91 protein-coding genes and 5 tRNA genes are annotated in these 92,385 nt (G+C 61.0%); 57 read left to right on the top strand and 39 right to left on the bottom strand.

The annotated features are described in order from the left end of the window. Nucleotides 1–222 precede the first annotated feature (222 nt). On the bottom strand, nt 223–504 hold the full coding sequence (locus tag ACP7AP_RS12600; RefSeq protein WP_426034556.1) for a helix-turn-helix domain-containing protein: 282 nt from the start codon (nt 502–504) through the stop codon (nt 223–225). A gap of 13 nt (nt 505–517) precedes the next feature. After that, nucleotides 518–841, bottom strand: a complete 324-nt coding sequence (locus ACP7AP_RS12595; protein WP_426034555.1) for a type II toxin-antitoxin system RelE/ParE family toxin — start codon at nt 839–841, stop codon at nt 518–520. A 140-nt stretch (nt 842–981) separates the two neighbouring features. Here ACP7AP_RS12595 and ACP7AP_RS12590 point away from each other — a divergent pair, with 140 nt between their 5' ends. The 15 genes from ACP7AP_RS12590 (at nt 982) to ACP7AP_RS12520 (ending at nt 14,561) form a co-directional block, all read left to right on the top strand. After that, on the top strand, nt 982–1,464 hold the full coding sequence (locus ACP7AP_RS12590; protein ID WP_426034554.1) for a hypothetical protein: 483 nt from the start codon (nt 982–984) through the stop codon (nt 1,462–1,464). Nucleotides 1,465–1,593: 129 nt separating this feature from the next. Then, nucleotides 1,594–2,370, top strand: a complete 777-nt coding sequence (locus ACP7AP_RS12585; protein ID WP_426034553.1) for a 23S rRNA (adenine(2030)-N(6))-methyltransferase RlmJ — start codon at nt 1,594–1,596, stop codon at nt 2,368–2,370. A gap of 31 nt (nt 2,371–2,401) precedes the next feature. Then, nucleotides 2,402–3,307 carry a PhzF family phenazine biosynthesis protein gene (locus ACP7AP_RS12580; RefSeq protein ID WP_426034552.1) on the top strand — a complete coding sequence of 302 codons (906 nt, stop codon included), beginning with the start codon at nt 2,402–2,404 and terminating at the stop codon, nt 3,305–3,307. A 68-nt stretch (nt 3,308–3,375) separates the two neighbouring features. After that, the gene (locus tag ACP7AP_RS12575; RefSeq protein WP_426034551.1) at nt 3,376–3,813 is read left to right on the top strand and encodes a TerB family tellurite resistance protein; all 438 of its coding nucleotides are present in this window, start codon (nt 3,376–3,378) and stop codon (nt 3,811–3,813) included. Next, entirely contained in the window at nt 3,810–4,583 is a 774-nt protein-coding gene (locus ACP7AP_RS12570; protein ID WP_426034550.1) for a phosphate/phosphite/phosphonate ABC transporter substrate-binding protein, read from the top strand. Before ACP7AP_RS12575 ends, ACP7AP_RS12570 begins: the two co-directional genes overlap by 4 nt. Before the next feature lie 101 nt (nt 4,584–4,684). After that, the gene (locus ACP7AP_RS12565; protein ID WP_426034549.1) at nt 4,685–5,464 is read left to right on the top strand and encodes an ABC transporter ATP-binding protein; all 780 of its coding nucleotides are present in this window, start codon (nt 4,685–4,687) and stop codon (nt 5,462–5,464) included. Nucleotides 5,465–5,493: 29 nt separating this feature from the next. Continuing rightward, nucleotides 5,494–6,216, top strand: coding sequence for a transporter substrate-binding domain-containing protein (locus tag ACP7AP_RS12560; protein ID WP_426034548.1), 723 nt, complete (start codon nt 5,494–5,496; stop codon nt 6,214–6,216). Between the two features lie 54 nt (nt 6,217–6,270). Beyond that, nucleotides 6,271–7,152, top strand: a complete 882-nt coding sequence (locus tag ACP7AP_RS12555) for an ABC transporter permease (protein ID WP_426034547.1) — start codon at nt 6,271–6,273, stop codon at nt 7,150–7,152. Next, nucleotides 7,149–7,976: an ABC transporter permease gene (locus tag ACP7AP_RS12550; protein ID WP_426034546.1), complete on the top strand. Its 828-nt coding sequence runs from the start codon at nt 7,149–7,151 to the stop codon at nt 7,974–7,976. Before ACP7AP_RS12555 ends, ACP7AP_RS12550 begins: the two co-directional genes overlap by 4 nt. 145 nt (nt 7,977–8,121) lie before the next feature. Beyond that, the gene (locus ACP7AP_RS12545) at nt 8,122–9,459 is read left to right on the top strand and encodes a glutamine synthetase family protein (RefSeq protein WP_426034545.1); all 1,338 of its coding nucleotides are present in this window, start codon (nt 8,122–8,124) and stop codon (nt 9,457–9,459) included. Between the two features lie 143 nt (nt 9,460–9,602). Continuing rightward, entirely contained in the window at nt 9,603–10,295 is a 693-nt protein-coding gene (locus ACP7AP_RS12540) for a type 1 glutamine amidotransferase (RefSeq protein ID WP_426034544.1), read from the top strand. A 35-nt stretch (nt 10,296–10,330) separates the two neighbouring features. Then, complete coding sequence (locus ACP7AP_RS12535; RefSeq protein ID WP_426034543.1) at nt 10,331–11,686, top strand: glutamine synthetase family protein; 1,356 nt, start codon at nt 10,331–10,333, stop codon at nt 11,684–11,686. Between the two features lies 1 nt (nt 11,687). Continuing rightward, nucleotides 11,688–12,989, top strand: a complete 1,302-nt coding sequence (locus tag ACP7AP_RS12530) for an NAD(P)/FAD-dependent oxidoreductase (protein ID WP_426034542.1) — start codon at nt 11,688–11,690, stop codon at nt 12,987–12,989. A gap of 180 nt (nt 12,990–13,169) precedes the next feature. Then, nucleotides 13,170–14,387: a DegT/DnrJ/EryC1/StrS family aminotransferase gene (locus tag ACP7AP_RS12525; protein WP_426034541.1), complete on the top strand. Its 1,218-nt coding sequence runs from the start codon at nt 13,170–13,172 to the stop codon at nt 14,385–14,387. A 99-nt stretch (nt 14,388–14,486) separates the two neighbouring features. Continuing rightward, nucleotides 14,487–14,561: transfer RNA gene (locus tag ACP7AP_RS12520), tRNA-Gly, on the top strand. 144 nt (nt 14,562–14,705) lie between these two features. Here the strand turns inward: ACP7AP_RS12520 and ACP7AP_RS12515 are convergent. The 6 genes from ACP7AP_RS12515 to ACP7AP_RS12490 all read right to left on the bottom strand — a co-directional run bounded on the left by ACP7AP_RS12515 (nt 14,706) and on the right by ACP7AP_RS12490 (nt 20,780). Next, nucleotides 14,706–15,704 carry an ABC transporter ATP-binding protein gene (locus tag ACP7AP_RS12515; protein ID WP_426034540.1) on the bottom strand — a complete coding sequence of 333 codons (999 nt, stop codon included), beginning with the start codon at nt 15,702–15,704 and terminating at the stop codon, nt 14,706–14,708. 1 nt (nt 15,705) lies between these two features. Further along, the gene (locus ACP7AP_RS12510; protein WP_426034539.1) at nt 15,706–16,737 is read right to left on the bottom strand and encodes a Gfo/Idh/MocA family protein; all 1,032 of its coding nucleotides are present in this window, start codon (nt 16,735–16,737) and stop codon (nt 15,706–15,708) included. Beyond that, nucleotides 16,734–17,573: a carbohydrate ABC transporter permease gene (locus ACP7AP_RS12505; RefSeq protein WP_426034538.1), complete on the bottom strand. Its 840-nt coding sequence runs from the start codon at nt 17,571–17,573 to the stop codon at nt 16,734–16,736. Before ACP7AP_RS12505 ends, ACP7AP_RS12510 begins: the two co-directional genes overlap by 4 nt. Nucleotides 17,574–17,583: 10 nt before the next feature. After that, nucleotides 17,584–18,501 carry a carbohydrate ABC transporter permease gene (locus ACP7AP_RS12500; RefSeq protein ID WP_426034537.1) on the bottom strand — a complete coding sequence of 306 codons (918 nt, stop codon included), beginning with the start codon at nt 18,499–18,501 and terminating at the stop codon, nt 17,584–17,586. Nucleotides 18,502–18,587: 86 nt separating this feature from the next. Beyond that, nucleotides 18,588–19,847, bottom strand: a complete 1,260-nt coding sequence (locus ACP7AP_RS12495) for an ABC transporter substrate-binding protein (RefSeq protein ID WP_426034536.1) — start codon at nt 19,845–19,847, stop codon at nt 18,588–18,590. 48 nt (nt 19,848–19,895) lie between these two features. Next, nucleotides 19,896–20,780: an N-acetylmuramic acid 6-phosphate etherase gene (locus ACP7AP_RS12490; RefSeq protein WP_426034535.1), complete on the bottom strand. Its 885-nt coding sequence runs from the start codon at nt 20,778–20,780 to the stop codon at nt 19,896–19,898. A gap of 157 nt (nt 20,781–20,937) precedes the next feature. On the opposite strand from ACP7AP_RS12490, the gene ACP7AP_RS12485 reads away from it, so the two are divergent. The 5 genes from ACP7AP_RS12485 to ACP7AP_RS12465 all read left to right on the top strand — a co-directional run bounded on the left by ACP7AP_RS12485 (nt 20,938) and on the right by ACP7AP_RS12465 (nt 24,953). Further along, entirely contained in the window at nt 20,938–21,819 is an 882-nt protein-coding gene (locus ACP7AP_RS12485) for a BadF/BadG/BcrA/BcrD ATPase family protein (protein WP_426034534.1), read from the top strand. Beyond that, a complete protein-coding gene (locus tag ACP7AP_RS12480; protein ID WP_426034533.1) occupies nt 21,816–22,592 on the top strand; it encodes a GntR family transcriptional regulator in 777 nt (258 codons plus the stop codon). Before ACP7AP_RS12485 ends, ACP7AP_RS12480 begins: the two co-directional genes overlap by 4 nt. Next, the gene (locus ACP7AP_RS12475; RefSeq protein ID WP_426034532.1) at nt 22,589–23,635 is read left to right on the top strand and encodes an SIS domain-containing protein; all 1,047 of its coding nucleotides are present in this window, start codon (nt 22,589–22,591) and stop codon (nt 23,633–23,635) included. Before ACP7AP_RS12480 ends, ACP7AP_RS12475 begins: the two co-directional genes overlap by 4 nt. Beyond that, nucleotides 23,632–24,759: an N-acetylglucosamine-6-phosphate deacetylase gene (gene nagA / locus ACP7AP_RS12470; RefSeq protein WP_426034531.1), complete on the top strand. Its 1,128-nt coding sequence runs from the start codon at nt 23,632–23,634 to the stop codon at nt 24,757–24,759. The genes ACP7AP_RS12475 and nagA overlap by 4 nt, the downstream gene beginning before the upstream one ends. Nucleotides 24,760–24,878: 119 nt before the next feature. Then, nucleotides 24,879–24,953 (top strand) — tRNA-Gly (locus ACP7AP_RS12465). Between the two features lie 59 nt (nt 24,954–25,012). On the opposite strand, the gene ACP7AP_RS12460 is transcribed toward ACP7AP_RS12465, so the two are convergent. Then, entirely contained in the window at nt 25,013–25,294 is a 282-nt protein-coding gene (locus ACP7AP_RS12460) for a DUF2218 domain-containing protein (RefSeq protein WP_426034530.1), read from the bottom strand. Nucleotides 25,295–25,423: 129 nt separating this feature from the next. Between ACP7AP_RS12460 and ACP7AP_RS12455 the strand changes: the two genes are divergently transcribed. Further along, nucleotides 25,424–25,497, top strand: a tRNA-Cys gene (locus ACP7AP_RS12455). A 28-nt stretch (nt 25,498–25,525) separates the two neighbouring features. On the opposite strand, the gene ACP7AP_RS12450 is transcribed toward ACP7AP_RS12455, so the two are convergent. Continuing rightward, on the bottom strand, nt 25,526–26,206 hold the full coding sequence (locus ACP7AP_RS12450; protein ID WP_426034529.1) for a trimeric intracellular cation channel family protein: 681 nt from the start codon (nt 26,204–26,206) through the stop codon (nt 25,526–25,528). A 236-nt stretch (nt 26,207–26,442) separates the two neighbouring features. Between ACP7AP_RS12450 and ACP7AP_RS12445 the strand changes: the two genes are divergently transcribed. Together ACP7AP_RS12445 and bfr are read left to right on the top strand one after the other, a co-directional pair. Beyond that, entirely contained in the window at nt 26,443–26,748 is a 306-nt protein-coding gene (locus ACP7AP_RS12445; RefSeq protein WP_426034528.1) for a (2Fe-2S)-binding protein, read from the top strand. After that, entirely contained in the window at nt 26,696–27,181 is a 486-nt protein-coding gene (gene bfr / locus ACP7AP_RS12440; protein WP_426034527.1) for a bacterioferritin, read from the top strand. The genes ACP7AP_RS12445 and bfr overlap by 53 nt, the downstream gene beginning before the upstream one ends. A 171-nt stretch (nt 27,182–27,352) precedes the next feature. On the opposite strand, the gene tdh is transcribed toward bfr, so the two are convergent. From tdh to pdxH, 8 genes are all read right to left on the bottom strand, one after another. Next, on the bottom strand, nt 27,353–28,399 hold the full coding sequence (tdh, locus tag ACP7AP_RS12435) for an L-threonine 3-dehydrogenase (protein WP_426034526.1): 1,047 nt from the start codon (nt 28,397–28,399) through the stop codon (nt 27,353–27,355). Beyond that, complete coding sequence (locus ACP7AP_RS12430; protein WP_426034525.1) at nt 28,396–29,586, bottom strand: glycine C-acetyltransferase; 1,191 nt, start codon at nt 29,584–29,586, stop codon at nt 28,396–28,398. The genes tdh and ACP7AP_RS12430 overlap by 4 nt, the downstream gene beginning before the upstream one ends. Before the next feature lie 140 nt (nt 29,587–29,726). Further along, entirely contained in the window at nt 29,727–30,287 is a 561-nt protein-coding gene (locus ACP7AP_RS12425) for a helix-turn-helix domain-containing protein (protein ID WP_426034524.1), read from the bottom strand. Between the two features lie 105 nt (nt 30,288–30,392). Then, a complete protein-coding gene (locus ACP7AP_RS12420; RefSeq protein ID WP_426034523.1) occupies nt 30,393–31,802 on the bottom strand; it encodes a protein adenylyltransferase SelO in 1,410 nt (469 codons plus the stop codon). Between the two features lie 203 nt (nt 31,803–32,005). Then, nucleotides 32,006–32,082 (bottom strand) — tRNA-Pro (locus ACP7AP_RS12415). Nucleotides 32,083–32,179: 97 nt separating this feature from the next. Beyond that, entirely contained in the window at nt 32,180–32,653 is a 474-nt protein-coding gene (locus ACP7AP_RS12410) for a DUF192 domain-containing protein (protein WP_426034522.1), read from the bottom strand. Further along, nucleotides 32,629–33,156, bottom strand: coding sequence for a cold-shock protein (locus tag ACP7AP_RS12405; RefSeq protein ID WP_426034521.1), 528 nt, complete (start codon nt 33,154–33,156; stop codon nt 32,629–32,631). The genes ACP7AP_RS12410 and ACP7AP_RS12405 overlap by 25 nt, the downstream gene beginning before the upstream one ends. Before the next feature lie 118 nt (nt 33,157–33,274). Then, the gene (gene pdxH, locus ACP7AP_RS12400) at nt 33,275–33,877 is read right to left on the bottom strand and encodes a pyridoxamine 5'-phosphate oxidase (protein WP_426034520.1); all 603 of its coding nucleotides are present in this window, start codon (nt 33,875–33,877) and stop codon (nt 33,275–33,277) included. Nucleotides 33,878–33,969: 92 nt separating this feature from the next. On the opposite strand from pdxH, the gene fabI reads away from it, so the two are divergent. The 8 genes from fabI to trpE all read left to right on the top strand — a co-directional run bounded on the left by fabI (nt 33,970) and on the right by trpE (nt 42,487). Then, entirely contained in the window at nt 33,970–34,806 is an 837-nt protein-coding gene (gene fabI, locus ACP7AP_RS12395) for an enoyl-ACP reductase FabI (RefSeq protein ID WP_426034519.1), read from the top strand. A 25-nt stretch (nt 34,807–34,831) separates the two neighbouring features. Beyond that, nucleotides 34,832–35,446 (top strand): LysE family translocator, encoded by a 615-nt coding sequence (locus tag ACP7AP_RS12390; protein WP_426034518.1) that lies wholly within the window; start codon nt 34,832–34,834, stop codon nt 35,444–35,446. Between the two features lie 72 nt (nt 35,447–35,518). After that, nucleotides 35,519–36,025 carry a xanthine phosphoribosyltransferase gene (gene gpt, locus ACP7AP_RS12385; RefSeq protein ID WP_426034517.1) on the top strand — a complete coding sequence of 169 codons (507 nt, stop codon included), beginning with the start codon at nt 35,519–35,521 and terminating at the stop codon, nt 36,023–36,025. Nucleotides 36,026–36,529: 504 nt separating this feature from the next. Further along, complete coding sequence (locus ACP7AP_RS12380) at nt 36,530–37,096, top strand: DUF2127 domain-containing protein (protein WP_426034516.1); 567 nt, start codon at nt 36,530–36,532, stop codon at nt 37,094–37,096. Between the two features lie 247 nt (nt 37,097–37,343). Further along, nucleotides 37,344–38,552: an aminotransferase gene (locus ACP7AP_RS12375; protein ID WP_426034515.1), complete on the top strand. Its 1,209-nt coding sequence runs from the start codon at nt 37,344–37,346 to the stop codon at nt 38,550–38,552. Nucleotides 38,553–38,554: 2 nt separating this feature from the next. Continuing rightward, nucleotides 38,555–38,929: a hypothetical protein gene (locus ACP7AP_RS12370; protein ID WP_426034514.1), complete on the top strand. Its 375-nt coding sequence runs from the start codon at nt 38,555–38,557 to the stop codon at nt 38,927–38,929. A 106-nt stretch (nt 38,930–39,035) separates the two neighbouring features. Beyond that, nucleotides 39,036–40,913: a SurA N-terminal domain-containing protein gene (locus ACP7AP_RS12365; protein WP_426034513.1), complete on the top strand. Its 1,878-nt coding sequence runs from the start codon at nt 39,036–39,038 to the stop codon at nt 40,911–40,913. Between the two features lie 65 nt (nt 40,914–40,978). Then, complete coding sequence (gene trpE, locus ACP7AP_RS12360) at nt 40,979–42,487, top strand: anthranilate synthase component I (protein WP_426034512.1); 1,509 nt, start codon at nt 40,979–40,981, stop codon at nt 42,485–42,487. A gap of 293 nt (nt 42,488–42,780) precedes the next feature. Here trpE and ACP7AP_RS12355 read toward each other — a convergent pair whose 3' ends face one another. Continuing rightward, on the bottom strand, nt 42,781–44,475 hold the full coding sequence (locus ACP7AP_RS12355; protein ID WP_426034511.1) for a divergent polysaccharide deacetylase family protein: 1,695 nt from the start codon (nt 44,473–44,475) through the stop codon (nt 42,781–42,783). A 168-nt stretch (nt 44,476–44,643) separates the two neighbouring features. Here ACP7AP_RS12355 and ACP7AP_RS12350 point away from each other — a divergent pair, with 168 nt between their 5' ends. The 6 genes from ACP7AP_RS12350 (at nt 44,644) to lexA (ending at nt 49,571) form a co-directional block, all read left to right on the top strand. Continuing rightward, nucleotides 44,644–45,231, top strand: a complete 588-nt coding sequence (locus ACP7AP_RS12350; protein WP_426034510.1) for an aminodeoxychorismate/anthranilate synthase component II — start codon at nt 44,644–44,646, stop codon at nt 45,229–45,231. Next, nucleotides 45,228–46,241 carry an anthranilate phosphoribosyltransferase gene (gene trpD / locus ACP7AP_RS12345; RefSeq protein ID WP_426034509.1) on the top strand — a complete coding sequence of 338 codons (1,014 nt, stop codon included), beginning with the start codon at nt 45,228–45,230 and terminating at the stop codon, nt 46,239–46,241. The genes ACP7AP_RS12350 and trpD overlap by 4 nt, the downstream gene beginning before the upstream one ends. Nucleotides 46,242–46,336: 95 nt before the next feature. Then, the gene (gene trpC, locus ACP7AP_RS12340) at nt 46,337–47,149 is read left to right on the top strand and encodes an indole-3-glycerol phosphate synthase TrpC (RefSeq protein WP_426034508.1); all 813 of its coding nucleotides are present in this window, start codon (nt 46,337–46,339) and stop codon (nt 47,147–47,149) included. Further along, the gene (gene moaC, locus ACP7AP_RS12335) at nt 47,146–47,634 is read left to right on the top strand and encodes a cyclic pyranopterin monophosphate synthase MoaC (protein ID WP_426034507.1); all 489 of its coding nucleotides are present in this window, start codon (nt 47,146–47,148) and stop codon (nt 47,632–47,634) included. The genes trpC and moaC overlap by 4 nt, the downstream gene beginning before the upstream one ends. Continuing rightward, complete coding sequence (locus ACP7AP_RS12330; protein WP_426034506.1) at nt 47,631–48,806, top strand: molybdopterin molybdotransferase MoeA; 1,176 nt, start codon at nt 47,631–47,633, stop codon at nt 48,804–48,806. The genes moaC and ACP7AP_RS12330 overlap by 4 nt, the downstream gene beginning before the upstream one ends. A 78-nt stretch (nt 48,807–48,884) precedes the next feature. Continuing rightward, nucleotides 48,885–49,571: a transcriptional repressor LexA gene (lexA, locus tag ACP7AP_RS12325; RefSeq protein ID WP_426034505.1), complete on the top strand. Its 687-nt coding sequence runs from the start codon at nt 48,885–48,887 to the stop codon at nt 49,569–49,571. Here the strand turns inward: lexA and ACP7AP_RS12320 are convergent. Further along, nucleotides 49,565–51,652, bottom strand: a complete 2,088-nt coding sequence (locus ACP7AP_RS12320; RefSeq protein ID WP_426034504.1) for a ComEC/Rec2 family competence protein — start codon at nt 51,650–51,652, stop codon at nt 49,565–49,567. The two genes, lexA and ACP7AP_RS12320, sit on opposite strands and share 7 nt — an antisense overlap. Nucleotides 51,653–51,758: 106 nt before the next feature. Between ACP7AP_RS12320 and gltX the strand changes: the two genes are divergently transcribed. The 3 genes from gltX (at nt 51,759) to ACP7AP_RS12305 (ending at nt 55,331) form a co-directional block, all read left to right on the top strand. Continuing rightward, nucleotides 51,759–53,159, top strand: a complete 1,401-nt coding sequence (gene gltX / locus ACP7AP_RS12315; protein ID WP_426034503.1) for a glutamate--tRNA ligase — start codon at nt 51,759–51,761, stop codon at nt 53,157–53,159. Nucleotides 53,160–53,234: 75 nt separating this feature from the next. Continuing rightward, nucleotides 53,235–54,530: a citrate synthase gene (gene gltA, locus ACP7AP_RS12310; protein WP_426034502.1), complete on the top strand. Its 1,296-nt coding sequence runs from the start codon at nt 53,235–53,237 to the stop codon at nt 54,528–54,530. A 78-nt stretch (nt 54,531–54,608) separates the two neighbouring features. Further along, nucleotides 54,609–55,331, top strand: coding sequence for a heparan-alpha-glucosaminide N-acetyltransferase (locus ACP7AP_RS12305; RefSeq protein WP_426034501.1), 723 nt, complete (start codon nt 54,609–54,611; stop codon nt 55,329–55,331). Here ACP7AP_RS12305 and aguB read toward each other — a convergent pair. From aguB to ACP7AP_RS12290, 3 genes are all read right to left on the bottom strand, one after another. Continuing rightward, on the bottom strand, nt 55,323–56,195 hold the full coding sequence (aguB, locus tag ACP7AP_RS12300) for an N-carbamoylputrescine amidase (RefSeq protein ID WP_426034500.1): 873 nt from the start codon (nt 56,193–56,195) through the stop codon (nt 55,323–55,325). The genes ACP7AP_RS12305 and aguB overlap by 9 nt on opposite strands. A gap of 147 nt (nt 56,196–56,342) precedes the next feature. After that, nucleotides 56,343–57,422, bottom strand: coding sequence for a DUF2235 domain-containing protein (locus tag ACP7AP_RS12295; RefSeq protein WP_426034557.1), 1,080 nt, complete (start codon nt 57,420–57,422; stop codon nt 56,343–56,345). Nucleotides 57,423–57,505: 83 nt separating this feature from the next. After that, nucleotides 57,506–58,651: a type III PLP-dependent enzyme gene (locus ACP7AP_RS12290; RefSeq protein WP_426034499.1), complete on the bottom strand. Its 1,146-nt coding sequence runs from the start codon at nt 58,649–58,651 to the stop codon at nt 57,506–57,508. Nucleotides 58,652–58,873: 222 nt separating this feature from the next. Here ACP7AP_RS12290 and ACP7AP_RS12285 point away from each other — a divergent pair, with 222 nt between their 5' ends. Beyond that, nucleotides 58,874–59,305 carry an Lrp/AsnC family transcriptional regulator gene (locus ACP7AP_RS12285; protein ID WP_054007924.1) on the top strand — a complete coding sequence of 144 codons (432 nt, stop codon included), beginning with the start codon at nt 58,874–58,876 and terminating at the stop codon, nt 59,303–59,305. Here the strand turns inward: ACP7AP_RS12285 and ACP7AP_RS12280 are convergent. Further along, nucleotides 59,302–60,195, bottom strand: a complete 894-nt coding sequence (locus tag ACP7AP_RS12280; protein WP_426034498.1) for a hypothetical protein — start codon at nt 60,193–60,195, stop codon at nt 59,302–59,304. The genes ACP7AP_RS12285 and ACP7AP_RS12280 overlap by 4 nt on opposite strands. 15 nt (nt 60,196–60,210) lie before the next feature. Between ACP7AP_RS12280 and ACP7AP_RS12275 the strand changes: the two genes are divergently transcribed. The 4 genes from ACP7AP_RS12275 (at nt 60,211) to ACP7AP_RS12260 (ending at nt 65,944) form a co-directional block, all read left to right on the top strand. After that, nucleotides 60,211–60,972, top strand: a complete 762-nt coding sequence (locus ACP7AP_RS12275) for a VOC family protein (RefSeq protein WP_426034497.1) — start codon at nt 60,211–60,213, stop codon at nt 60,970–60,972. A gap of 195 nt (nt 60,973–61,167) precedes the next feature. Next, nucleotides 61,168–64,191: a valine--tRNA ligase gene (locus ACP7AP_RS12270; RefSeq protein ID WP_426034496.1), complete on the top strand. Its 3,024-nt coding sequence runs from the start codon at nt 61,168–61,170 to the stop codon at nt 64,189–64,191. Between the two features lie 152 nt (nt 64,192–64,343). Beyond that, the gene (locus tag ACP7AP_RS12265; RefSeq protein WP_426034495.1) at nt 64,344–64,673 is read left to right on the top strand and encodes a DUF1992 domain-containing protein; all 330 of its coding nucleotides are present in this window, start codon (nt 64,344–64,346) and stop codon (nt 64,671–64,673) included. A gap of 167 nt (nt 64,674–64,840) precedes the next feature. Further along, the gene (locus ACP7AP_RS12260) at nt 64,841–65,944 is read left to right on the top strand and encodes a pyridoxal phosphate-dependent aminotransferase (protein WP_426034494.1); all 1,104 of its coding nucleotides are present in this window, start codon (nt 64,841–64,843) and stop codon (nt 65,942–65,944) included. Here ACP7AP_RS12260 and ACP7AP_RS12255 read toward each other — a convergent pair whose 3' ends face one another. The 3 genes from ACP7AP_RS12255 to gatB all read right to left on the bottom strand — a co-directional run bounded on the left by ACP7AP_RS12255 (nt 65,945) and on the right by gatB (nt 68,748). Further along, nucleotides 65,945–66,334, bottom strand: coding sequence for a DUF4177 domain-containing protein (locus ACP7AP_RS12255; RefSeq protein WP_426034493.1), 390 nt, complete (start codon nt 66,332–66,334; stop codon nt 65,945–65,947). 130 nt (nt 66,335–66,464) lie between these two features. Continuing rightward, a complete protein-coding gene (locus ACP7AP_RS12250) occupies nt 66,465–67,118 on the bottom strand; it encodes a hypothetical protein (protein ID WP_426034492.1) in 654 nt (217 codons plus the stop codon). Between the two features lie 118 nt (nt 67,119–67,236). Further along, nucleotides 67,237–68,748, bottom strand: a complete 1,512-nt coding sequence (gene gatB / locus ACP7AP_RS12245; protein WP_426034491.1) for an Asp-tRNA(Asn)/Glu-tRNA(Gln) amidotransferase subunit GatB — start codon at nt 68,746–68,748, stop codon at nt 67,237–67,239. Between the two features lie 178 nt (nt 68,749–68,926). Here gatB and ACP7AP_RS12240 point away from each other — a divergent pair, with 178 nt between their 5' ends. Continuing rightward, a complete protein-coding gene (locus tag ACP7AP_RS12240; RefSeq protein ID WP_426034490.1) occupies nt 68,927–69,547 on the top strand; it encodes a transglycosylase SLT domain-containing protein in 621 nt (206 codons plus the stop codon). Here the strand turns inward: ACP7AP_RS12240 and pepN are convergent. Then, nucleotides 69,504–72,065: an aminopeptidase N gene (pepN, locus tag ACP7AP_RS12235; protein ID WP_426034489.1), complete on the bottom strand. Its 2,562-nt coding sequence runs from the start codon at nt 72,063–72,065 to the stop codon at nt 69,504–69,506. The two genes, ACP7AP_RS12240 and pepN, sit on opposite strands and share 44 nt — an antisense overlap. A 299-nt stretch (nt 72,066–72,364) precedes the next feature. On the opposite strand from pepN, the gene ACP7AP_RS12230 reads away from it, so the two are divergent. After that, nucleotides 72,365–73,843 (top strand): FAD-binding domain-containing protein, encoded by a 1,479-nt coding sequence (locus ACP7AP_RS12230; protein WP_426034488.1) that lies wholly within the window; start codon nt 72,365–72,367, stop codon nt 73,841–73,843. Further along, nucleotides 73,843–74,004, top strand: coding sequence for a DUF2256 domain-containing protein (locus tag ACP7AP_RS12225; RefSeq protein ID WP_426034487.1), 162 nt, complete (start codon nt 73,843–73,845; stop codon nt 74,002–74,004). Before ACP7AP_RS12230 ends, ACP7AP_RS12225 begins: the two co-directional genes overlap by 1 nt. A gap of 18 nt (nt 74,005–74,022) precedes the next feature. Here ACP7AP_RS12225 and ACP7AP_RS12220 read toward each other — a convergent pair whose 3' ends face one another. From ACP7AP_RS12220 to ACP7AP_RS12210, 3 genes are read right to left on the bottom strand one after another with little or no spacing between them, the layout of a single operon-like run. Next, the gene (locus ACP7AP_RS12220) at nt 74,023–74,466 is read right to left on the bottom strand and encodes an SRPBCC domain-containing protein (protein WP_426034486.1); all 444 of its coding nucleotides are present in this window, start codon (nt 74,464–74,466) and stop codon (nt 74,023–74,025) included. Next, nucleotides 74,466–74,951, bottom strand: coding sequence for an SRPBCC family protein (locus tag ACP7AP_RS12215; RefSeq protein ID WP_426034485.1), 486 nt, complete (start codon nt 74,949–74,951; stop codon nt 74,466–74,468). Before ACP7AP_RS12215 ends, ACP7AP_RS12220 begins: the two co-directional genes overlap by 1 nt. A 2-nt stretch (nt 74,952–74,953) precedes the next feature. Further along, nucleotides 74,954–75,289, bottom strand: a complete 336-nt coding sequence (locus ACP7AP_RS12210) for an ArsR/SmtB family transcription factor (RefSeq protein WP_426034484.1) — start codon at nt 75,287–75,289, stop codon at nt 74,954–74,956. 180 nt (nt 75,290–75,469) lie between these two features. On the opposite strand from ACP7AP_RS12210, the gene ACP7AP_RS12205 reads away from it, so the two are divergent. Beyond that, nucleotides 75,470–77,617 carry a malate synthase G gene (locus ACP7AP_RS12205; protein WP_426034483.1) on the top strand — a complete coding sequence of 716 codons (2,148 nt, stop codon included), beginning with the start codon at nt 75,470–75,472 and terminating at the stop codon, nt 77,615–77,617. 86 nt (nt 77,618–77,703) lie between these two features. Here the strand turns inward: ACP7AP_RS12205 and ACP7AP_RS12200 are convergent, their stop codons facing one another. Next, complete coding sequence (locus ACP7AP_RS12200) at nt 77,704–77,955, bottom strand: BolA family protein (protein ID WP_426034482.1); 252 nt, start codon at nt 77,953–77,955, stop codon at nt 77,704–77,706. Nucleotides 77,956–78,027: 72 nt separating this feature from the next. Here ACP7AP_RS12200 and ACP7AP_RS12195 point away from each other — a divergent pair, with 72 nt between their 5' ends. Then, complete coding sequence (locus ACP7AP_RS12195; protein WP_426034481.1) at nt 78,028–78,660, top strand: DnaJ domain-containing protein; 633 nt, start codon at nt 78,028–78,030, stop codon at nt 78,658–78,660. A 20-nt stretch (nt 78,661–78,680) separates the two neighbouring features. Here ACP7AP_RS12195 and ACP7AP_RS12190 read toward each other — a convergent pair whose 3' ends face one another. The 3 genes from ACP7AP_RS12190 to msrB form a co-directional block, all read right to left on the bottom strand. Next, nucleotides 78,681–80,405, bottom strand: a complete 1,725-nt coding sequence (locus ACP7AP_RS12190; RefSeq protein WP_426034480.1) for a glycosyltransferase family 4 protein — start codon at nt 80,403–80,405, stop codon at nt 78,681–78,683. Next, on the bottom strand, nt 80,360–81,163 hold the full coding sequence (locus tag ACP7AP_RS12185; RefSeq protein WP_426034479.1) for a hypothetical protein: 804 nt from the start codon (nt 81,161–81,163) through the stop codon (nt 80,360–80,362). The genes ACP7AP_RS12190 and ACP7AP_RS12185 overlap by 46 nt, the downstream gene beginning before the upstream one ends. Nucleotides 81,164–81,335: 172 nt before the next feature. Then, on the bottom strand, nt 81,336–81,791 hold the full coding sequence (gene msrB / locus ACP7AP_RS12180) for a peptide-methionine (R)-S-oxide reductase MsrB (RefSeq protein WP_426034478.1): 456 nt from the start codon (nt 81,789–81,791) through the stop codon (nt 81,336–81,338). Between the two features lie 196 nt (nt 81,792–81,987). Between msrB and cobS the strand changes: the two genes are divergently transcribed. The 4 genes from cobS to ACP7AP_RS12160 all read left to right on the top strand — a co-directional run bounded on the left by cobS (nt 81,988) and on the right by ACP7AP_RS12160 (nt 87,194). Further along, nucleotides 81,988–82,962, top strand: a complete 975-nt coding sequence (gene cobS / locus ACP7AP_RS12175) for a cobaltochelatase subunit CobS (RefSeq protein WP_426034477.1) — start codon at nt 81,988–81,990, stop codon at nt 82,960–82,962. Between the two features lie 75 nt (nt 82,963–83,037). Next, the gene (cobT, locus tag ACP7AP_RS12170; RefSeq protein WP_426034476.1) at nt 83,038–84,909 is read left to right on the top strand and encodes a cobaltochelatase subunit CobT; all 1,872 of its coding nucleotides are present in this window, start codon (nt 83,038–83,040) and stop codon (nt 84,907–84,909) included. Nucleotides 84,910–84,996: 87 nt separating this feature from the next. Continuing rightward, a complete protein-coding gene (locus ACP7AP_RS12165) occupies nt 84,997–86,802 on the top strand; it encodes an aminopeptidase P family protein (RefSeq protein WP_426034475.1) in 1,806 nt (601 codons plus the stop codon). Nucleotides 86,803–86,861: 59 nt separating this feature from the next. Continuing rightward, nucleotides 86,862–87,194, top strand: a complete 333-nt coding sequence (locus tag ACP7AP_RS12160) for a DUF427 domain-containing protein (RefSeq protein ID WP_426034474.1) — start codon at nt 86,862–86,864, stop codon at nt 87,192–87,194. 203 nt (nt 87,195–87,397) lie between these two features. Here the strand turns inward: ACP7AP_RS12160 and ACP7AP_RS12155 are convergent, their stop codons facing one another. Beyond that, nucleotides 87,398–87,811, bottom strand: a complete 414-nt coding sequence (locus tag ACP7AP_RS12155) for a SufE family protein (RefSeq protein ID WP_426034473.1) — start codon at nt 87,809–87,811, stop codon at nt 87,398–87,400. A gap of 118 nt (nt 87,812–87,929) precedes the next feature. Between ACP7AP_RS12155 and ACP7AP_RS12150 the strand changes: the two genes are divergently transcribed. Further along, nucleotides 87,930–88,379, top strand: a complete 450-nt coding sequence (locus ACP7AP_RS12150; protein WP_426034472.1) for a hypothetical protein — start codon at nt 87,930–87,932, stop codon at nt 88,377–88,379. Nucleotides 88,380–88,477: 98 nt separating this feature from the next. On the opposite strand, the gene rnd is transcribed toward ACP7AP_RS12150, so the two are convergent. From rnd to purM, 3 genes are all read right to left on the bottom strand, one after another. Continuing rightward, nucleotides 88,478–89,635 (bottom strand): ribonuclease D, encoded by a 1,158-nt coding sequence (gene rnd / locus ACP7AP_RS12145; protein WP_426034471.1) that lies wholly within the window; start codon nt 89,633–89,635, stop codon nt 88,478–88,480. A gap of 313 nt (nt 89,636–89,948) precedes the next feature. Beyond that, a complete protein-coding gene (purN, locus tag ACP7AP_RS12140; protein ID WP_426034470.1) occupies nt 89,949–90,536 on the bottom strand; it encodes a phosphoribosylglycinamide formyltransferase in 588 nt (195 codons plus the stop codon). Next, nucleotides 90,533–91,579, bottom strand: a complete 1,047-nt coding sequence (gene purM, locus ACP7AP_RS12135; RefSeq protein WP_426034469.1) for a phosphoribosylformylglycinamidine cyclo-ligase — start codon at nt 91,577–91,579, stop codon at nt 90,533–90,535. Before purM ends, purN begins: the two co-directional genes overlap by 4 nt. Before the next feature lie 143 nt (nt 91,580–91,722). Between purM and ACP7AP_RS12130 the strand changes: the two genes are divergently transcribed. After that, nucleotides 91,723–91,798 (top strand) — tRNA-Ile (locus ACP7AP_RS12130). A 91-nt stretch (nt 91,799–91,889) separates the two neighbouring features. Further along, the coding region (locus ACP7AP_RS12125) for a hypothetical protein (RefSeq protein WP_426034468.1) at nt 91,890–92,385 on the top strand (496 nt) is incomplete at its 3' end.

The raw sequence follows: 92,385 nt of genomic DNA, 5'->3' as shown, positions 1-92,385 counted from the left end.
TCAGGGCGGCGATCCTGAACCGATTTACGGCACTTGGAACGCCGCAAACTCAACGTGTGGGATGACTCTGTCCAGCGGAAGGGAAAACTCGACCTCAGGCTGATTTGTGCAACAGAGCCGCTTTATGAATGAAATTGACAGGATTGTTTAATTTGATTGTGCGGGATTATAAACCCCGCACAAGCGCCGCGCCATATCAGACTAGGAACCCACCCTACCCCCTCATACCATCTCCACCCGCAGCCTTTTCCCCACCGCCTTCGCATACTTCCGCAAGGTCTCCACCGAGGGCGACACCCGCCCGCCCTCCAGCCGCGCAATCGCCGACTGGGTCGTCCCCATCCGCTCCGCCAAAGCCTCTTGCGTCAGACCTGCCTCGGCGCGGGCCGAGATCATCGCCTCGATTACCGAATACTCCGCATCCGCCTCGGCATAGGCGGCGGCGAAGGCGGGATCTTTCATGTTCTTCGCCAGCATTTCGGCCAACGGAATGGTTCTGCTCATCGCGCCATCTCCCTCATCGCGAAATCTCCTTCATCCGCGCCCGCGCCAAGCTCAAAGCCCGCAGCGGTGTCTTTTCTGATTTCTTCTCAAACACATGCAGCAGCACAACGCGCCGCCGCTCCACCGCCACATAAAGCCCGCGCGCAATGCCTTCAGCGGCTTTGGCGCGCAATTCCCACAGCTTGCCGCCCAGATGCTTCACATGCGGCTCGCGCATCTGCTCCAGCCCATAGCTTTCGATCATCGCCATCAGGCGATACATCCGCGCCCGCAAACCTACGGGCAGCGCGTCAATCTCCATCTGAGCCGCCGCCAGCGCCTCCACCGACCATTGCATTTTCGCTATATACCCTTTCCGCTATATTCAATCAAGCCCTCCCCCGAACTCTCCCGCATCCTCCTTAACCAACCACTAACGCCGAACTTGCCCCAATCCTCCCCCGCGCCGATCCTGCGCCCAACAACCCCGGTGCCCATATGCCCCGTCTCGCCCTTGCCATAGCTTTCCTCGCCACCCCGGCTCTGGCCGACCCATTCAGCGGCAAAAGCTATATCATCCAGCTGTCCTCGACCCAGTATAGCTCGGGCTACGGCGCGTATCTGTTGCCGCGCTTGGCAAAGGTGATGGCGCAATCAGGCCTGAAAGCGAAAAACTGCCCCGGTGCCGATCTGGTGGTGAATGTCGAACCCGCCCCGGATGTAGGCCGCTGGGTTGGCACAGGTACAAATCGGGTCTGGCTTTACACGATCTCCGCAACCGTCGGCATCTCGCCAGAAACCTATGAGATTCCCTATGAGGGAACCCCCGCCTTTGGCGTCACCGCCAGCCTGCAAACCCTCAATCCCGACCGCGGCGATGAGATGGCCTGCCTGATCACCCTCGCCGCTCGCACCGCGCTGAAAAACTACCGCCCCACCGGTATCTTCAAAACCGATGGCAGCGCTTGCCTGCGAAAATAGTCCAAAACCTTAATAAACCCTTAACTCCACCACCCCATCCCCTTGAAATCACACACATAAAAAAGGTCCCGAGTTGGGACCCTGCGCAAATCCCCTTCCCCCCCGCAAAATCCGGCCCTATAAACCCGCATGCTGTCCTATCAACACCTGTTCCACGCCGGAAACCTCGCCGATGTCCAGAAGCACGCGCTTCTGGCCGTCATGCTCGATTACCTCACCCAAAAAGACAAACCGCTGACATATATCGAGACCCACGCGGGCCGCGGTCTCTATGATCTGGGCAGCGATGAGGCGCTGAAAACCGGCGAGGCCGAAGCGGGCATCGCCATTGCCGAACAATGGTTCCCGCCCCTGCACCCCTATCGCAACCGTCTCAATGAGGTCCGTGCCAGCTACGGCCCCCTCGCATATCCCGGCTCTCCCCTGATCGCCGCGCTCAGCTTGCGCGACCAAGACACCATTCACCTCGCCGAGCTTCACCCACAAGAACATCAACACCTGCGTCACGCCCTGAACCCGTGGAGCGCGCATGTCTACCGACAAGACGGCTTCGATCTGGCGCTTGCCGTCACCCCGCCCACGCCGCGCCGGGGTCTGATGCTGATTGATCCCAGCTACGAGGTGAAGGCCGATTACGACGCCATCCCCAAGCAAATCGCCAATATCAACCGCAAATGGAACGTCGGGATCATTGCTTTGTGGTATCCACTGCTGACAGGTGGCCCGCATGGCCCGATGCTGAAAGCCCTCGAAGCCCAGTTCCCCGAGGCCCTACGCTCGGAAGTCCGCTTTCCCCCGGCGCGGGAGGGGCATCGGATGGAAGGCTCGGGCCTGTTTATCGTCAATCCGCCTTACGGTCTGGCTGAAGAAGCCGCGCGGATTGAGACGCATTTCAAGGCGCTGTAATTTCAAGACCCTCTAAGGCTGGAATGTTCAAATGCTGGAATTTCACACCCTCGACGTGTTCACCGAAACCCCGTTCGCGGGCAACCCGCTTGCTGTGGTGCTGGGTGCCGACAGCCTGACCACCGCCGAAATGCAGACCCTCGCGCGCGAGTTCAACCTGTCCGAGACGATCTTCGTGCAAGCGCCGCAAGACCCTGCCCACACCGCCCGCGTCCGCATCTTCTTTCCCACCGCCGAGATCCCCTTTGCAGGCCATCCGACCATCGGCTGCGCCATCCATCTCGCCTGCGCCAGACACACGGGCGATTTTGAAACGCTGATCACGCTAGAGGAGGAAGCGGGCCTTGCCCAAGTTACCGTCAGCCGTCAAGGCCGCCATATTGAGGCCGAATTCGTAGCCCCCGTGCTGCCCTTCCCGGTCAAAACCGACCTGCCGCTTGATCTGATTGCCGCCAGCCTCGGCCTTGCGCCCGCCCAAATCGGCTTTGCCAACCATCGCCCCGCCACCCATCAAGGTGGCCCGCGCTTTCTGTATGTCCCCGTCGATAGCCTGCAAACCCTGAGCAATGCCAAACCGCACGAGCCGCATTGGTCCGTGCTGATGGCCCTCGCAGAAGTCGACAGCGCCTATCTTTACACCCCCGGCCAAACTTCACCCAGCCAGACTTGCGATTTCCAAGCCCGCATGTTTTCGCCCACCGCAGGCATCCCCGAAGACCCCGCCACCGGATCGGCCAGCGCCATTCTGGCCGCGCAACTTTGGCGAACCGGCGTGATCTCCTCGGGCAGCACCCGCTTGACCCTGCGCCAAGGCGTCGAGATGGGCCGCCCCTCCAGCATCGGCCTGACCATCGACGCCACCGCGCGCGGCATTACCGCCGTTCGTATCAAAGGCAGCGCCGTGCCGATCAGTTCGGGAAAAATCCGCCGCCCGTAACCGCTTCGTGCGCTTCGGCGCGAGCAACGCCACTTGGCAAGGCCGTAGCACCCGCCTATCCTGACAGCATGTTCGCAGAAATCCTCCGCAGCCTTCTGGCTCCCGCCCCGACCCGCATGGCCGATCCCGACGCCCGGCTGGCGCTTGCCGCCCTGCTGGTCAGGGTCGCGAAAACCGATGGCCTCTATGCCGTTGAAGAAGTCGAACGGATTGAGAAAATCCTGATGACCCGCAACGGGCTTGATGCGTTTGAGGCCGCCGCCCTGCGCGCCCAAGCCGAGGATTTCGAATCCCAAGCCCCCGACACCGTGCGCTTTACCCGCGCCCTGAAAGCCGCCGTGCCGCTGGAAGACCGCGCCGGGTTGGTCGAGGCTTTATGGTCCGTCGCCCTCGCCGATGGCCAGCGTGACGCCAGCGAAGATCAGCAAATGCGTTTGCTCGCCAACCTGTTGGGCCTTTCGGACGTCGAATCTGCGCAAGCCCGCCAGAAAGCCGACCGCGCATGATCGCCTCGCTTGGCATGTATGATCGCCCGGAAACCGCTGCCGCCAATGATCGGTTGTGGGCCAATATCCGCGACGGTCTGCGCGCCGAGGGCATCCAAGCCCCCGAAAGCCTGACAAGAGGCGAACACGCCTATTGGGACGCATGGCAATCGCCAGACCTCACCTTCTCGCAGACCTGCGGCTTTCCGTTCCGCGCCAAACTGCACGACCATGTTACCCTGATCGGCACCCCGGATTATGGCCTGCCCGGTTGCCCCCCTGGCCATTACACTTCGGTCTTCGTGGCCCGCCACGATGATCCGCGCAGCACTTTGGCCGCGTATTCCCACACGTCTTTCGCCTATAACGAAGACCTTAGCCAATCCGGTTGGGCCGCCCCGCAAAACCACGCGAGCGCCCGCGGCTTGCACTTCCCGCCCAGCCTGCAAACCGGCGGCCACCGGCTGTCTGCGCTTGCCGTCGCCGAATCCCGCGCTGATCTGGCGGCAATCGACGCGCTGACTTGGGAACTCTTGCGACAATACGAGCCCTTCGCCGCCCATCTGAAAGAAATCGCCTGTACCGAACCGCCGACGCCTGTGCTGCCCTATATCACCGCCAAAACCAATGATGCGGCAGTTTTCTTCCGCGTCACCGCAGCCGCGATTGCCGGCCTCAGCGCGGCTGATCAGGCCACATTGCACCTGAAAGGCCTGATCGCGATCCCGGCCAGCGCTTATCTTGCGGTGCCCACGCCGGCCTCACCTGAACAGATTGCGCATCTTTCTTAGGCAAAACGCCCAAGCACCCGCCAAAATGCGCTGCAAAACCCGTTGCAATGCCACCATTTCTGCGGCCTATTTGATCACCTGCCCCGAGATAAGGTCGCCAAGTGAACGAATCTGCCGATACACCCGTCATCGCGATCCATGATCTACACAAAAGCTACGGCGCGCTTGAGGTGTTGAAAGGCGTCGATCTGACCGCCCCACGTGGCCATGTGGTGTCGTTGATCGGCTCGTCTGGCTCGGGCAAATCCACCCTGCTGCGCTGCTGCAACTTGCTGGAAGACAGCCAACAGGGCGAGATCCGCTTTGAAGGCGAGCCGGTGCGCTGGAAGGGCCAAGGCCTTGGCCGCCACCCCGCCGACCGCGCGCAGGTCACCCGGATGCGCACCAATCTTTCCATGGTATTCCAGCAGTTTAACCTGTGGTCGCATATGACCATCCTGCAAAACGTTATGGAAGCCCCGGTGACGGTGATGAAGCGCGACCCGAGAGAGGTTGAGGTGAAAGCCCGCGAATACCTCGCCAAAGTTGGCATCGCCGATAAGGCCGATGCTTGGCCCGCGATGCTGTCGGGCGGCCAACAACAACGCGCCGCCATCGCCCGCGCCTTGTGCATGGAACCCCGCGCCTTGCTGTTTGACGAGCCGACCTCCGCTCTTGACCCCGAACTGGAGCAAGAGGTGATCAAGGTGATCAAGGCACTGGCCGATGAAGGTCGCACCATGATCCTTGTCACCCACGATATGAAACTCGCCGCCGACGTGTCCGATCACGTCATCTTCCTGCACTTAGGCAAAATCGAAGAACAAGGCCCGCCGACGGACCTATTCGGCAGCCCAAAAACCGACCGCCTGCGCGGGTTCTTGTCCGCAGGCGCACATTAAAAAAACCAAAAACCAACCGGGAGATACCAATGAAAAAACTACTTTTCGCCACCGCGCTTATGGCGCTATCCGCAGGCTTCGCCTCGGCGGACGTGGTGCGCTTGGCGACCGAGGGCGCATACCCCCCGTTCAACTTCATCGACGACAAGGGCGAAGTGGCAGGGTTCGAGCGCGAATTCGGCGATGAGGTCTGCAAGCGGGCAGCACTGGAATGTACCTGGACCACCAACGAATGGGACAGCATCATCCCCAACCTGCAATCGGGCAACTACGACGTGATCATCGCGGGCATGTCGATCACCGACGAGCGTTCCAAAGTCATCACCTTCTCGGACAACTACTATCCACCAGCCGCTTCGGCCTATCTTGCCGCCTCGGCGGATGCCGATGTGAAAACCGGCGTGGTTTCGGCCCAAGTCGGCACCATCCAAGCCGCTTATGTGGCTGAATCCGGCGCCACCCTGCTGGAATTCCCCACCCCCGATGAAACCGTCGCCGCTGTACGCAACGGTGAGGCTGTCGCAGTGTTTGCCGACAAAGACTATCTGCGCCCCTTCGCAGCGGAATCGAACGGTGCTTTGGTTTTTGCGGGCGAAGACATCGCCATCGGTGGTGGCGTCGGTCTGGGCATGCGCCAGTCCGATACCGAGTTGAAAGCCAAGATGGACACGGCGATCAAAGCGATGAAAGCCGATGGCAGCCTGAACGTTTTGATTGAGAAGTATTTCGGCCCGGAAGGTCTGAAATTCTAATCCCAAAGGCCCCCCGGCACATATCGGGGGGCCACTTTATTTCGGGCAGATCAAATGTTCGCAGCTTGCGCCACCCCCAAAGCGATTGAGGGCCTGACTTGGGCCATGTGCTACCTGACATCGGGCAAGCACCTTGATTTTTATTGGTCTTTTGTCACCGTGCTGTTGCTGCTGGCAATCACCGCCCCGGTGGCCATGGCCTTGGGCTTTGGTGGGGCGATGGCTGCGCGCAGCCAGATTGCCCCTTTGCGCTGGATCGGCAAAGCCTATACCGCGATGGTGCGCGGTGTGCCGGATATCGTGTATTTCCTGTTCTTCGTCATCGCGCTGGACCAAGGCATCGAATACCTCAACCATTTGCGGGTCTGCGACGACCTCTCACAACCGGTGTTCCGCGGCCTTGAATTCCACGTCTGCCCGCAAGCCAAAGTCCCCCCCGCCACCGCATCGCCCTTCACCTTCCAAGCCTACAGCTTTGGCCTTGCGGTGATCACCTTCGCCATCGTGTTCGGCGCTTTTGTCGCCAACGTGATCTATGGCGCGATGCAAGCCGTGCCCCGCGCCCAGTTGGAAACCGCCGAGGCTTATGGGATGAGCCACGGCCAAGTTTTCCGCCGCGTGCTGGTGCCGCAAATGTGGACCTACGCTTTACCGGGCCTGACCAACCTGTGGATGATCCTGATCAAAGCCACGCCTTTGCTGTTCCTTCTGTCGGTCAAAGACATCGTTTATTACGCCCGCGAGTTGGGCGGCACCAAGACCCAAGCCTATGACTACCCGCACCCCGATTGGCGGCTATACTACTTCCTTGGCCTGCTGGTGTTCTATTTGCTGATGACCAAACTTTCGGAAATCGTGCTGACCCGCATCTCAAACCGGCTGTCCAAAGGCCAAGCCACCGCCGCAGGCGAAGCCATGCGAAAGGCCGCGATATGAGCTGCTGGGAGACCTTCACCGATTACGCGCTGCGCTCTGTCGGCATTGGCGCGAAACTGCTGCCGAAGACCGATTTCACCCTCTGCCAGCAATTCACCCTGATCGGTTCCGGCCTGATCTGGAACGTCTATTTCGGCGCTTTGGCGCTGCTGTTTGGCTTCTTCCTCGCCAATGCCCTCGCCTTGGCCCGCATCGCCCATAACCCATGGCTGCGCAAACCCGCCGAGTGGTTCGTGTTTGTCTTCCGCGGCTCGCCCTTGTTCATCCAATTCTTCCTCGCCTATGAAATGCTGGTGATGCTGCCCCGCACGGGCATTGAGCTGTTCGGCCTGACCCTCACCTCATCCTGGCTGACCAAAGCTTGGGCGGGCGCGCTGATCGTGTTGTTCCTCAACACCGCCGCCTATTCCGCCGAGATTTTCTACGGCGCTTTGCGCTCGATCCCGAAAGGCGATCTGGAAGCCGCCGAAGCCTATGGCATCACCGGTTTTGCCAAATTCCGCCGCGTGCAATGGCCAACCATGCTGCGCCTCGCCTGGCCCAGCTACACCAATGAGGCGATTTTCCTGTTTCAATCCACCACTTTGGTGTTTTTCTCGGGCTTCCCGGCACTCAGCCAACAAGGTGACGCGCTCTATTACGCCAACTATTTCGCCGACAAAACTTTCAACCCGTTCATCCCTTATCCGATTGTCGCGATGTATTTCGTTCTGCTCACCTTGGGGGTGATCTGGCTGTTTGGCCGCATCAATCGCCACCTGAACCGCCATCTGCCGCAAAACATCCGCAGCAGAATTCGCTTGCGTCCTCAGCTGATCCGATAGTAACCTACATTTGATCAAATTGCGGGACTGCTATCGTGGCAGCCGCCGGGATCACAAAAAAGGATAGGATCAAGGGCATGATCCGATCTGTCCGCTGGCCATTTTGGCAAGTGTGGGCGGCTCCATGCCTTCCTGATGTGCAATGATGAAAGACTGGCTGAGAAAGCATCCCGACGTGCGGACCATTCGTGTCGCTGCGGCGGATTTGAACGGGCAAGCCCGTGGTAAACGCGTGCCTGCGCGCTTTGCTGATAGCGTGGTGAAAAACGGCACAAGGTTCCCGTTTTCCGTTCTGAACCTCGACATCTGGGGCGAAGACATTGACGACAGCCCGCTGGTGTTCGAGCAGGGCGACCAAGACGGCATCCTGAAACCCACCGAGCGCGGCTTCATGCCGATGCCATGGCTGGAAGCCCCCACCGCTTTGCTGCCGATCTGGATGTTCCGCGAAAACGGCACGCCGTATGAGGGTGACCCGCGCCATGCTCTGCGCGCTGTGGTCGATCGTTTCAAAGCCCGTGGCCTAACGCCCGTGTGTGCCATTGAGCTGGAATTCTTCCTGATCGACGATTCTGGCAAAACCCTGCAAGCCCCCGCCTCACCGCGTTCCGGCAAGGTGCGCAAAGCCGCAGAAACCCTGTCAATCCGGGCACTTGACGCGTTCGACACCTTCTTCACCGACCTCTACGACGCCTGTGAAGCGATGGATATCCCCGCCGACACCACCACTTCGGAAACCGGGCTTGGTCAGTTTGAGGTCAACCTGATGCATTGCGACGACGCCCTGCGTGCCGCCGATGATGCATGGTTGTTCAAGATGCTGGTCAAGGGTCTGGCGCGGCGTCACGGCTTTGCGGCTTCGTTCATGGCGAAACCTTACCCGGAATATTCCGGCTCGGGTCTGCACACCCATTTTTCTGTGATTGATGACAAGGGTGACAACGTGTTTGATAGCGGCGGCCCGAAAGGCACCGCGATGATGAAAAACGCCGTCGCGGGCTGTCTGAATGCGATGCACGATTCCACACTGATCTTTGCGCCGCACCAGAATTCCTATGAGCGTTTGGTGCCGGGCAAACACGCCCCCACCGCGATTGCTTGGGGCTATGAAAACCGCACCGCTGCGATCCGTATCCCGGCAGGCAACCCCGCCGCGCGCCGCATTGAACACCGTGTCGCAGGCGGCGATGTGAACCCTTACCTCATGCTCGCCGCGATCTTGGGTGCGGCACTGGACGGGATTGAGAATCAGCTGGAACCCTCCAGCCCGGTGGTCGGCAATGCCTATGCGGTTGAAGGTCTGCCGCAGATCCCGACCAGTTGGGAGGCCGCGATTGACGCGATGGAGCAATCCGAAATCGTTGCCCGCTTTATCCACCCCGAGCTGATCAAGAACCTGATCTCGACCAAGCGGCAAGAGCATCACTACATTGGTGAGCTGACCGACGCCGAGCGGATTGAGCTGTACCTCGACACGGTCTGAGGCGGAATTCGCGCGAATTCCGTTCCCGATTTCAGTGCGGAAATCGCCTTGGTCCCGGCGTTTGATCAAAGCTTGCAGCATCCCCCCTTGACCGACCGGGGGGGGTGCTGCGCTACCCTCGACTCACCCAACTTGGACAGCACATGCTCATCGGAATCCTGCAAACTGGCCTTGCCCCTGACGCGCTTGTGAAAACGTCGGGCGACTACCCGGATATGTTCGCGCGCCTGCTGGCGGGAAACGGTTTCAGCTATCGCACCTTTCGCGTGGTTGAGGGTGAATTTCCGGCCTCCGTCAACGACTGCGACGGCTGGCTGATCACCGGATCGCGCCACGGCGCTTACGAAGATCACCCATGGATTCCGCCGTTAGAGGTTTTCATCCGCGATGCCTACGCCGCCCATATCCCGATGGTTGGCATCTGCTTTGGCCACCAGATCATCGCACAAGCGATGGGCGGCCGCGTTGAACGCTACGCTGGCGGCTGGGCGGTCGGTGCCACCGATTACGATTTCAACGGTCAGCACATGACCCTGAACGCGTGGCACCGCGATCAGGTCACCGAAAAGCCCGCCAATGCATCGGTTCTGGCAACAAACGATTTCTGCACCAATGCGGCACTGATCTATGATGATCGGATGCTGACCGTGCAAGCCCATCCTGAATTTCGCCCCGAATTCATTGATGGCCTGATGCAAACTCGGGGCAAAGGTTTGGTCCCTGACGATGTGATGGCGGCAGCCGCAGACCGGCTGTCAGACCCGATTCAGGATCAAACCATGGCGGCGCAGATCGCTGCTTTCTTCAAGGCCAAAAGACACAAAGTCCCCGCCTGACAGACGGGGTTAACCCGAACCAACAGTGTGAAAAAATGTCCAAATGGACCGACCAACTGCCAGAGGCAGCCCGCAACTACATCGGTGATCGCCGGGTGGATGAAGTCGAATGTGTGATCGGCGATATCGCAGGCGTGGCGCGCGGCAAAGCCATGCCGGCGGCGAAATTCGCCTATCAAACCAACTACTTCCTGCCCAATTCGATCTTCCTGCAAACCATCACCGGGGAATGGGCCGACAATCCGTTCGATGCTTTCACCGAGCCGGATATGATTCTGGAACCCGATTTCACCACCGCCACCGCCGCCCCCTGGACCGCCGATGTGACGCTGCAAGTGATCCACGACGCCAAGGATCAGGACGGCAACCTGATCCCCTTCGCCCCGCGCAACGTTTTGCGCCGGATCATGGACCTTTACGCCGCCCAAGGCTGGACGCCCGTCGTGGCACCCGAGATGGAATTTTTCCTGACCGCCCGCAACATCGACCCCAACCAGCCGGTGATCCCGCCGATGGGCCGCTCGGGACGAAGGGCTGCGGGCAAGCAAGCCTATAGCCTGTCGGCGATTGACGAATACGGCAAGGTGATCGACGACATCTATGATTTTGCCGAGGCGCAAGGCCTTGAAATTGATGGCATCCTGCAAGAAGGTGGTGCGGGCCAGATTGAGTTGAACCTTGCCCATGGCGACCCCATTCGCCTTGCAGACGATGTGTTTTTCTTCAAACGCCTGATCCGCGAAGCCGCCCTGCGCCACGATTGTTTCGCCACCTTCATGGCCAAACCCATCGCCGGAGAGCCGGGTTCGGCGATGCATATTCACACCTCGGTCGTCGATAGCAAAACCGGCAAGAACATCTTTTCCGACAAAAAGGGCGGTGAGACCGAGCATTTCCTGCATTTCATCGCTGGGATGCAGAACCACCTGACCGGGGCCATTGCGCTGATTGCACCCTACGTGAACAGCTATCGCCGCTATGTGCCGGATTTTGCAGCCCCAATTAACCTTGAATGGGGCCGCGACAATCGCACCACCGGGATCCGCATCCCGATCTCGGCCCCAGCGGGCCGTCGGGTGGAAAACCGCCTGCCGGGAATGGATTGCAACCCCTATCTTGGCATCGCCGCCACCTTGGCTTGCGGTTATCTCGGCCTGATGGAAAAGAAAAACCCGCGCCCGGAATTTGCAGGTTCCGCCTATATCGACAGCGACGATATTCCGGTCAACTTGGGCGATGCGCTTGACCTTTTGGAAGAAGACAAAGCCCTGTGCGAGATGATGGGACCGGAATTCGTAGCAGTCTACGATTCGGTAAAGCGCAATGAATACAAAGAATTCCTGCAAGTCATCAGCCCGTGGGAACGCGAACACCTGCTGTTGAACGTATAACATGAACCTGTTGCACGCGAATGATCAGACGGGGGCCTACCCCCCGTCTTACTACGCCGCCACCCGCACACCGCTGGCCGCTTTCCCAGCCTTGCAAGGCGAGATCCGCGCCGACGTTTGCATCGTCGGCGGCGGCTATACCGGCCTGTCCGCAGCGCTGCATCTGGCCGAAAAAGGCTATGATGTGGTGCTGCTCGAAGCGCATAAACTCGGCTTCGGGGCCTCGGGGCGCAATGGTGGGCAGGTCGGCTCCGGCCAGCGCCAGGATCAGGATTGGATCGAGAAAGCCGTGGGGGTTCAGACTGCCCATAAGCTTTGGGATTTAGCTGAAGAATCAAAGGCTTTGGTGAAGAATCTCATCCAAACTCATAACATGCCCGTCACCTTTCACCCCGGCATTGCGCACGCCTGTTGGACAGAGGCACAGGTGCGTGACAGCCATGCCTATGCTGAAAAACTTCAGCGCGACTACGGCTACACCCATCTCGAACCGCTTGATCGCGCAGGCATCCAAAACCTGATCGGCTCCAAGGTCTACAAAGGTGGCGAGATTGACCATGACGCGGGCCATTTGCACCCGCTGAACTACGCCCTTGGCCTTGCAAGCGCCGCCGCCAAATCTGGCGCGCGCCTGCATGAACTCTCGGAAGTCACCCATATCGACCACGGCGCGCAGCCAACCGTCCACACCGCCCAAGGCCGCGTCCATGCCAAACACCTGATCCTTGCGGGCAACGGTTATCTCGGCAATCTCGCGCCAAAAGTCGCGGCAAAAGTCATGCCGATCAACAACTTCATCGTGGCCACCGAACCCTTGGGGGATCGCGCCAAAGACATCTTGTCGCAAAACGTGGCCGTCGCCGACACCAAATTCGTCGTCAACTACTGGCGGCTGTCGGAGGACAACCGCCTGCTGTTTGGCGGCGGCGAATCCTACGGCTACCGCTTCCCCGATCTGATCAAAACCGTCTCGAAACCGATGCTTCAGGTCTACCCCCAACTGAAAGGCACCAAGATCGACTACGCCTGGGGCGGCACTTTGGCGATCACCATGAACCGGATGCCCTGCTTCACCCGGCCCTATGCGAACACCCTCTCCGCCTCGGGCTACTCTGGCCACGGCGTCGCGATGGCGACCCTTGCGGGCAAAATCCTCGCCGAAGCCACCGCGGCGCAATCGGAACGCTTTGATCTGATGGCCAGCCTGCCACAACCGCGCTTTCCCGGTGGTGCGACGCTACGTTGGCCGCTGCTGGTGCTGGCGATGACATGGTATGGCATGCGCGACCGTTTGGGCCTGTAAGGCAATTTCGCCCACAAACCCCCGCTTAGAAAGCACACCGGCGCTGTCAACCGCCACAACCAAAGCAGAAATCCGCTGCACTGTCGGCGGATTTCACCGCAGGCGCGCGATTGTCACTAGCCTGTCACCAATCCTGTGTTTAAAGCTTTTCTAAAGAAGACTTTAAGGAAAGCTGTGATCATGGCTGCTGACGGACAAACCCGCGCCCCGCAAACCTACGATGCCGAACCGATCCCCGAGGCCGCCCGCGCCGAGATTGAACGCCTGCTCAGCTCGGGCGATCTGTTCCGCTACACTGCCGCCGAAGGTGCCCCGGTGGCGCTGTTGGAGCAGGAATTTGCCGACCTGCTAGGCGCCAAATACGCCCTCGCCGTCGCCTCATGTTCCGCCGCCTTGTTCCTCGCCATCAAAGCGCTTGACCTGCCGCGTGGTGCCAATATCCTGATCCCCGCCTTCACCTTCGCCGCCGTGCCCTCTGCCGTTGTCCATGCCGATTGCACGCCGGTTCTGGTTGAGGTTGGCGACAACTACCGCGTTGATATGGTGGATTTCGCCGCCAAACTGCCGGGGGCAGCCGCAGTTCTGATCAGCCACATGCGTGGCCATACCAGCGATATGGATGCGATCATGGCACTCTGCGATGCGCGCAATATCCCGGTGATCGAAGACGCCGCCCACAGCCTGGGCACCACTTGGAACGGCAAAAACATCGGCACCATCGGCAAGGTCGGTTGCTTCAGCTTCCAATCCTACAAGCTGGTCAACGCGGGCGAAGGTGGCATCCTGACCACCGATGATCCCGAAATCGCCGCCCGCTGCGTGATCATGTCGGGCGCGTATGAGCAGAACTGGAAAAAGCATCCCGGCATGCAGAACAGCTACATGCTGTGGCAAAACAAACTGCCGCTCTACAACATGCGGATGCAAAACCTGTCTGCCGCCGTGATCCGCCCGCAACTGCCCGAAGTCGCTGCCCGCGTCGCCAAGGGCCGCGCCGGCCATGACCGAGTCGCCGAACAGCTGAACGCCAGCCCGTTCCTGACTGTGCCACCCGCTCTGCCGCCGGAACAGCGCGCGCCCGATTCGATCCAGTTCAACCTCGGCGGGGATTGGACCGACGCGCAGGCCTTCGCCTTCCAAGGCCATGCCAAACAGCGCGGCGTTTCGGTGCAAATCTTTGGCCTCACCGAAGGCAACGCCCGCGCGTTCTGGAACTGGGAATTCCTTGGCCCTGCCCCTGATCTGCCGCAGACCCGCGCCATGCTGATGCGCGCCTGCGACGTGCGGCTGCCGACCCGACTGACCGCAGCGGAACTGGATTACATCGCCGAGACGCTGATCCATGCGGCCACTACGGTGAAAGCCCCGCTGAAATCCGCAGCCATCGCCTCGGCCTGAATCCACCCGATAAATCATCGTGATAAATCAGTGGGGGGCCTGCATTTTCCCCCTTGCAGCCGCCCTGCCGCTCGCTTATTTCACCGCAATCCGACGGTTGCGGGCGTAGCTCAGGGGTAGAGCATAACCTTGCCAAGGTTAGGGTCGTGAGTTCGAATCTCATCGCCCGCTCCATCGGAAATCCAAGACCTGCATGAAAAAAGCGCCCCATGGGGCGCTTTTTGCTGTGTTGATCCCCCACCGCCCCGGCCTTGGGCCGAGGCCTCTCGGATTGGAGCGGGAGCCCCCGCTCAAGGCCGGGGCGGCGTGGAGGGGCCGCTACCGCATCCGCATCCCACCGGCATCAAACCGAAACGCGCGCGGCGCATCAGGGGTCAGATACACCGCCTCATCCACCGCGAAATCCTGCTCGCCAAACTGCCGCACCGTAAGCGGGCCATGCGGTTCCGCCCGTACATAAATCAGCGTCTCGCTGCCCAGCTTTTCGACATGGCTGATCCGCCCGGCAATCATGCCCGCATCGCGTGAGATTGCCAGATGTTCGGGGCGCACCCCAACCTTCTCGCCCTGCTCACCCATCGCCTGCGCCTTCAGGAAGTTCATCTTCGGGCTGCCGATAAACCCCGCGACAAAGGCGTTGTCGGGATCATTGTACAATTCCATCGGCCGCCCGACCTGCTCCACCCGCCCGGCGTTCAGCACCACGATCTTGTCGGCCAGCGTCATCGCCTCGACCTGATCATGCGTGACGTAAACCATCGTCGCCTTCAATTCCCGGTGCAAACGCGCAATCTCGATCCGGGTATTCACCCGCAACGCCGCATCCAGATTCGACAGCGGCTCGTCAAACAGAAACAGCTTTGGCGTGCGCACAATCGCCCGGCCAATCGCCACCCGCTGCCGCTGCCCGCCCGACAATTCCGCAGGGCGGCGATCCAGCAGCGCCTCCAGCGACAGCATGCCGCTCGCCCGCGCCACACTTTCCGCCACCTTAGCCGTCGATGATCCCGCCTGTTTCAACCCCAGCCCCATGTTATCCCGCACCGTCAAATGCGGGTAAAGCGCGTAAGATTGGAACACCATCGCGATTTCGCGCTTGCTCGGCGGGGTATTGTTCACCGAAACGCCGTCGATTTTAATCTCGCCACCGCTTGCATCCTCCAGCCCGGCGATGATCCGCAATAGGGTGGATTTTCCGCAACCCGAGGGGCCAACAAACACGCAGAATTCGCCATCTTCGACTGTCAGGTTCACACCTTTGATGACATCGACGGTGCCGAAGGATTTGGTGACAGCAGATAAAGTCAGATTGCCCATTTCAGGCTCCTAGCTTGACAGGTTGGCCGGATCGCACGCTTTCATCCGCAGCGAGGCAGATCGCCAAAGATTGCACCGCATCGTTCATATGCCGCGTCAGATCGAGGTTCTCATGGATCGCGCGCGCCACATAAGCCGCCTCACGGTCGCAGAGTTCCTGATGCCCCGGCTCATCCGCCATCGAAATATCGGTATCGCCCGTCGCCACCTTATGCACCCGCAGCAGCGAGGTCTTGGTGTGGGTGTCGATATCATCCGAGCGCGCCGAGTCCGGCATCCGAATCGAAACCGCGCCATTCGGGCTGACCACGTCTTTGACGAAAAACGCGGTGTCCGACATCATCGGCCCCCAGCCGGCCTCATACCAGCCAAGGCTACCATCAGCGAAAATCACCTGAAAATGCCCATAGTTATACATATCCTGTGCTATTTCATTGGACAGCCGCAGCCCCATGCCGCGCACCTCCACCGGGGCCGCATCGGTGATCTGGCACATCACATCGACATAATGCACGCCACAATCGACAATCGGCGGCGTGGTCTGCATCAGCGCCTTATGCACCTCCCACGTCGGGCCAGACGATTGTTGGTTCAGGTTCAGCCGGAACACATAAGGCCCGCCCAAAGCCCGCGCCTCGGCAATCAACCTGATCCAACTTGGGTGATGCCGCAGGATGTAGCCCACCACCACCTTGCGCCCGGTCTCTACCGCCATCGCCTGCACGCGGCGCGCATCGGCAACTGTGGTGGCGAGGGGTTTTTCGACAAATACATCCGCCCCCGCCGCCATCGCCGCACAGGCGTAATCGGCGTGACTGTCCGAATAGGTCGCCACGCACACCAGATCAGGCTTCAACGCCGCCAGCGCTGCCGCGTAATCCGTCAGCAGCGGATAGCCCTGCAATTCCGCAGGCAGATCAACCTTCGAGCGGTTCACCAGCCCTATGATTTCAAACGCCGGATCGTTGTGATAGGCCAAAGCATGACTGCGGCCCATATTGCCCAATCCAGCAACCAGAACTTTGATACTCATTTGACGGCTCCTGCGGTGATGCCGCGAATAAGTTGGCGCGAGAAGATCAGATACAGCACCAGCACTGGCAGGATCGCCAAACTCAGCGCCGCCAGCACGGCGTTCCAATCGGTGACAAACTGGCCGATGAACACTTGACTGCCGAGGGTGATGGTCTTGGTGCTCTCCGCCGGCGCCAAAATCAACGGGAACCACAGATCGTTCCAGATCGGGATCATGGTAAACACCGCCACCGTCGCCATCGCGGGCCGGATCAGCGGCAGCACCAGCCGGAAGAAGATGCGATACTCGGAAAGCCCATCAATCCGCCCGGCGTTTTTCAAATCATCCGACACCTGCCGCATGAATTCCGACAGGATGAACACCGCCAAAGGCAGCCCCTGCGCGGTATAGACCAGCACCAGCGCGGTTAGCGTGTTCACAAGCCCGCTCGCCACCATCAGCTGCAAAATCGCCACCGTGCCCAGCCGGATCGGGATCATGATGCCCAGAGCCAGATAGAGGCCAACCATGGTATTGCCCTTGAAGCGATACTCCGACAGCGCAAACGCCGCCATCGCGCCAAACAGCAGCACGAAGAACAGGCTCCCCACCGTCACCGTCATTGAATTCAGGAAATACTGAAAAAAATCGCCCTGTTTCAGCACGGTTTTGAAACCGACCCAATCCAAAGTTTCGGCATTGGGCAAAGCCAAAGGATGCGCAAAGATCGCCTTGCGGGATTTGAACGCGTTGATCACAATCACAAAAACCGGGAACAACGCGATCAGCGTATAGGTCAGCAGCACCGCATGGGCGGCCACGCTGCGCAGCGGTGAGTGGCGTGAGACGGACATGACCACCCCCTTAAAACTGATAGCGGCGCAGCCGCGTTTGGATCGCAAACAGATAGATGCAGACGCCAATCAGGATGATGAAGAACATCGCGGTGGCAATCGCAGCCCCCATATTCTGATCGCCCAGCTGCAGCTGAAAGCCAAAGAACGTCCGATACAGGAAAGTGCCCAGAATATCGGTGGCAAAATTCGGCCCCGCAAGCGCGCCTTGCGCTGAATAGATCAGATCGAAGGCGTTGAAATTGCCCACGAAGGTTAGGATAGAGATGATCCCGATGCTCGGCAGGATCAGCGGCAGCTTGATCTTCCAGAACTGCGACGCACCCGTAATGCCGTCCATCTCGGACGCCTCAATCACCTCCTCGGGGATGCTCAAAAGCGCCGCATAAATCAGCATCATCGGGATGCCGACAAACTGCCAGACCGAGATCAGCGCCAAAGTCGTCAGCGCATAAGCCTCTTTGCCCAGCCACGGCGCGAACAAAGATTTCAACCCCACCGCGTTCAGCAAATCCGGTGCGACCCCCCAGATCGGCGACAGCATCAGCTTCCACACAAAGCCCACCACCACGAAACTTAAAATCGTCGGGATGAAGATCGCCGTGCGGTAAAACGCAGCACCGCGCAGCCGAGGGTTCGACAGGATCGCCGCCAGCAAAATCCCAATCGGGTTCTGCACCAGCATATGCACGATGAAAAACCATGTATTGTTGCCCAACGCATTCCAGAAACTCGCCGACCAGCGCGGATCGCCGAACAGGGTGCGGAAGTTGCCCAAACCGTTGAATTGCGACACCCGATCCACCTTGGTGAACAGCGACAGATTCAGCGTCGCGAACAAGGGGATGATCATGATCGCGGTGTAAACCAGCACAGCGGGCGCCAGAAACACCAGAATATGCCAGCGGAAGGGTTTGCGGTCGGACATACGGTCAACCTTTGCGTTTGCAGGATGCGCGCCAAGCAGGGGTCCGGGGGGCGCTGTAGCCCCCCGGCGTTTTCAGTCAAACAGGCTTACTTGGCCTTTTGCGGCGCGTACCAGCTGGCAAGACCGTCTTGCAGACGGGCCGCAGCGGCTTCCGGCGTCTCGGTGCCCTTGATCACATTGGCCGAGGCATTCCAGGTCTCATTCTCAAGGTTCGGCGTGCCACGCGACAGGATCTGATAGGTCGAGCGGATCGACGACTGGCACTTGCCGCGCCACGAGACGAACTCTTGCGCCAGCGGGTCCTGCATCGTCACCGGAGTCGAATTCAGGCTGAAGAAGCCCGGCAGCGCATTGGCATACATCGTGGCGAACTCGGGCGAGCCGACCCATTCGAGAAACTTCTTCGTCTCCTCAGGATGCGCCGATTTCGCATTCATCCCCAGCGCAATATCGGTGTGATCCGAGATATAGCAGGTATCGCCCGCCGCTTGCACCGGAGGCGGGAAGGCCCCCATTTTGAACGTCGCTTGCTTGTTAAAGCCCGAAATTTCCCACGAACCGGCCGGATAAATCGCAGCGCGGCCAAGCGTGAACAGGTTCTGGCTGTCCGGGTAGGTCTGCGCTTCAAAGCCGTCGCCGAGATAATCCTTCCAGCGCGCCAGTTCGGTGAACGGAGCCACCCAATCCGCATCGGTCAGCTTCTGCGTGCCCGCGATCAGCGCCAGACGGCCTTCCTCGCCCTTCCAGTAGTTCGGCCCGATGTTGTTATAGCCCATGGTGGCCGCTTCCCACTGGTCGTTGGTGCCCATCGCCAGCGGAATATAGGTGCCATCGGCCTTGATCTTGTCCAGCGCCGCAAAGAACTCGTCATTGGTGGTCGGCACCGCGATGCCCAAAGCGTCAAACGCGTCTTTGTTGTAGATAAAGCCGTGGATCACCGAAGCCATCGGCACGCAGAACGTCGCCGCGCCATCATCGGTCTGCCAAGCCGATTTCGCCACGGGCGAGAAATTCGCCATAGCAGCCAGCCCGGTCAGATCGGCCAGATTGCCCTTTTTGTACAGCTCAAGCGAGGCATCGAACGGACGGCAGGTCACCAGATCGCCCGCCGATCCCGCATCGAGTTTCGAATTCAGCACCGCATTGTACTCCGCCGGAGCGGTCGGGGCGAATACCACCTTGATGCCCGGATTTTGCGCCTCAAACGCCGGGATGATGGTGTCTTGCCAGATCAGCACATCGTCATTGCGCCAGGATTCAATCGTCAGCGTCACGTCTTCGGCATAGGCCGCGCCCGCCATAAAAGTGCTGGCAAGCAAAGCGCCGATCAGTTTGGTCTTGGTCATGGGAATCTCCCGTTGTTGGTTAAAATTCACCGGCTTTAGCTGCCGTTTTTATAGCCCACGCGCGATCGCCGCGCGCAGATTTCCGTTTGTATCGCTCAACAAGCCCAGCGCCGCCTCAGGCGCCTGCCCCAATGCAATCAGCACCGCTGGTTTCACCGCACCCTGCGCCGCATCCAGCGCCTTTGCGGCCACCCCGGCCTCTACGCCTGCAATCCGCGCCACCATGGCAGCAGCCCGACCGCGCAGCTTTTCGTTATCCGCCACCAGCCCGACCATCATGCCATCATGCACTTGGCCCAGCCGAATTCCCATCAGCGTTGACATCATGTTCAACGCCACTTTCTGCGCCGTGCCCGCGCCCATCCGGGTCGAGCCTGCAATCACTTCCGGCGGTGTGGCCAAACAAATCGCCACATCGGCATGGTCAAACAGCTTGGTCCCAACCGCATTGGCAATCCCGATCACCTTGGCCCCCCGCGCCCGCGCCGCCTTGGCGACAGCCACAGCATAGGGTGTTGCGCCCGAGGCTGTCACCGCAATCACCACATCACCGCTGCGCAAAACCTGCGCCGCCCGCGTGCCCTCATCCGCATCATCCTCGGTATCGCCTGGCATCCGCGCATCGACGGGCAAACCACCCGCCATCAGCAGCAGCACCCGATCCGCCGAGACGCCAAACGTCCCGCCCAATTCCAACCCATCCGCCACCGCCATCAGCGCAGACGATCCCGCCCCGGCATAGACCAGCCGCCCATCGCCCCGCAAAGCGTCAGCCATCATCACCGCCGCCGCCTCAATCTGTGGCAAAACCTGCGCCACAACCTGCACTGCCGCACCTTGCGCCGCCAACAAATGCCCCAACACCGCCGCAGCGGGTAGCGTGTCCAAGCCAGTTGCGGCAGGATGCAGATGTTCAGTTGCAGGCAGCGCCATCCGAATCTCCCTCGATGCCCTCATGAGATACCTATTCAATACCTCTTGTCCAACAAAATCTTCAGAAACCGATTAATTCGCGTTTCCGCCGCCCTTTCCACCAATTTCTGAAAAGAAACCCGTTGCATTTTCTGAAAGGTATCATAATGGTATCTCTATGGCACATTCAGAACCCCTCTTGATCGGCCCCTTCTTGATCGGCATCGACGGTGGCGGCACCTCTTGCCGCGCCACGCTTTTGGCTGGCACAAACAACCGCTTTGACGTGGTCTTGGGCCCCGCCAATGTTTCCACCGATTTTGACGCAGCGCTTGGCACGATCAATGCCGCTTTGGCGCAACTGGCCGCAAATGCTGGCCTGACCATGGCAGACCTCGCCACCGCCACCGCCCACCTCGGCCTTGCTGGGGTGATGAACGCCGCCATCGCCGCCCGAGTCGCGGCTCATTTGCCCTTCTCCCATGTCTCCGTCACCGATGACCGCCCCACCACCATCGCGGGCGCTTTGGGTGAGGCTGACGGCGCGCTCGCCGCCATCGGCACCGGATCTTTCATCGGCAGGCAGGTCGCAGGTAAAATTCACGGCGTCGGCGGCTGGGGCTTTTACATCGGCGATCAAGCCTCTGGCGCGTGGCTGCTGCGCCGCTGCCTTGAAGAAGTCATGCTGTCGGTCGATGGCTTTGCGCCCCACACCGGCCTCAGCCGCGCCATCCTGCACGAACATGGCGATGATCCGGGGCAAATCGTGCTGTTCTCGCTGAACTCGCAGCCCTCAGATTACGCCCGCCTCGCCCGCGATGTCGTCGCCGCCGCCGAAGCAGGCGACCCTTTGGGCGCACGCCTGATGCAGGAAGGTGCCGCCTATATCCGCTGCGCGCTGGACGTTGTCGGCTGGAAAACCACCGAAGCGCTGTGCCTCACGGGTGGCCTTGGCCCCGCCTACGCCCGCTGGCTAGAGTTGCCCACCGTTACCGCAAAAGGCACGGCGCTGGACGGCGCACTCGCCCTCGCCGCCCGTCACGCGGGGGCCACACGATGAATGTCGCCGAATTCCTCAGCCCCGCACTGTGGCTGAACCCCGCCGCAGGCCCGCTTTATGTGCAACTGCGCAAGCGTTTGGAAAGCGGCATCGAAAGCGGCTTTCTCGCCCCCGACACGCTTTTGCCGCCGGAACGCGAGATTGCCGCGCTCACCGACACCTCCCGCGTCACCGTGCGCAAGGCGATTGCCGATCTGGTCGACAAAGGCATCGTCGTGCAAAAACAAGGCTCTGGCAGCTACATCGCGCCGCGCCAATCCCGCGTGCAGCAATCGCTTTCCCGCCTCACATCCTTCACCGAAGATATGGCGCGCCGTGGCCTGACCTCTGAATCCCGCTGGCTGGAACGCGGCCTGTTCCTGCCCACTCCCGAAGAAGTCATGGCGCTTGGCCTCGCCGCCCAAGACCGCGTTGCCCGGCTGGAACGGGTCCGTACAATCGACGGCCAACCAATGGCGATCGAGCGCGCCTCGCTGTCTACCAGCATCCTGCCCGACCCTGCTTCCGTCGAGCGTTCGCTCTATGCCACCCTCACCGCGCGCGGCCACCGCCCGGTGCGCGCCGTGCAACGCATCTCTGCCGCCAATTTGGCCAAACGCGACGCCGATCTGCTGCATGTGCCGGTGGGCGCTGCTGGCCTGCGGATTGAGCGGATTTCCTATCTCGGCTCTGGGGCCGTGGTGGAATTCACCCGCTCGATCTATCGCGGCGATGCCTATGATTTTGCAGCCGAACTTCAAATCGGCCCCGAAGACGAAGGACAAAACGCATGACCCCCAATCAAACTGATATCGCCGAAACCCATATGGCCCGCGAAGTGGCCGAAATCCCCGAAGCCACCCAGCGCTTCCTCACCCAAAGCGCAGCCCAAATCCAAGCCGCCGCGACAGCGATGCGCCAAGCCAACCCCCAGTTGATCGTCACCGTCGCGCGCGGATCATCAGACCACGCCGCGACCTACCTCAAATACGCGGTGGAACTGCTGGCAGGCATCCCGGTGGCCTCCGTCGGCCCCTCCATCGCCTCAATCTACGGCCGACCGCTGCACTTGGCCAACGCCGCCTGCATCGGTATTTCGCAATCCGGCAAAAGCCCCGACATCGTGGCGATGACCGAAGCCGCCCGCGCAGGCGGTGCCCTCACCATCGCCATCACCAACTTCGCCGATGCCCCGATGGCGCAAGCCGCCGCGCACTGCCTGCCGCTTGCCGCAGGTGAGGAGAAAAGCGTAGCCGCCACCAAAACCTTCGTCAGTTCCGTGGTCGCAGGCCTCGCCCTGCTGGCCGAATGGCAAGACGATGCCCAACTGCGTACAGCCGTGGCTGATTTGCCCCGCGCCTTCGCCGAAGCCCTCAAGCAAGACTGGTCGCCGCTTTCCAACCGATTGTCGCGCGCGCAACAAGCCTTCGTCTTGGGCCGAGGCCCCGGTTTCGCCATCGCCTCCGAAGTCGCGCTCAAATTCAAGGAAACCTGCGGGTTGCACGCCGAAGGCTATTCCGCCGCCGAGGTGCTGCATGGCCCCTCCGCCATCGTGCAAGAACGCTTCCCCGTCCTCGCCCTCGCGGTTGAGGACGCAGCCCTGCCACAAATCACCGCCACAGCCGAGCGTCTCGCCGCCCAAGGTGCCGATGTCTTCATCACCGGAGCGCCAGCCCACGGCTGCACCACCCTGCCCGCTGTGAAAGGCCTGCACCCCTTGCTCGCCCCCCTCGTCACCGGCGTCAGCTTTTACCATTTCGTCGAACACCTCGCCTGCCGCCGGGGGTTTGATCCCGACGCCCCACCGCATCTGCGCAAAGTGACGCAAACGCTATGACAAGGCTGATCCTCACCGCCCCACAGGTGTTTGACGGCAAGCATATGCGGCCCGATCATGCCGTGGTGATCGAGGCAAGCGAGATCATCGCCGTCCTGCCCATCGACCAAGCCCCCGACGGCCCGCGCCAAGACCTTCAAGGCACAATCGCCCCCGGCCTGATTGATCTGCAAGTCAACGGCGGCGCGGGGATCATGCTCGACGGCCACGCCACCGCCCAAAGCATCGCCACCATTTGCGCCGCCCACGCCCGCCTCGGTGCCACCGGCATCCTGCCCACCCTGATCACCGACACCCCCACCGCCACCACCGCCGTGATCGCCGCAGGCATCGCCGCCGCCCGCGCCAAAACCCCCGGCTTCCTTGGCCTGCATCTTGAAGGCCCCCACCTTGACCCCAAACGCCAAGGCGCGCACGACCCCGCGCTGATCCGCCCGATGACTGACACCGATCTGGCAGAACTCTGCCATGCTGCCGCCCACCTCCCCAGCCTGATGCTGACCCTCGCCCCCGCCTCTGTCACGCTCGCCCAAATCACAAAACTGACCGAAGCCGGAGCCGTGGTCTCGCTCGGCCATACCGAAGCCAGCTACGACCAGGCCAATGCCGCCACCAAAGCCGGCGCTGCTTGCGTCACCCATCTGTTCAACGCGATGTCACAACTCGGCAACCGTGCGCCCGGTCTGGTCGGTGCCGTCCTCTCCGGCAACCTGCATGCCGGGATCATCGCCGACGGCTTGCATGTACATCCCGCCACCCTGCGCACCGCCCTCGCCGCCCGCCAGGATGGCCTGTTCCTCGTCTCCGATGCCATGGCCGTCGCAGGCACCACCCTCACCGAATTCACTCTCGGCAGTCGCCGCATCCTGCGCCAAAATGGCCGCCTTCTGCTCGCCGATGGCACCCTCGCCGGAGCCGACCTCAGCCTGCCGCAAGCCATAGCCTTCCTGATCACCCAACTCGGCCAATCCCCGAGCCGGGCGCTAGCTATGGCCAGCCACATACCCGCCAGCCTGATCGGCACCAATGCTGGCACAATCCGCCCCGGCGCCCCCGCTGATCTGGTCCATTTCGATGCCAACTGGCACCTGAACGGCGTCTGGCAAAACGGCAACCGCCTGTAAGCACCCCGACCCACCAGCAGCGCCGCCGCCGCAACCCACTCAACGCAGCTTTGCCAGACTCACCCCGAATTAGCCCTTGCACCGCCCGGCACACCTCGCTAAATACCCGATTACGGAGTGCGGGCGTAGCTCAGGGGTAGAGCATAACCTTGCCAAGGTTAGGGTCGTGAGTTCGAATCTCATCGCCCGCTCCAAGATCAAAAGGCCGCTCAACCGAGCGGCTTTTTTGGTTTTCATGGGTCCGGCCTGCCGCTCAATCCAGCCAGTTCATCGTGCTAAAGCCTTCACGAAACGCAAAGCGCTCCAGATGCCGATCAATCACCGATTTCGCATCGGCACGGCTCTCATCGGCCACCTCGGCAAACCGCACCATCAGCGCCTCCGCCGTGGCGCTCACCTCTGCCACGCCCAAAGTAAACGGGATGCGGCCAGAGATTTCATCAAAGCTGACCTCAATCTTATGGGCGAAATGCTTGCACAACTGTTGCAGGTATTTCGAGGCGTTCGGAGTGGCAAAGGTTCCAACAAGCTGCATCGCAGGGTTTTCTCTGACTGTTTCGCTCAGAATATACACGCGGCCCCGACAACCACAAGCCGCCGCCGCCAAAACCCGATAAACCCCTTGCACCCCCCGGCCATATCCCCTATTTCACCCAAACCTTGAGGCGGGTGGGCAGGCAGGCTATGCGCTGGATTGCAAATCCATGTAGATCGGTTCGATTCCGATACCCGCCTCCAGGGATTTCCTGAAAAACCTGACGGCTTATCAAAGCGGTGGACGCTCGGGGCGCGGGCGAAACACTGGCAACGCCCAGTCAAAGCGAATGGCCAGAACCCGGATCAGGCAAGCCGTGGTCAGCCCCACCGCCAAGGCCGCATCGCGCGAAATACCCAGCGCCATCAGCCCAACAAACAGCACCGCGCCCACCGCCGAGGCCGACACGTAGATTTCCCGCCGCAGCAGAATCGACGGCTCTTGTCCCAGCAAATCGCGCACAATCCCGCCGAACGCCGCCGTGATCACCCCCATCACCACCGCCACCAGCGGCCCCGCCTCCGCATCCAGCCCCTTGCTGGTGCCCGCAATCGTGACCAGTGCCATGCCGAACGCATCCAGATACAGCACCATCCGGTAGCGCGAACCCAGCAGATGCGCGCTGAAATGCACCAGCCCTGCCACCGCCAGACAGACCGCGACCGGGGCCGGATCAATCACCCAGAACACCGGAACCCCCAGCAGCAGGTCGCGCAAGGTGCCGCCGCCCACGCCTGTCACCACCCCAAGCCACAGAAATCCCACGATATCCATCTGCTTGCGCGACGCGACCAGCGCCCCCGTCACCGCAAAAACCGCTGCCGCTGCCAAATCCAGCATGCGCTGTATCGACGCCTGCCAGATCTGCGCCTGCACAAGCTGGTCCTGAAACAACTGAGCAATATCTGTCACGGTCGGGCTTTCCTGATGGGGCAGTCGGATTTCATACTGTGGCGCGGGCCGCGCGATAATCACGGCACCGCCAAGGCGATACGGTTGAGACATTGGCTGAGGTCAGCCTGGCACGCAATGCCACTGCTCAGCCGCCAAAGCTTTGCCCCCGCTATCTCCAAGTAAAAGAATCAGGTTTACATTTCCTACCGTTTCGCTAGGTTATGCCGGCAAGCCTTTAGACATACGGTGCCTAGATGATCGTCTGCCACTGCCAAGCCATTTCGGATCACGACATCCGCGCCGCTGTGAATTGGATGCGCGCCTCCGATCACGATACCATCATCACGCCGGGCAAAATCTATCTTGCTTTGGGCAAGCGCGCCGATTGCGGCGGTTGCATGCCCTTGTTCCTTGACACTATGCGTCAATCTGCGAATTTTGGGGTTGCGTCGGCCGCAGTGCCGGGCCAACAGATACCGAATTTGTGCAGCGTGAAAGGAATGTCCCATGAAGGGCGACCCAAAAGTCATCGAGTATCTCAACGCGGCACTGCGGTCTGAACTGACCGCCGTCAGCCAGTATTGGCTGCACTACCGCCTGCAAGACGATTGGGGTCTGGGCCATCTGGCTGCCAAAAGCCGCGCCGAAAGCATTGAGGAAATGCATCACGCCGATCGCTTGATCACCCGGATCATCTTTCTCGAAGGCCATCCCAACCTGCAAAAGCTGGACTCGTTGCGCATCGGCCAGACCCCGCGCGAAACGCTGGAAGCCGACCTTGCCGCCGAACACGAGGCCCGCACGCTTTACATTGAGGCGCGGCGCTACTGTGATCAGGTCGGCGATTTCGTCACACGTTCGCTGTTTGACGAACTGACTGCGGATGAAGAAGGCCACATCGACTTTCTTGAAACCCAACTTGGTCTGCTGGAGCGTTTGGGCGAAGAAAAATACGCCATGCTCAACGCCAAACCCGCCGATCAGGCAGAGTAGACCGGCTAAGGGGAGGCGGTTCCGCCTCCCCTTAGCCAGCGCAAAACTCGCGCGCAACCGTGCGAAATAGTTAACAAGGTCTGAATCGGCCCCGCTTAACCCGTTGATTTTCCACAAACGGCAGCCGTGTCCTCGCGTGGACGCCTAAGCCCAATCTAGCCTAAGCCCAATCTAGCCTAAGCCCAATCTAGCGTAAGCCCAGTCCAGCACCACCTTGCCCGACTGCCCCGACCGCATCACCTCAAACCCGGTCTGAAACTCATCCACCCCAAAACGGTGCGTGATGACTTTCCGCACCTCCAACCCATTCTCCAGCATCGCGATCATCTTGTACCAGGTCTCAAAAATCTCACGCCCATAAACCCCCTTGATCGTGATCGCCTTGAACACAATCCGGCTCCAATCGACCGGAGATTTCCCCGGCGGAATCCCCAGCATCGCGATCTTGCCGCCCATCACCATGGCCTCGATCATCTGATCCAAGCCGCGCTGATTGCCCGACATCTCCATCCCCACATCAAAGCCCTGCACGATCTTCAGCCGCGCCATCACATCGCGCAGATCTTCCGAAGCCACATTCACCGGCGTCACATCCGCCACCTGAGCCGCGAGTTCCAACCGCGCCGGATTAACATCCGTGATCACCACATGCCGCGCGCCCACATGCCGCGCCACCGCCGCCGCCATGATTCCGATCGGCCCTGCGCCTGTGATCAAAACATCCTCGCCCACCAGATCGAAACTCAGCGCGGTATGCACCGCATTGCCCAGTGGATCGAGGATTGCCCCAATCTCATCATCAATCGTATCCGGCAACGGCACCACATTGAAGGCGGGCAGCCGCAGATACTCCGCAAACGCGCCAGGTTCATTCACCCCAATCCCCCGCGTCGCTGGGTCCAGATGGAACTTCCCGGCCCGCGACTGACGCGAAAGCTTGCCAATCAAATGCCCCTCGCCTGAGCAGCGCTGACCAATCGCCAACCCTTCAACCAAAGCGCCCTTCGCAACGATTTCCCCGGCAAACTCATGCCCGGTCACAAGGCCCACCGGCACCGTCCGCGCCGCCCAGTCGTCCCAGTTCCAGATATGAATATCGGTGCCGCAGATCCCGGTTTTCTTCACCTTGATCAGCACATCCTCGGGCCCAATCTCGGGCACGGCGCGCTCCTGCATCCACAGCCCAACCTCGGACTTGGCCTTGACCAAAGCTTTCATCGGATCGCCCTCACTTCCCTACCCGCCGCCTCAAACGCCGCCAGCGCGAAATCCAGATCATCGGTTGAAAGAGCCGCATTCATCTGCGTCCTGATCCGCGCCTGCCCGTGCGGCACCACCGGATAGAAAAACGCCGAAACCATCACCCCGCGCGCATCCAAAGCCCGCGCAAACGCCTGCGCAAGCGGTGCATCGCCCAGCATCACCGGCACAATCGGATGCTCTCCGGGCAACAGACGAAAGCCAATCGCCTCCAACCCCGCCCGCCAATAGGCGGCATTGTGGAACAGCTGCGCGCGCAAATCATCGGCTGCTTCAACAATATCCAGCGCCGCCAGAGCCGCCCCCACCACCGCAGGCGGCAAAGCGTTTGAGAACAGATAGGGCCGCGCGCGCTGGCGCAAAAGATCAATCATCGGCTGCGGCCCAGCGATATAGCCGCCCAAAGCCCCGCCCAAAGCTTTGCCCAAAGTTCCGGTCAAAACGTCAACCTTCACGCCCGCATGAAACGGCGTTCCCCGTCCCTGCGGCCCCATAAACCCGGTGGCATGGCAATCATCCACCATGGTCAAGGCACCGTATTTCTCTGCCAGCGCCGCAATCATCGGCAAATTCGCGAGTGTGCCATCCATCGAAAACACGCCATCGGTGGCAATCATGATGAACCGCGCGCCATCCTTCACGGCGGTCGCAAGCTGCACCTCAAGGTCCACCATGTCATTATTTGCAAAGCGGTAACGCTTGGCTTTGCACAGCCGCACGCCGTCGATGATTGACGCATGGTTAAGGCTGTCAGAGACAATCGCATCCGCCTCGCCCAAAAGCGGCTCAAACAACCCACCATTGGCATCAAAGCAGGCGGCGAACAGGATCGAATCCTCCATCCCCAGATAGCTGGCGATCCGCTGCTCCAACTGACGATGCAAATCCTGCGTGCCGCAGATGAACCGCACCGAGGCCATGCCATAGCCGTGACTGTCCATCGCCGCCTTGGCAGCATGAACCAGCCGAGCATCATCCGCCAAACCCAGATAATTATTGGCGCAAAGGTTAAGCATCTCGCGCCCCGCCACCCGCACGCGTGCGCCCTGCCCGCCCTCAATCAACCGCTCCCGTTTCATCAGCCCATCGGCCTCAATCCCGGCAAGCGTATCGCGCAAATGGTTTAGAAATCGTGTATCTGTCATGGCAGAATTTCCTCCAACTTAACGGATATAACCGCAGACCAAGATAGAAGTCAACATAACGGAAATCCATCCGCTCAAACGGATTCCATTTCACATTGGCCTAAATATCCTAGGGGTGTGGGGGCTAGCCCCCGCCCGCCTCAACTATCCTGTACAATCAGCAAAACCCGCGCAGCACCTGCCTCGGCGGCAATCGCATGATCGCGGTCCGCCGGATAACGCGCAGTATCGCCCGGCCCCAACACCTGCTCATCCTCGCCCGAGCGCACCCGGATCTGGCCTTCGATCACCGTCAGATGCTCCCGGCAGCCAGCAGAATGGGGCTCGGATTCCAGCAAGCCATTGGCCGCCAGGCGCAAATCATAAACCTCATGCTCGCCCACCGCATCGGCAGGCGACAGGATGCGGATCGTAACCCCAATACCGCGCCCACCAATCACCGGCGCCGCACCCGCGCGGACCACTTCGATCCCCACCTCGGTCCGGCCCTCCAGCAGCCCCGCGAAATCCACCTGCAAGGCCTGCGTCAGATTCCACAAGGTCGCCACAGTGGGCGAAGATTCCCCACGCTCGATCTGGCTGACCATGGATCGGCTGACACCGGATAGCTTGGCCACCGCATCAAGGCTCAGCCCCCGCGCCTTGCGCGCCTCACGCAGCGAGGCCGCCAACCTGTCATGGATATCAGACCTTGGATTCATGGCGCTACCCTGCCTAGACAGAAGCCATCCGTCAACGCCCCAACCCGTACCACGCCGATTTCCGCGCGGAAATCGTGCCCGGAATTCGCGCGAATTCCGCCCTGGTCACGTGCCACAGTAAGTGACATAGCGACCAAACCCCGTGGGTGCCGCCAAAGTAAACGCCTCACGCCCGGTCTCCGGCCCGAACGGGTCCTGCAGCTGCGCCAAAAGCGCGTGAAACGGGGTCAGATCACCCAAAGTCGCCGCCTCCAGCGCCGCCTCCACCAGATGATTGCGCGGAATAACCGCCGGGTTAACCGCCCGCAGCGCAGGGCTTGCATCCGGTCGCAGCCGCGCCCGCCACCGCGGCAGCCAAGCTTTCAACTCCGTTGCATCCTCGCACAACGCCAGCAGAGCGGTCTCATCCTCCACCGCCCCCGCCAGCCGCCGAAACGCCAGCGTCCAATCAACCCCTTGGATCGCCGCTAGAAAATCATCCGCCAGCGCACCATCGCCTGCATCGGTCCCGAGCAACCCCAGCTTGGCCCGCATCACCGCGAGCCATTCCGCCCGATAAATTTCCGCAATCCCCCCCAGCCTCGCATTGGCCAGATCCACCGCCCTATCCGCATCCGCATCGAAAAACGGCAGCAAAGTCTCGGCCAACCGCGCCAGATTCCAGCCCATAATCAGCGGCTGATTGGCATAGGCATAGCGGCCCTGCCGATCAATCGAGGAAAACACCGTGCCCGGCGCGTAAGCCTCCATGAAGGCGCAGGGGCCATAGTCAATCGTCTCGCCCGACAGCGCCATATTGTCGGTGTTCATCACGCCGTGGATAAAGCCCACCCCCATCCATTGCGCGATCAACCGCGCTTGGCGTTCCACCACCGCATCAAACAACCCCAGCGCGCCGCCTGCGCCGGGATAATGCCGCGCAATGGTATAATCCAGCAATGCCCGCAGCTTATCCACTTCGCCACGCGCGCTAAAAAACTGAAATGTCCCAACCCGGATATGGCTGGCCGCCACCCGCGCCACCACCGCCCCCGGCAAAGACCCGGCCTCGCGCAGTACCGACTCGCCGGTTGTCACCACCGCCAAAGACCTGGTCGTGGGGATGCGCAACGCCGCCATCGCCTCGGAAATCAGATATTCCCGCAGCATCGGCCCCAATGCCGCTTTGCCATCGCCACCGCGCGAAAATGGCGTGCGGCCCGAGCCTTTCAGCTGCAAATCCCAGCGCCGCCCGTCGGGCCCAAGGAACTCGCCCAGCAGATGCGCCCGCCCGTCGCCCAAACTCGGCGAGAACCCGCCAAACTGATGCCCGGCATAGGCCAAAGCCGCAGGCTCGGCCCCTTTCGGCACCACAGCCCCGGAAAACCAGCCAGCGGCATCTTCGATCACCAGCCCCAGCTCCTGCGCCAAAGCCTCATTCAGCACCACCAGCGCGGGCGCAGGTGCCACGTCCGGCGCTTGCCGCAGGTAGGTGCCGGGCAGATCGCGCACATAGGAATTGTCAAACGGGATCATGGCGGGGCTCCTTTGCTACAGATATGGCCCGGCGGCTCGGCTTGGACAAGCCAGCACACAGACGCAAAGCGCAGCGCATGAAATACACCAAACTGAGAGAGTGAGAATTTCGAGAAACTGAAAGCTTTGGGAAATTGGCAGTTCTGGGAAACTGGAAGCTTTGGGAAATTGGAAACTTTGGAAAATTGACATCCTTGGAAAATTGGTCGGGGCGAGAGGATTTGAACCCCCGGCCCTCTGGTCCCAAACCAGATGCGCTACCAGACTGCGCTACGCCCCGACTGCCAGTCTCATAACCCGCTTTATCGGGATTGAAAAGTCGCTAAAGCACTTCCGGCAACGTGAAAGCCATTTGATTTGCAAATCAGCGAAACGGCTTACTGGTCCGCACATCGCCATGCCGCGACAGATTGATCCAAAGCCGCACTGCGCAGCACCGATCCCGGCGCAATCCCCATCCGTTTGGCCAAGCCTGCGTTGATCTCCAGCACCACGGCCACGCCATCGCCGCCGTCAATCGGCGTCTCATCCAGCGGCACCGCATTGCTACGCACCAAAGTCACCAGCCCGGTGGCATCAGCGAACACCATATCCAACGGCAGCAGCGTGTCTTTCATCCAGAAATAGGCGTGTTTCGGCTGTTCATAGACAAACAGCATCCCCGCCGAGGCGGCCATATGGTCGCGCAACATGAGACCCTTGCTGCGCTCGGCCTCGGAATCAGCAATTTCCACCGAAAACCGCTGCACGCCCGAGGGCCCGCGCAGCTCAACGGTATCAGGGGCGCACCGCGCATGGGCTGCACCGCCAAACACCAAAGCCAAGATCAGAGATGAACCGCCGCTTCCCATGACAACACCTGCACCGCCATACGCCCACGTTTGCCTTCGACGATGCGCAGGCAGATCGCCTCGCCCGCCGCAAGATCGGCGAAACCGGAATGGCGCAGCACTTCGACATGCACGAAGACATCTTCGTTGCGGCCAAACACATTGGCAAAACCAAAGCCCTTGCCCTTGTCGAACCACTTCACCCGTGCCGGTTCCATCGGCAGGATAGCGATTTCTTCCGGGGTTGTATGCTCGGTATCTTCCCCCAAGGGAAACACCGATCCAGCGGGCGGTTCGATCTTCACGACCTCCACCGCCTGCACACCCCGTTGGGTTTGTTGCACCTTAACCGTGATCCCGGCGCCATCAGCAACCGAGCTTTGCCCATAATTCCGCAGCACATTGGCGTGCAGCAATATATCCCCAGAGTGTCCCTCTGCGACTATAAAGCCAAAACCCTTGGCTGGATCGAACCACTTCACGAGGCCGTGCAGAATTTGCACGTCCATTTCTTCATCATTCATAGAAGGCCGTTTCCCCAGATAAAGCCCCTTAAGGCTTAGTCATGCGGTCATATCCCCCGCCGTTGCAAGAGCTATCTTTTCTGCATTTATGCACAGATCATTTCACGCTTCGTGAAATTTACGGGTTAAGTCGCAAAATTTCCCACGGCTTATCAATAGCTTGGCGTGACCATCGAAAGCGATCATGCAACCTGAAGTTGCCATCTGCCCAGAACTCCATCTCTAAAGGAACAATACGGAAGCCGCCCCAGAACGGTGGACGTGTGGGATTTGCACCCTGCGCGGCGGTGACTTTTGCCACCTCTGCCATCAAACTCAGCCGCGAAGAAAGCGGCTGCGACTGATCCGACGCCCAAGCCCCCAACCGCGACTTCAGACTACGGCTGGCATAGTAGTCATCGGCAGGCTTGCCCTCCTCGCGGCTGACCAGACCGCGCACCCGGATCTGACGGCGCAAGCTTTTCCAATGCAGCACAAAAGCCGCTTTGCCCGAAGCATCCAACTCACGCCCCTTGGCCGAGCCATAGTTGGTGTAGAACACAAACGCATCCGGTTCGATGTCCTTCAGCAAAACCATCCGCACATTCGGCAAGCCTTCCGAGTCCACCGTCGCCAAAGCAATCGCGTTTGGATCGTTCGGTTCGGTCGCCTCCGCCGCCGTCATCCAGAGTTTCGCGATGGCAAACGGGTCATCGCCCGCAAAAATTCCGTTTCTGTCCATGATCTTTCCTTCCGTGGCGCGCTGCTCTTGATGCAGAGCAGCCTTTCGCCTACACAGCTTTTTCAGGAAATAGGGTGGACGGGGAAGACCAAATGTCAACTGGACTCGTGACGGGCCCGCTTATGGCGGGCAAACGTGGGCTGATCATGGGTCTGGCCAATGACAAATCCATCGCTTGGGGCATCGCACAAGCCATAGCGGCTCAAGGCGCGGAGATCGCATTTTCTTATCAGGGTGAGGCGCTGAAAAAGCGCGTCGAACCCCTCGCCGCCTCGATCGGCATGAACACTTTCGTCGAATGTGACGTGGCGGATGAGGCGTCGATCGACGCTTTGTTCGCGCATCTGGCCGAAATGTGGGGCAAGATTGATTTTGTGGTCCACGCCATCGGCTTTTCAGACAAGGCCGAACTGCGCGGCCGCTACGTTGACACCAGCCGCGCTAACTTCTTGATGACGATGGATATTTCGGTCTACTCCTTCACCGCCGTGTGCCAGCGCGCGTGCGCGATGATGAACAAAGGCGGCTCTCTGCTGACGCTCACCTATTACGGCGCCGAAAAAGTCATGCCGCATTACAACGTGATGGGCATTGCCAAAGCCGGCCTAGAGGCGAGCGTGAAATACCTCGCCGAAGACCTTGGCAAGGACGGCATCCGGGTCAATGCGATCTCGGCAGGCCCGATCAAAACCCTTGCCGCCTCTGGCATCGGCGATTTCCGTTACATCATGAAGTGGAACGAGCTCAACAGCCCGCTGCGGCGCAATGTCACGCAAGAGGAAGTCGGCAAGGCGGCGCTTTACCTGCTGTCCGATCTCGGCTCGGGCACCACTGGCGAGAACCTGCACGTTGATGCGGGCTATCATGTCGTCGGCATGAAAGCCGTCGATGCGCCGGATATTGATGTAGTCACGGGCCGTAAGGACTAGTTTCACCCTTTAAGGTAGCCGCCAGATGACCCTCACCGCTTTCCTCGCCGTCGCCTTCCTGCATCTGATGGTCGCGATCAGCCCCGGCCCCGCCGTGCTGATGTCGGCGCGCACCGGCGTGATCGAGGGCCTGCGCACCGGGTTCTTCCTCGCCTGCGGCATCGGCATCGGTGGCGTGATCTGGGCGATGGCGGCTTTGTTCGGCCTGAACCTTGTGTTCCAAGCCGCCCCCGCTTTGCTCTACGGCTTAAAAATCGCGGGCGGGCTTTACCTGATCTACATGGCGTGGGGCATGTGGAAAACCGCCGATCAACCGCTGGATATGGCCGAAACCGCTCGCCCGCCACGCACGCCGCTGTCGGCCTTCCGCCTTGGCCTGATCACCCAACTTGCCAACCCGAAGCCCGCCGTGCTGTTCTCGGCGATCTTCGTGGGCACCGTACCGCCGCATACCCCGGCTTGGGTCTATGCAGCGCTTCTGCTGGTGGTGTTCCTGAATGAGACGATCTGGAACACCGTGGTGGCCCGCATCTTCTCGTTCCACCGCTCAAAGGCCGCCTATATCAGCCTGAAATCCATCATCGACCGCTGCTTTGGTGGTATGCTTGCCATCCTCGGCCTCAAGATCGCCGCCACCTGACCTTTCATCTGTTCACAAATATCCCGGGGGTGCGGGGGCTGGCCCCCGCCCTCCGCCAAACAGGAGCCTGCCATGAACGACCGCTTGCCGCATGAAAAAGGCTTTCACGTCAGCTGGGATCAGATGCACCGCGACTCACGCGCGCTGGCGTGGCGGCTGGACGGCAAGGGGCCGGACAATGGGTTGTGGAAAGCCGTGGTCGGCATCACCCGCGGCGGTCTGGTGCCCGCAATGATCGTGGCGCGCGAGTTGGACATCCGACGCGTCGACACCATTTCGATCAAAAGCTACAACCACCAGACCCAAGGCTCGATCCCGGAAGTCATCAAGGCCCCGCAGGCCGATCTGATGGGCGATGGCACCGGGATTCTGATCGTCGATGATCTGGTGGATTCGGGCAAAACCTTGGAAGTGGTGCGCAAACTTTACCCGCATGCGCATTTCGCCACCGTCTACGCCAAACCCTCCGGCAAGCCGCAGGTTGACAGCTATATCACCGAGGTCAGCCAAGACACCTGGATCTTCTTTCCTTGGGACATGGCGCTGCAATACGTCCAGCCCTTCCGGGGTGCTGACTGAAACCCTGATCTTCGATTGCAAGGCCCTGACCCAAAGCTATTGACGCAAATTGCCAGGTCGTTACGCTGGCTGAACTGTTAGGTTTGTTTTTGTGGGGATCACAATGAGGCTCGCGTTTCTTCTGTTGCTTTCACCGCTGCTGATGGCAGGCTGCCATGATCCGAACACCGGCACATCCGTCGCCCCCGCCCCTCTAAATATCACGATGCCAAAGTCTGAAGATGATATCGGGGTCAGGGCGCTGACCCATGGTAATGCAAAATCCACACCCTAGCGGTGCTGCTACGGCAATTCCCCACAGCGAACATTCGATCCTGTCGGATCATCTGGGCGAAAGCGGCCAAGATTTCGGGGCGCTGTCCGGCAAACCGGGCCCTTGTCGGCAATGCCGATGCCCGACCCCATCACAACATTGGGGGTGCATCTAATCCACTTGCAACGCTGGGCGATCTTGCGCCATACCCTGCGGGCCTGACTGCCTTGGGCAACTGAAAGGCCGCGCCATTGTCCCTCTTGCCCAGCGAAAACCAAAGCAGCGAACGGCTGGCAGGCAACAAGGCGTTGGGCCTCAAACGCCCCAGCCGCGCGAATGTGCTGCATTGGTTGTTCGAGACCAGCCTTGCGATCAAGGGCCTGCTGTGTTCCGCCGAGTTTCTGGCCGGCCTCGGTCTGCTTTTGACCCCAAATGCCCCTGCGGCACGACTGCTGTACTGGCTGACGCATTTCCAGATCGCCGAGCAACCCACAGACACCCTCGCCGCCTGGACCCAGCGCGCGATGGAGGGCTTTCCGGTTGCCACCCAAGACTTTTACGGCTGGTATCTGCTGCTGCATGGCGGCTTGAAACTGGCGATGGTGGTGATGCTCTGGGCGCGCATCCTTTGGGCTTATCCGGCGGCGATGGTGGTGCTGTCGGGCTTCGTGATCTACCAGTTGTTTGAATTCCTGCACAATGGCTCGCCGTTCCTGCTGCTGCTGGCGTTCTTCGATCTGATGATGATCGCGCTGGTCTGGCAGGAATACAAAGCCCTGAAAGTCAAGCGCAGCGCCAAGGCCAGCGCCACCCATTAAGCTGCGGCTCGACGCTGCCTTGCGGGCGCTTCTCGCTTGATCTTGCAGCCTTATCCTAGCAACACCGCGCAACAAAAGCCCTGAAAGTCAGGCGCAGCGCCAAGGCCAGCGCCACCCATTAAGCCGCGGCTCGTCGCTGGCTTGCGGACGCTTCTCGCTTGATCTTGCAGCCTTATCCTAGCAACACTGCGCAACATCAGCGATGACGCCCGCAAGGGCGGAAGAGCATCGGCAAGGAGGCACCCAGATGATCCACCCCCTCAACCCAACCCCGCTGAATCCAAGGATGGCCGCCACCGATCCGCCGCCGGTGATGGAGGCGCGGCGCTGGTTGCAAGGCGTAAGCTTTCCGCCCGAGCGCCCCTTGATCAACATCAGCCAAGCCGCCCCGGTCGAAAGCCCTCCGTTGGGTCTGCGTCAGGCTTTGGCCGATGCCGCGCTGAACAACCCCGACGCCCATCTCTACGGCCCGGTGCTGGGCCTGCCCGCCCTGCGCGCCGAGGTCGCCAAACAATGGTCGCAGGCCTACGGCGGCACCGTGTTGGAAAGCCAGACCGCGATCACTCAAGGCTGCAACCAAGCCTTCTGCGCTGTGATGTCCACTCTGGCAGGCGCGGGCGATGAGGTGATCTTGCCGACGCCGTGGTATTTCAACCACAAAATGTGGCTGGACATGCAAGGCGTCAATACCGTACCCCTCGCCGCAGGCCCCGGCCTGATCCCCGAGGCCGAGGCCGCCGCGCGCCTGATCACCGACCGCACCCGCGCCATCGTCCTCGTCAGCCCCAACAACCCCGGCGGCGTCGAATACCCCGCCGAGACGCTGACCGCCTTCCGCGACCTCTGCCGCGCAAAGGGCCTCGCCCTGATCGTAGACGAGACTTACCGCGACTTCGACAGCCGCCATTCTTCCGAAAATGGGGGCAGACCGCACGATCTGTTCACCGACCCCGACTGGCACGACACCCTGATCCAACTCTACAGCTTCTCCAAAGCCTACCGCCTCACCGGCCACCGCGTAGGCTGCGTCACCGCCTCCGCTGCCCGCCTGTTCCAGATTGAGAAATTCCTCGACACCGTCGCGATCTGCCCCAACCAGTTGGGCCAAATCGGCGCGCTCTGGGGGATGCAGAACCTATCCCAATGGGTCGCAGGCGAACGCGCCGAAATCCTCGCGCGCCGAACCGCCATGGTCACTGGCTTCACCGCCCTGCCCGACTGGACGCTCCTCGGCTGCGGCGCCTATTTCGCCTATGTCGAACACCCCTACCCCGCAGCCTCCGACGCGCTGTGCAAACGCCTCGTCTCTGAAGCGGGCCTGCTGATGCTCCCCGGCACCATGTTCCAGCCCAAGGATTCCGAAGCGGGAAAACGCCAAATCCGCATCGCCTTCGCCAATGTTGACCAAGCGGGCATCAGTGAGACATTCCGCAGGCTGTCGGCGTTCAAGGGCTGAGAATGCGCAATAAAACCCTCGTTGCGGGCGCGGGTGCCGTCCTTCTGGCGCTGCTGGGGTGGTGGTTCACCTCTGGCCCGCAACTGATCATCGCTTTGAAGACAACTGACGGCAAAAGCAGCCTGATCTACCATTGCACCATCACGACAGATGCCGCCGAAGCCGAAGCGCGCGCAAACGCGGCCCATGTCGCACTTCAGTCTCGCTTGTCAGTCTATGCCAAGGATGCAGCCGCAAAGGCACAAGCCGCGTTAGAAGCCTACAATACCACTGGTGGCGATATTCCCAACCTTGACATGCTCCGCCGCGACACTCCGGGGCTTCGTGCGCTTAAAGCTGGCATAAAATCGGAATTTGACTGCAGCGTCGATCTATAACCAACGGGAGGTTGTGATGCGGTGCATGCCCCCCCCCACCCCACTCTTGCCCCCATCCCCGCAACCGCTTAGACAAGCGGCCAAACCTTTGTAAGCAGGCAGACCCATGGCCAAGACACCCAATACCTCCGACGACACCCCGCAGAAAAAGCGCCGGGGCGCGTCCGTTATGGCATGGGTGCTGATGGCCATGCTGGTTGGCGGCTTGGGCGGCTTTGGCGTGACTAATTTCGGCGGCGGCACAGCTTCCATCGGCACGGTCGGCGAGCGCAAGATCGACGTCAACGACTATGCCCGCGCGCTCCGCCAGGCGATGGACGGCTTCTCCAAACAAATCGGCCAACCCGTCACCCTGCAACAGGCCCAAGCCATCGGCCTTGACCGCCAAGTGCTGCAACAAGTCATGGACCGCGCCGCGTTGGACAATGAAGCGGACCGCGTCGGCCTCTCGGTCGGCGATGCTTCGGTTGCCAGCAAAGTCTCGGCGATCCCCAGCTTTCAGGGCGTCGATGGCTTTGATCGCACCACCTACCGCGAGGTTCTGCGCCAGAACAACCTGACCGAATCCAGCTTTGAATCCGGCCTGCGCGCCGACACCGCGCGCCAGCTTTTGCAAACCGCGATCTCCAGCGGCCTCGTCCCGCCACAAACCCTGACCGACACCATCGCGGCCTGGGCCGGTGAGCAGCGCGGCTTTTCCATGCTGCGCCTGACCGAAAAATCGCTGACCAAACCGATGCCGCCACTGACCGACGCCGATTCGCAGGCCTATTACACCGCCCATATCGAAGCCTACACCCGCCCAGAGGCCAAACGCATCGCTTACGTCTCGCTGCTGCCAGAAACCCTCGCCAAAGACATGCCTTTGGATGAAGCGGCGCTGAAAGCCACCTACCAATCGCGCCTTTCCACCTACATCATCCCCGAAAAGCGCCTTGTCGAACGCCTCGCCTTCGCCACCGACGCCGATGCCGATGCCGCAAAGGCCCGCATCGACGCAGGCACTTCGTTCGATGATCTAGTGAAAGAGCGCAACCTCAGCCTCGAAGATGTCGACATCGGCGACGTGTCGCAAAAGGAACTTGGCCAAGCAGGCGACGCCGTGTTCGCCCTGAAAGACCCCGGCGTCGTCGGCCCGTTCCCATCCTCGATCGGCCCGGCTTTGTTCCGCATGAACGCGATCCTGTCGGCGCAAGAAACTACCTATGAGCAAGCCAAGCCCGATCTGGCGCTGGAGCAGCAACTCGAATCCGCCCGCAAGGAAATCTCCGGCAAGGTCGAAGCGGTCGATGACGCGCTTGCAGGCGGTGCCACCCTCGCGGATGTTGCCAAAGAGCAGGGCCTGACGTTGCAGACCACCGATTACGCAGCAGGCGCTTCCGACAACGACCCGATCACAGGCTATAAAGGCTTCCGCGACACCGCAGACAAACTGGCCGAGGGCGATTTCCCCGAAGTCATCGTGCTGGATGACGGCGGCCTTGTGGCGATGCAACTCGACAGCACCGTGCCACCGGCCCCCGTGCCGTTCGACAAGGTGAAGGAAAAAGTCACTGCCGCCGCGACAGCAGACGCCCTCGCCAAAGCGCTGTCGGATGAAGCCACCCGGATCAAGTCGGCGGTCGAAGGCGGTGCCAGCCTTGGCGGCTTCGGCATCGTATCGCGCACCACCCAGATCGACCGTCAAGGCGTGGTGAAAGATGCCCCGCCCAGCCTGTTGGAGGCAGTGTTCCAGATGCAGCCGAACGATCTGCGGGTGATCGAGGCCCCCGGTTTCGCCGCCGTGGTGCAACTTAACACCATCAGCGCTGCTGCCACCACAGGCGAAGACGCCACTGCCCTGCGCGATGCCATCAACGTCAATGCGGGACGTGCCATTTCCGACGACGTGATGGCTCTGTATACTGCCGCGCTGACCGCCTCTGCCGGGATCACCTTGGACCAAGCCGCGATCAACGCGGTGCATGCCCAGATGAACAATTAAGACCAGATCAACAGCTAAGACCTGATCGCAAAACCAAGGCCCAGATCTATAACTAAGGCGACGCAATGAACCTACTGCCGTCCTTTGAACAGTTTGAACGCGGCTGGGCGCAGGGTCATAACCAACTGGTCTATGCCCGCTTGGCCGCTGATCTGGATACGCCTGTGTCGCTGATGCTGAAACTGGCCGAAGCCCGCACTGACACGTTTATGCTGGAATCGGTGACGGGGGGCGAAGTGCGTGGCCGCTATTCGGTGGTCGGCATGAAGCCCGATCTGATCTGGAAATGCCACGGCACCAGTGCCTCAATCAACCGCGACGCCCGCTTTGATCCGCAGGCCTTCACCGCGCTGCCGGGGCATCCGCTGGAGACTATGCGCGCGCTGATCGCGGAATCCCGCGTTGATCTGCCCGAAGGTCTGCCCTCGATTGCCTGCGGCCTGTTCGGCTATCTTGGCTACGACATGATCCGCCTTGTCGAGCACCTGCCCAACGTCAACCCCGACCCTCTTGGCCTGCCCGATGCCGTGCTGATGCGGCCTTCGGTCGTGGCTGTGCTGGACGGTGTCAAAGGCGAAGTCACACTCGTCGCCCCAGCTTGGGCCGCCTCGGGTCTGTCGGCCCGCGCCGCCTATGCCCAAGCCGCCGAGCGGGTGATGGACGCGCTACGCGACCTCGACCGCGCCCCCGCCGCCCAACGCGATCTGGGCGAAGCGGCGACGGTGGGGGAAATGAAATCGAATTTCACCCACGAAGGCTACAAACAAGCCGTTGAACGCGCGAAAGACTACATCCGCGCCGGGGATATCTTCCAAGTGGTGCCAAGCCAACGCTGGGCGCAAAGTTTCACCCTGCCGCCGTTCGCCTTGTACCGCAGCCTGCGCCGCACCAACCCGTCGCCGTTCATGTTCTTCTTCAACTTCGGCGGCTTCCAGGTGATCGGAGCCTCACCGGAAATCCTCGTCCGGCTGCGCGACGGCGAAGTCACCGTCCGCCCGATTGCAGGCACACGGATGCGCGGCGCAACCCCCGAAGAAGACAAGGCGCTGGAGCTTGACCTGCTGGCGGATAAAAAAGAGCTCGCCGAACATCTGATGCTCTTGGACCTTGGCCGCAATGATGTGGGTCGGGTGGCGAAAGTCGGCACCGTCCGCCCGACCGAGCAATTCATCATCGAGCGTTACAGCCACGTCATGCACATCGTCTCAAACGTCGTAGGCCAAATCGCTGACGGCGAAGACGCGCTCTCCGCCCTGCTCGCAGGCCTGCCCGCAGGCACGGTCTCGGGTGCGCCAAAGGTCCGCGCGATGGAGATCATTGACGAGTTAGAGCCCGAAAAGCGCGGCGTCTATGGCGGCGGCGTCGGCTATTTCGCAGGCAATGGCGAGATGGATTTCTGCATCGCCTTGCGCACCGCCGTGTTGAAGGATGAGACCCTGTATATCCAAGCCGGCGGCGGCGTTGTCTACGACAGCGATCCCGAATCCGAATATCAGGAAACCGTCAACAAATCCCGCGCCCTGCGCCGCGCCGCCGAGGATGCGGGATTGTTCGTGCGCAAAGGCAACCTCTGACCTGAATACAGGTGCCGCCTCGGGGGCCATCGAGGCCCCACTCAGCGGCGCTGCCGGGGAAGTTTTTGAGGCGGCAGCGCGCGGCACAGGCTTCGGGAGCGCGCCGCGCGGGAGTATTTCAGAAAGAGCAAATCCAAGACCCGCTCTGCCGTTTCATCTTGGCATAAATACTCCCGCAGGAGGCATCCGCCACTGATACAGAGCGCGCGCGCAAAGATTAAAAAATCCTAAATGCGCAAAGCCAAGCCATTGTCGTAAAACACTAATAAATCCTGTCCACGCGTCGACACAGTCTATTTCACCGCGAGCACGGCTGAGATCGGAGCCAGTGCCACCGAGGCCCCCTTGCCTTCAATCGACCATTCCATCAGCGCCGCAATCGTTTCAGGCCGCGTGGTGCCGACCACGACAACCCGCCCCTCTTGTGCCGCCTTGAACGCCGCGCGGTCCAGATAGCGCCGGATCAGCGGCGTATCCTCGCCCACGCCGTCCAGATCGCGGAAAATCACCGCTGCCGCCACATCCTCGCGCCGCGCCACCTGATCCGCCGCGTTCAGCCCGGCATCAAAGGTCACCAAGCCGCGCCCCTGATCCTTAATGATCGGCACCACCATGCTCGCCAGCGGCCGGTTGTCCTGAAACCCCGCAGCGCCAATATCCATCACCGCCACCGCTTCGGGCAACACCCCGGCATTGGCCTGAAAGGTCTGCTCAAGATCGCTTGCCGTGGCCCCCGCCGGGATGCCCGCCGCCAGCATCACCACCTCTTTGCCCGCCGCGCGATAAATCGCCTCGGCTGCAGCCGCGCCGGGATCGAGCGGATCAATCACGAAACTGACCGGAAACGGCAGCGCCGCCAGTTTGGCGCGGTCCAGATCGGCGGCCCCGCTGTCCACCAGCAACACCGCAAACAGCGGCTTGCCCAGATCGTTGCTGAACTCCGCCGCATATTGCGCGATGGGGCGGGTGTCGGCGACAGGCACAGGTTCCGCCGCCGTGGTCGGACCTACGGGCGGCGCGGGCTCGGCAATGCTGGGCAATCGCCCGACCGTCACGCCATCGACCGATTTGGTCAGCCCAACGCTGGGGGCCAACGTTTCCGGCTGGTTGGTGTCGAGCCGTTTTGGCAAGTCGGTCGCCGCAGCCTTCGGCGCAGGCTTTGGCGCAGGCTCTGGCACCACTACGGCGGGCGCGGGCTCTGGCGCCGGATCCAGCACCAGTATCGACGGTGGCGTGGGGTCTGCCGGAGCAGGCGCGGGCGTCAGCAGCGTCTCGGCGGCTTCTTGTGGCGCGGGCGGCGGCAGATCGGCGGGTGCCGGGGCCGCATCGGTGCCGATATCGCCCGCCAAAGCACCTGGGCTGGCCGGGGTCGGGGCGGCCTCCGCGCCTGCCTGCACCTGAGGTGCCGCAGCAGCCGAAGCGGGATCGTTCAGCGCAGCCGGGGCCTCGGCACTCGCGATCGGGGGTTTGGCAGGCATATCTGGCGGTTCAGCGCTGGTCTTCGCGGCCAAAGGCATAGGTGTCGCAGCCTCGGGTTGCGGCGCTTCGGGCAAAGCGGGCAGCGCCTCGGCCACAGGCGCGGCGGGTTTGGTTGCTGGTGCCATCGGCCCCGGCGTTGCAGGCGGTGTCTTTTCAGCAACAGGCATCGTTTCCGCAGCAGGCTTCGTCACAGGCTTCGCCTCTGGTGCGGGCACCGCCTCTGGTGTGGGCATCGCCTCTGGTGCGGGCACCGCCTCTGGTGCGGGCACCGCCTTTGGTGCGGTCATCGCCTTTGGTGCGGGCACGTCAGCCGCATCCGTTGGCGCAGGCTTCACCGCCTCTGGCTTCGGCATCATTGCGCCCTCTGGCGCGACCCCCACAGGTTTGCTCTGATCCGCCGCCACCTGCACCCGTCCCTGCGGCAGCGGCGTCAGCTGCGAGACAACCCCCAGCCCAGCCCCCGCAACCACGCCACCCACGACGATCCCTGTCACGAAATTCCGGATCATACCTGTCTCCACCCATTATGAGCGCCAGTTGCCCTTGACGCCGCTTTGCCGCTAGGCCCATCTATAGCCGATCTAAAACTCGATCCACGACGGCGGCCTGCTCGCTTTGCCTCTCTATAAACCTAACCGCCGCCGCCTTCATCCCCTTTTCCGTCCGGACCCTGCAAGATGCTTCTGCTCATCGACAACTATGACAGCTTTACCTACAACCTTGTGCATTACTTGGGCGAGTTGGGCGCAGATGTGCGCGTCGTGCGCAATGATGCGATGCAGGTCGCAGACGCGCTTGCCATGCGGCCAGAGCTTATCGTGCTGTCGCCCGGCCCCTGTGATCCGGCTTCGGCAGGTATTTGCGTGCCGCTAACCAAAGCCGCCGCGATGGCCGATGTGCCGTTGCTGGGGGTCTGCCTCGGGCACCAGACGATTGGTGAGGCCTTCGGCGGCAAAGTCATCCGCTGCCACGAAATCGTACATGGCAAGATGGGTGCGATGCACCACAAGGGCGGCGGCATGTTCCGCGACCTGCCCTCGCCGTTTCTGGCCACCCGCTATCATTCGCTGGTGGTCGAGAAAGCAACCCTGCCCGATTGCCTTGAGGTCACCGCTTGGCTGGAAGATGGCACCATCATGGGCCTGCGCCACAAAGAAAAACTGATCGAAGGCGTGCAGTTTCACCCCGAATCCATCGCATCCGAACACGGCCACCACCTGCTGAAGAATTTCCTCGACGCAGCCCGCGCGAAAACCCCGGCATGAGCGATATTCTCAAACCGCTGATCGGTATTGCCGCCAGCCGCGCCCTGACCCGCGCCGAGGCCGAGGCGGCGTTCGGCGCGCTGTTTGACGGTGCCGCCACCCCCGCGCAAGTCGGCGGCTTCCTGATGGCGCTGCGGGTACGCGGCGAGACGGTGGATGAATATGCCGCCGCAGCCAGCGTCATGCGCAGCAAATGCAACGCGGTGCGCGCGCCTGCGGGGGCGATCGACATTGTCGGCACCGGCGGCGATGGCAAGGGCACGCTGAACATCTCCACCGCGACCGCCTTTGTGGTCGCAGGCGCAGGGGTTGTGGTCGCCAAACACGGCAACCGCAACCTGTCGTCGAAATCCGGGGCTGCCGACGCTCTGACCGAGATGGGCCTCAACGTCATGGTCGGTGCAGATGTGGTGGAGCGTTGCCTGAACGAGGCTGGCATCGGCTTTATGATGGCCCCGATGCACCACCCCGCCACCCGCCACGTCATGCCGGTGCGCGCCGAGTTGGGCACGCGGACGATCTTCAATATCCTCGGGCCGCTGACCAACCCGGCCGGCGTTAAACGCCAGCTGACGGGCGCGTTTTCCGCCAGCCTGATCCGCCCGATGGCCGAGACCCTGCTGGCTTTGGGCTCGGAAAAGGCTTGGCTGGTGCATGGTGGCGATGGTTCGGATGAGATTTCCATCGCAGCCCCCACCGCCGTCGCCGCCCTTGAAAACGGGGCTGTGCGCGAATTCACCCTGCACCCCGAAGACGCAGGCCTGCCGGTCTACCCGTTCGAGGCGATCATGGGCGGCACCCCGGCTGAAAATGCCGTCGCCTTCCGCGCCCTGCTCGATGGCGCAAAAGGCGGCTTCCGCGATGCGGTCCTGCTGAATGCCGCTGCTGCCCTTGTGGTGGCCGACAAAGCAGTTAGCTTGAAAGAAGGCGTTGAAGTCGCCCGTGTTTCCATCGACTCTGGCGCCGCACGCGGCAAAATCGAGGCGCTGAAGCGTCTGACAAATCTCTAGCGCGCGTGCCTCCCTGACGGGCGATCCGCGCACGCGCGAAGCGGCCTGCCAAGGCCAATGAGCACCTTCTACGACTCCGCAACAAAGGGCCCAAAATGACCACAATCCTCGACCGCATCAAAGCCTATAAGCTGGACGAAATTGCCGACCGCAAAGCCCAAGTGCCGCTGGCAGACCTAGAGCAAGCCGCCCGTGCGGCACCACCTCCGCGTGGCTTTGCGAAAGCGCTGTCGGATGCCGCAATCTCGGGCTATGGCCTGATTGCCGAGATCAAAAAAGCCAGCCCCTCCAAGGGTTTGATCCGCGCTGATTTCAATCCGACCGAACTTGCACAAGCGTACGAAGCAGGCGGCGCGACCTGTCTTTCGGTGCTGACCGACGCGCCCAGCTTTCAAGGCAATGACACATTCCTGACCGAGGCGTCACAGGCCACAACCCTGCCCTGCCTGCGCAAAGATTTCCTCTACGATCCCTACCAGGTTGTCGAATCCCGCGCCCTGCACGCCGATTGCATCCTGCTCATCCTTGCCTCGTTGTCCGATGCCCAAGCGGCTGAGTTGGAAGCCGCCGCCTTTGAGCACGGCATGGATGTGCTGCTGGAAGTCCACGACCGAACCGAGCTCGACCGTGCGTGCCTCTTGAAATCGCCGCTGATGGGCATCAACAACCGCAATCTCCATACGTTTGAGGTGACGCTGGAGACCACCCGCCAACTCGCCCGCTATGTGCCGGACGACCGCCTGATCGTCTCGGAATCCGGCCTGTTCACCCCCGCCGACCTTGCCGACGTGGCCGCCTATGGCGCGCGCTGCTTCCTGATCGGCGAAGCTTTGATGCGGCAAGACGACGTGACTGCCGCTACAAAAGCTATCCTCACCAAGCCCTTAACCTCAGAAGCCGGGGTATGAGCCAAGAAGCTGGCCTCACGCATTTCGACGACCAAGGCCGTGCCCATATGGTTGACGTGTCGCACAAAGCCGTAACGGCGCGAATTGCCGTGGCGCGGGGTGCGGTGAAAATGTCAGTGGAAACCCTCGCGCTGATCACCGAAGGCCGCGCCAAAAAGGGCGATGTGCTGGGCGTCGCGCGTCTGGCGGGCATCATGGCCGCGAAGAAAACCGCCGATCTGATCCCTCTGTGCCACCCTCTGCCGATCACCAAAGTCTCGCTGGATCTGACACCCGACCCCAGCCTTCCGGGAATTGTGATTGAGGCTACAGTGAAAACCAGCGGTCAAACTGGCGTCGAGATGGAGGCGCTGACGGCTGTGTCCATCGCCTGCCTGACCATCTACGACATGGTGAAAGCGGTAGAGAAATCCATGTCGATCGAAGGCATCCACCTGATCCTGAAAGATGGTGGAAAATCAGGACTTTATGAGGCAAAGCTGTGATTTCAGTTGAAGATGCTCTTGCCCGCTGCATCGCCCTCGCGGCCGCCACTGATACCGAAATCCTGCCACTGCGCCGCGCCAACAACCGTGTCATGGCGACCGCCGCCACTGCGCAATTAACCCAACCCCCCTTTGACGCCGCTGCGATGGACGGCTACGCTTTGGGCCGCCCCGCCACCCCCGGCGAAAGCTTCAGCGTGATCGGCGAAGCCGGCGCAGGCCACGGCTTCCAAGGTTCCATCGCGCCGCACCAAGCCATCCGCATTTTCACCGGCGCGCCATTGCCCGAAGGCGGCGTAAGTGTCGCCATCCAGGAAGACATCAGCCGCGACGGCGATAAAATCATCCTGAACACGCCTGCCAAACCCGGCGACAACATCCGCCCGCGCGGCCAGGATTTTGTGCGCGGCCAAACCCTGTCCCCGCGCCTGCTGCGCCCCAACGACCTCGCCCTGTTGGCCGCGATGAATGTGGCCGCAGTCACCGTCCGCCGCCGCCCCATCGTAGCCCTGATCGCCTCTGGAGACGAGTTGGTGATGCCCGGCGAATCCCCCGGCCCCGACCAGATCATCGCGTCGAACACCTTCGCCCTTGCCGCGATGGTCGAAGCGGCGGGCGGGGAAGCCAGGATGCTGCCGATTGCCCGCGATACCGAAGCCAGCTTGCGCGCGGTTTTCGCGCTGACAGAAGGCGCTGACCTGATCGTTACCATCGGCGGAGCGTCCGTAGGCGACCATGATCTCGTCGGCAAAGTTGCCACCGATCTGGGCTTAGAGCGCGCCTTCTGGCAAATCGCCATGCGTCCCGGCAAGCCGCTGATGGCCGGGAAAGTCTTGGGAATCCCGATGCTTGGCCTGCCCGGAAATCCGGTGTCCGCCATAGTTTGCGGCCATCTGTTCCTGGTGCCGATGCTGAAAGCCATGCTGGGCTTGCCACCGAAACCGCAGATTCTCAGCGCCCGCCTGGGGGCCGACCAACCCGCCAACGGCCCGCGCGACCACTATATGCGCGCGCGGCTTACGGTTGAGGATGGCAAGCCCACAGTGACCGCTTTTGAGCGTCAGGATTCCGCGCTATTGACGATTCTGACCGAGGCGAACGCGCTTTTGATCCGCCCGATGGGCGACGGGCCGCGCGCGGCAGGTGAGATGGCGAACTACATCGCAATCTAGCGCAGCGCTGCAAACCGCTTGACACAAAGCAAGAACGCGGGCAGAACATAGCAACAACACCTGCATAGGGGCTGGGAAATGCTGACGCGTAAGCAACTGGAACTTCTGGATTTCATCAAAACCCGCATGGATAAAGACGGTGTGCCGCCGTCTTTCGATGAAATGAAAGATGCGCTGGATCTGCGCTCGAAATCTGGCATCCACCGTTTGATCACAGCATTGGAGGAGCGCGGCTTCATCCACCGCCTCGCCCACCGCGCGCGGGCCTTGGAAATTCTGAAACTTCCCGAAGCGATGGAAAAACCCGGCTTCTCACCAAAACTGATCAAGGGCGACAAGGTCGATCCGCCACGCGAAGCGATGCCGATTGCAGGCATCTACGCACTGGAAATCCCGATGATGGGTCGGATCGCCGCCGGTGTGCCGATTGAAGCGATTTCGCATATTTCGCATCATGTGGCGGTGCCGGGGTCGATGCTTTCTGGCAACGGCCAACACTATGCGCTTGAAGTTAAAGGCGATTCGATGATCGAGGCTGGAATCAACGACGGCGACATCGTGGTGATCCGCGAACAGATCACCGCTGAAAACGGCGATATCGTTGTCGCCTTGGTGGAGGATGCTGAAGCCACGCTGAAGCGCTTCCGTCGTCGTGGCAGCATGATCGCGCTTGAGGCAGCAAACCCCGCCTACGAAACCCGTGTGTTTCCCGATCATATGGTGAAGGTTCAGGGCCGTCTTGTCGGTCTGATCCGCAGCTACTGAGCTGCCAATAACGCGCGCGGTTTGGCAAGGCTGCGGTCTTGCCAGATCGGTTTGTCTGCCATCCAGATACGTTGGGCAGCGCGGGTTGGCTTGAGAATCAATCGACTGTCTTGCACAGAAAGAGCCAAAGCCCCGGTCTGATCCAGCATTTTGCGATCAATGATGATGCAATCCTTCGGCGTAGCGACAACAGGCGCCACCGCCGCGGGCATCACCACCAGATCGGCCTGTGCGCAGGCAGCGACCAAAGCCTCTCCCGCCGCCTTGCCGCTTAAAGCGACCCCGCGCCAACCGTCGAATTCAAACGCCCGCGCGCCCTTTGGCCCTGAAAACCCCGTCCTTGCGTAAGCCTCTGCCTGCACAGCCAAATCGCCATCGTCTTGCAGCCAGTTCTCGGCGGTAAACCCCGCACCACGCGCCACCGACAGCGCCCGGCCCTGCGCGCTCATCAACCCAACCAACGCGCCATCGCTGGAAATCAGCAAACTGGGCCGCGTGGTGCTGGCCCACAGCGCCAGTCCCAAAACCAACGGCACCGCTGCTGCCCAACGCGCCCGCCCGCGCCAAAGCACAGCCCATATTCCGGCCAAAGTAATCAGCGGCATCACCCAGGGCCCCGGTTGCACGATCGGCGTCACCGCCCCTTCCAGCCCTGCCACCCAATACGCGATAAACAGAATCCAGCGCCCCGCCTGCTCCATCACCCACAAGGCCGGGCCAGCCAGACCAATCGGGGCCAGCAGCGCCGCCACAGCACCCGCCGCCATCAGCACCGACATCATCGGCACGGTCAGCAGATTGGCGAGCAAGCCGTAATCGGTAAACCGATTGAACGTCGCCGCCGCAAAGGGCGCGGTCGCAATCCCGGCCAGCACCGAGGTCAGCACCAAGGTGAACACCGGCATCAGCCAGCGCGGCAGCTTTTCGCGCAAGATCTGCCGATCCAAGGACGAAAACCCCGCAATCAGCACCACGGTTGCGGCAAAAGACAGCTGAAACCCCGGCTCCAGCAGGCTTTCGGGTTGTGCCAAAAGCAAGATCACCGCCGCGAGCGCCACCGAGCGCATGGTCAAGCCGCGCCTGTCCAAGAGCACCGCGCCGAGCATCACGCAGACCATCAAAAACGCCCGCACCGTTGCCACATTCGCCCCCGACAGCAGCAAATAGAACAACGCCACCGCAAACGCCGCCACCGCCGCGACCTTTTTCGAGTTCACCCGCAGCGCCACGGGTGGGATCAGCGCCAGCCCGTAGCGCAGCAGGGCGAACACAAACCCGGTGATAAATGCCATATTCATCCCCGAAATCGCCAGCAAATGCGCAAGGTTCGAATCGCGCAGCGCCTGCACCGTATCCAAGGAAATCGCTGAGCGATCCCCGGTCATCGCCCCAGTCGCAAACGCCCCCGCCTCTGACGGCACCGCCGCAATCATCGCGCGGGTGATATCGGTGCGCAGCCGGTTGATCGCTTGCGTGCCGGGGGCGGCCTCGGCCCAGAGCAAAACCGGACTTCGCGTATACCCCACCGCCCCCAGCTGCTGAAAATATGCCATGCGACGAAAATCAAAACCGCCGGGTTCGGCAGGCCCCTCGGGTGCGGCCAGCGAGGCCGTCAGCAAAACCACCTGCCCCGGATTAAAGCCAACATCCTGTCCATGCAGGGAAATCCGCACGTTCAGCGGTGTTTTCGCCGGGGAAAAATCCTGCAGCACGACCTGATCCAAGGTGATCCGCAGCGCGTCCGATTGCGAGCGATCTATATTGATCACCCGCCCCTGCACAGCACCATAGTAGCGCTGCTCCAGCATCGGGGCGGCGACCATATGCGCGCGCAAGCCCGCCGCCATCAGCCCCACCAGCACGCAAGCCAGTGCCACCAGCGGCGGATGCCACAGCTCCGCCCCAAAGCGATGCAGCACGATCAGCGCCAGAAAAATGCCCGCGCAAACCGCATAGAATTCCAAATCCGGCTCAAACGGCAGCGCAAACCATGCAGCAATGCCGCAACCCAGAAACACAGGCACCCACGCAAACAGCAGCCCGCGCGCTTCTGCCAGCGCGTGCATCGGCCACAGCAACATGTTCAGAAAGTTCCCCGGGCGCCCCACCACCTTGTTTTGCCCCCCGCATTTGCCTAAAGCTGCCGCGATCCTACTGCCGATAAGGTTTCTGAAAGGTTAACCCCACATGTCCCGCCCAGTTGTCACCCGCTTTGCCCCCTCGCCCACCGGCTATCTGCACATCGGCGGCGGTCGCACGGCTTTGTTCAACTGGCTTTACGCGCGCGGCCGCGGCGGCAAATTCCTGCTGCGGATTGAGGACACCGACCGCGAGCGTTCCACCCCCGAGGCCACCGCCGCTATCCTGCGCGGCCTGACCTGGCTGGGTCTTGATTGGGATGGCGATGTAGTCAGCCAGTTTGACCGCAAAGACCGTCACGCCGAGGTTGCCTACGCGATGCTGGCGCGCGGTACCGCCTATAAGTGCTTCAGCACGCAGGAAGAAATAGCAAGCTTCCGCGCCGAAGCCGAGGCGCGTGGAAGTTACGCCGTGTTCCAAAGCCCGTGGCGCGACGCTGATCCGGCAACCTTCCCCGACGCGCCTTACGTCATCCGCATGAAGGCCCCCCGCACGGGTGAGACGATCATCAACGACACCGTGCAGGGCCGCGTGGTGATCCAGAATTCTTCGCTCGATGATATGATTTGTTTACGTTCTGATGCGACACCGACCTATATGTTGGCCGTGGTGGTCGACGATCACGACATGGGCGTCACTCATGTCATTCGCGGGGATGACCATCTGAACAACGCGGCGCGCCAGCAGATGATCTACGATGCGATGGGCTGGGAAATTCCTGTCTGGGCGCATATTCCGCTGATCCATGGCCCGGATGGCAAGAAATTGTCGAAACGCCACGGCGCGACGGGCGTTGAGGAATATCAGGCGATGGGTTATCCCGCCGCCGGAATGCGCAACTACCTGACCCGTCTTGGCTGGGCGCATGGCGATGCCGAGATTTTCACAACCGCTGAGGCGCTGCAGATGTTTGATCTGGGTGGCATCGGCCGCTCACCCGCGCGGCTGGATTTCAAAAAGCTGGAAAACACCTGCGGCCATCATATCGCGATGAGCGAAAATGCTGCACTGCTGCATGAATTGACTGCCTATCTGGTCGCGGCAGGCAAACCTGCGCTGACAAATGCGCAGAACACCCTGCTTGAATCCGCACTCTACTGCGTGAAAGACCGCGCGAAGACTTTCCCGGAACTTCTTGAAAAGGCTCACTTTGCGCTGATTTCCCGCCCGGTCCAACCTGATGACGCTTCGGCCAAATCCCTGGATACGGTATCCCGTGGTATACTGAAAACATTGACGCCGCAGCTGCAAAATGTTAGCTGGACAAAGGACGCGTTGGAGCCGATCCTTAACCAAGTTGCCGCAGAAAACGGGATCGGTTTTGGCAAACTTGCCAGCCCCCTGCGCGCGGCCTTGGCGGGGCGCACTGTGACGCCGAGTGTGTATGACATGATGCTGGTCATCGGTCAGGATGAGACGATTGCCCGGCTGGAGGATGCGGCGGCCTGATCCGCCCGCCCCCTGCCGAACCGGAACGCAAGGCCGCCCTCTGCCGTAGGGATGGCTTTAATTGGGGGATGAAAGATGGCTGAACAGACCAAGACTGCCACGCTAAGCCTTGACGGAAAATCCTACGACCTGCCGGTATACTCGCCCACTCTGGGCCCGGATGTTGTTGATATCCGCAAGCTTTATGATCAAGCTGATGTCTTTACCTTTGACCCCGGCTTCACTTCGACCGCCGCTTGCGAAAGCGCGATCACCTATATCGACGGCGATAAGGGCGAGCTGTTGCACCGCGGCTACCCGATTGAACAGCTGGCGAACAAATCGAGTTATCTCGAAATGTGCTACCTGCTGCTCTATGGCGAGCTGCCGAATGCTTCGCAACTGGCTGATTTTGAAGGCCGGGTGACCCGGCACACCATGGTGCATGAACAGATGCACAACTTCTTCCGCGGCTTCCGGCGTGACGCGCATCCGATGGCCACCATGGTCGGCGTGGTCGGCGCGATGTCAGCGTTCTATCACGACAGCTTGGACATTAACGATGAATGGCAGCGCGAAGTGGCCGCCATCCGCATGATCGCCAAGCTGCCGACGATTGCCGCGATGGCCTATAAATACTCGGTCGGGCAACCCTTTGTTTATCCGAAGAATTCTCTGTCCTACTCGGGCAATTTCCTGAACATGTGTTTTGCTGTTCCGGCGGAAGATTATCATGTGAACCCGATTCTCGCCAAGGCGATGGACCGGATCATGATGCTGCACGCCGATCATGAACAGAACGCCTCGACCTCGACCGTGCGTCTGGCGGGCTCGTCGGGCGCCAACCCCTTCGCCTGTATCGCCGCTGGCATCGCTTGTCTTTGGGGTCCGGCGCATGGCGGCGCGAACCAGGCCTGCTTAGAGATGCTGCGCGAAATTGGCACTGTCAACCGTATCCCGGAATATATCGCCAAGGCCAAGGACAAGAACTCGGGCTTCCGCCTGATGGGCTTTGGCCACCGCGTCTATAAAAACTTCGATCCCCGTGCCACGGTGATGAAGGAATCGGCGGATGAAGTTCTGGAGCTTCTGGGCATCCACAACAACCCGACCCTGCAAGTCGCCAAGGAACTGGAGCGGATCGCGTTGTCGGATGATTATTTCATCTCGAAAAAGCTGTATCCCAACGTCGATTTTTATTCCGGCATCATCCTTGATGCGATGGGCTTCCCAACCTCGATGTTCACGCCGATCTTCGCGATTTCGCGCACCGTTGGCTGGATTTCGCAGTGGAAAGAGATGATCGCCGAGAAAAACCAAAAGATCGGCCGCCCGCGTCAGCTTTACATCGGCGAAAAGCAGCGCGATTATGTGGACGTGAAACATCGCTAAACCACCCAAGGGCGGCGCAAGCCGCCCTTGCCACTTCGCGGGCAAACTGCGACGTATCCCTGAATTTTGAGGGTGCCGATGCCGCAAACCAACCGTATTCCGCTGCTTGATCTCGCCCGCACGCTGGCATTGATCGGCATGGCGGCCTTTCATTTCAGCTATGATCTGCTGATGTTCGGGCTGATCCCCTACGAATACGCCCTGACCCCCACCTTCTATTTCCACGCCCGCATCGTCGCGGGCAGCTTCCTGTTGTTGTCCGGCGTGGGCCTTTGGCTGGCGCATGGCCAAGCCATCCGCTGGCCCGCGTTCTGGCGCAGATTCGGCAAAATCGCCGCGGCGGCGCTGCTGGTCAGTATCGCGACCCGTATCGCGATGCCGGAATTCTACGTCTATTTCGGTATCTTGCACGCCATCGCCCTGTATAGCCTGCTCGGCCTGCTGACCCTGCGCCTGCCCGCAGTCGCAACCGCCGCCCTCGCTGCCCTGTTCGTTTATGGCAGCTACCACTGGCACACCCAGGCCCTGACCACTCCCCTGCTGCGCTTCATCGGCCTTAGCTTGGAGCCCGCGACAACGATGGATTTTGAGCCGATCTTCCCGTGGTTCGGCGCAGTTCTATCAGGCATCGCCTTGGGCAAGCTCGGCAGCCAAACCGGGCTTTGGGCGGCGCTCACTGGCAAACCCTCGGGCAGATGGGTGCAAATCCTCAGCTGCCCCGGTCAACACAGCCTGCTGATCTACCTCATTCACCAACCGATTCTGCTTGGCCTCGTCTGGGCCTATACCCAGCTAGGCTGATCCATCAAGGCTCGCCACTGCCCGATACGTCTCAGGCCGCCGATCCCGAAACAAACCCCACGAACTGCGCAAATCAGCAATCGCGTCCAGATCAAACGTCGCTGTCAGCACCGCCTCGGCCTCTCGCCCCGCTTTGGCCAGCAACTGCCCGGTGTGGTCCGAGATGAAACTGCTGCCATAGAACGTCACCTCCCGGCCACCCGGTGCTACTTCGCGCCCGATCCGGTTTGAGGCGATCACCGGCATGATGTTAGACCCGGCATGGCCGCGCATACAAATCTCCCAATGCGGTTGGCTGTCATAGCCGGGGCTCGGCGGCTCGGAGCCAATCGCGGTCGGATAGAGCAACATCTCGGCCCCCATCAACGCCATCGAGCGCGCACATTCCGGGAACCACTGATCCCAGCAAATTCCAACCCCAATCCGGCCAAAACTGGTATCCCACACCCGATAGCCGCTATCGCCCGGCGAGAAATAGAACTTCTCCTCATAGCCCGGCCCTTGCGGAATATGGGTCTTGCGGTAGTTGCCCAAAACACGGCCATCGGCATCAATCATCGCCATCGAATTGAAATAGGCCTGCCCGGCCTTTTCAAAATACGAACAGGGCAGCACCACGCCCAATTCCCGCGCAAGGTCAGAGAATCGCGCGATCAAAGGATGCCCTGCCAACGGAGCCGCCAGCGCGAAATACTGCGGCAACTGCTCAATACAGAAATAGGGGGCGGCAAAAAGCTCTTGAATCAGAACCACTTGCGCGCCTTTACCTGCCGCATCCCGGATCAAAGCCTCGGCCCGATCCAAATTGGCGGGCAAATCCCATGAACAGGCGAATTGCGTGGCGGCAACGGTTACTTTGCGCATCTTGGGCTCTCCATTTTAGCCCAAGCTATTTGATCAAACCCCCAGAGGCAAAGTCAAAACGGCGGCAAAGTCAAAACGGCGGCAAAGTCAAAACGGCGGCTAAGCCAAAACGGCGGCTAAGCCAAAACGGCGGCTAAGCCAAAGCGTTTAGCGCCCGCGCGCCAGTGGCCATGGCAGCCACCCCGCCCGCCGCACCTGCTGCGCCGAAGGATGCACCTGCTCGGACGGATCGCGCCCGATCACCCGCCTGTGGCGCAGCAGAAACCACATGCCCCAGCCGCGCATCGTGCCCACCATCGGGGCAGCCGGATCGCAGGGAAACCGCGCCCGCCAGCCACTAGGCAACTCCAACCCGACGCTTTCCGCCCGCTCCAGCATCCAGACCAGCGGGATATTCGCCAAGGGCCGGGCTGCCGCATCATCCCCAATCATGCCGCCGATATCGCCGTGCGCGCCGCGAAACCACATCTGCTGCACATCGCTTTCCCAACCCGGAGGACAGTCCCACAACACCGGCGCGAACACAGCACGGGTCTCATCCATCGCCAGCGCATGAAATCCATGCCGAATAGAACTGCCCAGATGGTGGTTGTGAAACTGGTGCTGCTGCTCGGTCAGCATCCATAGAAGCGGCAGGCGCAGCCCCAAAGCCTTGACGGTGTCAAACACCCCGACCATCTGAATCGGCGCCTCCAGATGGCAAAACCGATGCGAGAACGCCTGACTGGCGCGCGGATGGCTGTCATGGCGGTAGTGGCGGTACGCCAAAGTCACCCCGCGTTCTGTCGCATGTTCGCGCTTTAGCAGCCCCACCCGGTCAATCACCCCGGCCAAAGACCGCACCGCAAACGCGCCGCGCGAATAGCCGATCAGATAAATCCGGTCGCCTTCGCGATAATGGCTGGCAAGCCAGCCATAGGCGCGGCGGATTTGGCGGTTAATGCCGCGGCCTTGGATCAGGTTCATCCCCTTGCGCCAGCCCTGCCATTGAATACCCGGCTCGTAATACACCGTGCGATGTGCCGAGCGGCCATGTTCGGTCAACAGCTTGTAAATCAGGCCACAATTCCCCTCTTGGCCCGGCTCCAGCGTCGAGAGTGTGCCATCCAGAATGATCACATGATCGACCACCCCGCGCTTGCGCCCCGGCAAGGGTGGTGCTGCGGGTTCGATCTCAACGGTTGGCTGACCGCGCCACCAATGTCTGATCCGGCTGAGCAGTGACAGTTCCGCCTCCTGAAGCTCCGAAAACAAAACGCTCTCGGCAAGTTTCCCTGCCGAGAGCGTAGGTTAACGAGATTACGGCGAAGTTAAAGCTTTTGTGACAGCACGGTCACCAGACCCAATTCGCCAAAGCCGTTGAAGCGGCTGTTGGTCACCGTCGAATAGGCCCCCATGCCATGCACGATGACATAATCGCCCTCGGCAATGTCGGCCGGGAACGGAATGTCACCCGGCAGACGATCCACCGAATCGCAGGTCGGCCCAAAGCAGATCCGTGGCAGGATTGCCCCCGTGCGACGCTGGCCTTCCGGCGACAGCACCGCGATACGGTCGATGATGCCGATCTGGCCCAGCTCAAACAGCGAGCCATAGACGCCGTCGTTCAGGAACACATGCATATCGTCGCGCACGGCCTTCACCTTGGCAGCCAAAGTGAAGGCATCGCCACACATCGCACGCCCCGGTTCGCAGATCAGCATCGGGCGATCGGCCCCGAATGCCTCGGTCGCAACCCGGTCGATGGTGGCGAAGGTCGCGTCAAGCTGCGGGGCCACGCCTTCGGCACGGTGGCTCGGGAAGCCGCCGCCGACGTTCAGCCGCGCGATCTTCACGCCCGCACGGGCAGCGATCACCGCAGCCTCACGGATGTAAGACGCCCAAGCCGCCGGATCGGTGCATTGCGTGCCGGGGTGGAAGGTGATCGAGGCGATAAAGCCCGCCGCCGCCACCACTTTCAGCAAGTCCACCGCCACATCTTCGGTCGCGCCAAACTTGGCCCCGAAGTTATAGGCAGCGCCCGCCACCGGCAATTTGAAGCGCACCGAAATCTCACAGTTGTCGGTTGGCACCATCTCGACCAGCTTGGCCAATTCGCTTGCCGAATCAACCGAGTAAGATTTGATCTGACGTGCCACCGCATGCGCGATCTCGGCCCGCGACCGAACCGGGTTGTTGTAATGGATCGCCGCATCAGGCGCCAAACGCCGGATCAGGTCGATCTCGAACGGCGAGGCACAGTCAAAACCTTTGACGCCCGCGGCGATCAGGTTCTCGATGACTTCCTCACCGGGGTTCGACTTGACCGCATAGGTCACAAGCCCCGGAAATCCATCGAGAAATTTACGGGCGACCGCCTGGATGGCCTGCGGTGCAAAAAACAGCACGGGATTCTCCGGCTGCTGATTGCGCAGATATTCGGTCGGATTGGTCCAGATCGTTTTGGACAGTCCCATCGGCGTATTCCTTTCTGCCAACAAGATGCGAGTCCCATTCGTTGCCTTTCAAGGGCAGCGTTTGCTCAGGGCACCAGCAAGGTTTTCCAACCAGGCCAGGTGCGTATGAGCCGCCCTTTTCCTGCAACTTAGGATGCCGCATATGAGGTACAACTTCACCGAACAAAACTATATAAATGTCTGATTTCTTCGTTATAATAACCAAAAAAGGATACATATTGCATGGACGAGCTGGATCGCAACATTCTGACCCTGCTGGGGGCGGATGCACGCATGTCGGTGGCGACTTTGGCGCGGCGTTTGAAGGTGGCACGCTCCACCATTCAGGCCCGGTTGGAGCGGTTAGAGACCTCGGGCGTCATCGCGGGCTACACCTTGAAACTGGGCGAAGCCGCCCGCCAAGGCCGGCTGCGGGCGAGCGTGCTGCTGACCATCGAGCCGCGCAGCCAGGCCGCAATTCTCACCCGTCTCAAGGGCATAGGCGAGGTCGAGCGGGTGTTCACCACCTCAGGCCGCTTCGATCTGCTGCTGCAAATCGCAGCCAGCAACACGCAGCTGCTGGATCAGGTGCTGGACCAGATCGGCGCGTTGACCGGGGTGAAATCCTCGGAAAGTTTGATCCATCTGAGCACGAGGTTGGACAGGGCGGTTTAGGGTTTGCCAAACTCGCCATCCCATATGGTGGGCAATTTGTGCTCTGGATCAGTGTAAATCGTGATCTTTGCGCCAAGATTGGGCAAGCGGGTTGCGGTCATCATCCGGCTTTGTCCCGCCGCGCCGGTCTCGTCTTGCCACAAGATGCTGGAAAGGCTGCCATCGGAAAAGCCGGGAGCGTTGGCATAACGGATCACCACAGCCGAGCGTCGCATGCCGACCCTGAGCAGATATGTCATGCGATACGAAGCCTCTATCTTACTCGACAGCGCTGCGAGCAGGAACACCAGAACCACCAAGAACAATAGACAGAGCGCCAATGCTCGCAACCCGCGATGTTCGCCGAAAATAGTGATCACGGAAAGCTGCGGACCATCCGCGCCATAGCGCAGCGCAATGGCGTCACCGTTAGACAAAGACCAGAACAGCGTATCATCCACCGCGTTTTCACCGATAAAGCGCTGCCCGTCGACGTTAAACGCGTAAGCAACAAACATTTCACGGTTTTTGCCGCTTCCTTGGTGCCATAGGCGCGTGACCTGTCCGGTCGTGTCCACACCGTTGAATCGTAATTCCCAGCCCGATCGCAGGTCGTGGATCACAGGACTTGCGATAAGAAATATCATCACAGCCAAGACCGCCACGCCAAACAAGCTTGCCTTCAGAAAGCTGAACCACCACCGCATGCGCTTCAAATCAGTCTTATGCAAACCTTGCACCACGCCCTGCGTCCGATCACAGTCGGACTGGCCCAGCCTAAGCCACGCCCCCACAGCCCGCCAGAACAATCGCCGCCCGTTCCGATTGGCAGGTTTCCGAGCATCCGCCACGCCAAGCAGGGAATTAAATTGCAACGACGTGGTGAATGGACTTACATTGATATCAAACAAACAACGGAGGTTCCGATGTCCTTTCACGGTCTGCCCTGCTGGTACGAACTGGCCAGCCCCGATCTTGATGCCGTCAAGGGTTTTTACGCGGGCCTTCTGGGCTGGACATGGGCCGACAGCGGCATGCCCGGCATGACCTATCTGCTGGCGTCGTGCGATGGCGATATGGTGGCGGGGCTGTTTGCACCCGACCCCGGCATGCCGGTGGCTTGGACCAATTACACCGCCGTTGATGATGCCGATGCCACTGCGGCAAAGGCCAAAGACTTGGGCGCAACCGTGGTGGTGCCGCCGACCGATATTCCCGGCACGGGTCGGTTTTCGGTGCTGATTGATCCGCAAGGTGCCGTCTTCGGCATCCTGCAACCTACGCCTATGGCAGATGGCACGGCGGGCGGTGCGTTTGATCAAAGCAAGCCCGGCCACGGCAACTGGCACGACCTTTCCACCCCCGACACCGCCGCAGCCTTGGCGTTCTACGGCGCGCTGTTCGGCTGGACCCAATCGCGCGCGATGCCAATGGGGCCGGATATGGTCTACACCATCATTGCGCGGGGCGATCAGGACATCGGCGGCGTCTTCAATGAGGCAGGCAAAGCAGGCCGCGCGACATGGACGGTGTATTTCGGCACCGCTTCGGTGAACGACGCGGTAAAAACCGTCAAAGCCAGCGGCGGCCAAGTGCTGCACGACCCCGCCGAAGTCCCCGGCGGCGCGCTGATCATCCATTGCACCGACCCCAGCGGTGCGGTGTTTGCCCTGGTCGGCCCGGCTTGATCTGAAACAGTTGCGGCCTCGGGGGGCATCGAGCCCCCCCCTCGCCCGCGCTGCCGGGTTTGCGCCGTCATGCGTGGCACTTTGGGCTGCGGGTGATGCCTCCGGCGGGAGTATTTTCAAAAGAGCAATCCATCTGGCGCTTGGCCTTGGGCCTGCGATTGGATATGGCAAGCCTGAGCTTTAAGGATGCCCAAAATGCCTATGGAAAAGACGTTCTCTCCTACTGAAGCGGAAGCCCGGATTTCCGATCTTTGGATCAGGGAAAAAGTAGGGGCTGCGGGCGCAAATGCGCGGGCCGGAGTCGAGGCGTTCTCCATCATGATCCCGCCGCCAAACGTCACCGGGTCCTTGCACATGGGCCATGCCTTCAACAACACGCTGCAGGATATCCTGATCCGCTGGCACCGCATGCAGGGTCACGATGTGCTTTGGCAAGTTGGCACTGACCACGCGGGGATCGCCACCCAAATGGTGACCGAGCGCGATATGGCTTTGCATCAGGAACCGGGCCGCCGCGAGATGGGGCGCGAGAAATTCCTCGCCCGCGTCTGGCAGCAAAAGGTCAAATCGCGCGGCACCATTATCGGCCAGTTGCAGCGCCTTGGGGCCTCGTGCGACTGGGACCGTGAGGCGTTTACCATGTCGGGCGCGCCCGGTGCGCCTGCGGGTGAGGACGGCAATTTCCACGACGCCGTAATCAAGGTTTTCGTGGATATGTATAACAAGGGCCTGATCTATCGCGGCAAACGCCTTGTGAACTGGGACCCGCATTTTGAAACTGCGATTTCCGACCTTGAAGTCGAGAACATCGAGGTCGCAGGCCATATGTGGCATTTCAAATATATTCTGGCCGACAAGCAAAGCTATGAATATATTGAGAAAGACGCCGAAGGCCACGTCACCCTGCGCGAGGTCCGCAACTACATCTCCATCGCCACCACCCGCCCCGAAACCATGCTGGGCGACGGTGCTGTGGCCGTGCATCCCTCTGACGCGCGCTATGCCGCGATCATCGGCAAGATGGTCCACCTGCCGCTGTGTGACCGTCTGATCCCGATCATCGCCGATGAATACCCCGACCCCAGCTTCGGCTCGGGTGCGGTGAAAATCACCGGAGCACACGATTTCAACGACTACCAAGTCGCCAAGCGCAACAACCTGCCGATGTACCGGCTGATGGACACCCGCGCCCAGATGCGCGCCGACGGTGCCCCCTATGCCGACGCGGTGAAGCGCGCGCGTGAGATCGCCGCAGGCGCGCCCACCGATGAGAACGAAGTCGATGCCCTCAACCTCGTGCCCGAAAAATACCGCGGGCTGGACCGGTTTGAGGCCCGCAAACAAGTCATCGCCGACATCAACGCGCTTGGCCTCTGCGTCTCGACCCTCCATTCCGAAATCGACCCCGAGACCGGCTCCGAACACCTGACGCGCGAACCGTTTGTCGAAGCGAAAAAGATCATGCAGCCCTTCGGCGATCGTTCACGCGTCGTCATCGAGCCGATGCTGACCGACCAATGGTTCGTCGATACCGCCAAAATCGTCGGCCCCGCGCTGGATGCCGTGCGCTCGGGTGCGACCAAAATCATCCCGGAATCGGGCGAGAAAACCTATTTCCACTGGCTGGAGAATATCGAGCCTTGGTGCATCTCGCGCCAGTTGTGGTGGGGCCATCAGATTCCGGTTTGGTTTGATCTTTATGGAAACCAGTTTTGTGCACCCGTCGAAGCTGACGCAATCGCGGCCGCAAAGGCTTTCCACGAAAATGAAAATCCAAAAGCGACAGTTACCGTTCAAATAGATGAGCGAGCATTTGCTGAAATTCAGGATGCAGCGGGACGGCCACTGAACCATCCCCGCGCTGTGGGGAGCGGTTGGGTTGGTGACGAAAATACAACGTTGCGCATAGGCATCTACCGCGACCCCGACGTTCTCGACACATGGTTCTCCTCCGGCCTCTGGCCGATCGGCACGCTCGGCTGGCCCGAGCAAACGCCTGAATTGCAAAAGTATTTCCCCACCTCGACCCTGATCACCGGGGCCGATATCATCTTCTTCTGGGTCGCCCGCATGATGATGATGCAACTGGCCGTGGTGGGTGAAGTGCCGTTCAAAACCGTCTACCTGCACGGCCTTGTCCGCGACGCCAAGGGCAAGAAAATGTCGAAATCGCTCGGCAACGTCATCGACCCGCTGGAGATCATCGACGAATTCGGCGCCGACGCCCTGCGCTTCTCCAACGCCGCGATGGCCTCGCTCGGCGGCGTGCTGAAACTCGACACCGCCCGCATCGCCGGCTACCGCAATTTTGGCACCAAACTGTGGAACGCCTGCCGCTTCGCCGAAATGAACGGCGTGTGGGAGGGTCACAAAACCCAAACCGCCCCGCCGAAAGCCACCGCTACCGCAAACCGCTGGATCATCGGCGAAACCGCCAAAGCCTTGGCAGAGGCCAACGCCGCCCTGAAAGACTACCGCTTCGACAACAACGCCGACGCGCTCTACAAATTCGTCTGGGGCAAGGTCTGCGACTGGTATGTCGAATTCGCCAAACCCTTGTTCGACGGTCCCGACGCCCCCGAAACCCGCCAAACAATGGCATGGGTGCTCGACCAGAGCATGATCCTGCTGCACCCGATGATGCCTTTCATCACCGAAGACCTATGGGGCACCACCGGAACCCGCGCCAAACTCTTGGTCCACACCGATTGGCCGACCTACGGCGCAGAACTGATCAACACAGACGCCGCCACCGAAATGGGCTTCGTCACCAGCCTGATCGAAGAAATCCGCTCCGCCCGCGCGCAGGTCCACGTCCCCGTTGGTCTGAAATGCGATCTGGTCGCGACCGATCTCTCCCCCGCCGCCCGCACCGCTTGGGCCCGGAATGAGGCGCTGATCAAACGCATGGCCCGTATCGACGGTTTCTCCGAAGGCCCCGCGCCGAAAGGCTCCATCGCCATCGCAGTCGAAGGCGCGACCTTCGCCATCCCCCTCGCCGGTCTCATCGACATTGCCGAGGAAAAAGCCCGCCTGACCAAGACCATGGACAAGCTGGCGAAGGAAATCGGTGGCCTCAAAGGTCGCCTGAACAACCCCAACTTCGCGGCTTCCGCCCCCGAAGAAGTCGTGGACGAAGCCAAAGCCAACCTAAGCGCCCGCGAGGATGAAGCCGCCAAACTGCAAGCCGCGCTGACACGTCTGGCAGAAATCGGCTGATCCACCACGCGCGCCCCGACAACCCATATTGACTGACCTTCGCAGTTTCACATTGGCATAAATATCCTCGGGGGAAGCCCGTAGGGCGAGGGGGCAGACAGCCCCCTTTCCACATTCGCCTCAAGCACCTACATTTGCCGTAGGAGGCCGCTATGTCCTGGCTCAATAAACTTGCCGAACGTCAAATCGCAAAGGCCCGCGCCAAAGGCGAGTTGCAAGGCCTGAAGGGTGAAGGCCAACCGCTGCCCGACCGCCCCGGCGACGCCTTTGTCAGTGCGGGAGATGCCATAGGCTTCCGCATCATGGCCGAAGCCGGCATCTTGCCGGAAGAAATCACCCTGAAGAAACAAGCCGCAGCCCAACGTGCCCATCTCGCCACCCTGTGTGATGAGAACACCCGCAAAGCCGCGATGGCGAAACTCGCGCAACTCGAAATGCGCCAAGCCATCGCCGAAGAGGCCCGCCGCAAATTTCTGCGGTAGGGCGGGGTTCACCCCGCCAAACCCCTCAAATCATTAAAAAACCCTTAACGCGCCCACCCCACCCCTATGATATCCCACAATATTTTTTGGTCCCGAGTTGGGACCGTCCCTATCCACCCCCAAAATCCCCCTTGCCAGCCCCGCAAAAATCCCGCCAAATCGGGGCCATGCAAGCCCCCATCCTCACCCCCCTCGCCATTACCCTGCCCTCCACCGTCCCCTTCACCGGACCCGAGACGCAAGAGCGCCGCCAGGGCCACCCCTTCATCGCCCGCCTCGGTGCCAACGAAAGCCTGTTCGGCCCCTCTCCCGCCGCGATAAAGGCCATGCAAGCCGCCGCCGCCGATGCCTGGATGTATGGCGACCCCGAGACCCACGCCCTGAAAGCCGCCCTCGCCCAGCACCATGGCTGTGCCCCCGATAACATCGTGGTCGGCGAAGGCATCGACGGCTTGCTCGGCTACCTCGCCCGGCTGATTGTTGAGCCGGGCACCCCGGTGGTGACCAGCCTCGGTGCCTATCCCACCTTCAACTTCCACGTCGCAGGCTACGGCGGCACCCTGCACCGCGCCCCTTACAAGGCGGATCATGAAGACCCGCAAGCCCTGCTGGACCTCGCCCAACAAACCCAAGCCCGCATGCTTTACCTCGCCAATCCCGACAACCCGATGGGCAGCCATCATCCCGGCGCGTCGATTAAAGACCTGCTGGCAAACCTGCCCGAGCAAATCCTGCTGGTGCTGGACGAGGCTTACATCGACCTCGCCCCCGATGGCACAGCACCCGAGATCAGTCCAGACACCCCCAACCTGATCCGCTTGCGCACGTTTTCCAAAGCCCACGGCCTCGCAGGCCTGCGGGTCGGTTATGCGATCACCGCGGCCCCGCTGGCAGCCGCCTTTGACAAGGTGCGCAACCATTTTGGGCTGGGCCGCGTGGCACAGGCCGCAGCCTTAGCCGCCTTGCAGGATCAAGCCTACCTGACCGAAATCCGCGCCAAGGTCGCTGTTGCCCGCAGCCGCCTGAACGGCATCGCCCGCGCCAATGGCCTGATCCCGCTCCCCTCGGCCACCAATTTCATCACGATGGATTGCACCCGCGACGGCGATTATGCCCGCCGAGTCCTCGCCGAACTGCTGGCGCGCGGCATTTTTGTGCGGATGCCGGGGGTGGCCCCGCTGGACCGCTGCATCCGCGTCAGTCTGGGCGATGAGGCCGCCCTCGCGGCCTTTGAAGCCGCCCTGCCCGAGGCGATTAAAGCCGCAGGCTGATCACTCAGCCGCAAGGCCCGGCGCGGCAGGTGCCGGGCCGTTCGCTGGCCCCAATGCCGGGGCTGGCCCCACTGGCACCTCAGCCGGGCCCAAACGCGGCACGGCGGCGATTTCTTCCAACGCCAGCAGAGGTCGCACCGCCGAGGCCTCAGCCTCGATCAGACGGCGAAACACCAGCACGTTCTGGAAGCTGGTTTTTGTCCCACCCGTGAAGCCCGCGCGCTCATCAACTGGCAGCGTATCGGCGCGGACATAGTCCCAGCCGTCACGGCCCAGATCGTTCATCACAACCGTCAAGGTCAGCGCAAAACGGTCTTCAATGGTTTTGACCCCGCGCGATTTTTCACCCCGGCGGGGGGCGGGAATCACTTTGTATTCGTAACGCTGCATTGGGTCGCTCCTGAAGATATGGGCGGCATAATAGGGACAACGCCGGGTAAGGCCAATCACAGAAAGAATATTCTGCCAACCGCGCGCGGATTTCGCCACAGCACAAGATGCAGTGGGCATTTGAGCGAAGTCAGCTAGTCCTTGCCCGCAACCGGCGGCAACTCTGGCGTATCCAGCCCCGCGAACGGATCAGCCCATGCAGGCAGCGCGGCAATCCGCCGATACCATGCGTCGATCTGCGGGTATTCCGCCATGGGCAGGTCAGCCACATCATTGAACGCCAGATAGCTTGCCATGCGGAAATCGGCATATCTGAGGCCACTGTCGAGCAGGTAATCCCGACCCACCAGATGCAGGTCCACTGTGCGGCGTGTTCGTGGAAATCCGCCAAGCTCTGCGCCAGCACACCTTGGTCAATCTGGCCAAAACCGTAGCGCTGCTTGGTGCCACGCTCAAAATACACCACGTCGCAGGCCTGCACGAAAGTGGCTTTGCCCCAGGAAATCCAGCGGATCATCTCGGGCATCTCACCGTCCATCCGCCAGAAATTAGACCCCGCCCGCATCGACAAGCGGCAGGCAATCGCATCCGCCTCCCACAAAGAATGACCGTTTTCCAGCAGGATCGGGATGCGCAAGCTGGGGTTCAAGGCGCGGAATTTCGCGCTCTGCGCCGGGTCAAACGGCGAGGCAAATTCAAACACCACATCCGCGCCCAAATGCCGCGCCACGGCCACAGCGAGGCGCGGGTTTGGGTTGCGCGAATAATACAGAATGGCCGTCATAGCTGCCCCCGTTTTCGGCAAGATGCGCGAAATCGGCGGTTCAGGCAAAACAAAACGGCGCCCGAAAGCCACCCTCTGTCAGCTTGGGTAGGGCGGGGTTCACCCCGCCAAACCAGTATTAAAGCCCCAGCTTCTGCGCCACCATCGCGCCCACAACCGCCGGATTGGCCTTGCCCCCGGTCGATTTCAGCACTTGCCCGGTGAACCATCCCGCCAGCTTGGCATTGACCCGCGCCTTCTCGACCTGATCCGGGTTGGCCGCGATCAGCGCATCCAAGGCCGCCTCAATCGCAGCAGTGTCGGTGACCTGCTGCATACCGCGCGCTGCCGCCACCTCTACCGGATCGCCGCCTGTCGTCCAGATGATCTCAAACAAATCCTTGGCCATCTTGCCGCTGAGTGTGCCTTTGGCGATCAGATCAAGCACACCACCCAGCTGTGCTGTGGACACCGGGCTGTCGGTGATCGCCTTACCCTCTTTGTTCAAACGGCCAAACAGCTCGTTTATCACCCAATTCGCCGCCTGCTTGCCATCCCGCCCCTGCGCGACAGCCTCGAAAAAGCCTGCCGATTCCAGATCGGCGGTCAGCACATTGGCGTCGTAATCGGTCAGCCCAAAGTCACCCATGAAGCGGGCCTTCTTGGCGTCCGGCAACTCCGGCATCGCGGCCGCAATATCATCCACCCAAGCCTGCTCAATCTCCAGCGGCAGCAGGTCCGGGCAGGGGAAATAGCGGTAGTCATGCGCTTCTTCTTTCGAGCGCATCGAGCGGGTTTCGTTCTTGTCCGGATCATAAAGCCGGGTTTCCTGCGTGACCGAACCGCCATCCTCCAGAATGGCAATCTGGCGGCGCGCTTCATAGTCAATCGCCAGTTGGATGAACTTCATCGAGTTCATATTCTTGATCTCACACCGCGTGCCGAGATGGCTAAAGTCTTGGCTGGCTTGGTATTTCTCATACTGCCCCACCCGGCAGACCGATACGTTCACATCGGCGCGCAAATTGCCATTCTGCATGTTGCCATCGCAGGTGCCCAGATAGCGCAGGATTTGCCGCAGCTTGACGACATAGGCCGCAGCCTCCTCAGGCCCGCGAATATCGGGGCGGCTGACAATCTCCATCAAAGCCACGCCGGTGCGGTTGAAATCGACGAAAGACATCGTCGGGTCCATGTCGTGGATACTTTTGCCTGCGTCTTGTTCAAGGTGAATCCGCTCCACCCGCACCAGACGGGCGACGCCGGGGGACAGCTCCACCAAAACCTCGCCCTCGCCGACGATGGGGTGATACAGCTGCGAAATCTGATAGCCCTGCGGCAGATCGGGGTAGAAATAGTTCTTGCGATCAAACGCCGAACGCAGGTTGATCTGCGCCTTCAGCCCCAAGCCCGTGCGCACGGCTTGTTCGACGCAAAACGCGTTGATCACCGGCAACATCCCCGGCATCGCAGCATCGACGAAGGCGACGTTAGAGTTCGGCTCGGCCCCGACTTGGGTGGATGCCCCCGAGAACAGCTTGGAATTCGACGATACCTGCGCATGCACTTCCATGCCGATCACCAGCTCCCAATCATGCTTAACGCCAGCAATCAGCTTCGGTTTTGGCGTTTCATAGGACAGATCAAGCATGATAATCTCCGTGGTTTTCGCCCCCTGTTTAGGCAGACAGGGCGGTTGCTGCAAGGGTGACGCGGGCGGAAACCTGCCTATATTGGCCCGCGCGCGCCTGCCAAACTTGCCGGATACCCGATTCGCCCTGATACGCGGATGGCCGCCATGCTGGTGCGGCGCAACTTGTGACGGACGAATGCGGATCACTTTCCTTTTCGGAGCGGCTTTCTCCCTGCTGTTTTTCGGCTTCACCCCGGTCCTGATGGCCGAGGCTTTGCCCAAAATGCGCTGGGATCACGTCCCCGAAGCGGCAAGCTGGACCAATGCGGCGCTGGTCTCGGTTGAGAAATACGACAGCAAACTGGCAGCCCAAGTCCCCGATGACATCACGACATGGTGCCCCGGCTACGAGACCGCCTCAATGGACGACCGCCGCGCGTTTTGGGTGGGTGTGATGTCGGCGGTGGCGAAATACGAAAGCGGCTACAACGCCAAAGCGTCAGGGGCCGGGCGCTATTTCGGGCTGATGCAGATTTCCACGCAGACCGCCAACGCTTATCGCTGCGAGGCGAACACCGGCCGCGAACTCAAAAGCGGTGCCGCCAACCTCGATTGCGCCGTCAAAATCATCGCCCGGCAAGTCGGCCGCGACGGCATGGTCTCGGGCAAAGGCAACCGCGGCGTCGCCCGCGATTGGGGGCCGATGAGCAAAGCCAAGGTCCGCGCCGATATCGCCGCTTGGACCGGCAAACAGGCCTATTGCGCGGTGCCCGTCAAGCGAGCATCCGCCCCGCCATCTCAGAAAGATCGCGGCTAAGCCCCGGTGCCGCCAAAATACGCTGCAATGCGCCGCGCATCATCGCTTGCCGATCCGCATCATAGCGCGGCCAAGATTCGAACGCCGTCGACATCCGCGAGGCGGTTTGCGGATTAAGCGGGTCAAGCTTGATCAGCCAATCGGCGAGCAAAGCATAGCTCTCACCCGATGCGTGATGAAAGCCAGCATGATTGCCCGACAGCGCGCCAATCACCGCGCGGAAGCGGTTGGGGTTTTTCCAGTCAAACTCGGGCCGCGCGGTCAAGCGCCGCACCACCGCCGCCACCTGATCCGGGGCCGCAGCCGCGACCTGCACTGCGAACCACTTGTCCAAAACCAGCCGATCACTCTGCCATTTCACCGCGAAATCCGCCAGTTCAGCCTGCCCTGCGCCGATATCCAATAAGATCGCCAAGCTGCCGAAACTGTCGGTCATATTGTCCGCCGCAGCATAGGCCGCCCGCGCGCCAGCCCCGCCGTCCAACTTCGCCAGCAGCCCCAAGGCCCCCAACCGCAGCGCCCGTTTGCCCGCAGCCGCCGCATCCGCCGAGAACGCCCCCGGCACCCGGCAGGCCATTTCCAACCCGGGCAAGCCCGTCGCCAACCTTTGCGCCAAGGCCAAATGTAGCGCCCGCCGTACCTGATAAATCCGCGCCGGATCGGGCACATGACCAGCGGCGTGCAAAGTCGCGGCCATGTCGTCTTCACCCGGCAGCCGCAAACACAGCGCCCGGAACGCCGGATCTAACCCCTCATCAAACGCCAGTCGCGCCAGCCCGTCCAGCAGATCAGCGCCCGGAACCGCACCGCCCACGATCATCCGCGCCAGCACATCCTTAGCCAGACTTCGCCCCGCTTCCCCGCGATTGAACGGATCGGTGTCATGCGCCAGCAAAAATGCCCGCTCTGCCGCTGGCACAGACCGCTCAAGCACCACCGGAGCCGAAAATCCCCGCAAGATCGACGCCACCGGCCGCGCGGCCAAGCCCTTGAACGCAAAACTCTGCCGCAGTTCTGTCAACTCCAGCACCGTCGTCGCCACCACCTCATCGCCATTCGGGTTCAACAGCCCCACCGCCACCGGAATAACCTTCGCGCCCTTCTCAGCTTGTCCCGGTGTGGCCGGGTTCACCTGCGCCAAAGTCAGCGTATAGGTGCCATCCGCCCAATCCTCGGTCACCGAAACCCGCGGCGTCCCAGCCTCGGTATACCAGCGCTTGAACTGCGCCAGATCGCGCCCGGTCGTGTCTTCAAACACCCTCAGCCAATCCTCAATCGTCGCCGCCTGCCCGTCATGGCGGTCAAAATACAGATCCAAGGCGCGGGCATAATCCGCATCCCCAACCAGCCGCTTCAGCATCCCGATCACTTCCGCGCCTTTTTCATAGACCGTCGCGGTGTAGAAATTGTTAATCTCGACAAAGCTGTCAGGCCGCACCGCATGCGCCAAAGGCCCACCATCCTCGCGAAACTGCCGCGCCCGCAGCATCAGCACATCCTCGATCCGCTTCACCGCATGGCTGCGCATATCGCCCGAGAATTGCTGATCACGAAACACCGTCAAGCCTTCTTTCAGGCACAGCTGAAACCAATCGCGGCAAGTGATCCGATTACCGGTCCAGTTGTGAAAATACTCATGCGCAATGATCGCCTCAACCCGCGCAAAGTCGTCATCTGTCGCGGTTTCAGGTGAGGCCAGCACGGCCTTAGAGTTGAAAATATTCAACCCCTTGTTCTCCATCGCGCCCATGTTGAAATCATCGACCGCAACAATGTTAAAGATATCAAGGTCATAGGCGCGTCCATACACCCGCTCGTCCCAAGCCATCGAAGCTTTCAGCGCCTGCATCCCCCAGGCACAACGCCCCTCATCCCCCGGCCGTACCCAGATGTTCGGCGCCACGTCACGCCCTTCCATCGTGGTGAACGCGCCGGGGTAGCTGCGCAAATCCCCGGCCACCAGCGCGAACAAATAGCTGGGCTTCGGCCAGGGATCATCCCATTCCGCCCATCCCGCGCCCTGCCCGGCCGGATTGCCATTCGACAAAAGCACCGGCAGATCGCTTTCAATCCGCACCCGAAACCGCGCCATCACATCAGGGCGGTCGGGGTAATAGGTGATCTTGCGAAAGCCCTCGGCCTCGCATTGCGTGCAATACATGCCCTTCGAGATATAAAGCCCCTCCAGCGCGGTATTGCCCTCAGGCGCAATCTCGACCTCGGTTTCCAGCACAAATGCGCCCGCAGGCAGCAGCCCATGCGCCAGCGTCAAACCGGTTGCATCGAGGCTTGGCTCCACCGCCCGCCCCTCCACCGCGCAAGAGATCAACCGCAGCCCCTCGCCATCCAGCCGCAAATCCTGCCCGCCGACCGCCGCCGGATTGGCCACCAAATGCAGCCGCGCCAAAACCCGCGTTGTCGTCGGATGCAGCCGGAACGTCAGCTCTACCCGCTGCACCAAATGGCTGTAGGGCTGATAATCGGCCAGTCGAATAGTGCGCGGATCAAGAGCGGTCATGGCAGTCTCCTTTGCCAGCAAGGTTTCCCATTCACCCTCACGCCGCAAGCCCCAAGCGCAACCAAGCCATTCACATTTGCTCAAATATCCCCGCCCCAGGCTTCCACCTTGGCCCCGATTCGCCCCAATCATGAATACAAGCGAACAATTCCAACCCGCAAAACTGCCGAAGCACAGAAAAAATACATCGAACAATAGCTCAATAATCTAAGCATTTCAGCCCATTGCCACCATCCGTGCCACTGCCTCCGCCGCATCCTCCCTTTACAGCGCCAATTCCTCCGCTATCTCTATGTTCCATGAATGTTCTCATTTGGTTCAAACGCGATCTGCGCGCCCACGACCACCCCGCCCTAAGCCTTGCGGCGGGGCTGGGTGCGGTGTTGCCGCTTTACATTGTGGAGCCAGACTACTGGGCACTGCCCGACACCTCTGCCCGGCAATGGGCGTTCACGGCAGAATGTCTGGAGGATTTGCGCGCCCAACTTGGCCAACTCGGGGCCCCCCTGCTGGTGCGCGTCGGCGAAGCCCTACATGTGCTTGAACGGCTGTGCCGCCAGCACAACATCACCCGCATCGTCAGCCATGAGGAAACCGGCAACGCCTTCACCTATGCCCGCGACCGCCGCATCGCGGCATGGGCGCGCAGCGCCGGCATCATCTGGGATGAGGTGCCACAATCCGGTGTGATCCGTCGCCTTGCCAGCCGTGATCACTGGCAGGGCAAGCGCGATGCGTTCATGGCAGCGTCGCAGCTTGAACCGCCCGCTCTGAACGCCGTGCCGGGGTTGGAACCTGGCCTTATTCCCACAACCCGCGCTCTGCGGCTGACCGAGGATAAATGCGCGCATCGTCAAATGGGTGGTAGGGCGCAAGGCATTGATCTACTAGACTCTTTCCTAACCCAACGCGGCGCACCCTACCGTTCTGCGATGTCGTCGCCTTTGACCGCCGAGCGTGCCTGCTCTCGACTTTCCCCCCACATCGCGCTTGGCAGCCTGTCGCTGCGCGAGGTGGTGCAGGCGACGCAAGCCCGCGCCGCCGAATACCCCGGCGGACGCTGGAGTGGCGCGCTCAGCAGCTTTCAGGCGCGCTTGGCGTGGCGCGATCACTTCATCCAAAAGCTTGAAGATCAGCCCAATATCGAAACCCGCTGCCTGCAAACCGCCGCCGAATTGCTGCGGCGCAGCAGCGACCCTGCACGCCTGCACGCTTGGGAAAATGGCGAGACCGGCCTGCCGTTTCTGGATGCCTGCCTGCGCTATCTGGCGGCCACCGGCTGGCTGAACTTCCGCGCCCGCGCCATGGTGATGGCCTGTGCATCCTATCATCTGTGGCTGGATTGGCGGGTGACGGGGGCGGTGCTTGCCCGCCGCTTCACCGATTACGAACCCGGCATCCATTGGCCGCAAGTGCAGATGCAGTCAGGCACCACGGGCATCAACATCCCGCGCATTTACAACCCGGTAAAACAGGGGTTTGATCAAGATCCGACAGGCGCGTTCACGCGTCGGTGGATTCCAGAATTGAAAGCCGTTCCAGACACTTACCTGCAAGCCCCGTGGCGGTGGTCAGGGGCCGGACGTATCTTGGGCCGCCGCTATCCCGAACCCATCGTCGATGTCACCACCGCCCAGCGCGACGCACGCGAGGCGGTTTGGGGCATGCGTCGCAAACCCGCTGCCCGCGCCGAACTGGTTGAGATTATCGAGCGTCACGCCTCCCGCGCGCCCAAACGCGTGCAGCCCAGTCACGGCCAGCTCAGTCTTGATCTCTAATGCCAAAAATGCGCAAGAAATCTGATCTGCCCGTCAAAATCTGCGCCGCTTGCGGCCGCCCGATGGTCTGGCGCAAGGCGTGGGAGAAGGTATGGGATCAGGTGAAATACTGTTCCGACCGCTGCCGCAACACTAAGGCAAAGGCAAAGCCCCGGCCTTAGACCCCGATAGCCCCAAGATTACAACTTTCGCGCTGCCGCTTCCAACTTGGCCAAAGTGGTTTGCCCCAAACGATCCGCGCCAAACGCCAGCGCACCTTGGCACATCTGCGCGGTCGGAAACGTCATGGTCTGGGTGATCCGCGTGCTGTCAGCCTCAGCCGCCAGCACCACCACGACCTGCATCGGCGGCGCGCTGTCGTCATCGCCGTCCAACAGGAATTCCAAACGCTTAAGAGGATCAAACAGCGTATAGCGATGCCGGTTCGCCCAGACCGTGCCATCCGGCCCGATCATGTCAAACCGCCACAACCCACCCTGCCGCAGATCAATCTCCTTGGTGACACAGGAATATCCCTCAGGCCCAAACCAGCGCGGCAAGATCGCGGGATCGGTCCAGCACTGCCAGACCTTCGCAGCAGGCGCTGCAATCAGCCGGGTTAAAACGATCTGGCGGTCCTGCATCACTTCAACCCCTGCGCATATTCCTCCAACTGCGTTACCACCGTGCCCCAGCCGTCATAAAACCCCATCTGCCTGTGGCTTTCCGCCGTCTCTTTGTTGCGATGCCGCGCCACCGCCGTATAGCGGGTGCGGCCGTTGCCAATGTCTTCAAAGGTCAGGATCGCGGTCATGAAGGGCTCGGGATTTGGCTTCCAACCTTCGGTATAGGTATCGGTAAACACCAGCTTTTCATTCGGGATCACCTCAAGATAAACCCCGTTGTTTTCCATCTCGGTGCCATCGACATCTAAGGTGGTGTTGCACTTGCCGCCGGGCCGCACGTCCAGCGCACAGGCGGTCACCTTATGCGGTTTGGGCACAAACCAATGCACCAGATGCTCGGGCGTGGTCCAGCAGGTGTACAGGATTTCGCGCGGCGCATTGATCTCGCGCACCAGCACCAGATCGGTTTCGGGGTTCAATTCAAGCTTGGAGTCGGGCGTCATCTTCAGGATTCCTTCATTAATTCAGCAACGTAAGCTTCCAAACGGTCGGTGCGCGCCTCCCACAAAGCGCGTTGATCGGCCAGCCAGCCTTCGGTGGCGGCCAAAGTTTCCGGGCGGGCATGGCACATCCGGGTGCGCCCGGTCTTTTCGGTACGGATCAAGGCGGCGTCTTCCAGCACGCCAAGGTGGCGCATCACCGTAGGCAAAGCCAAACCCGTCGGACGCGCCAGCTCCGAAACCGGAACCGCCCCTTGGCCCAAGCGCGCCAGAAAGCCGCGCCGGGTTGGGTCGGACAAAGCCTGAAAAATCAGCGAAAGGTCGGGGTCATGTTTAGCCATATGGCTAAGTAACAGCTTTCATGTCCCCCGCCAAGAAAAACTTAGCCAAATCACTAAGTTTTATCCCCAACAATCCCCGAAAAGTGTTTTCGCGTTTTCCGAGAAAATCTCGGCCCACAAAACTTTCCTGCCCGGCGCATTTCTGCTATCGGCTAAAGAAAGCCAAACAGCGAGGGTCCGATGGTTACGCGCGTCACACGGCACGGTTTGCAGGTGGATCAGGTTCTGGCGGATTTCCTTGAAATGCACGCTCTGCCCGGCACCGGGGTCTCGGCGGATCAGTTTTGGGCGGGCATGGCCGATCTGGCACAAACCGAAGGGGCTGTGAATCGCGGCCTTCTGGCGAAGCGCGAAACGCTGCAATCCCAGATCGACCACTGGCACCACAGCCACCGCAACGCCCCACATGATCCGGTCGCGTATAAGGATTTCCTAAGCGAAATCGGATATTTGCTGGCAGAGGGCGACGATTTCCAGATCGACACCGCCAATGTTGACGTCGAGATTGCCCATATCGCAGGCCCGCAGCTGGTGGTGCCGATCACCAATGCCCGCTACGCTTTGAACGCCGCCAACGCGCGCTGGGGCAGCCTTTATGACGCGCTCTATGGCACCGATGCGATGGGCAGCCCTGCGCCCGCAGGCGGTTACGAGCGCGGTCGTGGCGCCCGTGTCGTTGCCCGCGCGCGGGTATTTCTGGATGAGGCGTTTCCGATTATTGGCACCAGCCACGCCGATGTGCGGCGCTATTATGTCGCCAACGGCGCGCTGCTGGTCGATGATCTGCCGCTGGTGACGCCTGCAAAATTCGCGGGCTACAAGGGCAATCCGAAAGCCCCGGATTCGGTTCTGCTGGTGAATAATGGGCTGCATGTCGAGCTGGTGTTCGACCGCGCCCATCCGATCGGCAGCCGCGATCAGGCGCAACTGGCCGATGTGGTGCTGGAATCCGCGCTGTCGGCGATCATGGATTGCGAGGATTCGGTGGCCTGCGTCGATGGCGAGGATAAAACCCTCGCCTACACCAACTGGCTGGGCCTGATGCGGTGCACGCTATCGGCGGATCTAAACAAGGGCGGCCGGCAGATCCTCCGCACGCTGAACCCGGACCGCAGCTTCATTGCACCAGATGGCAGCACATTGAAGCTTAAAGGCCGCGCGCTGATGTGGATTCGCAATGTTGGTCATCTGATGACCAGTCCAGCGATCTTGCTGCCCGACGGATCAGAGATTTTTGAGGGGCTGATGGATGGGTTGATCACCACCCTGATCGCCATGCACGATCTGAAAAAGACCAAATGGATGCTCAATTCGACCGAAGGCTCGGTCTATGTCGTGAAACCCAAGATGCATGGCCCTGATGAAGTCGCCTTTGCGGATCAAGTCTTTAGCAAGGTCGAAACCATCCTCGGCCTGCCCGCGAACACCGTGAAACTCGGCGTGATGGACGAAGAACGCCGCACGAGCGTAAACCTGAAAGCCTGCATCCGTGCCGCCCGCCACCGCCTCGCCTTCATCAACACCGGCTTTCTGGACCGTACGGGTGATGAGATTCACACCTCGATGGAGGCAGGCGCGTTCAGCCGGAAAGACTTCATCAAGCGTAAATCTTGGATCGGGGCCTATGAGAACCAGAACGTCGATATTGGTCTGGAATGTGGGCTAAAAGGCCGCGCGCAGATCGGCAAGGGCATGTGGGCGGCCCCCGATCTGATGGCCGCGATGCTGGAGCAGAAAATCGAACATCCCAAGGCGGGCGCAAGCTGCGCTTGGGTGCCATCCCCAACCGCCGCCACGCTGCATGTGCTGCACTATCACAAGGTTGATGTGGCGGCGGTGCAGGCCAAATTAAAGGCAGGCGGACGGCGCGGCTATGTTGAAACCGTGCTGGAAATTCCCCTCGCCACCTATCAGAAATGGACCGAAGCGCAGGTTTTGCGCGAAGTTGAGAACAACGCCCAGGGTATTCTGGGCTATGTTGTGCGCTGGATTGATCAGGGCGTCGGCTGCTCGAAAGTGCCGGATATCAATGATATAGGCCTGATGGAAGACCGCGCCACCTGCCGGATTTCCGCCCAACACATCGCCAACTGGCTGCACCACGGCATCGTCTCGCAAGCGCAAGTCGATGCCGCAATGCGCAAAATGGCCGCCGTCGTTGATCGCCAAAACGCCAATGACCCGATCTACCACCCGATGGCCCCCGGCTTTGACGGCATCGCCTATCAAGCCGCCTGCGATCTGGTGTTCAAGGGCCGCGAACAGCCCTCGGGCTATACCGAACCCGTGCTGCACGCGCGGCGTTTGCAGTTGAAAGCGCGCGGCTGACGGGCGGCTTATCAAGCCTTTCGGCTTTCTTCGCTTTAGCGAAAAGGGACCGCAAGGGACCGATGAGCAGGCGGTGAAACCAAAGCTCAGCCAATATCCAAAGCCAGCGCATGAATGCGCTGGTTCAGATCGCCCAGCGCCTTTTGCACCGCCCGATGCCGCGCCACCCGGCCAATCGCAGCCAAAGCCTCCGCCCGGATCAGCACCGCGAAATGGCTCTCTCCCGAGCCATCATCGCCGCCATGTCCCGCATGTTTGTGGCTCTCATTCACCACCTCCAGCCGCGTTGGTGAAAAAGTGATCGTCAGACGTGCAATCAACTCACTCTCAATGCTCATTTTTCGCCTTAGCCCCTTCTATCTGCCGCTCAAACCTCTAATGTCTTGCCTTCAGTTCGGAAAGGCCCCTGCATGTCCACGCGTCCCCCCTTTGAGTTTGATATCCGCGTCTCGTCTGACAAAGCCAAGCGCAAAACCACGCGCCGGGGCATGTCGGGGGCGTTTGAAACCTCGAACAAGGCTTGCGATTATCCGTCTTGCAAGGAAAAGGGGGCTTACCGCGCCCCAAAATCGCCTGACCATCTGGATGAATATTTCTGGTTCTGCCGCGATCACATCCGCGAATATAACCTGAAATGGAACTTCTTCGGCAACGCCACCGATGAGGAATTCCAGAAGCTGCTGGAAAAAGACCGGCTGTGGGAACGTGAAACCAAACCGTTCAGCAAGAAAGACGATGGCAACGCCTGGCACCGTGTCGGTGTCGATGATCCGATGTCACTGCTGGGCGACAACGCCACCCGCAACCCCGGCAAGCCCACGTCAAACGCCACCCGCAAACTACCTGCAACCGAGCGCAAAGCGGTCGAGATACTGGATGCCCGCGACACTTGGACAAAGACCGAGATTCGCAAGCAATACAAAGGCTTGGTGAAGGATCTTCATCCAGATATGAACGGCGGCGACCGCAGCGATGAGGACCGTCTGCAAGAGGTGGTCTGGGCTTGGGATCAGATCAAAGACAGCCGTTACTTCAAGGAATAACGGGCCGAAAACGGCGGGTTCTAACCCCGCCGCACGAAGCCATATTTCAACAACCAGATCGCAATCCGCTCCACGGGCGCGCCTTTCAGACCCGACGCGGCCTCTAGCTGCACCAGATCGCAGCCCGCAGGTCCCGCGGCAATCACCGCCCGCAGCACCTGCGCGATATGCTCGGGGGCGGCGAACACCCGCTTCAATCCCTGATAATTTCGCGCGGCCAGCACTTCGGTCAGACTGGGCCGCTCGGTCGGGTCTGCCAGCACCAGTCGGGTTTTGGCAAACGTCACCTGCTCGGTCGGATAGCTGCCAAACAGATGCATCGGCGAGGGTGCCACCGGCAAAGCATCCGCCTTGTAGCGCAGCGACTGCGTCGCCGAGGCCGTGCGGCGCGCATCCTGCTCGCCCCAAAGCGCCTGCATTTGCGGCACCACCTGCGCCCAATCATACAGCGCCTGCACCCGCGCGCGGCCCGCAGCCCCCATGCGGCGGCGCAGATCCGGGTCGCGCGCCAGCTGCAAAATCCGCGCCGTCAGTTCCGGCAAATCCAACTCGGTCAGCGCCGAAGTTGAAGCGCAATACTGCACATACCTGTCGGTGCCGCCCTGATAGCGCAACGCCTCTTGCGCGTAATATTGCCCCGGCAGGGTGCGCGTGGTCACCCGGAAACCAACGTCAGGCGACACCGTATCCTTCATGCCATCCCAATCGGACACCAACAAAGGCAGGCCAGCCGCCATGCCCTCCAACGGGGCCAGCCCAAAGGTTTCCTGAATATTATCAATCAGAAACATAAACACATCCGCGCCGGACAAAGCCGACTTGCGATCATCGGCGGACGCGCCATCCAGCAGAGCAAAGCCCACATCCGGCATCAGTTTCGCCGCACCCTCGGTGAACACCTTGCGGGAATAGTCATCGCGGAACTGGCCGCAGAATGCCACGAACAGCTTCTGCCCCGGCAACTGCCTTTGTGCTGCTTGCATAGCGAGATAAATCGGCAACGGATCAAATTTCTCATGCGGGGTCAGCCGCGCGATGGTGGTGAACACCACATCATCCGGCCCCGCCCCCAACCGCGCCCGCAACGCAGCCCCCTTCGCCGCATCAGGTTCAAAATCCGCACAATGCACCCCCAGCGGGATCACCGGCAGCATCGGGCGCGGCGGCGGAACAGCTTTCAGATGCGCACGGATATGTTCGTCAATGCGGTCCATCTGATAGCTGACCGAAGCCAGCACCGACTGGCTGGTGCAGATCACCGCATCCCATGCGGTCACAGGTGCCATCCGCAGATCGAAAAACCCCTGCATCACCGCATGGGTGGACGTCGTATGGGTGATGCCGCAAATCGACCACGCCCCGGTGCCATAGGCCGCCCGCCGCCAGCTTTCCTGAATGTAATTCGGACTGGGGAAAAACACCGTCTGCACCGGCGCAATCGTATTCGGCCGCAGCAAGGGCGCATGACGCACCACCTTGCCGGGGCGCAATTCCGCCGCCAGCGCCTTGACGGGGTCAATTTCCGCCGCGCCATGCGACAGCAGCACGAATTCTTCAACATCGGCGTGGCGCAAAAAGCCCTTCAGAAACGACTCGCCCGCCACCCTGCGGCCGTTGATACCCTTGGCGGTTGGATCAAAGCCATCCTGCGCATACCAGATCGCGGCGTTCCGCCCGGCTCCGCTGTTTGGGATCGCACTCATTTCTTCACCATCCACAGCCAAGGCGTCGGGCCGGATCGCCATTCCCACAACGCCACCAACCGATCCAGATCGCTCAGCGCCTCCATCCAATCCGGCAGCCCGGAATCGTCCAACCGCCGCCCGATCACCCGGATATGGTGCGTTGCCCGGAACCGCTCGACCAGTAGATGACTGAGCCCGTGCTTGATGCAGTCATGTGCCTCAACCAGAATATCGGCAGCGCGCAGACCAGGCGCACGCACCGGGTCCAACAAATCGCCCTCCGCCCCTTCAATGTCGCAAACAACCAGCGTTTTCTGCGCCTGACACAGATCGAAATCGGCATGGTCCATCAGCCCGCCAATCTCTACCCGCTCCGCCACGCCATTCGCAGCCGCCAATGCGGCACACAACGCCTGCGCTTTGGGATTTGCATCCCGCGCCAGCACCCGCGCCTTCGGCAACCGACGCGCCAGACCCACCGCGTAATAGCCCTCGGCAGAGCCGACGTCGATCACCACCGGATAGGCTTTGGTGACGATCTCCTCGATCACCGGGGCCAAACTCGCCTCATAGGCCCCCAGCAGCCGCGACGACCGTGAGCCTTCCGAGGCCCGCACCGGATAGTCCATCCCCTTGAACGGCCCCGACAACACCTTGGTCCCTGACCGCTCCACCAAAGTATTCGAGATCAACTCCGACCGCCACTTCGCCAAATGCCGAAACGCCTGCTCCAGACGTGCTGCATCCGCAGGGCCATCCAGCAGGCGTTTCAGGGTATCGGTCGCGGAAATCGTCAAAAGCGAGGCTGGTTTGGCCAATGCGGGCACTCCGAATAGGGCGCGAGCATCTTCCCGCTTGGCCCCATCGGTAAACCTGCCGCAATCGCCTGTCTATCCCAGCCACCTTAGGCAAGCACAAATTTCCCCGCCCGCGTCAAGCGGGCAAAACGGCATCCCCCGCGTCAGGCGGGCAAAAACGTCCCCGCCCACGTCAAGCGGGCAAAAACGTCATCGCCACGCCATTCATGCAATAGCGCAACCCCGTGGGCTGCGGGCCATCGTTGAACACATGCCCTAGATGGCCGCCACAACGGCGGCAATGCACCTCGGTGCGGGTGGAAAACAGCGTGTTATCCTCTTTGGTGCCAACCGCGCCAGCAATCGGCTGATAAAACGACGGCCAGCCGGTGCCAGACTCAAACTTGGTGTCCGACGCATACACCGGCAAATCACAGCCCGCGCACAGGAACGTGCCGCGACGATGCTCGTCATTCAGCGGGCTGGACCCTGCACGCTCGGTCTCCTCCTCGCGCAGCACGGCATAGGCGGCATCCCCCAGCTTGGCGCGCCATTCAGCCTCGGTCAACGTGACTTCAAACGTCTCAGCCCGCAATGGCTGCGCGAAGGCAAGCAGGGCAACAGAGCCTAAAAAACTGCGGCGGCGCATGGCAATTCTCCCATCATGTCCAGCGATTGTATCCTAACAACGCCCCCGTGCGCCGATAAGTTTCAGCATCTCACGCACAAGAGAAATCGCGTGATGCCTTGCCCTTGCAGCCCTGCCCGTTATGTTCCACAAACGAACAGGATCGCGGGCCCCATCTACCAGAGTTGGCCCGCCAATTTGATATGGGCGACGGGCAATGGCAGATATTATTATGAAACCCACCGAAGAAATCTCGGTCCGCGAGGTCTTCGGCATCGACACCGATATGAAGGTGAAGGGCTTTGTTGACGGCACCGACAGGGTGCCTGCGATTGATTCGACCTATAAATTCGACCCCGATACCACTTTGGCGATCCTCGCAGGCTACGCCTACAACCGGCGCGTGATGATCCAAGGCTACCACGGCACCGGCAAATCAACCCATATCGAGCAAGTCGGCGCGCGGCTGAACTGGCCCACCGTGCGCGTTAACCTCGATTCACACATCTCCCGCATCGACCTGATCGGCAAAGATGCGATCAAGCTGCGCGACGGCAAGCAAGTCACCGAATTCCACGAGGGCATCCTGCCTTGGGCCTTGCGCAACCCCGTTGCCATCGTGTTCGACGAATACGACGCGGGCCGCGCCGATGTGATGTTCGTGATCCAGCGCGTGCTGGAGCATGACGGCAAACTGACGCTGCTCGATCAGAACGAGATCATCACCCCGCACCCGTCGTTCCGCCTGTTCGCCACCGCGAACACCGTGGGTCTTGGCGACACCACCGGCCTTTATCACGGCACCCAGCAGATCAACCAAGCCCAGATGGACCGTTGGTCGCTGGTCGCCACGCTGAACTACCTGAGCCACGACGCCGAAGCTGCCATCGTTCTGGCCAAACGCCCGCATTACAACACCGAAAAAGGCCGCAAGGTGATCAGCCAAATGGTCACCGTAGCCGACCTGACCCGCACCGCCTTTATGAACGGCGATCTGTCCACCGTGATGTCGCCCCGTACCGTGCTGAACTGGGCCGAAAACGCCGAGATTTTCCGCAACGTCGGCTACGCCTTCCGCCTGTCGTTCCTGAACAAATGCGATGAGTTGGAGCGCAGCACGGTGGCCGAATTCTACCAGCGCTGCTTTGCGGAAGAACTGCCCGAGTCTGCGGCAAGCATGGCGATGAAATAATGTAGGGCGGGGTTCACCCCGCCTTAATACAAGATTGGCGGGGGGAACCCCGCCCTACCCATATCGGGACGGATCATGACCAAACCCACCGACAACCCCGCCGATCCGTTCAAGAAGGCCCTCGCCGAGGCCACCAAGACCATGGCCAACGATCCCGAAATGACGGTGACCTATTCGGTTGATCCGGCGGGCATGAACAAAGAAGGCATCCGCCTGCCCCAAGTCAGCCGCCGCATGACCCGGGATGAGGTGTTGCTCGCCCGCGGCACCGCCGACGCTTTCGCGCTGCGCCGCAAGTTCCACAACGAATCCACCGCGACCAAATACGCCCCCACCGGCCCCTTGGCGCGCGAGATCTACGACGCGATGGAAACCGCGCGCTGCGAAGCTGTCGGTGCCCGCGCCATGCCCGGCACGGCGGGCAATATCGACGCCAAAATCGCCTATGAGGCGGATCGCAAAGGCTATTCCAGCATCACCAAGCGCGAAGATGCGCCGCTTTCCGTCGCCGCAGGCTACCTTGTCCGCCATCTGGCGACCGGCCGCGACATGCCAAAAGGTGCCGCCAATGTAATGGAGATGTGGCGCGATTTCATCGAAGGCCAAGCCGCAGGCACTCTGACCACACTTGATGACGTGCTCGATAACCAAGCCGCCTTCGCCCGCCTCGCCCGCAAAGTGATCTCTGACCTCGGCTATGGCGACCAACTCGGCGACGACCCCGACCAACCCGATGACGAAGACTCTGGCGACGAGGCGCAAGAAGACCAAGACGCGCCCGACAGCGAAGGCTCCGAGGAGCAGGATTCGGAAGACACCGAAGCCTCCCCCGAGCAATCGCAAGAAGACCAGCAAGACCAAAGCCAAGCGCAAGTCACCATGGAAGACTCAGCGGATATGGAGCAGGGCGACGAGGCCGAACTGCCCGAAGGCGAAGCCCCGCTCGATCCGCCGCCCCCCGCCCCCTATTCCGATGCAGACCCAAACTACACCGTCTACACCACTGATTTTGATGAAGAAATCAAAGCCGAAGACCTCGCCGAACCCGCCGAACTGGAACGCCTGCGCGCATACCTCGATCAACAGTTGGAACCCCTGAAAGGTGCCGTCAGCCGCTTGGCGAACAAACTGCAACGCCGCCTGCAAGCCCAACAAAACCGCTCATGGCTGTTCGATCTGGAAGAAGGCACCCTAGATGCTGGCCGCCTTGCCCGCGTTATTGCCAACCCAACCACGCCGCTATCGTTCAAACAGGAAAAAGACACCGAATTCCGCGACACCTGCGTCACCTTGTTGATCGACAACTCCGGCTCGATGCGTGGTCGCCCAATCTCCATCGCCGCGATCTGCGCGGACGTGCTGGCGCGCACCTTGGAGCGTTGCTCGGTAAAAGTCGAAATCCTCGGCTTCACCACCCGTGCGTGGAAAGGTGGGCAAAGCCGCGAACGCTGGCTCGCACAGGGTCGCGCCCAGCAACCGGGCCGCCTGAACGATCTGCGCCACATCATCTACAAATCCGCCGATGCCCCATGGCGTCGCGTTCGCCCCAATCTGGGGCTGATGATGAAGGAAGGCCTGTTGAAGGAAAACATCGACGGCGAGGCGCTGGAATGGGCGCACCGCCGCATGATGGCCCGCCCCGAAGCCCGCCGCATCCTGATGGTGATTTCCGATGGCGCGCCGGTTGACGATTCAACCCTATCCGTTAACCCCGCGAATTTCCTCGAAAAACACCTGCGCGACGTGATCGCCATGGTCGAGCGCAAGAAGGCGGTGGAACTGATCGCCATCGGCATCGGCCACGACGTGACCCGCTATTACCAACGCGCGGTCACCATCACCGATGTCGAACAACTGGCGGGGGCGATGACCGAACAACTCGCTGGCCTGTTCGAGCTGGACCCGCGCAAACGCGCCAAAGCTTTGGGAATGCGGAAAGCGGGTTAAAGGGGCTCGCCCCCTCTCTTCGCGCAGGTCAGATTGGCCCAAGGCCAAACTGACCAACCCGAGGATATTTGAGCACAGAGGATGACCATGTTCCAAACCTTCGACACGCAAGCCTCCGCTGCCCAAGGCCCGGCCCGCCTTGCCGCCCTGCGCCAGACCCTCGCCGCCGAAGGCCTCTCCGGCTTCCTGATCCCCCGCGCGGATGTGCATCAGGGCGAATATGTCGCCGCCCGCGATGAACGGCTGCAATGGCTGACGGGCTTCACCGGATCGGCAGGCTTCTGCATCGTGCTGCCTAATATCGCGGGCGTGTTCATCGACGGGCGCTATCGCACGCAGGTCAAAGGTCAGGTCGATCTGGCCCACTTCACCCCGGTGCCTTGGCCCGAAGTCAGCGCGGGCGCTTGGCTGAAAGACCATATCACCGAGGGCGTTGTCGGCTTTGATTTCTGGCTACACACCGCCGATGAACTAGCCAAGCTAGAGGCCGCCCTGGACAGCACCGGCGTCATCCTGCAAGCCTGCGCCAATCAGATCGACAGGATTTGGTCCGACCAACCCGCAGCCCCCGTCGGCCACGCCTTCGCGCATCCCGACAGCCTTGCGGGGGAGTCCAGCGCGCAGAAACGCGCCCGCTTGGCCGAAGCCCTTCAAGCCGAGGGCCAATCCGCTGCGGTCATCACCCTGCCCGACTCTCTTTGCTGGCTCCTGAACATCCGCGGAGCCGATGTACCACGCAACCCGATCCTGCACGGCTTTGCCATCCTGCACGCCAATGCCCATGTCACCCTGTTCGCCGATGCCGAGAAATTCGACGACGCCACCCGCGCGCACTTAGGCAATGATGTGCTGCTGCGCCCGATCTCCGCTTTCGTGCCCGCCCTGCGCACGCTGCAAGGTGCGGTCCGGGTTGATCGCGCCACCGCCCCCTTGGCGGTGTCCACCGAACTGACCGAAGCTGCCATTGCGGTCGCTTGGGGCGACGACCCCTGCCGCCTGCCGAAAGCCAAAAAAACCGCCGCCGAGATTGAAGGCATGCGCGAAGCCCATCTGCGCGATGGCGCGGCTGTGGTCGAATTCCTCTGCTGGCTCGATCAACAGACCCCGAAGGGCGGCCTGTCCGAGATCGACGTGGTGCGCGCTTTGGAAGGTTTCCGCCGCGCCACCAATGTGCTGCATGACATCTCTTTCGACACCATCTGCGGATCGGGGCCGAATGGCGCGATCATGCACTACCGCGTCACCGAAGATTCAAACCGCGCGATTGGCCGCAACGAGTTGTTGCTGGTAGACTCTGGCGCACAATATCTTGATGGAACCACCGACATCACCCGCACCATTGCGGTGGGCGATCCCGGCGATTACGCCCGCGCCTGCTTCACCCGAGTCCTGCAAGGCACCATCGCAATCAGCCGCGCCCGCTGGCCCGCAGGCTACACGGGTCGCGACCTCGACCCCCTCGCGCGCTATGCCCTTTGGCTTGCTGGCCAGGATTTCAACCACGGCACCGGTCACGGCGTAGGGGCCTTCCTGTCGGTCCACGAAGGCCCGCAGCGCTTAAGCCGCATCTCGGAAGTGCCGCTAGAACCCGGCATGATCCTGTCGAACGAGCCGGGCTATTACCGCGAAGGCGAATTTGGCATCCGGCTGGAAAACCTGATTGTGGTGCAACCTGCCCCGAACCTGCCGGGCGGTGACGATGAACGCAGCCAACTCAGCTTTGAAACCCTCACCTTCGTGCCCTTCGACCGCCGCTTGATCGTCACCGCCCAACTTTCACCGGGTGATCGCGATTGGCTCAACGCCTACCACGCCGCAACCTTGGAAAAACTGATGCCCCGCCTGTCTGCCGAAGCACTCGCATGGTGCCAAGCCGCCTGCGCCCCATTGTAAAGCCCGCAAACCGCACTACCCTTTTACCAACCGCAGGCTACCAACCGCAGAAGGCGCGCATGGCTTACATCAGCATAACCCCGCAAGAACGTCCGCTGACCATCACAGCGGGCGGCACCCATCTGGGCGAAACCCACAACGCGCTGGAATTGAACGAAGGCAGCTACCCGCCCGTGCTGTATATCCCGCGCGCCGATATCGACATGAGCCTGCTGGAAAAAACCACCCGTCAAACCACCTGTCCGCACAAAGGCCCGTGCAGCTATTACTCGATCAAAACCGCCGAGGGCCTGCTGGAAAACGCCGTCTGGTCCTACGAATCTCCGATCCCAGGCATCGAAGCCATTGCGGGACATTTGGCGTTTTATCCCAACAAAGTAACCCTCAGCTGACAAATTGCCGTACCGATGGCGATCAAGCACAGCCAAATGCGCTCTGACGGCAAGGTGGACTTCCGTTAACATATCGTTAAAAAATCATGTCACCGCGATTTTACCGCTACATCTTGTGGAAAAACCAACAGCAATCTCTGAAAACCACAAGTCATTCCCCGCTGGGAAAACCATCAGACGCAATCCCCGCAGCCGCAAACCGCTCAAGCCGCAGCCTCTGCCGCCACCTTGCGGATACGCTCCACCATAGCGCGCACCCCGTTCGATCGTTGCGCCGACAGATGCTCGTTCAACCCCAACCGCCCCATTTCGGCATGCGCATCGACCCGCGCCACCTCGGCCACCGGCAGCCCTGCATAAAGCGCGTGCAGCACCGCGATCAGCCCTCGCACGATCATCGCATCCGACTCGCCCTGAAACGCGAACCGCCCATCCGCCACCATCGGGCGCAGCCAAACCTGCGACGCACAGCCCTCGACCTTCAGTGCAGGCACCTTGAAGCTGTCCTCCAGCGGCGGCATCGCGCGGCCAAGATCAATCACATGCCGGTAACGCTCCTCCCAGTCATCGAGGAACTCAAACGTCTCGGCAATATCTTCAAAGGCTGGCGTGGCCATCACTGTCTCCATCTCTGCCTCCGAGGTAGTGCGCGCAGGCCCAAACGTCCAGCCCAAGCGGGCTTTTCAAACCGGCCTCAATCGGCTACCGATCATGCAACGCCAAAGGGATGCCCATATGCGCTTTCGCCTGCCCATCGCCATTCTTGCCCTCACCGCCATGACCGCCTGCGGTGGCTTTTCCAGCCGGTTGAACCCGTTCAAATGGTTCAAACGCTCGGCCCCGGTTGAAGTGGTCAGCACCGAGACCCCCGCCGATCCGCGCCCGCTGGTGGCCGACGTGCTGTCGATGAAGATCGAGCCCTACCCCGGCGGTGCGATCATCCGCGCCACCGGCCTGCCACCGACGCAAGGCTATTGGAGCGCGGAATTGATCCCGCAGCCGCTGGATGAAAAGGGCACGCTGGTGCTGGAATTCCACGTCTTCGCGCCCGCAGGGGCCGCCGCCGTGGTCAACCAGCAATCGCGCGAAATCACCGTCGCCTACAACCTGTCCGAGATCAAACTGCAACAGATCAACCAGATTGTCGTGCAAGGTGCCAGCAACGCCCGCGCCAGCAGCCGCTAAGCGCATAAAAAAGGCAACGGGCCACAGGATATGGTGGCCCCTTGCCCAAAACGCGCAAGGCACTCCCAGCGGGGAAAGCCACTAACCGCCGTCAGCCGCTAAATCCGCACCACCCGCACATCATTGCCCTTGGCCGACAGCGCAATCTCACCCCGGCACAGCCGCATCGCATCATCGCCAAACGCCTCTGCACGCCAGCCTTTCAGCGTTTCCAGATTGCGCTCTCCGGCAGCAATCGCATCCAGATCCGAGGCCGAGGCGATCAGCTTCGGCGCCACCCCCAAACTCTCCGATTTCGCCTTCAACAACACCCGCAGCAAATCCGCCAAAGCCGGATTGACCTGCATCTGATCCTTCGACAGATCCGGCTTCGGCAAATCTTCCTGCCGCATCTCCATCCCCGCCTTGATCGCAGCCAGTATCCCCTCGGCAATCTCAGCCTTGCGCCCCTCGCGCAACAGCAACCTTGATCGCCCCAATTCCTCAACATTGGTAGGCCGGGTCGAGGCCAGTTCCAACAACGCGTCGTCCTTCATCACCCGGCTGCGCGGCACATTGTTGCCTTGGGCATATTCCTCGCGAAACCGCGCCAACTGCTTGACCACACCCAGAAACCGCCCCGAGGTGGTGCGCGTCTTCACCCGCAACCAAGCCTCCTCGGGATGCACGGTATAAGTGGCGGGGTCGGTCAGCACCGACAACTCCTCCTCCACCCAAGCCTGCCGCCCATTCTTCGCCAGTTGCGCCGCCAAAAACTCATAAATCACCCGCAAATGCGTCACATCCGCCAAAGCATATTCGCTCTGCGCCGCGGTCAGCGGCCTGCGCGACCAATCGGTAAACCGCGAGGTCTTGTCGAGATTCTCTTTGGCGATCTTCTTCACCAAAGTCTCATAACCAACTTGCTCACCAAAGCCGCACACCATCGCCGCAACCTGGGTGTCAAACAAAGGCTTCGGAAACACATTGCCCTCAACAAAGAAAATCTCCAGATCCTGCCGTGCAGCATGGAACACCTTGACCGTCGCCTCATGGCGAAACAGGTCATACAAAGGCTCCATCGACATCGCAGAACCCTCAATCGGGTCAATCAACACCGCATCGCCATCTTTGCCCGGCAAAGCCATCTGGATCAGGCACAGCTTTGACCAATAGGTCCGCTCGCGCAGAAACTCGGTATCAATGGTGACAAAGGGCTTTGACTTCGCGGCTGCACAAAAAGCGGCCAGGTCTTCTGTGGTTGTAATCGTGCGCATGGGCGTCTTTCGCAAAGGGCATACGGGGGTATCCCGCCCTTCCGCTATAGGCAGCATCGCTCATGAAGAAAAGCCCAAGCACCTCCCCTGCGCCAAAATACAAAAGCCAGGCGGCTGCAAGGTCACAGCGCGCAACAGCGCCGCTCAATCCACCAACCACCGCTCAAACCTTCAGCATTTGCTCTTTTTGAAATACTCCCGCCGGAGGCATACCACGCCTCAGCCCGCACCCCGTGACAGAATACAGCCAAGCCCCACAACCCGCGCCAAAGCCTTCGAGTGGTGGCTCGATGCCACCCGAGAAGGCACCCGGTTACAGGTCCAACCTGCGACGGTCCCCAGAAGCGAACCGCCGCAACACCGCAGGATACAACCGATGCTCCTGCACCAACACCCGCGACGATAAGTCCGCCTCGCGATCCCCCGGCAAAACTGGAACCCGCATCTGCCCCAAAATTGGCCCGCCATCAAGTTCCGCGGTCACCTCATGCACGCTGCAGCCAGCCTCCACGTCCCCCGCAGCCAAAGCCCGCGCATGGGTGTTCAGCCCCGGATACTTCGGCAACAAGGAGGGATGAATGTTCAACATCCGCCCCTCAAAGCGGCGCACAAACGCGGGCGTCAGCACCCGCATAAACCCCGCCAAACACAGAATGTCAGGCTCCGAGGCCAAAATCGGCTCCAATAAAGCCGCCTCAAACGCCGCCCGATCCCGCCCATAGGCGCGATGATCCACCGCCGCCACCGCCACGCCCATCTCCGCCGCCCGCATCAGACCCGCAGCACTTGGATCGTTCGAGCCCACGAACACCGCCCGCGCCGGATGATCTCCAACCATATCGCGCAGCAATGCCAGCATGTTAGAGCCGCCGCCCGAAATCAGGACGGCCACCCGTTTCACAGCAAACGACCCGTGTAGATCACACCCTCGCCCGCCACGACGCGGCCCAAAGCCACCACAGTCTCGCCCTCAGCCCGCAGCAACGCGGTCAAAGCTTCCGCCCGATCCGCCGCCACAACCGCGATCATGCCGATGCCGCAGTTGAAGGTTTTCAGCAGCTCCGGCTGGCTCATATTGGCGGTTGTCGCCAACCACCGGAACACCCCCGGCAATTCCCAAGCCGACAGATCAATCTCGCAAGCCAAGCCCTCAGGGATCACCCGCGGCGGATTTTCGGTCAACCCACCGCCAGTGATATGCGCCAAAGCATGCACGCCCCCGGCCCGTACCGCAGCCAAAGCCTGTTTCACATAAAGCCGCGTCGGTGCCAGCAGTGCCTCGCCCAAGGTTCCGTCCGAGAACGGACAATCCGCATCCCAGCCCAACCCCGACAGTTCCACCACCTTGCGCACAAAGGAATACCCGTTGGAATGCACGCCACTAGACGCAAGCCCCAACAGCACATCCCCTTCAACCACACCCGAAGGCAAATCCGCCCCGCGCTCCATAGCACCCACGGCAAACCCGGCCAGATCGAAATCACCCTTGTGATACATCCCCGGCATCTCGGCCGTCTCGCCACCAATCAAAGCACAGCCCGAAGCCTCGCACCCCGCCGCAATCCCAGTGATGATCCGCGTCGCTTCCTCAACATCCAGCTTACCAGTTGCGAAATAATCCAGAAACAACAACGGCTCGGCACCCTGACAGACCAGATCATTGACGCACATCGCCACCAGATCGACACCGATGGTGTCAACGCGGCCGGTATCAATCGCAATCCGCAGCTTGGTGCCCACACCATCCGTAGCCGCGACCAAAATCGGGTCCCGATAGCCCGCCGCCTTCAGGTCAAACAGCGCCCCAAACCCGCCCAGACCCGACATAACGCCAGACCTTTGCGTGCGCTTCGCCGCTGGCTTGATACGCTCAACCAAAGCATTGCCCGCATCAATATCCACGCCCGCATCGGCATAGGTCAGGCCATTGTGTCCGGTACTCATGCGCAGATTCCCCAAGCTGAAAGGCAGTTGCCGCCCGCATAAGCCATCCCGCGCCACTGCGCAACGCAAGCGCCGCACTCCGACACGGTTTTGTCGCCCCACCGCTTGACCCCGCCCCCGCATATGCTAGGCAAAGGCAGAATGGGTCTGTAGCTCAATGGTTAGAGCAGGGCGCTCATAACGCCTTGGTTGGGGGTTCGAGTCCCTCCGGACCTACCATTCCAACTCACTGATCTTAAAGAATACTCTTGCTTTACGGTTAGTTGTGCCGTTTTTGGTGCCAAAGCTTGTGCCAGAATCAGGGTGAACGATGGCTGGGAAACTCCGCTATTGGAAAGAAAAAGATGGTAGGTTCTGGGCACGCATTGCGGTTCCAGTGAACCTGCGACCGTTCCTTGACAATCCACGCAGCGAACTTATAGAGCCACTCGGTGGTGATCGGCGCCTAGCGTTGCGCTTGCATTCTGCAGCGGTCGCTCGGTTGCAGCTTGAAGTCGCAGCAGCGAAACAACGAGAAAGCAGCGCGAATCCCAAACTACTCAAGGTCGCTTCGCCACGCACCCCAATAGCGACTGCAGACTTCGGGCGCGCTGTCTGGCAGCGCTATTCGGCGGCCCTGGAGGCAGACGACGCCAACCGCGAACGGTTTCCAAGCAAGGCCGAGATCGACGCCGAATATGACCGACTAAGGCTTATCCCTTTTAGTCCGGTCGGCCTACATGTTGACGCGGCGCAGAACCTCGCGTCTGCGGCTTTAGAGGCGACCCGGATCAGTTTTGATCGCTATGCTGAGTTATGGGTGGCGG

The organism is Cypionkella sp. TWP1-2-1b2, assembly GCF_049896245.1.
Taxonomy (GTDB): domain Bacteria; phylum Pseudomonadota; class Alphaproteobacteria; order Rhodobacterales; family Rhodobacteraceae; genus Cypionkella.
Note: the sequence above shows the minus strand (reverse complement) of the source record. Positions and strands in the feature narration are given on the sequence as shown.

Bases quoted from the DNA above. Each gene is read 5' to 3' on its own strand.
- ACP7AP_RS12500 (WP_426034537.1), bottom strand. From the start codon at position 18,501: ATGTCCGACCGCAAACCCTTCCGCTGGCATATTCTGGTGTTTCTGGCG.
- bfr (WP_426034527.1), top strand. From the start codon at position 26,696: ATGAAGGGCGACCCAAAAGTCATCGAGTATCTCAACGCGGCACTGCGG.
- ACP7AP_RS12225 (WP_426034487.1), top strand. From the start codon at position 73,843: ATGCCAAAAATGCGCAAGAAATCTGATCTGCCCGTCAAAATCTGCGCC.
- trpE (WP_426034512.1), top strand. From the start codon at position 40,979: ATGAACCTACTGCCGTCCTTTGAACAGTTTGAACGCGGCTGGGCGCAG.
- ACP7AP_RS12355 (WP_426034511.1), bottom strand. From the start codon at position 44,475: ATGATCCGGAATTTCGTGACAGGGATCGTCGTGGGTGGCGTGGTTGCG.
- ACP7AP_RS12445 (WP_426034528.1), top strand. From the start codon at position 26,443: ATGATCGTCTGCCACTGCCAAGCCATTTCGGATCACGACATCCGCGCC.
- tdh (WP_426034526.1), bottom strand. From the start codon at position 28,399: ATGAAAGCTTTGGTCAAGGCCAAGTCCGAGGTTGGGCTGTGGATGCAG.
- ACP7AP_RS12370 (WP_426034514.1), top strand. From the start codon at position 38,555: ATGCGCAATAAAACCCTCGTTGCGGGCGCGGGTGCCGTCCTTCTGGCG.
- nagA (WP_426034531.1), top strand. From the start codon at position 23,632: ATGACAAGGCTGATCCTCACCGCCCCACAGGTGTTTGACGGCAAGCAT.
- ACP7AP_RS12375 (WP_426034515.1), top strand. From the start codon at position 37,344: ATGATCCACCCCCTCAACCCAACCCCGCTGAATCCAAGGATGGCCGCC.
- ACP7AP_RS12485 (WP_426034534.1), top strand. From the start codon at position 20,938: ATGGCACATTCAGAACCCCTCTTGATCGGCCCCTTCTTGATCGGCATC.
- ACP7AP_RS12505 (WP_426034538.1), bottom strand. From the start codon at position 17,573: ATGTCCGTCTCACGCCACTCACCGCTGCGCAGCGTGGCCGCCCATGCG.
- ACP7AP_RS12160 (WP_426034474.1), top strand. From the start codon at position 86,862: ATGGCTTACATCAGCATAACCCCGCAAGAACGTCCGCTGACCATCACA.
- ACP7AP_RS12150 (WP_426034472.1), top strand. From the start codon at position 87,930: ATGCGCTTTCGCCTGCCCATCGCCATTCTTGCCCTCACCGCCATGACC.
- trpC (WP_426034508.1), top strand. From the start codon at position 46,337: ATGACCACAATCCTCGACCGCATCAAAGCCTATAAGCTGGACGAAATT.
- ACP7AP_RS12535 (WP_426034543.1), top strand. From the start codon at position 10,331: ATGTCCAAATGGACCGACCAACTGCCAGAGGCAGCCCGCAACTACATC.
- ACP7AP_RS12570 (WP_426034550.1), top strand. From the start codon at position 3,810: ATGATCGCCTCGCTTGGCATGTATGATCGCCCGGAAACCGCTGCCGCC.
- fabI (WP_426034519.1), top strand. From the start codon at position 33,970: ATGTCAACTGGACTCGTGACGGGCCCGCTTATGGCGGGCAAACGTGGG.
- gatB (WP_426034491.1), bottom strand. From the start codon at position 68,748: ATGCTTGATCTGTCCTATGAAACGCCAAAACCGAAGCTGATTGCTGGC.
- ACP7AP_RS12350 (WP_426034510.1), top strand. From the start codon at position 44,644: ATGCTTCTGCTCATCGACAACTATGACAGCTTTACCTACAACCTTGTG.
- ACP7AP_RS12585 (WP_426034553.1), top strand. From the start codon at position 1,594: ATGCTGTCCTATCAACACCTGTTCCACGCCGGAAACCTCGCCGATGTC.
- ACP7AP_RS12550 (WP_426034546.1), top strand. From the start codon at position 7,149: ATGAGCTGCTGGGAGACCTTCACCGATTACGCGCTGCGCTCTGTCGGC.
- ACP7AP_RS12290 (WP_426034499.1), bottom strand. From the start codon at position 58,651: ATGGGACTGTCCAAAACGATCTGGACCAATCCGACCGAATATCTGCGC.
- ACP7AP_RS12475 (WP_426034532.1), top strand. From the start codon at position 22,589: ATGACCCCCAATCAAACTGATATCGCCGAAACCCATATGGCCCGCGAA.
- ACP7AP_RS12305 (WP_426034501.1), top strand. From the start codon at position 54,609: ATGCCGCAAACCAACCGTATTCCGCTGCTTGATCTCGCCCGCACGCTG.
- ACP7AP_RS12420 (WP_426034523.1), bottom strand. From the start codon at position 31,802: ATGATCCCGTTTGACAATTCCTATGTGCGCGATCTGCCCGGCACCTAC.
- ACP7AP_RS12265 (WP_426034495.1), top strand. From the start codon at position 64,344: ATGTCCTGGCTCAATAAACTTGCCGAACGTCAAATCGCAAAGGCCCGC.
- ACP7AP_RS12270 (WP_426034496.1), top strand. From the start codon at position 61,168: ATGCCTATGGAAAAGACGTTCTCTCCTACTGAAGCGGAAGCCCGGATT.
- ACP7AP_RS12425 (WP_426034524.1), bottom strand. From the start codon at position 30,287: ATGAATCCAAGGTCTGATATCCATGACAGGTTGGCGGCCTCGCTGCGT.
- ACP7AP_RS12510 (WP_426034539.1), bottom strand. From the start codon at position 16,737: ATGAGTATCAAAGTTCTGGTTGCTGGATTGGGCAATATGGGCCGCAGT.
- ACP7AP_RS12210 (WP_426034484.1), bottom strand. From the start codon at position 75,289: ATGGCTAAACATGACCCCGACCTTTCGCTGATTTTTCAGGCTTTGTCC.
- ACP7AP_RS12480 (WP_426034533.1), top strand. From the start codon at position 21,816: ATGAATGTCGCCGAATTCCTCAGCCCCGCACTGTGGCTGAACCCCGCC.
- ACP7AP_RS12260 (WP_426034494.1), top strand. From the start codon at position 64,841: ATGCAAGCCCCCATCCTCACCCCCCTCGCCATTACCCTGCCCTCCACC.
- ACP7AP_RS12255 (WP_426034493.1), bottom strand. From the start codon at position 66,334: ATGCAGCGTTACGAATACAAAGTGATTCCCGCCCCCCGCCGGGGTGAA.
- trpD (WP_426034509.1), top strand. From the start codon at position 45,228: ATGAGCGATATTCTCAAACCGCTGATCGGTATTGCCGCCAGCCGCGCC.
- ACP7AP_RS12320 (WP_426034504.1), bottom strand. From the start codon at position 51,652: ATGTTGCTGTGGCCGATGCACGCGCTGGCAGAAGCGCGCGGGCTGCTG.
- msrB (WP_426034478.1), bottom strand. From the start codon at position 81,791: ATGCGCCGCCGCAGTTTTTTAGGCTCTGTTGCCCTGCTTGCCTTCGCG.
- ACP7AP_RS12590 (WP_426034554.1), top strand. From the start codon at position 982: ATGCCCCGTCTCGCCCTTGCCATAGCTTTCCTCGCCACCCCGGCTCTG.
- ACP7AP_RS12525 (WP_426034541.1), top strand. From the start codon at position 13,170: ATGGCTGCTGACGGACAAACCCGCGCCCCGCAAACCTACGATGCCGAA.
- gltX (WP_426034503.1), top strand. From the start codon at position 51,759: ATGTCCCGCCCAGTTGTCACCCGCTTTGCCCCCTCGCCCACCGGCTAT.
- ACP7AP_RS12200 (WP_426034482.1), bottom strand. From the start codon at position 77,955: ATGAGCATTGAGAGTGAGTTGATTGCACGTCTGACGATCACTTTTTCA.
- gltA (WP_426034502.1), top strand. From the start codon at position 53,235: ATGGCTGAACAGACCAAGACTGCCACGCTAAGCCTTGACGGAAAATCC.
- ACP7AP_RS12555 (WP_426034547.1), top strand. From the start codon at position 6,271: ATGTTCGCAGCTTGCGCCACCCCCAAAGCGATTGAGGGCCTGACTTGG.
- rnd (WP_426034471.1), bottom strand. From the start codon at position 89,635: ATGCGCACGATTACAACCACAGAAGACCTGGCCGCTTTTTGTGCAGCC.
- pepN (WP_426034489.1), bottom strand. From the start codon at position 72,065: ATGACCGCTCTTGATCCGCGCACTATTCGACTGGCCGATTATCAGCCC.
- ACP7AP_RS12165 (WP_426034475.1), top strand. From the start codon at position 84,997: ATGTTCCAAACCTTCGACACGCAAGCCTCCGCTGCCCAAGGCCCGGCC.
- ACP7AP_RS12515 (WP_426034540.1), bottom strand. From the start codon at position 15,704: ATGGGCAATCTGACTTTATCTGCTGTCACCAAATCCTTCGGCACCGTC.
- ACP7AP_RS12580 (WP_426034552.1), top strand. From the start codon at position 2,402: ATGCTGGAATTTCACACCCTCGACGTGTTCACCGAAACCCCGTTCGCG.
- ACP7AP_RS12410 (WP_426034522.1), bottom strand. From the start codon at position 32,653: ATGGGAAGCGGCGGTTCATCTCTGATCTTGGCTTTGGTGTTTGGCGGT.
- ACP7AP_RS12405 (WP_426034521.1), bottom strand. From the start codon at position 33,156: ATGAATGATGAAGAAATGGACGTGCAAATTCTGCACGGCCTCGTGAAG.
- gpt (WP_426034517.1), top strand. From the start codon at position 35,519: ATGAACGACCGCTTGCCGCATGAAAAAGGCTTTCACGTCAGCTGGGAT.
- ACP7AP_RS12495 (WP_426034536.1), bottom strand. From the start codon at position 19,847: ATGACCAAGACCAAACTGATCGGCGCTTTGCTTGCCAGCACTTTTATG.
- ACP7AP_RS12275 (WP_426034497.1), top strand. From the start codon at position 60,211: ATGTCCTTTCACGGTCTGCCCTGCTGGTACGAACTGGCCAGCCCCGAT.
- cobS (WP_426034477.1), top strand. From the start codon at position 81,988: ATGGCAGATATTATTATGAAACCCACCGAAGAAATCTCGGTCCGCGAG.
- lexA (WP_426034505.1), top strand. From the start codon at position 48,885: ATGCTGACGCGTAAGCAACTGGAACTTCTGGATTTCATCAAAACCCGC.
- ACP7AP_RS12155 (WP_426034473.1), bottom strand. From the start codon at position 87,811: ATGGCCACGCCAGCCTTTGAAGATATTGCCGAGACGTTTGAGTTCCTC.
- ACP7AP_RS12250 (WP_426034492.1), bottom strand. From the start codon at position 67,118: ATGACGGCCATTCTGTATTATTCGCGCAACCCAAACCCGCGCCTCGCT.
- ACP7AP_RS12600 (WP_426034556.1), bottom strand. From the start codon at position 504: ATGAGCAGAACCATTCCGTTGGCCGAAATGCTGGCGAAGAACATGAAA.
- ACP7AP_RS12560 (WP_426034548.1), top strand. From the start codon at position 5,494: ATGAAAAAACTACTTTTCGCCACCGCGCTTATGGCGCTATCCGCAGGC.
- pdxH (WP_426034520.1), bottom strand. From the start codon at position 33,877: ATGGACAGAAACGGAATTTTTGCGGGCGATGACCCGTTTGCCATCGCG.
- ACP7AP_RS12430 (WP_426034525.1), bottom strand. From the start codon at position 29,586: ATGACAGATACACGATTTCTAAACCATTTGCGCGATACGCTTGCCGGG.
- ACP7AP_RS12195 (WP_426034481.1), top strand. From the start codon at position 78,028: ATGTCCACGCGTCCCCCCTTTGAGTTTGATATCCGCGTCTCGTCTGAC.
- moaC (WP_426034507.1), top strand. From the start codon at position 47,146: ATGAGCCAAGAAGCTGGCCTCACGCATTTCGACGACCAAGGCCGTGCC.
- ACP7AP_RS12240 (WP_426034490.1), top strand. From the start codon at position 68,927: ATGCGGATCACTTTCCTTTTCGGAGCGGCTTTCTCCCTGCTGTTTTTC.
- ACP7AP_RS12545 (WP_426034545.1), top strand. From the start codon at position 8,122: ATGAAAGACTGGCTGAGAAAGCATCCCGACGTGCGGACCATTCGTGTC.
- ACP7AP_RS12220 (WP_426034486.1), bottom strand. From the start codon at position 74,466: ATGCAGGACCGCCAGATCGTTTTAACCCGGCTGATTGCAGCGCCTGCT.
- ACP7AP_RS12595 (WP_426034555.1), bottom strand. From the start codon at position 841: ATGCAATGGTCGGTGGAGGCGCTGGCGGCGGCTCAGATGGAGATTGAC.
- ACP7AP_RS12460 (WP_426034530.1), bottom strand. From the start codon at position 25,294: ATGCAGCTTGTTGGAACCTTTGCCACTCCGAACGCCTCGAAATACCTG.
- ACP7AP_RS12490 (WP_426034535.1), bottom strand. From the start codon at position 20,780: ATGGCGCTGCCTGCAACTGAACATCTGCATCCTGCCGCAACTGGCTTG.
- ACP7AP_RS12575 (WP_426034551.1), top strand. From the start codon at position 3,376: ATGTTCGCAGAAATCCTCCGCAGCCTTCTGGCTCCCGCCCCGACCCGC.
- ACP7AP_RS12205 (WP_426034483.1), top strand. From the start codon at position 75,470: ATGGTTACGCGCGTCACACGGCACGGTTTGCAGGTGGATCAGGTTCTG.
- ACP7AP_RS12285 (WP_054007924.1), top strand. From the start codon at position 58,874: ATGGACGAGCTGGATCGCAACATTCTGACCCTGCTGGGGGCGGATGCA.
- cobT (WP_426034476.1), top strand. From the start codon at position 83,038: ATGACCAAACCCACCGACAACCCCGCCGATCCGTTCAAGAAGGCCCTC.
- ACP7AP_RS12230 (WP_426034488.1), top strand. From the start codon at position 72,365: ATGAATGTTCTCATTTGGTTCAAACGCGATCTGCGCGCCCACGACCAC.
- ACP7AP_RS12540 (WP_426034544.1), top strand. From the start codon at position 9,603: ATGCTCATCGGAATCCTGCAAACTGGCCTTGCCCCTGACGCGCTTGTG.
- ACP7AP_RS12530 (WP_426034542.1), top strand. From the start codon at position 11,688: ATGAACCTGTTGCACGCGAATGATCAGACGGGGGCCTACCCCCCGTCT.
- ACP7AP_RS12365 (WP_426034513.1), top strand. From the start codon at position 39,036: ATGGCCAAGACACCCAATACCTCCGACGACACCCCGCAGAAAAAGCGC.
- aguB (WP_426034500.1), bottom strand. From the start codon at position 56,195: ATGCGCAAAGTAACCGTTGCCGCCACGCAATTCGCCTGTTCATGGGAT.
- purM (WP_426034469.1), bottom strand. From the start codon at position 91,579: ATGAGTACCGGACACAATGGCCTGACCTATGCCGATGCGGGCGTGGAT.
- ACP7AP_RS12190 (WP_426034480.1), bottom strand. From the start codon at position 80,405: ATGGCGATCCGGCCCGACGCCTTGGCTGTGGATGGTGAAGAAATGAGT.
- ACP7AP_RS12390 (WP_426034518.1), top strand. From the start codon at position 34,832: ATGACCCTCACCGCTTTCCTCGCCGTCGCCTTCCTGCATCTGATGGTC.
- ACP7AP_RS12215 (WP_426034485.1), bottom strand. From the start codon at position 74,951: ATGACGCCCGACTCCAAGCTTGAATTGAACCCCGAAACCGATCTGGTG.